Source organism: Mycobacterium bohemicum DSM 44277 (assembly GCF_001053185.1).
Classification (GTDB): Bacteria; Actinomycetota; Actinomycetes; order Mycobacteriales; family Mycobacteriaceae; genus Mycobacterium; species Mycobacterium bohemicum.
This window is the reverse complement of record NZ_CSTD01000001.1, coordinates 341,914-456,489: the sequence shown is the minus strand read 5'-3', so window position 1 is coordinate 456,489 and position 114,576 is coordinate 341,914. Positions and strand designations below refer to the sequence as shown.

Sequence of the window (114,576 nt, the reverse complement as noted above, 5' to 3'; positions counted from 1 at the left end):
GTGAGCACCAGGGGTCGCGGGTCGGAGGAGTCGCGGGCCGGCTCCAGCACCACCGCCAGCCCGCCGCGGCGGCCGTGGGTGAGGTTGATGATGTCGCCGCGGCGCAGCGCGGCCAGCGCGTCGCCGGCGGCCTGCCGTCGTTGCAGCCGGGACGCCCGGGACTGCGCCCGTTCCATCTCCGAAATCCGCGCCCGCAGCCGGGCGTACTCGAGGATCGGCGCCTTTGGCCCGCCGAGTTCGGCCGCGATCTCGTCGAGCATCGCCTTGCCGCGCTCGATGCCGCGGACCAGCCCGACGACCGAGCGGTCGGTCTGGTACTGGGCGAAGGACTGCTCGAGGAGCCGGTGCGCCTGCTCGGGGCCCAGCTGGTGCACCAGGTTGATCGTCATGTTGTACGACGGCGCGAACGAACTGCGCAGCGGGAAGGTGCGGGTGGACGCCAGGCCGGCCACCGCCGACGGGTCGGTGGTGTCCTCGTTGGGGTTCCATAGCACCACCGCGTGGCCCTCGACGTCGATGCCGCGCCGCCCGGCGCGGCCGGTCAACTGCGTGTACTCCCCCGGCGTCAGCGGCACGTGCTGCTCGCCGTTGAACTTGACCAGGCGTTCGAGCACCACCGTGCGCGCGGGCATGTTGATGCCCAGCGCCAGCGTTTCGGTGGCGAACACCGCCTTGACCAGCCCGGCGGTGAACAGCTCCTCGACCGTGTGCCGGAACGCCGGCAGCATCCCGGCATGGTGGGCCGCCAGCCCGCGCAGCAACCCCTCGCGCCACTCGTAGTAGCCCAGCACGGCGAGGTCGGAGTCGGCGAGGTCGCCGCAGCGGTGCTCGATCACCTCGGCGATCTGCGCGCGCTCGGCCTCGGAGGTCAGCCGCAGCGGTGATCGCAGGCACTGGGCGACCGCGGCGTCGCAACCGGCCCGCGAGAAGACGAACGTGATCGCCGTCGCGGCGTGGGCCCCGCCAGTCCGACATCCGGTCGGCCTCCAGCCGATTCGCGATGGACCGCAGCAGGTCGGGATCCACCCGCGGCTTCCCGGCGGCGTCCGGCTCGGCCCGCGAGTAGTCGAACAGGTCATAGAGCCGCTTGCCCACCATGACGTGTTGCCACAGCGGCACCGGCCGGTGCTCGTCGACCACGACGGTGGTGTCGCCGCGCACGGTCTGGATCCAGCCGCCGAACTCCTCGGCGTTGCTGACCGTGGCCGACAGGCTGACCAGCCGCACCTCGTCGGGCAGGTGCAGGATCACCTCCTCCCACACCGGGCCGCGCATCCGGTCGGCGAGGAAGTGCACCTCGTCCATGACGACAAACGAAAGTCCATGCAGCGCAGGCGAATCGGCGTAGAGCATGTTGCGCAGCACCTCGGTGGTCATCACCACCACGGGCGCGTCGGCGTTCACCGACAGGTCACCGGTCAGCAGCCCGATCCGCTCGCGGCCGTAGCGCGCGGTCAGGTCGGTGTGCTTCTGGTTGCTCAGCGCCTTGAGCGGCGTGGTGTAGAAGCACTTGCCTCCGGCCGCCAGCGCCAGGTGCACCGCGAACTCGCCGACCACCGTTTTGCCCGCGCCGGTGGGCGCGCAGACCAGCACGCCGTGGCCCCGTTCCAGCGCCGCGCAGGCCCGCCGTTGGAAGCCGTCGAGCGCGAACGGCAACTCCTCGGTGAACCGCGGCAGCTCGACGAGTTCGGTCGCCGCGTCGGGCGCCGGCGGTCCCGCCCGCCCGCTAGGTGACATCGTCGTGCTGCCCGGCGGTGAACGACGGCTCGGGTATCGGTGCGGGCGCCTCGATGACCGACGCCTGGTCGTCGGGAATCTCGGCCTGGGCCTGCCGCTTGGCTTTTCGCCGGTCATGCAGCCGGGAAATCTGGATGGCGAACTCCAGGAGCACCGACAGCGCCACGCCCAGCGCGGTCATCGAGAACGGATCGGATCCCGGCGTGAACACGGCCGCGAACACGAACATCCCGAAGATCAGGCCGCGCCGCCACGACTTGAGCCGCTCATAGGGCAGCACGCCGACCATGTTGAGCATCACGATGAGCAACGGGAACTCGAAGCTGACCCCGAAGACGATCAGCAGGTTGATCAGGAATCCGAAGTACCGGTCCCCCGACAGCGCGGTCACCTGCACGTCGCTGCCGACGGTCAGCAGGAATCCCAGCGCCTTGGACAGCACCAGGTAGGCGAGCACGGCGCCGGTGACGAAGAGCAACGCCGCGGGGATCACGAAGGCGATCGCGAACCGTCGTTCCTTCTGATACAGCCCCGGGGTGATGAACGCCCAGAGCTGGTAGAGCCACATCGGGCACGCCAGCACGATCCCGGCCGTCATCCCCACCTTGAGCCGCAACATGAACTGGTCGAACGGCGCGGTGGCGAGCAGCCGGCACTGGCCGTCGGCGCTGATGCTCGCCCGCGCCGACTGCGGCAGCGAGCAATAGGGGTGCCGCAGCCAGTCCCCCAGGCTCTCCAGGCCGAAGATCGAATGCGAGTACCAGACGAACCCGAAGATGGTGGTGAGCAGGATGGCGGCCAGTGCGATCAGCAGCCGGGTGCGCAACTCGGTCAGGTGATCGACCAGCGACATCGTCGCATCGGGATTGGTGCGGCTGCGACGCTGGCGGGGGTTCAGTCGCTTCAGCAGGCCAGCCGTGCGCGCTGAAGATATCGGGGATTTCACGATGCTCGATCAGTGGCGCTCGCGCACCGCGACGGCGATTGCCGCGCTAGGCCGGGCGTGCTTCGGTGTGCCCCTGCTCGGCGGCGGGGGGTTCGACCCGCTGCGACTGCACGGGTGCGGGGCTCTCCAGTGCGGACGTGTCGGTCTTGTTCTCGCTCTGCATTTCGCGGAGTTCGGATTTGAAGATGCGCATCGACTTGCCCAGCGAACGCGCCGCATCGGGGAGCTTCTTCGCGCCGAAGAGCAAGATCACCACGACAGCGAGGATCGCCCAGTGCCAAGGACTAAGACTGCCCACTTTGTTTACCTCCAGTCGTCCACCCGATGTTACCGCAGCCGGGGGCGGTGCCGGCGTGACCGCGCCCAGGATCGTCCGGGCGGTCACCCCTGCCCGTCGTCCTCGGCGCTGGCCTCGTAGGCCCGCACGGCGTCCGCCGCCGCGTCGCTGACGCGCGCCGCGAGGGACTGCGGCCGCAGCACCCGCACCCCCGAGCCGAAGCCCAGCACCAGGCGCGTCATCCAGTCCTCGGAGGCGTAGGTCATGACGGCTTCACACGACCCGTCGGGAAACTCGCGGACGTCCCGCATCGGGTAGTACTCCAGCATCCAGGACGCATGCGGCGCGATCCGCAGCGTGGCCGACGGCAGGGATGGGTCCCCGTCGAACAGCGACGTGTCGGGCGGCGCCGCCAGCACCGGCTCGGGCGGAGCCGCCGGCTCGCCGAGCTCGCTGGCGTCCACGATCCGGTCGAAGCGGAACAGCCGCACCCCTTCGGCGTCCCGTGACCACGCCTCCAGGTAGCTGTGACCGCCGATCAGCAACACCCGGATCGGGTCGACGACCCGGCTGGCCAGCGCGTCGCGGGACGCGGAGTAGTAGTCGATGGTCAGGGCCTGCCGGTGGCGAACGGCCGTTCGCACCGCGGCCGCCACCCGATTCTCGGCGGGCGCCGGCTCCTCGGTGGCCGCCGCCGCCCCGGTGGCCTCCCGGCCCACCGCTCCGGCCGCGGCCTCGATCTTGGCGATGGCGCTGCGCGCCGCCTCCGGGTCGACCACGCCGGGGATGTCGGCCAGCGCCCGCAGCGCCACCAGCAGGCCGGTGGCCTCGGGCGAGGTGAGCTTGAGCGGCCGGTCGATGCCCGCGGAGAAGGTCACCTGGATTCTGTCGCCGGAGAACTCGAAGTCGATGAGGTCCCCCGGGTAGTAGCCGGGCAGGCCGCACATCCACAGCTGGTTGAGGTCTTCCTCGAGCTGCTGGACCGTCACCCCCAGGGCCGCGGCGGCCTCGGCCCGGGTGATGCGCGGGTTGGCCTGGAAGTACGGGACCATGTTGAGCAGCCGGACCAGGCGGGTCGACACGGGGGTCATGGGCGCCGCTCCTGCGCCCGCAGCCGGGCCAGGACGTTCTCGCGCAGGGCCTGCGGCTCCAGCACGACGGCGTCCGCGCCGTACCCGGCGATGTCGCGCGCCAGGAGGTCGGCGGAACGGATGTCGAGTTCGATCACCTCGCCGTCGCGGTCGCCCAGCCGGCGCGAAGCCAGGGAGCGTCCCGCGCGCCGCAGCGCCGTGGCGCGTCCGTCGGCGACCCAGACCCGGGCCCGTCCGCTCGTCGGCGCCTCGGTCAGCTCGGTGACCTTCTGCGCCACCATCGCGCGCAGGTCGACGCCGTCGGGGACGGTGACCGCACCGGCCGGGCCGATGGGGGTGACCTCGCTCCCGATTCGGGAGAGCCGGAAGACGCGGGTGTCGTCGCGGTCGCGGTCGTGTCCCACCAGGTACCAGCGGCCCCTTTCGGTGACCACCCCCCACGGCTCCACGGTGCGCACGCTGAAGGGCTCGGCCCGCGAGGATCGGTGCTCGAATTGCACCGCCCGCCCGGAATCGATGGCGGACAGCAGGATCCCGAGGACGCCCTCGGAGCCGCGCAGGCCGGGCACGCCGGCCGGGGAGGCGATCGCCACGGGTGCCCCCGTCTCCATCGGGTCGACGTCCACCCCGGCGGCGCGCAGCTTGAGCAACGCGCCCTGGGTGGCGGTGATCAGTTCGGGCGACTCCCACAACTGGGTGGCGACGGCGACCGCGGCGGCTTCGTCCGGGGTGAGTTCGACGGGCGGCAGGGAGTAGGCGTCGCGGTTGATGCGGTAGCCCTCGGTCGGGTCCAGCGCCGACACCCTGCCGACCTCGAGGGGGATGCCGAGGTCACGCAGCTCGTTCTTGTCGCGTTCGAACATCCGCGAGAACGCCTCGAGGGAGGGGCTCTCCGAATAGCCGGCGACGGTGGACCTGATCTTCTCGGCGGTGATGAAGCCGCGGGTGGACAGCAGAGCGATGACCAAGTTGACCAGCCGCTCGACTTTCGAGATCGCCATTTGCACCAGGTTATTCGATGGCCCGCGCCCGGCGTTGTCACGCGGCCGGCCGCGTTGTTATTGCCATGCGCCCCGGCCGCGTCGGTCTGGAGAGGCGGCACCGACTCTCGAATTCGGCAGTTACATGCTCGCGATGAGCCGCTTGACCCGCTCGTCGACCGCCCGGAAGGGGTCCTTGCACAGCACCGTGCGCTGCGCCTGGTCGTTGAGCTTGAGGTGCACCCAGTCCACGGTGAAGTCGCGGCCCGCCGCCTGTGCGGCGCTGATGAACTCCCCCCGCAGCCGGGCCCGCGTGGTCTGCGGCGGGGTGTCGACGGCCTCCGCGATCTCCTCGTCGGTGGTGACCCGCGCCGCCAGACCCTTGCGCTGCAGCAGGTCGAAGACGCCGCGACCGCGTTTGATGTCGTGGTAGGCCAGGTCGAGCTGGGCGATCTTCGGGTCGGACAGCTCCATGTTGTAGCGATCCTGGTAGCGCTGGAACAGCTTGCGCTTGATCACCCAGTCGATCTCGGTGTCCACCTTGGCGAAGTCCTGGCTTTCGACGGCGTCGAGCTGGCGGCCCCACAGGTCGACGACCTGCTCGATCTGCGCGTTGGGCTCGCGGGTCTGCAGGTGCTCGACGGCGCGGCTGTAGTACTCGCGCTGGATGTCCAGCGCGCTGGCCTGGCGCCCGCCGGCCAGTCGCACGGGCCGGCGACCCGTGACGTCGTGGCTGACCTCGCGAATGGCGCGGATGGGGTTGTCCAGCGAGAAGTCGCGGAAGGGAACGCCGGCCTCGATCATCTCCAGCACCAGCGCCGCGGTCCCGACCTTGAGCATCGTCGTGGTCTCGCACATGTTGGAGTCGCCGACGATGACGTGCAGCCGGCGGTACTTCTCGGCGTCAGCGTGCGGCTCGTCGCGGGTGTTGATGATCGGCCGGCTGCGGGTGGTGGCCGACGACACGCCCTCCCAGATGTGCTCGGCGCGCTGCGAGAGGCAGAACGTCGCCGCCTTCGGCGTCTGCAGCACCTTGCCGGCACCGCAGATCAGCTGCCGGGTGACCAGGAAGGGCAGCAGCACGTCGGAGATCCGGGAGAACTCGCCGGCCCGCACGATCAGGTAGTTCTCGTGGCAGCCGTAGGAGTTGCCCGCCGAGTCGGTGTTGTTCTTGAACAGGTAGATGTCGCCGCCGATGCCCTCGTCGGCCAGCCGCTGCTCGGCATCGATCAGCAGGTCTTCCAGCACCCATTCACCGGCGCGGTCGTGGGTGACCAGCTGCACCAGGCTGTCGCATTCGGCGGTGGCGTACTCCGGGTGGCTGCCCACGTCCAGGTAGAGGCGGGCGCCGTTGCGAAGGAACACGTTGGAACTGCGGCCCCACGACACCACCCGCCGGAACAGGTAGCGGGCCACCTCGTCGGGGCTCAGCCGGCGATGACCGTGAAAGGTGCAGGTGACACCGAACTCGGTCTCGATGCCCATGATTCGTCGCTGCACCCAATCGAGGGTACTGGCTGCGGGCGCGGCTGGGGCGAAAGCTCCCGGGTACGTGACGGTTTTGTAGCCGGGGCGGCGGCTACTTGGCCGACTTGCCGTTCTTGGATTCGCCCTCGGGCTGCGGCAACAGCGCGTTGAGGGCCGAGCCCGTGATGCGGCGAAATGCCCGACGCGGCCGGCTGGCGTCCAGGACCGCGACCTCCAGGGAGGCCACGCCCAGGGTCGGCTGGTCGCTGCCCGAGCCCCCGGAGTTGCCTGGGGCGTCGGCGCTGCCGGCGCGCAGCGCCTCGACGGCGATGCGCACCGCCTCGGATAGATCGGCGTTCTCCCTGAAGGTGTCCTTGAGCGCCGTGGCGATGGGCTCGGTGGTGCCGCCCATCACCACGAAATGCGGCTCGTCGGCGATCGATCCGTCGTAGAGGATCCGGTAGAGCTCGGGCGGCTTGGTCTCGCCGTAGTGCGCCACCTCGGCGACGCACAACTCGACTTCGTAGGGCTTGGCCTGCTCGGTGAAGATGGTGCCCAACGTCTGCGCGTAGACGTTGGCCAGTTGCCTGCCGGTGACGTCGCGGCGGTCGTAGGCGTAGCCGCGGGTGTCGGCGAACTGGATCCCGCCGCGGCGCAGGTTGTCGAACTCGTTGAACTTGCCCGCGGCGGCGAACCCGACGCGGTCGTAGAGTTCGCTGATCTTCTGCAAGGACCGCGACGGGTTCTCGGCCACGAACAGCACACCGCCCGCATACGCCAGCGCGACCACGCTTCGGCCGCGGGCAATGCCCTTGCGCGCGAGCTCGCTACGCTCGCGCATGGCCTGTTCGGGCGAGATGAAATACGGGAAGCTCACTTCTTCCCCCGCTTTTCGGCGTCGGGGCCAAATGTGTCTGCGCGCGAGCGGCTTTCGACCACCTGCCGGGCCAGCTCGGCGATGCGGCTCTCCGGCACCTCGACCGCGCCCTCGGCGCCGATGGTGACGGCCGTCGGGTAGATGCCGCGAACCAGATCCGGTCCGCCGGTGGCGGAATCGTCGTCGGCGGCGTCGTAGAGCGCCTCGACCGCCACCCGCACCGCGGAGTCGGCGTCGGTCACCTGTGAGTACAGCTTCTTCATCGACGACTTCGCGAAGATCGATCCCGAGCCCACCGACTGGTAGCCCTCTTCCTCCAGGTTCCAGCCGCCGGCGGCGTCGAACGACACGATGCGCCCGGCGGTTTCCGGGTCGGCGGCGTGAATGTCATACCCCGCCAGCAGCGGAAGGGCGACCAGCCCCTGCATCGCCGCGGCCAGGTTCCCGCGCACCATGATCGCGAGCCGGTTCACCTTGCCGGCGAACGTCAGCGGCACCCCCTCGAGCTTCTCGTAGTGCTCGAGTTCGACGGCATACAGGCGGGCGAATTCCACCGCGATCGCCGCGGTTCCGGCGATGCCCGTGGCGGTGTAGTCGTCGGTGATGTACACCTTCTTCACGTCGCGCCCGGCGATCATGTTGCCCTGCGTCGAACGCCGATCCCCGGCGATGAGGGCCCCGCCGGGGTATTTCAGCGCGACGATCGTGGTGCCGTGCGGCAGCTGAGCGCCCGCCGCTCCGGGATGCCCGCTGCCCAGGCTCGCCGGCAGCAGCTCGGGCGCCTCGCGCCGCAGGAAGTCGGCGAAGGACGACAGATTTACCGTGGGATTGGCCGGAAGTGCGAAGTTGGTGGGCAGGCGATCAGAAAAGGACCAGGTCACTGTCCGCCCTTTTGGACATACGCCCGGACAAAGTCCTCAGCGTTCTCCTCAAGGACGTCGTCGATCTCGTCGAGCAGGTCGTCGGTGTCTTCGGCAAGCTTCTCGCGGCGCTCCTGGCCCGCGGCCGTGCTGTCGGTGAAGTCGTCGTCATCACCGCCGCCACCGCCACGCTTGGTCTGCTCCTGAGCCATAGCCGCCTCCTGCTTGATCCGAGTTCATGCAACGCTTTGTCGATGTTCTCTTGGTAGCCGCGCCACATTGCCCGTTGGTCTTCTCTACCCTACCGTTCGACCCCGACGTTTCCCTCCCGAACCGGGCTCAGCTCGTGAGTTGCTCCACCAGTTCGACGGCGCTGTTCACGGAGTCCAGCAGCGCGCCGACGTGCGCCTTGCTGCCGCGCAGCGGCTCCAGGGTCGGGATGCGGACCAGCGAATCGCCGCCGAGGTCGAAGATCACCGAGTCCCAGCTGGCCGCGGCGATGTCGGCGCCGAAGCGGCGCAGGCATTCCCCGCGGAAGTACGCGCGGGTGTCCGTCGGCGGGTTGTCGACGGCTTCGAGCACCTGATGTTCGCTGACCAGACGCTTCATCGAGCCGCGCGCCACGAGGCGGTTGTACAGGCCCTTGTCCAGCCGGACGTCGGAGTATTGCAGGTCGACCAGGTGCAGCCGCGGCGCCGACCAGTTCAGGTTCTCCCGCTGCCGGAAGCCCTCCAACAGCCGCAGCTTGGCGGGCCAGTCCAGCAGCTCGGCGCATTCCATGGGGTCGCGCTCGAGCAGGTCGAGCACGTGCGCCCAGGTCTCGACGACGTCGGCCGCGCGGGGATCGGGGTCGCGACCGTCCACCAGCTTGGCCACCCGGTCGAGGTAAATGCGTTGCAGCGCAAGGCCCGTCATTTCGCGGCCGTCGGCCAGGGCGACCGCGACCCGCAGCGACGGGTCGCGGCTGATCGCGTGGACGGCGTGCACCGGCCGGGCCAGCGTCAGGTCACTGAGGTCGATGCCGTGGGCCGGGCCCTCTTCGATCAGATCGAGCACCAGCGCCGTGGTGCCCAGCTTCAGGTAGGTCGACGTTTCGGCGAGGTTGGCGTCGCCGATGATCACGTGCAGCCGGCGGTAGCGGTCGGCGTCGGCGTGGGGCTCGTCGCGGGTGTTGATGATGCCGCGCTTGAGGGTGGTCTCCAGCCCGACCTCGACCTCGATGTAATCCGAGCGCTGGGAGAGTTGGAAGCCCGGCTCGTCACCGGAGGGCCCGATGCCGACCCGGCCCGAACCGGTGACCACCTGGCGGGACACCAGAAACGGGGTCAGCCCGGCGATGATCGCCGAGAACGGCGTCTGGCGCGACATCAGGTAGTTCTCGTGCGACCCGTAGGAGGCGCCCTTGCCGTCGACGTTGTTCTTGTACAGCTGCAGCTTGGCCGCGCCCGGCACGCTGGCGACGTGCCTGGCGGCGGCTTCCATGACGCGTTCGCCGGCCTTGTCCCAGATTACGGCGTCGAGCGGGTCGGTGCATTCGGGCGCCGAGTACTCCGGGTGCGCGTGGTCGACGTAGAGGCGCGCGCCGTTGGTCAGGATCATGTTGGCCGCGCCCACCTCGTCGGCGTCGACCACGGGCGGCGGTCCCGCCGAGCGGCTCAGGTCGAAACCCCGGGCGTCGCGCAGCGGCGATTCCACCTCGTAGTCCCAGCGGGTCCGCTTGGCGCGCTGAATCCCGGCGGCCGCGGCATAGGCGAGGACCGCCTGCGTCGAGGTCAGGATCGGGTTGGCGGTCGGGTCCGACGGCGACGAGATGCCGTACTCGACCTCCGTGCCGATAATCCGTTGCATCCCACCAGCCTAGACATCCCAGGACCGTAAGTTGTCAAGCTGCTTGGGTGTCGGGGTTGGGTTGGCGATGTGCCCAGGCTTTGTGTTCGTCGTAGGCGTTGTGGTGGCAGAGGCAGCCGTGCAGGATGCCTACGAGGCGGTTACCTAAGGCGCGTAGCGCTTGGTGGTGGGTGTCGCCGCCGGCGCGGTGTTGGTCGTAGAAGGCGCGGGCACCTGGACTGCGGTTGAGGGCGCAGAAGGCCCATTGGTCGATGGCGTCGTAGAGGCGGCGGTTGCGGACGTGGCGGGCCAGCACGGCGCGTTTCTTTCCCGACGCGATGGTAAGCGGTGACGTTCCGGCGTAGTTCTTGCGAGACTTGGCGGTGGTGTATCGGTTCGGGTCGTCCCCGAACTCACCGAGCACCCGGGCGCCGAGGATGACACCAAGTCCTGGCAGGGAGAGGTAGATGTCGGCGTCCGGGTGTGCCTCAAAATGCGTCGCGAGTTCTGCTTCGAGTTCGCCGATCTGGCGGTTTAGCTCGGCGATGATCCCAACCGTGGCGCGGGTTGTCGCGGCGAAAGCGGCGGTGACCGCGCCCGGGGCAGCGAGCTGCTCGCTGCGCAGAATTTCCTGAATCTGCAGCGCTCGAGTATCGAGGTTACGTTGGCGCCCAGCAGCTTTGAGCGTTGACCGGATCTTGGACAGGCTCAGCCGCGCGGCCTCGACCGGAGTCGGTGCACGGCCCAGGACGGCCAGGGCATCGCGGCCGGCAAGGTCCTCGAAGGCCTCCAACGCCGCAGGGTAGTACTCGCGCAAGGCGCTGCGCAGGGCGTTGGTGTGGCGGGTTCGGGTCCAGATCAGATTCTGGTGACCTCGCGCCAAGACCTTGACCGCCTCGACAGCCGCACTGTCCCCGGCGATCGGGCGATGGTTGTGGCGGTCGGTGCGGACTAGGTCAGCCAGTAGTTTGGCGTCACCGGCGTCAGACTTCGCACCCGACACTTGGTGACGGTCGCGGTAGCGGGCCACCGCGAGCGGGTTGACCGCGAACACTTGATAGCCAGCCGCGGTCAGGGCCTCGACCCACAAACCGCGGTCGGTTTCGATGCCGATCACCACCTGGGTGGGTTCCTCGGCGTGGGCGGCCACCAGTTGGTGGAATCCGCGGATGCCCGCGAGTCCCTCCGGGAGCCGGCGCGATGCCAGCCGGGCCCCCTCGGCGTCCATCAGGTGGACGTCGTGATGGTCCTCGGCCCAATCGTCTCCGACGAATATCGTCAACTCGCCTCCTGTTCGATGTTCGGTGAAACATGCTCGAGCCCAAGGACATCTGGCGGCAACCTAATGGATCAGTGCTCGAAGCACGACACCCCATCAGCGCTACAGATGACCTCACCAACCGGCCGGGGCACGATCTAGGCTTAGAAGTCAAACAGCACTCCAGGCTTAAGCAGTGCTCACCGGCCGGCGGCTCGGTGATCAGGATCTACCGACCGGGCATCAAAACCTGTCAACGGCTCGCTGATCGGTTCCCATTAGGCTTGCTGACGATGCGCCCCGGGACGGGGCGCTGAGGAAGCAAGCAATCGGTCCCGGCTTGCTGACGATGCGCCCCGGGACGGGGCGCTGAGGAAGCAAGCAATCGGTCCCGGCTTGCTGACGATGCGCCCCGGGACGGGGCCGACCGGCTCGCGCGCTGGGCTCAGAGTTGTAGCGCGGCGGCGACGATGGGCTTGGCCCAGTCCGGGGTGCCGGTCAGCTCGGCCGGCCCGACGATGCGGCCGCGCCGCATGTGCAGCACCAGCACCGGCAGCGGCGCCTGCCCGGCCGCCGGGTCGGCGGTCGCGGAGTTGTCGTACACCCGTAGCTCGGTGAGCAATGGGAGCAACCGCACCAGGTTCAACACGCTGTGCCGGTAGCGGCGGCGGATGTCGGCTTCCGGAATGTCGTGCCCGCCGGCGCGGACCCGCTGTCGCACCCGCTCGACGTGCGCGTCGGCGCTGGCCAGCCCGACGTAGAACACGCGCACCTCGATGCCGCGTTCGGCGGCCTCCGCCAGCAATCGCGGCATGGTGTTTCCGCCCAGCGTCGTTTCGAAGTTGAAATGAAGCCGCCGATCGATGGCTCGCTGCAACAACTTTCGGCCCTGCTGCCATGCCGCCGCGTTCGCCTCGGTCTGACCGAGTCCGGGGTTGGCGGACTTCAGGGCGCGGGCCGCCTCGTCGGCGTTGTAGTAGTCGCCGCCCGCCGCGCGGATCGCGGCGCCGCCGATGCTGCTCTTGCCGGCACCGTTGACGCCCGCCAACACATACAGCCGCGGCGTTTGGGGAGCCATCAGCGGCGCCGGATCACCGCCGTCACTGTCCGCGGGCCGCCTTCACCGCGGCCGCACCGAGTTCTTCCGGTGTGGCGTCGAACGCCGCAGCGACGCCGGACTTGGATTCCGCCGTCTGCATCCGGGCCAGCAGTTCGTCGAATCGCTCGCTCAGGTCGTCGAGCGCCGGCGTGGCGGACTCGATCAACGCCAGGAACTCGGGATAGGAGAGCAGCACCGCCCTGGGCGTTTCGTGCTTGGTGATCACCACCGCACCGCCGCCGAGCGTGGCCTGATCGAAGACCGCGCCGAACTGGTTTCTCAGCCGGGTCGACGTGACGGTCGGGACGTCGACCAGCTTGCCGTCGCGGTTGCGGAAGGTGACGGTGGACATGGCCCTCCCCTGGTCGGTGGTGCGCTCGTTCCACCAGTCTAGGCACTTTGTACATTTTGTGTGAATTGTAGGGTTAGACGGGCCGGCGGCGGGGGCCACCGGAGGCCCGCGCGTCAAGTTGACGCCACCCAGCCCAGTGACTAATTTCACCGTGTGTCCGCACCCGAATACAGCGATCAATCGGCCGATCTGTCCGGCAAGCGCTACGGCGAGGTGCTTCTGGTCACCCCCGGCGAGGCGGGCCCGCAGGCGACTGTTTACAACAGCTTCCCGCTCAACGACTGCCCCGACGAGCTGTGGTCCGCGTTGGACGCCCACGCCATCGCCAGCGAGAACGGCGCGGCGGCGGCCCTGCTCAACGGTCCGCGCTACTGGTTGATGAACGCCATCGAAAAGAAGCAGCAGGGCCCCGAGATCCGCAAGACGTTCGGGGGCATCGAGATGATCCAGCAGGCGACGGTGTTGCTGTCGTCGATGAACCCGGCGCCCTACGTTCCCAACCGGGTGAGCCGCCACACGGTGTTCGTGTTCAACGCCGGCGAAGAGATCTACGAGCTGATCGACCCGCAGGGGCGCCGCTGGGTCATGCAGACGTGGAGTCAGGTCGCCGACCCGAAGCTGTCGCGGGCCGACCTGCCCGGCTTGGCCAGCCGCCTCGACCTGCCGCCCGGGTGGAACTACCAGCCGCGCAAGCTGACCAGCGAACTGCGCGTCGACACCAGGACGCAGGCCGCCGAGGTGCTGCAGGACAACCTGACGAACAGCTACTCGCTCGAAACAGACTGACCTTTCAGCCGCGATTGGCCAGCCAACTGCGGTGCCGGACCGCGGCCTTGCGCGCTTCCTTGGCCAGCGCCCGATCCGACAGATGACGGCCGAGCACGTCGAGGACCTGGGCGGTTTCGGGCGCCGGATGTCGCCACATGCTCTCCAGTAACTGCGACGGTTCGGACATGCCGGCGAACACGCTGCACAGCTCGTCCGGGTCGTCGACGTTGCCGGCGAGCATGTCGACGAGCACCCCGACGTCGACGAAGCTGCCCAGGGTCGCGGCGTCGGCGCGTTCGTGCGAGATCAGCCACAGGGCCGCGTGGCCGGCGACCGGGGTGTCCAGCAGTTGTCGCACCCACGGTTCGGCGACGGTCAGGTCGAAATAGTCCAGCGCGACAAAACCGGTCATGCGACCCGCGGCGTCGGGGCTGGCCGCGATGGCCTCGGCCAGAAGCTGGACGCGCTCGCCTTCCGGACGGCCGCCGCGCCACGCGGCCACCAGGGCCGAGTGCTGGGTGTCGGGAACCGCCAACAACGCCTCGATCAGCGCGCGGCCGTCGCCGTCGGCGATGTCGTCGACGCGCCGCAGCGCGTAGCCGGCGTCGTCGAGGTAGTCCGGCAGGAGCCGGCGGCCGAGGGCGGTCAGGGACACGGCGCCGCCGGTCCACTCGCTGCGGCCATACGCGTGCGGCAACTCGGTGCGCCCGGTCCATCGCACGACGCCGGCCTGCTCGAGGATCTCGAAGATGTCGCTCATGGAGCGCTGGGTCCAGTCGTCGAGTTGATCCCTGGATTCCGGCACGTACGGCGCCACCTGGCGGGCTATGACCGATTGGGCCCACTCGAGCACGGACTCGAAGGTGATCTGTGTGTTCGCGTCGGCGAGCAGCGGCGCCAGCCAGTGCACGATCCCGTCGTCGAGCACCTCGTGCACCTCGTCGAGGAACCAGATCCGCCCGGAGTACAGCGTCTCCAACGGCCCGAGTTGGACGATGGCCGCGAATAGCGCCGCCGCCCGCTGCACGGCGGAGCGCCCGGCCCAGGCCTTCACCCGAACCAAGCGACGCTGATGCACCCGGACGGCGCCGGCCTGCTTGGCGAGGTCGAGCAGGAAGTTCAGCCACGGCAAGTTCGCCGTGGTGTGCGTGCGTAAGGTCTTGTCGCCGATCCGGGTGTCCATCTCGTCGCCGGTGTCGAGCAGATCGACCAGCGCGCGGCCGTCGGCCAACTTCAGGTTTCCCTTGTCCGTCAGCTGCCTGCCGTCGGGTCCCAGGTAGTCGCGCAGGGCCTCGAGCTTGGCCAGTAACGGCGCGGCGGCGGCCGACGACTCCACGTCGGCCGGCGGCGGCGGGACGTAGACGAACGGCAACTCGGGTGGCTCCGACGAGAGGTCCTCGTCCCCGGGCTCGAACGCGTCCTCCACCGGCGGCGTCGGATTGCACATCTCGGCGCGCACGGTCGGCGCGAGGTCGGCCGCCAGCCGCTTCAGCCGGTCAGCGCGCTCGACGCCACCGACCAGCCGACCCGTGGCCGCCATGAAATCCACGTAGACACCGACCGCGCCGCAGAGGTACGCCGCGCCGTCGGGGTGCCCGGCATAGCGGCGCGGGCACCACTCCAGCAGGAACTCCGTGACGTCACCGGGGCCGAATTCGTCCAGCACACCGCTGGAATGGTGATACCGCCAACCCAGGAAGATCTTGACGTCGTTGACGACAGCGGCCCGCTCGGCCGCGGGCCGATCCAGCCACCCGCCCAGCTCGTCGAGCAGCGCATCGCGAACGGTGCAAAACGCGTCGTCTTCGCCGGGACCAAACGCAAGCCGCACCCGTGCGACGCTAGTCGCACGGGTGCGCAAACGGCTACAGGTACTGACCCAGGTTGGACTCGGTGTCGATCGCGCGCGATGCGCTCGACGACTTGCCGGTGACCAGGGTGCGGATGTAGACGATCCGCTCGCCCTTCTTGCCCGAAATCCGCGCCCAGTCATCGGGATTGGTGGTGTTGGGCAGGTCCTCGTTCTCGGCGAACTCGTCGACGATCGAGTCGAGCAGGTGCTGGATGCGCAGACCGGGCTGCCCGGTCTCCAGCACCGACTTGATCGCGTTCTTCTTCGCCCGGTCGACGACGTTCTGGATCATCGCCCCGGAGTTGAAGTCCTTGAAGTACATGACTTCCTTGTCACCGTTGGCGTAGGTGACCTCCAGGAACCGGTTGTCGTCGATCTCGGCGTACATCCGCTCGACGACCTTCTCGATCATCGCCTTGATGCAGACGGTGCGGTCCCCGCCGAACTCGGCGAGGTCGTCGGCGTGCAGCGGCAGGGTCTCGACGAGGTACTTCGAGAAGATGTCTTGCGCCGCTTCGGCGTCCGGCCGCTCGATCTTGATTTTGACGTCGAGTCGCCCGGGCCGCAGGATCGCGGGGTCGATCATGTCCTCACGGTTGGAGGCGCCGATCACGATGACGTTCTCCAGCCCCTCGACGCCGTCGATCTCGCTCAGCAGCTGCGGGACGACCGTGGTCTCGACGTCCGAGGAGACGCCGGTGCCGCGGGTGCGGAAGATCGAGTCCATCTCGTCGAAGAACACGATCACCGGTGTGCCTTCGGACGCCTTTTCGCGGGCGCGCTGGAAGATCAGCCGGATGTGGCGCTCGGTCTCCCCGACGAACTTGTTGAGCAGCTCGGGGCCCTTGATGTTGAGGAAGTAGGACTTGGCCTCGCGGGCGTCGTCGCCGCGCACCTCGGCCATCTTCTTGGCCAGCGAGTTGGCCACCGCCTTGGCGATCAGCGTCTTGCCACAGCCGGGGGGGCCGTAGAGCAACACACCCTTGGGCGGGCGCAGCGCGTACTCGCGGTAGAGCTCCTTGTGCAGGAACGGCAGCTCCACGGCGTCGCGAATCTGCTCGATCTGGCGGGTCAGCCCGCCGATGTCCTGGTAACTGACGTCCGGCACCTCCTCCAGGACCAGGTCTTCGACCTCGGCCTTGGGGATGCGCTCGAAGGCGTAGCCGGCCTTGGTGTCGACCAGCAGGGAGTCACCCGGGCGCAGCTTGCGCGGCTTGGTGTCGTCGTTGAGGGCGTCGGGAACGCCGTCCGGCAGGTCCTCGGCGACCAGCGGCTCGGCCAGCCAAACGATGCGCTCCTCGTCGGCGTGGCCGACGACCAACGCGCGGTGGCCGTCGTTGAGCACCTCACGCAGAGTGGAGATCTCGCCCACCGATTCGTAGGTGCCTGCCTCGACCACGGTGAGGGCCTCGTTGAGCCGGACCGTCTGCCCTTTGCGCAAGGAGGAGACGTCGATGTTCGGCGAGCAGGTCAAGCGCATCTTGCGGCCAGAGGTGAACACGTCGACGGTGTCGTCGTCGTGGGCGCCCAGCAGGACCCCGTAACCGCTGGGCGGTTGCCCGAGGCGGTCGACCTCTTCCCGGAGGGCCAGCAACTGCTGCCGGGCCTCCTTGAGGGTTTCCATCAGCTTGGAGTTGCGCGCCGCAAGCGAGTCGATGCGGGCTTCCAGCTGGTGCACATCGCGGGCGGAACGCGCGCTGCCCGGCGACCCCGCCGCGTGCTCCAGTTGCTCGCGCAGCAGCGCCGCTTCGCGCCGTAATTGCTCCAATTCGGCAGCATCGCCGCTGGACATGTCGGACTCACCAGGGGTACCGAATGCTTCAGAACGCTCTGAGCCACCCATATTGCGCTCCTTTCCCGCACCCAATGGTGCGGCGATACTTCAAAGCTACCGGCGATTGGGGGTTGATGTGCGCAGTCAAATACCCACGAAAAGTTAAGACTTTCGTCACGCTGGTAAATTCGCCGATGAATCGGGTTGAGCGAAAGGGCCGTCGGAGACGATTGTGACTGCAAAACGCCTTGCCGCCTGCGCCGCCCACTCCGCCGCCGTTGGAGCGCCGAACAGGGATGTGACTTCGATTGCACCCGTTGGCCCGACCGCTTCGATAACCCGCGCGTAACCGGGCCGAAATCGGATGCGCCGACGGCCCCCCGCACCGCTCGTCGCCGCCGCCGTTCTGGCGGTGGGGCTCTCGGCGTGTTCGTCGAATCAGCCCAAGATCGCGTCGTCGCCCGCCGCCCAGGCGCCGCCGGCCTCCTCGATTCCCGTCGCCGCCCCGCCGACAAGTCCACTCCCCGGCCCCGAAGCGCTCAACGCGGTGCTGACCCGGCTGGCCGACCCGAACGTCCCGGGCGCCGACAAGGTGAACCTGGTCGAGGGCGCCACCCCCGACAGCGCCGGCGCCTTCGACAAGTTCATCAACGCGCTGCGCGACAACGGTTACCTGCCGATGACGTTCGCCGCGAACAACATCGCCTGGTCGGACAAGAACCCCTCGCACGTGATGGCCACCATCACCGTCAACACGGCTCAGCCCAGCAACCCGAACTTCACGTTCCCGATGGAGTTCACGCCGTTCCAGGGCGGCTGGCAATTGTCGCGGCGGACCGCCGAGATGCTGCTGGCCCTCGGTAAGGCACCCGGCTCGGGCCCGCCCGCAGCGCCCGCCCCGACGCCCCCACGTTGAGCCGCGGCATGTGGATCGGCTGGCTCGAATTCGACGTGTTGCTGGGCGACGTTCGCTCGCTCAAGCAGAAGCGATCGGTGATCCGGCCGGTGGTCGCCGAGTTGCAGCGCAAGTTCAGCGTGTCGGCGGCCGAGACGGGTTCCCACGAGCTCTACCGGCGGGCGGGCATCGGCGTGTCGCTGGTTTCCGGTGACCGCGGCCACGCGGTCGACGTGCTCGACGCGGCCGAACGCCTGGTGGCCGCCCATCCCGAGTTCGAGTTGCTCTCGGTGCGACGCTCGCTGCTGCGCAGCGACGACCTCGACTGATCGCGGGTGAACCGACGGCGTCGAGCGTGACGTGGCGGCGAGCCCCGTCGGCGTGTCGCCGCCGAGGATTCACTGGCGATGACGAGCCGACGACCGGCGGGGCGCCCGTTCCTATCCATCGCGCCCGACGCGCTTGCGCCCCAGCGGCGCGGGCGCCACGGCCCCGGGTGCGAGCCGTCGCGTGAACACCAGGAAGGCGGTGTGCCCGCGCATCGAATGCTGCGGGCGCACGGCCAGGCCGACGACGTTCCAGCCGCGCTGCATCGTTTCCCACGACCGCGGCTCGGTCCAGCACTGCTGCGCCCGCAGCGCCTCGACCACCCGCGACAGCTGGGTGACGGTGGCCACGTAGATCATCAGCACCCCACCGGCCACCAGCAGTCGCGCCACCGCGTCGAGCACCTCCCACGGCGACAGCATGTCCAGCACCGCCCGGTCGAAGGAGCCGTCGGGCAGCTCGGAGTCCGAGACGTCACCGACGATCAGGCGCCAGTTCTCGGGCGGGCCGCCGAAGAACACCGAGACGTTGCGGCGGGCGTGCTCGGCGTGGTCGGCGCGCTCCTCGTAGGAGACCACCCGGCCCCCGGACCCGACCGCGCGCAGCAGCGAGAGGGTCATCGCGCCCGAACCGGCGCCGGCCTCCAGCACCCGCGCGCCCGGAAAGATATCGCCCTCGTGCACGATCTGCGCGGCGTCCTTGGGGTAGATGACCTGAGGCCCGCGCGGCATCGACATCACATAGTCGACGAGCAGCGGTCGCAGCACCAGAAACAGCGCGCCGTTGCTCGACTTGACGACGCTGCCCTGCTCCAACCCGATCAAGGCATCGTGTGCGATCGAACCGCGATGGGTGTGAAACTCGGCGCCCGACGTCAGCACCATCGTGTAATGCCGGCCCTTGGCGTCCGTGAGCTGGACGCGTTCCCCCGGGACGAACGGGCCGGTTTCGGACACGGCGTCCAGCGTGCCAGCCGACTCGCCGCGACGGCTGCCCGGGGTTGTCGGCACCCGGGCCTAGGCTGCGGTTCATGACCGAGCTGCCGGCGCCACGCACACCGCGGCCGGCCGCGAAACCGGCCCTGTCCCCGTCGCGGGCGGCGGATTTCAAGCAGTGCCCCCTGCTCTATCGGTTCCGGGCGATCGACCGGTTGCCGGAGGCCCCGTCGGCGGCGCAGCTGCGCGGGTCGGTGGTGCACGCCGCGCTGGAGCAGCTCTACAGCCTGCCGGCCGCGCTGCGCGGATGCGACACGGCGACGTCCCTCGTGGCGCCCGCGTGGGACAAGCTGGTCGCGGCCGAGCCCGAGCTGGCCGACGCCCTGGAACCCGAACACCGCGACCGGTTGCTGGATGAGGCGCGCGCGCTGCTGTCCGGTTACTATCGGCTCGAAGACCCGACCCGATTCGACCCGCAGAGCTGCGAACAGCGCGTGGAGGTCGAACTCTCCGACGGCACGCTGCTGCGGGGATTCATCGACCGCATCGACGTCGCCGCCACCGGCGCCGTGCGGGTCGTCGACTACAAGACCGGCAAGGCGCCGCCCGCCGCCCGCGCGCTGGCCGAATTCAAGGCGATGTTCCAGATGAAGTTCTACGCCGTGGCGTTGCTGCGCTCCCGCGGCGTGCCGCCGGCGCGGCTGCGGCTGATCTATCTGGCCGACGGCCAGGTGCTGGACTACTCCCCCGAGCCGGACGAGTTGCTGCGGTTCGAGAAGACGCTGATGGCCATCTGGCGCGCCATCCAATCGGCGGGCCAGACGGGCGACTTTCGCCCCAGCCAGTCCCGGCTGTGCGACTGGTGCCCGCACCAGCAGCACTGCCCGCTGTTCGGCGGCACCCCGCCGCCCTACCCGGGATGGCCGGATCACGGCCTGGCGCAAGACATTTCGCGTCCAGCCGAGCCCGCCGCCTGATCGAACGGCCGCTAGTCCGACAGCGGCGACATCTCCTGCAGCACGGTCGGGATGAGCTCGCTGACCGTCGGGTGAATGTGCATGGTGCGCGCCAACGTGGTGTAGGGCGCCTTGGCCGACATCACGTCCAGGATCGCGTGGATCGCCTCGTCGCCGCCGACTCCCAGGATGGCGGCGCCCAGGATCTCGTGGGTGTCGGCGTCGACGACGACCTTCATAAACCCTTGCGTCTCACCCTTTTCCACCGCCCGCCCCACGCGGGTCATCGGCCGCTTTCCGACCAGCGCCCTGCGGCCCGACGCGCGGACCTGAGCGACGGTCATTCCGGCGCGCCCCAGCGGCGGGTCGATGTAGAGGGCGTAGGTGGTGATGCGGTCGCTCACGCGGCGCGGATCGTCGTCGAGCAGGTTGGCGGCGACGATCTCGAAGTCGTTGTAGGAGGTGTGGGTGAACGCGCCGCGACCGTTGCAGTCGCCCATCGCCCAGATGTGGTCGACGTTGGTCTTCAGCTGGTCGTCGACCACGATGTAGCCGCGGGCGTCGGTCTGCACACCGGCGGCATCCAGGCCCAGGTCGTCGGTGTTGGGCCGGCGCCCCACCGCCAGCAGCAGGTGGCTGCCCCGGACCGGGTCGGCACCGTCGGCGGGCGTGAGCTCGAAGCCCTCGAAGCCCTCGAAACCCTTGTCGCGCTTGGCGACCCGCACGCCGTCGGCCCCGAGCACGACGTCGATGCCTTCGGCCTCGAGGATCTCCCGGATGGTGGCCGAAACGTCGTCGTCCTCGCGCGACGCCAGCCGTGAGCCCCTCTCGACGACGGTCACGCGGGCCCCGAAGCGCCGGTACATCTGCGCGAACTCCAACGCGATGTAGCTGCCGCCGACGATGACGAGATGCTGCGGCAGCGTGTCCAATTCGAGTATCGACACGTTGGCGAGGAACTCCACGTCCGACAGTCCCGGGATGTCCGGCACCACCGCGCGGCCGCCGACGTTGAGGAAGATCCGGTCGGCCTTCAGCAGGTCGGGGCCGACCCGCAGCGTGTGGGGGTCCTCGAAGCGGGCGTGGCCGCGAAAGACGGTGCAGCCCTCCATGCCGTCCAGCCAGCCCTCCACGCCCTCCCGGTCGGCGAGCATGATGCCGTCCTTGCGCGCCTTCACTTTCGCCATGTCCACGCTGACCGATCCGGTCCCGACCCCGTATTCGGCGCCGCGGCGCGCCAGGTGCGCGGCGTGGGCGCTGGCCACCAGGGTCTTGGTGGGGATGCATCCGTTGTTGACGCAGGTGCCGCCGATGAGCTTGCGTTCGACCACCGCGACGCGCTGTCCGGCCGCCGTCAGCCGGCCCGCGAGCGGGGGTCCGGCCTGACCCGCACCGACGACGATCGCGTCGAAATGCTCTGTCACAGGCTGGCCGTCGCGGCGAGGATCGCGAAGCCGCCCAGGATGGCGATCGCGTCCTCGACGAGGGCGACCGGCAGGTCGTGCCCGCCGCGCGCCGCGACCAGCCGCCGGCGGGCGTGATAGCCGCCCAGCGTGCCGATCACGGCCCCGATCACGCCGGCGCCCAGCGAGCTGAACGTGTAGTGCCACGCCGCACCGAGCGCCGCGGCCGCGAACGCGCCCAGCACCATCCGAGCGGTGAACGACGGGCCCGCGGTGCGTGGCGGCGTCGTCGGCCGTTTGTCCATGACGAGCTCACCGATCGCGAGGACCGTGAGAATCAGCGCCGTGATGATGTTGCCCACCCACGACGCCCAGGTGCCGTGCAGGTTGATCCAGCCCAGCCAGGCGGCCCACGCGACGACCGTGGGAGCCGTCAGCGACCGCAGCCCGGCAACGACACCAATCAGCAACGCCATCAACAGAACTAGCGCATGCGTCACGAGGCCCTCCTTGGGGGATGAAGGCCCGGCGACGTGACTCGGGTCCGGCCCGTCGGCGGCCTTGCCCTAGCGGACGCTAACACAACGGCGCCCGCAACGCGCCGGTCGATCAGAACCGGCAGAACCTGATGTCGGACGCCAGGATCGCCTTGGCGCCGATGGCGGCCAGCTCGTCCATGATCTCGTTGACGCCGCGGCGGGGCACCAGCGCGCGGATCGCGACCCAGTCCGGGTCGGCGAGCGGGGCGATGGTCGGCGACTCCAGCCCCGGCGTGATCGAGGTCGCCTTGTCCAGTACCGCGCGGGGACAGTCGTAATCGAGCATCAGGTACTGCTGGCCGAAGACGACGCCCTGCACGCGGGCCACCAGCTGATCGCCCGCCGCGCCGGCCTCGTGATCGACGCGCTCGATCAGCACCGCCTCCGAATCACACAGCGGGTCGCCGAACGCCACCAGGTCGTGCAAACTCAGCGTGCGTCCCGACCCCACCACGTCGGCGATGGCGTCCGCCACCCCAAGTTGCACCGAGATCTCCACGGCGCCGTCGAGCCTGATCACCGTCGCCCCGATCCCCCGTTGCGCCAAGTCTTTTCGCACCAGATTGGGGTAGGCCGTGGCGATGCGTTTCCCGGCCAGGTCGGCCGTCGTCCAATGCCGGTCGGCCGGGCCGGCGTAGCGGAAACTCGACGAGCCGAAACCCAGGGCGAGGCGCTCGCGCACCGGCGCGCTGGAGTCCAGCACCAGGTCGCGGCCGGTGATGCCGAAGTCGAGCTCTCCCGAACCCACATAGATGGCAATGTCTTTGGGCCGCAGAAAGAAGAACTCCACCTGGTTGACGGGGTCGATGACCGTCAGGTCCTTGGGGTCGGTGCGGCGCCGGTAGCCCGCCTCCGCGAGGATCTCGGTGGCCGGCTCGCTCAGCGCGCCCTTGTTGGGTACCGCGACCCGCAACATGCTCAGAGCTTCCGGTAGACGTCGTCGAGGGACAGCCCGCGCGCGATCATCAGCACCTGCGTCCAGTACAGCAACTGGCTGATCTCCTCGGCCAGGGCCTCGTCGGGCTCGTGCTCTGCGGCCAGCCACACCTCGCCGGCCTCCTCCAGGACCTTCTTGCCCAGCCCGTGTACGCCGCCGTCCAGCGCGGCGACCGTCGCGCTGCCGGCGGGCCGGGTGCGGGCACGCTCGCCGAGTTCGGCGAACAGATCCTCGAAGGTCTTCACGGCGAGCGATTGTTCCATGTGGTGACAAGCAAAGTCACGGCGGTTTCCGCCGCACCGCCGGGCCGGAGGAACGGGGGCTCAGTCCTCCGGGTTGTAGCCGAGGTTGGGGGCGAGCCAGCGCTCGGCTTCGGCCAGGGTCCAGCCTTTGCGCCGGGCGTAGTCGGCGACCTGGTCCTGGGCCATCCGGCCGATCACGAAGTACTGCGATTGGGGGTGCGAGTAATACCAGCCGCTGACGGCGGCACCGGGCCACATCGCCATCGACTCGGTCAGCTCGATGCCGGTGCGCTCCTTGACGTCGAGCAACTTCCAGAGCGTCGCCTTCTCGGTGTGCTCGGGGCAGGCCGGGTATCCGGGGGCGGGACGGATTCCCCGGTACTTCTCGCCGATCAGCGCCTCGTTGTCCAGCTGCTCGTCGGGCTGGAATCCCCAGAACTCCTTGCGGACCCGCTGGTGCATGCGCTCGGCGAATGCCTCCGCCAGCCGGTCGGCGAGCGACTCCAGCAGGATCGCGCTGTAGTCGTCATGGTCCGCCTTGAACTCCGCGATCTTTTCCTGGCACCCGAGCCCGGCGGTGACGGCGAAGGCGCCGATGTAGTCCCGGAGACCCGTTTCTTTGGGCGCGATGTAGTCGCCGAGGCACCGGTTCGGGATGCCGTCGCGATGCTCGCCCTGCTGGCGCAGGTTGTGCAGCGTGGTCAGCACCTCGGTGCGGGTGTCGTCGGTGTAGACCTCGATGTCGTCACCGACCGCGTTCGCCGGGAAGAACCCGATCACGCCGTTGGCGGTCAGCCACTTCTCCTTGATCAGGGTGTCCAGCATCTCCTGAGCGTCCTCGTACAGCTTGCGGGCGGCCTCGCCCGAGGCCGGGTTGTTGAGGATGTCGGGAAAGCGGCCCTTCATCTCCCAGGCGTTGAAGAAGGGCTGCCAGTCGATGTACTCGCGCAGCTCCGCGAGGTCGTAGTCCTGAAATTCCCGTATTGCCGCACCTATCGCCGGCACCGGCGGCGTGTAACCCTCCCACTCGACCGGCGTCCGGTTCGCGCGGGCCTTTTCCAGGGTCAGCATCGGTCGCTCGTTCTTCTGCGAGTGCCGTTCCCGCAGCGACGCGTAGTCCTTCTCGGTGGCCTCCAGCAGGGCCGGCCGCTGCTTGTCGTCGAGCAGCGCGGCGGCGACCGGCACCGAGCGCGACGCGTCCTTGACCCAGACGACCGGACCGCTGCGGCGCGGTGCCACCTTCACGGCCGTGTGGGCGCGCGAGGTGGTGGCGCCACCGATCAGCAGCGGGATCGCAAGCCCCTCGCGTTCCATCTCGGCGGCGAAGTTGACCATCTCGTCCAGGGACGGGGTGATCAGGCCGGACAGCCCGATGATGTCGGCGTCGTGCTCCTTCGCCGCGTCGAGAATCTTCTGGGCGGGCACCATCACACCGAGGTCGATCACTTCAAAGTTGTTGCACTGCAGGACGACCCCGACGATGTTCTTGCCGATGTCGTGCACGTCGCCCTTGACGGTCGCCATGATGATGGTGCCGTTGGTGTCTTTCTTCGCAGCCTCGCCGGGCAGGGGCTGTTCCTTCTCCGCCTCGATGTAGGGCAGCAGGTACGCGACGGCCTTCTTCATCACCCGGGCCGACTTCACGACCTGCGGCAGGAACATCTTGCCCGAGCCGAAGAGATCACCGACGACGTTCATGCCGTCCATCAGCGGGCCCTCGATCACCTCGATCGGGCGGCCACCCGCTTCGGCGATCTCGGCCCGCAACTCCTCGGTGTCGGCGTCGACGTGGGCGTCGATGCCCTTGACCAGCGCGTGCGTGATCCGTTCGCGGACCGGCAGGCTGCGCCACTCGGCCGCCTTCGGGTCTTCGGTCTTCTCCGAGCTGTTGAACCGTTCGGCGATCTCCAGCAGTCTCTCGGCCGCGTCCGCGCGACGGTTCAGCACGACGTCCTCGATGCGTTCCCGCAGCTCGGGATCGATCGAGTCGTAGGGCACCAGCGCACCGGCGTTGACGATGCCCATGTCCAGGCCGGCCTTGATGGCGTGGTAGAGGAACACCGCGTGGATCGCCTCGCGGACCGGGTTGTTGCCCCGGAACGAGAACGACACGTTCGAGATTCCGCCGGAGATGTGCACCGCGGGCAGGTTCTCTTTGATCCAGGCGCAGGCCTCGATGAAGTCGATCCCGTAGGTCGCGTGCTCCTCGATCCCGGTCGCCAGCGCGAAGCAGTTCGGGTCGAAGATGATGTCCTCGGGCGGGAAGCCGACCTCTTCGGTCAGGATCCGGTAGGCGCGAGCGCAGATCTCCTTGCGGCGCTCCAGGTTGTCGGCCTGCCCTTGCTCGTCGAAGGCCATCACGACGACGGCGGCGCCGTACTTGCGGCACAGCCGTGCCTCGCGGACGAACTTCTCCTCGCCCTCCTTCATGGAGATCGAGTTGACGATCGGCTTGCCCTGCACGTTCTTCAGGCCCGCCTCGATGACCTCCCACTTGGAGGAGTCGATCATCACCGGGACGCGGCTGATGTCGGGCTCGGCCGCGACCAGCTTGGTGAACCGGTCCATCGCGGCGACGCCGTCGATCATGCCCTCGTCCATGTTGATGTCGATGACCTGCGCGCCGACCTCGACCTGCTGCAGGGCGACCGACAGCGCGCTGTCGTAGTCCTCGGCCTTGATCAGGTTGCGGAACCGGGCGGAGCCGGTGATGTTGGTGCGCTCACCGATGTTCACGAACAGGGAGTCGTCGGTGATGTTGAGCGGCTCCAGGCCGGCGAGCCGGGTGGCCACCGGGATCTCCGGCACCTCGCGCGGCGGCCTGCCCTCGACGACCTTGGCGATCTCGGCGATGTGCGGCGGGGCCGTCCCGCAACACCCGCCGACCAGGTTGACCAGGCCGGCCTCGGCGAAATCGGCGATGTAGCTCGCCTGGCGCTCGGGGGACTCGTCGTATTCGCCGAAGGCGTTGGGCAGGCCGGCGTTCGGGTAGCAGGAGACGAAGGTGTCCGCGATCCGGGACATCTCGGCGATGTACGGCCTCATCTCCGGCGCGCCCAGGGCGCAGTTGAGGCCCACCGCGAGCGGCCTGGCGTGCCTGATCGAGTTCCAGAACGCTTCGGTGACCTGACCGGACAACGTCCGCCCGGACGCGTCGGTGATGGTGCCCGAGATGATCACCGGCCAGCGGCGCCCGCGCTCCTCGAACAGCGTCTCGATGGCGAACACCGCCGCCTTGGCGTTCAGCGAGTCGAAGATCGTCTCGACGATGAGGAGGTCGGCACCACCGTCGACCAGGCCGTTGGCGGCTTCCAGGTAGGCGGCGACCAGCTGGTCGTAGGAGACGTTGCGGGCCCCCGGGTCGTTGACGTCCGGCGAGATCGACGCGGTCCGCGTCGTCGGCCCGATCGCGCCGGCGACGTAGCGGGGCTTCTCGGGGGTGCTGTATTCGTCCGCCGCCTTGCGGGCCAGGGCGGCGCCGGCGTGGTTCAGCTCGTAGCTCAGGTCCGCCATGTCGTAGTCGGAGAGCGAGATCGCGTTCGAGTTGAACGTGTTGGTCTCGACGATGTCGGCGCCCGCCTCGAGGTACTCGCGGTGGATCCCCTCGATGATCTGCGGCTGCGTCAGGGTGAGCAGGTCGTTGTTGCCCTGCAGCGCGGTCGGCCACTCCGTGAACCGGTCGCCGCGGTAGCCGGCCTCGTCCGGGCGGTCCCGCTGGATCGCCGTGCCCATCGCGCCGTCGATCACCATGATCCGGCGGCGCAGCTCAGCCGTCAGTTCGTCGGTGCAGTCGGGGCGGATGTTCGGTGCGAAGTTGGTCTCAGCGGAGCTCACGCGCGTTCCTTCCGTTACGGAAGGCGTCCTTGACTCTGCCGAGCGTGGCGGATACCGATGGGGACCGGTCCCCCCCGATAACCGTTGCAACGCCTCTCGACGGTGAAAAGTCTACGGCGTCACCCGACGTGTGGACGCCCAAGTCGACTCGACCCGCTTGGCGCTCGCGGTGCCCTCGAGCGCATGGTTCGCGGATCTCGTCGGCGATGTAGTCGTTACCAAGGTTAACCAGTTCGCACCCGGACGTATTTCGTCGCGACCGACCACCACCCGAGGCGCCGGGCTGTGGAGAATGTCCGTGTCGTGGCGGTGTTCGGTCGCGGCGGTCACCCCACAAGGATAGTGGTCCTATGGAATCCGCCCAGCGGCTTGCGGGGGTCTGACAGCTGCACCACGAAGGGCTGGCGCGAAGCCGTACGCTGATTCTGTGACCCGCCCCGATGGCCCCCTCTTTGGAAAAGCCGCGCTGCCCGAATTGCACAACACCATCGTCGTGGCGGCGTTCGAGGGCTGGAACGACGCCGGCGACGCGGCCAGCGACGCGCTCGAACACCTCGAGGCGATCTGGGAAGCCGACCCGATCGTCGAGATCGACGACGAGGCGTATTACGACTACCAGGTCAACCGCCCGGTGATCCGCCAGGTCGACGGGGTGACGCGGGAGCTGGTGTGGCCGGCGATGCGGATTTCGCACTGCCGGCCCCCGGGCAGCGACCGCGACGTGGTGCTGATGCACGGGGTCGAGCCCAACATGCGCTGGCGGACGTTCTGCGCGGAGTTGGTGGCGATCGCCGACAAGCTCAACGCCGACACCGTCGTGATCCTCGGGGCCCTGCTCGCGGACACCCCGCACACCCGGCCGGTGCCGGTGTCGGGCGCGGCGTACTCCCCCGAGTCCGCCAAGCGCTTCGGCCTGCAGGAAACCCGCTACGAGGGCCCGACCGGCATCGCCGGGGTGTTCCAGGACGCCTGCGTGGCGGCCGGGATCCCGGCGGTGACGTTCTGGGCCGCGGTGCCGCACTACGTGTCGCACCCGCCGAACCCCAAGGCGACGGTCGCCCTGCTGCGCCGGGTCGAGGACGTGCTCGACGTCGAGGTCCCGCTGGCTGATCTGCCGGCCCAGGCCGAGGAGTGGGAGCAGACGATCACCGAGATGGCCGGCGAGGACGAGGACCTGGCCGAGTACGTGACATCGCTGGAGCAGCGCGGCGACGCCGAGTTGGACGTGAACGAGGCGCTGGGCAAGATCGACGGCGACGCGCTGGCCGCCGAGTTCGAGCGCTACCTGCGCCGCCGGCGGCCCGGTTTCGGGCTGTAAGACCCCGGCCGGTCAGCCCGCCGGGCGGCCCAGCGATTGGGTGTATGCGCTGGTGCAGCGGCCCAGCGCGGCGACTTCGGCGTCCATTCGGGGCACCAGCTCGGCGGCGTGCCGCAGGACCGGGAATTCGCCGATCGGGGTGGACAGCAGGGGCTTGAGCCACCGGAAGAGACCCACCCAGCCCGGCGAGTAGACGCGACGCGCGCGGCCCTCGATTCCCTTGACGAACGCGTCGGCGCAGGCGTCGACCGTGGTGGTGGTGCTCAACGGCCAGGGCAGCTTGGTCAGCAGTTCGGCGAACGAGGGCAGGTCGCTCTTGGTGTCGCGGACGAGCGCGGTGTCGATCCACGACATGTGCGCCGAGCCGACACTGACGCCGCGGTGGGCCACCTCCAGCCGCAGCGAGTTCGCGAGGATCTCGACCGCGGCCTTGGATGCGTTGTACGGCCCCAGCCCCGGGGCCGCCGCGTACGCCGCCAGCGACGACACGACCAGCACGTAGCCCCGACGGTCGATGATTGCCGGCAACGCGGCCCGGACGGTGTGGAAGACGCCGAGCACGTCGACCTCGAGGACCCGCTTGAACGCCTCGGGGTCGACCTGCAGCAGCGACCCGTAGCTGGCGATGCCGGCGTTGGCCACCACGACGTCGATGCCGCCGAATCGGTCTACGGCCTGCGCGGCGGCGGACTCCATGGCGGGCAGGTCGCGCACGTCGGCGACGACGGTCAGCACCCGGTCGTCGCCGAGTTCGCCGGCGAGCTCGTTCAGCTCGGCCTCACCGAGATCGGTCAGCACGAGCCGGGCGCCCCGCTCATGCAGCCGGCGGGCCACCTCGGCCCCGATTCCGCGGGCGCCACCGGTGATGAAAACAACTTTGTCCTGCACTGACGTCATGGCCGACAAGGTACTCGCGCCGTGACTACAGGTACACCCCGAGGAGCGCGTCGACCGCCGCGGCCACCGCCGCCGGCGCCGCGCCGTCGTGGCCGCCGTATTCGAGCGCGTCGGTGGCCCAGCCGTCCAACGCCGCAATCGCTTTCGGGGTGTCGAGGTCGTCGGCCAGGTAGCGGCGCACGCGGGCGATGACGTCCGCGGCGTCGGGGCCGGCCGGCAGCGCGGTCGCGGTGCGCCAGCGCCGCAGCCGGGCGATCGCGTCGTCGAGCACCTGCCGGCTCCAGAATCGGTCCGCCCGGTAATGCCCGGCCAGCAGCCCCAGCCGCACGGCCGCCGGCTCGACGCCCTGCGCGCGCAGCTCGGACACCAGGACAAGGTTCCCGCGGCTCTTGGACATCTTGTGGCCGTCCCAGCCGATCATCCCGGCGTGCACGTAGTGCCGGGCGAATCGCCGCTCGCCGCGGACGCATTCGGCGTGCGCGGCGGTGAATTCGTGGTGCGGGAAGATCAGGTCCGCCCCGCCGCCCTGAATGTCCAGGCCGCTGCCGATGCGGCTGAGCGCGATGGCCGCGCACTCCACGTGCCAGCCGGGCCGCCCGGCGCCGAACGGCGACGGCCAGCTGGGCTCGCCCGGGCGCGCGGCCCGCCACAGCAGGGCGTCGAGCTCGTCGGACTTGCCCGGCCTTCCGGGGTCACCGCCCCGCTCCTGGAACAGCCGCAGCATGGTTTCGCGGTCGTAGCCGGACTCGTAGCCGAACTGCGGGGTCGCGTCCGCGCGGAAGTAGACGTCCGGGTATTCCGCGACGTCGGGGTCCAGGACGTAGGCGGCCCCGGACGCCAGCATCTTCTCGACGAGCTCGATGACCTCGGCGATCGCCTCGGTGGCCCCGACGTATTCGCGGGGCGGCAGGACCCGCAGCGCCGCCATGTCCTCGCGGAACAGCGCGACCTCCCGGTCGCCCAGCGCCCGCCAGTCGATCCCGTCCCGCTCGGCGCGTTCCAGCAGCGGGTCGTCGACGTCGGTGACGTTCTGCACGTAGTGCACGGCGTGGCCCAGGTCGAGCAACTGGCGGTGGATGAGGTCGAACGTCAGGTAGGTGGCCGCGTGCCCCAGGTGCGTCGCGTCATACGGGGTGATCCCGCAGACGTACATGGTCGCGGTCGAGCCGGGCGCGACCGGGCGCACCTGGCGGTCGGAGGTGTCGTACAGCCGTAGTTCCGGGCCGCGGCCCGGCAGCACCGGAACCTCTGCGGATGCCCACGACTGCATGGCAACGACTTTAGGAGATCAGCGGTAGGCGCTGTGGATGGCGTCGAGCAGGATGGGCGCCAGCTCGGCGCGGCACATCACGAAGTCGGGCAGGTACGGGTCGGGCTGGTTGTACCGCAACGGCGACCCGTCGAGCCGGGAGGCGTGCATGCCGGCGGCCATCACGACCCCGGCCGGAGCCGCCGAGTCCCACTCCCACTGGCCGCCGGCGTGCACGTAGGCGTCGACGTGGCCGTCGATCATGGCCATCGCCTTGGCGCCCGCCGACCCGATCGCCACCGGCTGGATGGGCAGCGTGTGCCGAATGCGGTACAAGACCGCGGGCGGCCGGGTGGCACTGACGGCGATCCGGATGGGGCTGTGGATTCCGACGCGGGCGGCGTCGGCGGTGACGGTGTCGCTGCGGTAGACCATGTTGCCGCGCGCCGGCAGCGACACCGCCGCGTCGGTGATCTCCCGCGTGCTCGCGGTCGGGCCGTCGGTTGGGCTATCGGTCGGACGCTGCCACAGCGCGACGTGCACCGCCCAGTCGTCGCGCCCGGGGGTGGAGAACTCGCGGGTGCCGTCCAGCGGGTCGATGATCCACACCCGGTCGTGCCTGAGCCGGGCCAGGTCGTCGTAGGCCTCTTCGCTGAGCACCGCGTCACCGGGCCGTTCGGCGCGCAGTCGCCGCAGGATCAGCTCGTTGGCCAGGCTGTCTCCCGCGTCGCCGAGCGCCCAGGGATGCCCGAAGCCCATCTCCTCGCGGACCTTGAGCAGCAACTCGCCCGCGTCGGCTGCCAGATCCGCGGCCAGGGCGGCGTCGGTCATGCCGTCGGTCGCGGGGTTCACCGCCTCAGTATCGCCGACGACCGGGCGCCAGTCAGAAGGCCGGCCATGGGATCGGGCGATGCCGGTTCGGTCCGGGCATCACCGGGTTGTCCAGCAGCGCGCACGCGCGCATGCGCAGCGCGGCGATCTCCGCCGTGGTGATCTGCTCGGCCAGCTCTTCGGCGAAGGAGCCGGTCAGGGCGTCGGCGAGGTCGGCGACGGCCGCCAGGGTCTTGCCGTCGACCGGCTTGCCGGCCCAGCCCCACAGCACCGTGCGCAGCTTGTTCTCCACGTGCAGGCACACGCCGTGGTCGACGCCGTAGATGTGGCCCTCGAGGTCGCGCAGGACGTGGCCGCCCTTGCGGTCGGCGTTGTTGACCAGCACGTCGAACACCGCCATCCGCCATAACCGAATGTCGTCGGCGTGCATCAGCATGACCTCGTCGCCGGCGTAGTCGTAGGCACGCAGCACCGGCAGATAACCCGGCACGCGCTTGCCGGCGGGAAACAGGTCGACGAGGTCCGGCCCGGGTGCGGGATCGGAGTCCGCCGCATCGCCGGGCTGGTCGACCCACAGCTGCAGCATCCCCGGGCCCGCCGGGCCGTGACGAATGATGGTGTGGGGCACGATGTTCCAGCCCAGCTGCCGCGAAATCAGGTACGCGGAGACCTCGCGGCCGGCCAGGGTTCCGTCGGGAAAGTCCCACAGCGGCTGCTCGCCGGAGACCGGCTTGTAGACGCAGTGCACGGTGTCCTCGCCTAGCGTGGCCTCGCACAAGAAGGTGGCGTTGCTGGCCGAGCGGATCCGTCCCAGGATCGTCAACTCGCCGTCCAGCAGCACCGCCTGGCGATCGTGCCCGCTACTCGGTGGGGTCATCGTTGGACCCCAGGAGCGCGCTGCGCCGGTAGCCGTTGGTGCGCGCGCAGATGTGGCCATCGGGGTCCAGCGGTTCCTCACACAGCGGGCAGGGCGGGCGTCCCGCCGAGATGACGCGGGTGGAGCGCATGGCGAACTGCCGCGCCGACTCCGGCGTCAGGAACACCCGGACCGCGTCGGGCCCCTCCTCGGTGTCGTCGAGCACCACCGACGCGTCGAACTCGGCGTCGGTGACCGCCAGCAATTCGACCACCACGGTCTGCGCCTCGGAGTCCCAGCCCAGGCCCATCGTGCCAACCCGGAACTCGGCGTCGACGGGCGTGACCAACGGGCTCAGGTCGTCGATCTCGGCGGGCTCGGGCGGCACCGGCGTCCCGAACCGGCGGTTGACCTCCAGCAGCAACGCGTCGATGCGTTCGGCGAGCACGGCGACTTGTTGCTTCTCCAATACCACTGAGACCACGCGCGAATCGTGTACCGCCTGGATGTAGAAGGTCCGGTTGCCGGGCTGGCCGACGGTCCCGGCCACGAAACGGTCGGGTGTGCGGAAGACATGGATTGCGCGAGGCATGACACTTCCAAAATACCGGCTGATGCGTCCGCAGTGCGATCCGATCGCTACGCGATCGCCGTGGGTGCGGCCGCTCAGTCCGGGGTGCCCCCGATTACCGCGTCGCTCGACGGCACCGCGACCGGCTCCGCGCCGGAATCGGACGTGGCGTCGCGCGCCTTCGAGTCACCGTCCGAATCCCCCGAGGCCGCGTCCTTGGGCGCCTCCTTGGGCGGCGGCCCGGCCCGCAGCGCGGCCGACAGCCGCCCGCCGGTGTGGTTGACGTGCAACACGAATGGCCGCAGTTCGGTGTACCGGATCACGCTGACCGACGCCGGGTCGGCGGTGACGCGCTGAAAACCGTCCAGGTGAATGCCGTACGCGTCGGCGATCACCGACTTGATGACGTCGCCGTGGGTGCAGGCCACCCACAGCGCGTCGCCGTCGTGTTCCTGGGCCAGCCGCCGGTCGTGTTCGCGCACGGCGGACACCGCGCGGGCCTGCACCTGCGCCAGCCCCTCGCCGCCCGGGAACAACGCGGCGCTGGGATGGGCCTGCACGACCCGCCACAGCGGCTCGCCGGTCAGATCGCCGATCTTGCGGCCCGTCCAGTCGCCGTAGTCGACTTCGGCGAGCCGCTCGTCGATCAGCGGTTCCAGGCAGAGCAGTTCGGCGAGCGGCTCCAGCGTGCGCCGGCAGCGCAGCAGCGGCGAACTGATCAGCGCCCGGATCGGCAGGTCACCGATCCGGTCGATCAACCCGGTGGCCTGTTCGCGGCCCCTCTCGTCGAGGTCGACGCCCTCCGCGCGGCCCGCCAGGACGCCGGCGGTGTTCGAGGTGGACCGGCCGTGCCGTAACAGGATGACGGTCATGTCAGCGGAACCGCAGTCACGAGGACGACCGTACCCGGTGGCCGCGACCACCACCGGCCGTGACGGGTGTGACTAGCGCGGCAGCGACACCGCGTGCGCGACCATGTCCCGAACCGCCGCGGTCAGGCTGCGCTCGTCGGTGAGGTCGATGTTCACCAGGTTGCGCGCCCCCCTGGCGACGACGTCCTCGGCCTGCGGAACGAGGGCGGCGAGACGCGGTCGGTAAACCTCGACGACCAGGGATCCGTGCTCGATGTGGAAGGAAAAACTGCGCCCATCACCAACTTGGCCGTACCCGCTGGCGAAGATTCCCGTCGACAGGTCTTCGACAGCAAACTCGTCAGGTACGGTATGCCGGTCCACGATGACGGTCATGACGCGACGATACCTCCCCGGTGACGGTCGCCGTGGGCGACATGGCCATATTGGGTGCGAAACCGTTCCCTAATATCGGGATTCCGTCCGTTTACACAGGGGAAAATAATTGCTGGCTCGGCAAGCTGAGCGGAAACGGCCTGATCGTCGCCGCTGGGTGATCGCGCTTCTTTTGCTGGGCGCGCTCGCCGGATGCTCGTCGAATCCACTCACAGGCGCCCCGCCCACGATCGAACCGGCCCGGCCGGCCGTGGCCCCGCCGCCGTCTCAACCCCCGGCCGGTGCGGTGTTGCCCCTGGCCGGCGCGGCGTCGGCCGCGGTGTTCGACGACAAAACCCGCCAATTGGCAGTCCTGGTGCCGGGCGCCGACCCGTCGTCGAACGCTTCGGTCACCGTCTTCGGCGGCCCGCAGGTGCCGCCGCGCGTAATCGCCCTGCCGGGTCCGGCCACCGCGCTGGCCGATGACGGCCGGGGCACGGCCTACCTGTCGACCCGGGGCGGCTACTTCGTGGTCGACCTGGCCGGCGGCCACACCGCGACGGTGAGCGTCTCGCAGGCCCCGGAAGTGCAATTCACCGCCGTCGCCCGGCGCGCCGACGGAAAGCTGGTGCTCGGCAGCGCCGACGGGGCCGTGTATCTGCTGGCCGCCCGGCCGCCGGAGAGCGCCGGCACCGCGGCCGTCGCCGCCCGGAAGAAGATCTTCGCGCGCGTCGATTCCCTTGTGACCCAGAACAATACGACGGTTGTGCTGGACCGCGGGCAAACGTCGGTCACGACGATCGGCGCCGACGGCCGCGTCGAGCAGGCGCTGCGCGCCGGCGAAGGCGCCACGACCCTGGCCGCCGACCCGCTGGGCGTCGTCCTGGCCGCCGACACCCGCGGCGGCCAACTGCTGGTCTACGGCGTCGACCCGCTCATGTTGCGGCAGGCCTATCCGGTGCGGGAGGCGCCCTATGGGCTGGCCGGGTCCCGCGAGTTGGCCTGGGTAACCCAGACCGCTTCGAATATGGTGGTTGGTTACGATCTGTCCACCGGAATTCCCGTCGAAAAGGTGCGATACCCGACCGTGCAGCAACCGAACTCACTGGCCTTCGACGACACGTCAGGCACCTTGTACGTGGTGTCGGGGTCGGGCGCAGGGGTCCAGGTGATCGAGCACGCGGCGGGCGCCCGGTGACCGCCGCCCCCCGGTGGAGCCGGCTGCCCGCGGGGTGGGAGGCCGAGATGTCGGACGACTACGAGTGGGTGCCGTTGCGCCTGCCGCCCGAGGTGACGCGCGTCAGCGCCTCGATCCGGTTGTCCATCGAGGCCGAGTACCGGGGCTGGGAGCTGACCCGAGTGCGGCTGTACAACGACGGCAGCAGACGGGTGTTGTTGCGGCGCAAGAAGACTCGCATGGACAGTCGGCTGCCCGACCAACCCGAACTGTGACACCCGCCCCCCGGCACCCGGTGTACGCCCTGCTGCGCCGGCTGTTCTTCCTGGTGCCGCCCGAGCGCATCCACACGCTGGTGTTCGCCGCGCTGCGCGGCGTCACGGCGGTCGCCCCGGTGGGGAACCTGCTGCACAGGCGGCTCGGTCCGACCGACCCCGCGCTCGCCAGCACGGTGTTCGGCGTGCGTTTCCCGGGACCGCTCGGGCTGGCCGCCGGCTTCGACAAGGACGGTTTGGGCCTGCACACCTGGGGTGCGTTGGGCTTCGGGTATGCCGAAGTCGGCACGGTCACCGCGCGCCCGCAGGCCGGCAACCCGGCGCCGCGGATGTTCCGGCTGCCGGCCGATCGCGCGCTGTTGAACCGGATGGGTTTCAACAACCTCGGGGCGGGCGCGCTGGCGATCCGGCTCGCCCGTCACCGCCCCGACGTGCCGGTCGGGGTCAACATCGGCAAGACCAAGACGACACCGCCCGAGGGGGCCGCCGATGACTATGGGGCGAGCGCCCGGCTCGTCGGTCCCCTGGCCTCGTACCTGGTGGTCAACGTCAGTTCGCCGAACACGCCCGGGCTGCGCGACCTGCAGGCGGTCGAGTCCCTGCGGCCGATCCTGTCGGCCGTCCGCTCCCAGACGTCCACGCCGGTGCTGGTGAAAATCGCGCCGGACCTCGCCGATTCCGACGTCGACGCCATCGCGGACCTGGCCGTCGAGCTGGGCCTGGCGGGCATCGTGGCCACCAACACCACGATCTCGCGCGACGGCCTGATCACGCCCGGCGTCGACCGCCTGGGGCCCGGCGGCATTTCCGGGCCGCCGGTGGCGCGCCGCGCCGTCGAGGTGCTGCGGCGGCTCTACGGCCGCGTCGGTGATCGCCTGGTGCTGATCAGCGTGGGGGGCATCGAAACCGCCGACGACGCGTGGGAGCGGATCACCGCCGGCGCGTCGCTGCTGCAGGGCTACACCGGCTTCGTCTACGGGGGCGGTATGTGGCCCAAGCACATTCACGACGGCATCGCCCGCCGTCTGCGCGACGGCGGCTTCGCCTCGCTCACCGACGCGGTCGGGTCGGCGGCCTAAGCCGCCCCCTCGGCTTCGGCTTCGGTTTCGTCTTCAGCTTCCGCTTCGGTTTCGGCTTCGGCTTCGGCTTCGGCTTCGGCTTCGCCCGCGAGATGTTTCTCGGGGTGATGGAAGGTGTTGACGCGCGGCTGTCCGCGGTCGAGGTGCGGCGGTGGGATCCACTCGGTATCGCCGCGGGCGTTCTTTCGGGTGGTCCAGCCGCCGGGGCCGACCAGCGCGTGGTCGGCGCCGCAGGCCAGCGCCAGGTTGTCGGCGTCGGTGGGCCGCGTGCTCGCCCAGTCCTGGACATGGTGAACTTCGCACCAGTAGCCCGGCGCGGTGCAGCCGGGGCGCGAGCAGCCGCGGTCCTTGGAATGAAACCATTGGTTATACATATCTGCGTGAGCTGCGGAAACCCAGCCTACGGCGCATGATGGCCCCTGAATCTCACGCGATCCCTGAACCTTGCACGGCAACACCCGCAAGGTTCAGGGTTATCCCGGGGGTTTTCGGTTGCGGTGCACCACATTCCGGCCGCTCTGCCGCATCCACACGACCGCAGACACCTCGTTGCGGCTGAACTCGGCCGCTGCAGCGTTCGTGGCCCGACCCCGGGCGGGACGGCTTCCGGCCAGGTCGGCGCGCTGGTAGATTCAAAACTTTACGTAGTTCCGTACGTCTTCTTTACCTTTGGATCTTGCAAAACGTACAGAAATCTGTACATTCTTGGGCATGGACACGCAGGAGCTCAAATCCGGAAATAACGCCCAAACCATGCCGCTGACCGAAGTCCGCGACAACATCAAGACCATCATCGACGAGGTCGTCGAGACAGCAACCGAATACACAATCACGCGGCACGGCAAGCCGGTTGCGGTGATCCTCTCCTTCGAGGAGTACGAATCGCTCGTGGAGACGCTGAACATCCTGAGCGACGACGACACCATGGCCGCAATCGCCGAAGGCGAGGCGGAGTTAGACGGATGACACGCAAGACCAAGCGGGCGTTGAAGGATCTCGAAGCGCTTCCGCCGGCTCTTCGACAGAAGGCCGAAACCCTGATCAAAAGCCTGGACGCCGAGCCGGACGTCGGACACAGACTCAAGGGCAAGCTGGAGGGCCTTCGATCTATCCGACTCGGCCGGACTCACCGCATCATTTATTCCAGCGCACCGCGCGTCGTGGTAATCACGGTTCGGGGAAGGAAGGACACCTATCGGTGAGTGACGAGTCATGGGGGGAGAAGAAGGATCGGTTGCTCTACGTGGCGTTGGCCGGGATGAGCGACGCGTGTGAAGCACCGCAACTAACACCCGCATGCCCCTTCTACCAGATTCACGAGGGTCGGCCCGTGTGCGCCGAGGAGTGCCGTGACATCTTGTCGGAGAACCTTCCTCCCACCGCTGTCCCCGCCACCCTTAGCCTCGGGGACGATCTGCAAGCGATACCTCGTCCCCGCCCTCGACGTGGGCCGCCCAAAGATGCCATCGCCTTCGACGCCCGGCAGGTCTACCTGAGGGAAAAGGGCGAACCCGTTGATAATTGGAGTGTTACGGCCCTTCTGGTGGGCCTGAAAGCGGAGTTCGCGCGCGCCGGACGTTCGTCGGAACCTCCCAGTCTGGAACGGGTGTTGGAGATACAGAAAGCACTTGAGCGCCACGGGATCGACTTCGATAAGGTGCTGCGCCACGGGATCGCCCCCACCATCCTCGCGGGGATACTTCGTCAGATCGACCGGTTCACGGCAGAGGACTCCGACTACCACGAGTGGCGGGTGCTGATTGAAGAGATGGGCCCCGACGGATTACTGACGTGGCTGTACACCGCACCCGTGGATCACTTGTTGACGCATCGCGTCGGCCAGTCCACGGACGAGCTGAAGACGAGGGTTGGCGAAATTCCGCGGCGCCGCGATCCAGACACCGTTTGGCTCGTCGAGCGGTTCACCGAAACTTACGTGGATCGATGGACAGCCGTGTCGTGGAGACAGGAGTACCGCTACTTGCATCTGGAGCGGAAAGGCTGCTGTCACCCCGGCATCATGCATGAGCGCGCGGTGGACGAGCAGCAAGTTGCCGGGTACCTGGCTGAAGTGGGCTGCCGCCACATCGATAGTCACGATGCTGAAGACATCTCCAATCGACCAATTAGTGTCGCGGAGTTCACCTCGATCGCGTTGAACGCCATCAACCGGGGAAGGCGGTCTGACGCCGCCGCCATGTATCGCTCGATCGGTTTAGTCCGACCCGACGACGGAAAAGTGGCCAATAACCTGGGCTTTTGTTTGATCCCGGATGACCCCGCAGAAGCGATGAAATGTTTCGAACGTGCCCTGGCATCACCACACCCTGACGTACCGCGGGCGATGACTCACCTCAATATGGCCCTCGCCCAGTACTTATCTGGTGATACTGACGCAGCGGTGAAGTCGATCGAAGATGCCAGATCATCGCCGCCCGAGGTGTCGTTGGCCCACCTGTGGGACCTCGAGTTGGCGCTTGGAGGCAATTGGGTGACCGTGCGCGTCGTTGAACTGATGAACTACGCGGATGCACTCGAGCGGTTCATCGCCTCCGGTTTCATCGATCGCACGACTCCCGGGGCTCAAGGCGCCATTGGCGCCCGCGGCCAGGACGACAGCGGACGCGATGACTTTGCAGGCGAACGCGAGCGCTCCTCGTTGGGTGGGCGTGCCAGCGAAGATTCGGGCAGCGACACCGAGTAAGCCGCGAACCCAAAAAACCGCCAGCTTTCCCCGTGTGACCCCCGAAATCCCCTACGCCATAACCAAACCCACCAAAAACCGCCCGTTTTCCCCGTTGGTGGGTAGATCAAAAACCTGAGAGCAGTCCGGAGGGCGCCCTCCAAAAAAATGGGGGGTGGCCGGCGTGGTTAGGGGTTGGGGCCGAAGAGGGCGGTGAGGGCGGGGGCGGGTGGGGGTGGTGTCGTGGTGTGGCGCGCTGTTGGCGGCGGTGGGCGTCGCGTCGGCGCCAGGGCTGGCCGCGGTTGCAGGAGCGGTGTTCGGGGCCCATGTAGCGGTCGCGGAGGGTGTCGTTTGGCCGTTGAGCTGCCACGGCGGCGGGGTGCCGCCCCATTCGCCGACCGCGTGTTCTTCGAGCTGGTCGTCGGGCGGCTCACTGAGGTGGTAGGTGGTCATGGGGCGCCCCCCGTGGGATGCGGGTGCTGGTGTTGCGTCGGTACACCGCGGCGCTGGTGGCCCACCAGTCGGCGGCGGAGGAAATCGCCTGGGAGGCATCGGCGTATGCCTGTTGGTTGCCCTCGATGCGGAGTGCCCAATGCTGCGCCGCGTCAAGCAGGGCCGCCCACTTCCGCACGTCGTCGGGCTCGAGCTGCACCACGCCCCTGACCCGACCATCGGCCAGCTGTCGACGTCCGCCAGGAACGGCGCGACGAAATCGTGCACGTGCCGCCAGGACACTACCTGGCCGCTAGAATGCGAGGCGGGGCTGTCTTCTTGGCGGGAGGCGGCATCGGTGTTGAAGGCGGTGGCCGGTCTTGGCGAGGACCGGCCTTCGTCGTCTCCGGGTGGCCATAGAGTTCGGGTCATCACTACCGATCCCGGAATAGCAGGCGCAGCCGGTCGCGTTGCCGGTCAGTCAATTCCGGCCAGCTGGCTGTGGTCGCTGCCACTGCGGTCCGCGCCTGCGGCGACAAGGCCAGCATCCACGGCTTCGCGGGCTTGTCGGCTGTCACGGCCGCGCCGCCGGCTTGAGTAGGTCAGCCAGCCGAGAACGCTGCTCGTCCAACAGGGGCGGCGACGCGGCAAGGGCCTGCTCGATGTAATCCGCGACCTTGGCCTCAGCCAGCTCGCGCCGCAGCTCGGTGTCGTCCTCGCCTGGGTGGTGGCGGTTCTGGGCCGCTTTGCGGGCCCGGGTCCGGGCCACACGCGGCGGCACGGCTTTAGTGAGGGGTTGGATTCCCGGCATGGGCTGCTCCGCAGAGGTCGGCTGAGCAAAGCGCCGGCTGTTGCGGGCCGTGCCTTGCTCCAACTCCCACCGCCCGGGGTGTCCCAGGCGGGCTCTCTTGCCGGAGAACGGGGCTCGGAGCCCCACTACCAAACTAGTCAAGCATGGCGCGGGTGCGCTGGCAATAAGGGAATGACACCGGTGTCATTTCCAGCCCGGGCGCGGTTATCGTTTCGGCTCGATGCGCACGAAGGCCGGGTCAAACACGGCGACGCGCTGGCCTTTAGGGATCGGCAGAATTGTCACCGTCGCGATCTCGTCGACGGCCTGGGCCCGCTCGGTGGGTGTCATGGCCTGCCAGCGTTCCCACATCTGGGCGCCCGCAGCGACCAGCGTGGCCGCGGGTGAGGTGCGGGTGGCCGCCGCAAGCTGGGTATCCACGTCGGCGATCCGCGCGGCGATGTCGGCGAGATCCGCGAAATACTCGGCCTCATCGAGGGCGCCCGCGTTGTAGGCGCGCCTCACACCGTCCTTCCGCGCCACCAGCGTCTGGCGGCGCACCGTCAAATCGTCCAGGTCGACGCCCTGATTCTCAAGGCGCAGCTGGGCTTTCGGCGCCGACAGGATATCGAGGATTTGCGCGGTCACGTAGTCGTCGAGGGCCGCGCCCTGGCGCAGCAGATGGGAGTGTGCCCGGCACACGTAGGCGCGGGTTTTGCGGTTGTTCTCGCGGCCTTTGGCGCTGCCGGGCATCGCCGCCTTCATCGTCGTCCCGTCACCGCAAATCCCGCACAAATACAACCCGCTGCCCATGTATTTGCGCTCAAATGACGTGCACTTCACCCGTTTTGGGTCGGACAGGTAGGCCACGAGCCCCCGATGGGTATCGGCGTCGATGAGGGGCGTCCAATCACCGGGGAAGGTGCGGCCGCGGTGCGTCTTCAAACCCGCATAGCGGGGGTTCACGAGCAGGCGGCGCACACTCGGGGCGCTCCACTTCCCCTCGATGACGAACTGCTTTTTGGAGTGCGGGTCGGTGTGCGTCTTGCCAGCCATGGTGGTTTTCAGCCCGGCCGCGTTCCACTCCCGCGCCACACCCTGAATGCTCTTGCCGCCCAACACATCCAGCGCCGCCTTGCGCACCGCCGAGGCCTCCGGTTCCAGCGGCACGCCGTGCAGCGTGTACCCGAACGCCCTGTTGGCCGTTTGCCACCTGCCTGATTGAGCTTTTTGGGTATTGGCGCGAATCCTGCGCTCGGACATGTGCTCTGACTCCTGACGTGCAACCGATCCCAAAATGCGGGCGACCATGCGGCCCGCGCTGGTGGACAAATCCAACTCGCCGCCCTGCACCGTGCGGATTGGCACGTCGTGCGGATCGGCGATGTCGATGAGGCGCTCGAGGTCTTTCATGGAGCGGTACAGCCGGTCGGTGTGCCAGCACGGCAGCACATCGAACTGGTGGTTCTTCATCCCGTCGAGCATGTCCTCGAAGCCGGGGCGCCGCTTCCCCGAGTAGGCGCTGGTGTCGTTGTCGACGTAGACCTGCGCGACGGCGAGGTTGAGCTGGGCGGCCAGCTCCCGGCAATCCTGCTCCTGGCGGGTGACGCCGAGACCATCCCCGCCGTTGCGGGGGGACGGGGGTGCGTCGTCGGATGGCTCCTCGCCGAGTTTAGCGGGGTCGTGGGAGATGCGCGCATAGATGGCCGCGCGCCGGCCGGCGGTGCTGGTGGTGGTCACCCAACCACCATACTATGCACAAGCCGCTGTTTCACCGGTGTACAACACAATTCGCTGCCCGGGCGACGCGATGCGCCTGGTGTGATGCAGCGCCACCGCTTTGGCCCCATCGAAGATCGCCAGGTAGTGGTGCGAATGGCGGGCCATGCGGATCACGTCGCTCATCGGGACCCGGGTGCCCCCGCCGGTCAGGCCGGTGCCGGCCGCGGCCTCGAGGTCCTTCAGGCTGACCGTGATGATGATGGTGGCCGGTAACCCGTTGTGCTGCCCCAGCTTTCCCGACGCCAGCAGCGCCCTCAGCGCGGCATTCAGCCCGTCGTGGTTGCGCTGGGCTGCGGTGCGGTTGTCACGCTCGGCGGTCTCGTCGTCGGGCGGGCCGTCGACGACCGGGGTGTCGTCGTCGGGATTGCACATGCCGGGGGTCGCGGTCTTGGCCAGCACGGCTTCGATGGTGGCGCGCGCTTCGGGGCTCAGCAGGGCCCGCAACTCGGACATGCCGTCGGGGCCCGGCCTGCCGAGCGTCAGGCCGCGGCGGCAGGCCCGGTCCTCGTCGGTGTAGTTCCCGTCGGGGTTGATGCAGTCGGCCAGACCGTCGGCGAACTCGGCGACCTCGTCGGGCCGGAACTGGCGGGCCACCTCGACCAGGTGCTTTTCGGCGCTTTCCCGCGTGCCGGCATCCACCCATGAGGGCAGCTGATTCAGGAACCGGCGGACGACCCGGACATGGCCGGCCCCGATGTCGCCGTCGCGTTCCGCTGCCGACGTCGCCGTCAGGAGCGGTGGGAGCGGTTCGCCGGTGAGCGCACGTCGCCGCCCCAGATCCGCCGCCTCGGCCACCCGCCGGCCCGCCTCCCCGCGGGTGATGCGCAGGCGGTCGGCGAGCACGTGCGGCAGCCTGCCACCCAGCTCCGCGGAATCCGCCTGCTCGGCGAGCTGATTGATCAACTGGTGGCCCGGGACCCGCAGTCGCCGGATCTCCCGCTCGAGGCGCTCCAGCAGCGCCAGCCGCTCAGGGCAGGTCAAAGCGTCGTACGCATGCCCGACGATCCGGGAGACGACGGCGCTCAGGGCGTCGAAGTCCTCCTTGATGGATTCGCGGCATATCGAACTCATGTTCGAATGCTATCGCCGGGCGCCGACAAGTTCCGCGGCCCGGAATGCCGTTACGTCTGCTCGTAGGTGGCGTGGATGACGGCGCGCGCGATGGCGTGCTGGAAGAGGTTGAAGCCGAGGAAGGCGGGGCTGGCGTCCTCGGTGAGGTCCAGCTTGTCGACGTCCACCGCGTGCACGGCAATGTAGTAGCGGTGCGGGCCGTGGCCGGGGGGCGGGGCCGCGCCGATGTAGCGCCGCATGCCGGCGTCGTTCACCAGAGTCTGGGCGCCGCCGGGCAGTTCGCGCCCGTCGCCCGCGCCGGCGGGTAGCTCGGTCACGTCGGCGGGCAGGTTGGCCACGGCCCAGTGCCAGAAGCCGGACGCCGTCGGGGCGTCGGGGTCGTACACCGTGACGGCGAAGCTGCGGGTCTCGGAGGGGAATCCCGACCAGCTCAGCTGCGGGCTGACGTCTTCCCCGCCTGCCCCCATGATCCCGCTGACCTGGGGCATGGCCAACGGCTGGCCGTCGGTGACCGATTCCGAGGTCAGCGTGAACGTCGGGAGCTGCGGCAGCGATGCGTACGGGTCGGGCGCGGTGGTCATCGGCGATCCTCTCGGGTCACGAGTCAGCAGTTCATTAAGACTCAGCAGTTCATTAAGAAGTGTGCCAGCACCTCGGTGCCGAACCTCAGCGCGTCGATGGGTACCCGCTCGTCGACGCCGTGGAACAACGCGCTGAAGTCCAGGTCCGGCGGCAACCGCAGCGGGCTGAAGCCGAAACACCGAATACCCAAGCGGGCGAAGGCTTTTGCGTCGGTACCGCCGGAGAGCATGTAGGGCACGGTGCGGGCGTCGGGGTCGAGCGTCAGGATCGCGGCGTTCATGGCGTCAACGAGGTCGCCGTCGAAGCTGGTCTCATATGACGGGAAGTCCTTGATCCACTCGCGCGAAACCCCGGGGCCGATCAGCTCGTCGACCTGGGCCTCGAACGCCTCTTTGCGCCCGGGCAGGATTCGGCAGTCCACCACGGCCTCGGCGGAGGCCGGCACGACGTTCGCCTTGTAGCCGGCCTTGAGCATCGTCGGGTTGGCCGTGTCGCGCAGCACCGCCGTCAGCATCCGCGCGGTCGGGCCGAGCTTTTCGATCGCCCCGACCAGGTCGTCGGAGTCGAGGTCGTAGGTGAGGCCGGTCTCCTCCCCGACGGCGGCCAGGAACTGGGACACGGTGTCGGTCAACACGAGCGGAAACCGGTGGCGGCCCAGCCGGGCGACCGCCTCGGCGACGGCGGTGACGGCGTTCTGGTCGTGCACCATCGAGCCGTGCCCCGCGGGACCGCGGGCGGTCAGCCGCATCCACGACAGCCCCTTCTCGGCTGTCTCGATGAGGTAGAGCCGCCGCTCGCCGCCGTCGCGGCGCGGCACGGTCAGCGTGAACCCGCCGACCTCCCCGATCGCCTCGGTGACGCCGTCGAACAAATCGGGCCGGTTGTCGACCAGCCACTGGGCCCCGTAGGTGCCGCCGTGCTCCTCGTCGGCCACGAAGGCGAACACCAGGTCGCGCGGCGGCGCGATGCCGGAGCGCTTCAACTGCCGCGCGACCACGATCATCATGCCGACCATGTCCTTCATGTCGACAGCGCCGCGACCCCAGACGAAGCCGTCCTCGACCGCGCCGGAGAACGGATGCACGCTCCATTCCGCCGGTTCGGCCGGCACCACGTCGAGGTGCCCGTGGATCAGCAGCGCGCCCCGCGACCTGTCTGCGCCGGGCAGGCGGACGAACACGTTGCCGCGGCCCGGCGCGCCCGACTCGACGTAGACCGGCTCGTAGCCGACCTCGGCGAGTTGCTCGGCGACCCACCGCGCGCACTCGGCCTCGCCCTGCGTCGTCTCCGGCTCGCCGGTGTTGGTGGTGTCGAACCGGATCAGGCTGCTGACGACCTCGACCACGTCATCTCCGGGGTTGGCGGGAATCTCGGCCCGGCCGCCTGCGTCGCCTGGCTCGCCTGCCTTGCCTGCCTCGCCTTCAGTGGTCACAACCCCCTTTCCTACCATTGGCGCGGCCGCGAGGCTCGGGATGGAACGGGCCGGCCGGATCGGGTCTAGGTTGGGTCAGCGCGGGCTGATCCGTTAGCCTTAGCTGCCAACCCATGCGGTTGGTGTTGTCCGAGTGGCGGAATGGCAGACGCGCTAGCTTGAGGTGCTAGTGCCCTACTAATGGGCGTGGGGGTTCAAGTCCCCCCTCGGACACATCCGGCGACACGACTTAAGTCGGCCGTCGCCTTGACTTGTCGCAGATGCGGATCGTAATCAAGGCGGAGCCCCAGGCTCGCGTACACCTCGGCGCGTTCCGCCCCGGTCGCCGCACCGAGCACGGCTGACAGCCCACCCAGTTCCTCGACCAATTCGCTGATCTGTGCCGCAGACATGACGCGGGGCCGCTCCGCTTGCTCAAGACGGGCCTTCAGCTCGTCGCGCTCGGCGGTGCGGCGACGCAATGCGGCGGTTAGGTCCTCCACGGCCACGCCGGACTCCACGGCGCTAACCAAAGCAGCAACCTTGGCATTCGCCTCGCGAAGCTGGCGCTGCAGGGCGGCGTAGCCAGTGCCGGCTGCCGGGTCCACATCCTGCCCGCGTGCGAGGTCTTCCGGATCGGCCAGGCTGGCGATCCATTCGTCAAGTCGCGCAGTCACCTCGTCTTCACGGAGATAGACGGTGCGCGGATGATCACTCAGGTCCACAGGTACAGAGCGCGACTTGCCCAGCTCACAACGGTAGAGAATGCGGGTCGTTCGTTTCCCGACGCGAGCGGCCCCCTGCATCCGCCGTCCACACGCGGCGCAGAACAACAGGCCGCGCAGCGCATACGGCACTGTCGATTCTCTGCTGCAAACGAGACCGGGACCACGCCGTGCCTGCGTCCGAAGGCGAACAGCCTGCACCAGTTCATCGGGAATCAGCGCTTCATGTGTGCGGCGATCTGGTGCGATCCAGTCGGCCTCATCACGCCACCGCATGCGAGTCTCATACCCCGCCGCGACATCGTCGGGGTTGACCAGGACCTCGTATTTCTCCTGCTTGCCCCAAACACGGATACCGCGGTACGCCGGGTTGTCGAGTATGGCGCGGATCGCCGAATGGGACCACCCTCGCGGGTCACGGTGACGATTCCGCACCGGGTCGTACTGGCTCGGTGACGGCACGCCATCGTCGGTGAGCTGTTGCGCGATGTAGCGCAGGCCCGCTCCGTCGGCGTACATGCGGTAGATCCGCTCGACAACCGAAGATGTCGCGGGGTCAGGTTCGAGGCGGTGAAGCCGCTGCCCAAGATTGGCCTTAGCAGGGTTTGGGTGCGGGCCGGCATCGACGAGCCGGTAACCGTAGGGTGGTCGACCACCGAGATATCTGGCCGTGTCCTGCGCAAGTGCCGACATCGCGGTACGGACGCGCATCTGGATTCGAGCGCGCTCTCCCTTGCTCATGCCACCGAACAGAGTCATCACCAGGTCGTGTGCCTCGGAGCCGGGATCAACCGCTCCGCCGACCTCGGGTACCCACAGGCCGACGCCGTAGTGCGTGAGGACAGGGAAGGTGAGCGCGAACTGCGGCCCGTAGAACGCACGGGCGGGTTCCCCGATCACTACAGCATCAAAGCTACGGTCCCGACAAGCGACATCAGCAAGGAGACGTGACGCCTCTGGCCTGCGCTTCCACGGCAGCGAACGGCTCTGTCCCACATCGAAGTAGTCAGCGGCGAGGACTCCGCCGTGCGGAGTGATCAAGTCCATGGCCCGCCGCTTCTGCCAGCTGCGGCTCGCCTCCGGATCTTGAGCGTCCTCCGTGCTCACTCGGCCATAGAAGGCGAACCTCAGACTCACCCCACTACCCTTCCTGATCCGAGCATCCGGTCCCGCACCGCCATTATCACGTGTACCAGCGCGCTGTTGGCCTCGCGCGACAGTCGATAGTGGTCGGGCAGGACAATTTCAACATCCCCCACTGACATCGTCGGCGCAGCGATTCGAGCGTCACCCTCGCACCGGGCATTTGCTGTTGGGGATCCGTCAGCCATCGCATCCCCCTGGCAAATCCCATCGCTGGTTGCGGGCTTTGCCACGGACTTCCATCAGTCCGATGCGACGGGCGTCTATGCATCGGAGAGCCGCGGAGTTCACGAGGGTGCGATCACCGAGGCTGGTGAGGCCGGCACGGTCGAACTCCCACACCACCAGATCATCGCTATCGGTGGGGTCGAAACCTAAATCATGTTGGTATGCAGTGCTTTTCAGACGTTGTTCACGTGTCCAGGTGGCGCGGCGTTCCCGCAGCGCGGTCATCGTGGTGGAGTAGCGGCGGGATTTGCTGGTGATGTGCCCGCGGTAGCCCAGGGTGTGCAGCCACCGGCCGACACCGGCCAGTCCCCTATCGGCGAGTTGGCTGATGGTGGTCAGGATCGCCCGGACGTGATCGGACACATCCAAGTTGGCGATGGCCTCGGTGGAGATTCGTCGCGCGCTAATCCCTACGTCGGCTAAGGATTTGGTGACGTATTTCGCGAGGTAGCGAGCTACGCGGCGGCCTGGCAACATCCGGCCGTGTGGTGAATCGTCCTGCACAGCAGGACTTTCCGTGCCAGCGTGCCGGTTGTCGATGGGTTGAGTGTCGACTTGTGTGCCGAACCTGATCACCCGTGTCGCGGTATCTGAGGATGGGTCGGTGACCGTCACGGCTACGGTTCGAGCGGCCTGTTGGACGATGGTGGCCAGTTCGGTGGCTGTGAGGGGCGCTTGCCAGTAATGACCGCCGCAGTTATCGCCGTCGGGCGGGTCGAGGCGGATCAGGGCATGAATATGCGGGATGAGCCGGGCTTGCAATTCGACGACTTTGATGAAGCTGACCCGCACCGCATCCGGGTCGGCGCCCGTGGCGCGTAGCTCTCGGCGGAGTGTGCGGCGCAGGGTGATGGTGAAGCGTCGCCACAGTTCTGGCATGTGCCATGTGAACAGCACATGCCCGATGTAGTCGTAGCAGTCCGCGCAGATCGGCTGTCCCACATGGATGTCAGCTTCTCCGTGAGCTGTGCTGCACCACAGCGGTTTTCCATGCGGGCAGCGGCGGTAGCGGCCAGTCCCGTGGTGGTCGCGGCACACCCGGAGGCGCTTGTCGCCTGCACGTGAGGTGGTGTGGACCGGCCCGTAGCTGGGCGCGGTCAGGGTAACGAACACCTGCGGACGATCCGCCACTGCTTCGGGGATGTCGTGGTGGCCGCCGGCGGTGCCAGCGTGCACCAGTTGCCACGTGTCGCGAGCGTAGAGGTCCGAGCACGACGGGCAGATCTGGGCGCGGCGGTTATTGCACCGTGTCCACACGACCCGATCGCGGCCGAACTCGTCTGTACCCGTGAGTTGAATGGGGTGGGCGCAGAAGCCAACGGATTCCGCGCGCCGCCACCAGGATTCGAATCCCATTGAGGACGCGCGGCGCACCATCTGCTCCACCACCGCGTTGGCGTCGATTGTGGCGGCTATCCCGGGCAACGCCAGCGCGAGGGCCGTCGTTGCAGTAGTCACCGCTGACCCCGATCGGTGTTCGTGCGCTCGCTATTGGCCTGGTTGGTGCGGGTCGCGGCACGGGGTGCCCGGAACCGTGCTGCCAGAGTGGTGATGTCGTGGTCAGTGACGTGAAATGCCCGTACCCGCACCGGGTGGGCGGTGCCATCAATCATCATGTACCCGACACCCGGCGTTGCATCAGAGATACGGTCGCACTCCGCACCGGCATCCCTTGCTCCCTGGCCGAGAACCATGGCGGTTTGGGTGGCTTCGGTCAGTCGCAGCCCGATCCGCACGGTGAACAGTTGGCGCACGGGCAGTGTCTCTTTTGCCGGGTCTTGCACCGCGGCCACCACACTGATTCCCACTGCCCGGCCCTGGGAGAGCAGCAGGCCCAGGAGTTGTTCGATTTCGGCGCGGATTTTGCGATCGGAGACGTAGGCGGTAAGCGCGGCGATCTCATCGATGACCACGACGAATAAAGGTTCCGATGGGGTGGGTGTATGCAGGCGAGTCTTGCCACGTAGCCGGTGCGCCCGCGCGTGCATTACGTCAACCAGTTGGCGCAACAGGCGCACGGTGGTGTCAGTGGCATCGTGCGTGAATACCGTGAACATTGGTGCCCCGGCGCCCAGTTCCATGCCGCCTTTGGGGTCGATCACGCACAGCCGCACCAGCCCGTTTTTCACCTCGGGGGCGATGCCGGCGATCAGTGACCACAACACGCTGCTTTTGCCGGCCCCAGTGGCTCCAGCAATCAGCATGTGGTGGCCCAGCAGGGGCAGGTGCCACCAGTGGCGGGTTTCGGTGATCCCAACCCGCACCGCCCCCACATCCACCCGTGTGGCCGGGTTGGGTATGGGCAATGCGATCGGGTCCGCCAAGACATCCCCGCGCATGACGGTGATCTTTAGTTCCCCGGGCGCGGTCGAGGTGATCGTCAGCCGATCGGCGCGCCAGGCGGCGGCCAGCGCGTCGGCTTGTCTGTGCCAGTCAGCCAGGGATTGGCCGGTCACCACGCGCAGCTGCAGTACGTCGGTACTCTTGCCGATTTGTACCGACCGTAGTGCTGGCACGAGGGCGCGTTCACCCAGGCGGGCGGTGAGTCCGTGCAGGCTGCACACCGATTCCCAGCTGCGGCTGTAGCGCCACCAGCTCAGCCAGCGGTGTCGCACCGGTTCGGTCACCCAGGCTTGAAATGACCCTGGGTCTAGCCAGGCCCACCCCGCATAGGCAGCACCGCACGCGATGGCAGTGATCAAGCCCGCGCGTGGGCCGTGGCTGATGGCGACTGCCAGGCTGAGGATGATGGGGATGCTGAGGGCGGGGAACAGAATCGACCACCACAGCAGGTACCCCGTGGCTTTGGCCAGGGATAGGACGAGGTCTTCGAACCAATCATCATGATCCGACCCAGTGTTGTTGGTGTGCTTCTTGTTTGATGCCATGACCGATGCTCTCCGTAGGTGTTTCGCCGATAGCAGGCCCATCTTGGGGCGCGACCGTATGGGCGCCGCGCCCCAAAATCGTGGTTTATTTCTGCGGGCGGGCCTGTTCGTTGGGCGCACCTGCGGGTGTGGTGGAGGTGATGGCATCAGCGCGGAAGGCCACGCCGCTGCGATCACCTTGAGCCCACGGAATGGCCACCAGACCCGACACCGATACTGCCTGTGTCACCGACACTTTCGGATCTCCTGCCACCGTCACGTTGAGCACTTCGCCGCCGGTGTCGTCCAACGCCAGCAGCTGCGCTGCGTACAACGGCACCCCGGTCGCGGTGTCGACTTTCGGGCTGCCGGTCTCGAAGTTCAACCGCGGCTCGGCAGCCCTGGTGACGATGAATCGCGTCCCCGATGTATCAATTCTCAATCGCATTGTCCTGCTATTCCTTTCGTGATCTGAATGCGCCCGATGAGGCGCTCGAATCAGTTCACGCGGACACCGCGGACGTTGCGAGGGACGTTTGCAGGCGTTGCCGACACGGCCCCAGACATTTCGGGCACGACAGGGACATAGCTGCCGACACCAGGCAGACATCACCGCAGCAGGGAGGCGCCAGCCCCATGGCAAACTAGGAACCACGCTAGTGATGGACAGGATCAACACCGAAAGACATGTGCTGAGACGATGGACGATCAGGACGGTTGCATCGACACCGCAGTGATCCCCAACGATCGCCTCACGCAACGGCTGCACGCCAAGGGGATGTCCCATGGGCGGTTCGCCACTGCGGTGGGCGTAGACGTCAAAACCGTGCGCCGGTGGCTAGCCAACACCAACTACAACGTCCGCCCCGATAATGCACGCCGCGCCGCCGACGTGCTCGGCTGCAGCCCGCACGACCTGTGGCCCAACCAGTTCCAACCCTTTACCGGACGCGCGCTGGCGACAAACTCGGGCGGGCCGTTCACCGCGACGCTATATCCCAGCCGCACGCAGTTACCGATCACCGCGTGGCAGCAGCATTTCGCCGGCGCAACCATCTGTATCGACATACTCGTCTTGGCTGCCACGTTCCTGTTCGACACGCTCGACGGATTTCTCGACACCCTGCTCGACGCCGCCGCCCGTGGCGTTCAGGTGCGATTTCTCATCGGCGACCCCGACACCGCCACCACGATCCTGCGCGGTGAGGAAGAAGGCATCGGTGAAGCCGTCATCGCACGGTGCCGCACCTCCGCCGAACTGCTCACTCCACACGCCAACTCACCGGGGCTGCACATCCGCACCCACGACACCACCCTATACACATCAACCTTCCGGGTCGACGACACTATGATCATCAACTTCCACATCTATGGCTCACCAGGACGCAACAATCCCGTCCTCGTGCTGTCCCGCCACCAAGAACCCCGACTCTGGGCCACCTTCGAACAAGCATTTGCCCGCGTTTGGGACAACGCCACCCCACTGCCAACGAAAGGCTGATCCTCAATGCGCACCGACTACTACAACGACCCCGAAGCTCCCCAGCCCAACAGCGTGGTCCCGTCCGCCTCGGCCATCGTCACCGACGAACAAGGCCGCATTCTGTTGATCAAACGCCGCGACAACACCCTGTGGGCGCTCCCCGGCGGTGGACACAACATCGGCGAAACGATCGCAGGCACCGCCGTGCGCGAAGTGAAAGAAGAAACCGGTCTCGACGTCGAAGTCACCGCCCTGGTCGGCGTCTACACCAACCCACACCACGTCGTGGCGTTCACCGACGGCGAAGTCCGCCAACAATTCTCCCTGTGCTTCACCACCACCCTGCTCGGCGGTGATCTGGCCATAGACCACGAAAGCACCGATATCGCCTGGGTCCACCCTGACGACATCCCCACCCTGGATATGCACCCCTCGATGCGACTGCGCATCGATCACTACTCACAGCACCGCGACAGTCCCTATCTCGGCTGACCCACGGGCGGTTAGAGCCAGTCCCGCATTCGCCGGACAGCGGCTAACAGCTCCTCGCGGCCCGCATCGACCGCGCGATGCACCGGATCCTCAGGCCCATAGCGAGCCAACACGTCGCTCAATCGATCATCGGCTGAAACGGGTGCCCCGTCCGACCCGGTCGTCAAATCACAAAACGTCAACGCATCCAGGACGTCGCTGGGCGGATCACTGAACTCTGACAACCCCTCTAGACCGCGCTCGGATGCCTCCACACGCGCTCCGGTATGAAACGCCACCAACGACGCAACCAGCTCCCCAAAGCCGGCCGATCGAACAAACTCCGCTCCATCGAGCGGATGAAAACCCGTCCGGCGCACCGACGGCGCATAGCCGATATCGTGCAGCCACGCCGCCGCCACCAAACAATCGGCAGTCTCTGCATCGAAATGGCGACCAAACTGCTGCGCTGCCGTCACCACGCCGCGCACATGCGCCAACCGCCCAGACTGCCCTGCCAACCGCGACTCAGCCTCGCGCCGTCCACGCTGCGCCAGAACCCCGCTCACACCCGCAAGCCTACGAGTCCCTCCGCCACGGCGCAGCTCACAGCCGACGCCGCGACACCGAGCGCAACGTCTGGCGAGCACGCCATGCGACGATTACCTGCGGGCTTCGCTCCGCTCCCTGGGCTCCCGTCCGCTGGCGCTCCCGTCCGCGCCGGTCGCTACGCTTCGCCCTCCGTCCGCCGCCACACCAGCCCGTCTACGACCAGTCAGAGCCCACACCTCAAGGGACCTCACGACCCCGGGGTCCCACGACAACCCAGAGCTCTCCTCGCTCCTCGCCGCCACAGCGAGCTCCCGTGGGCAGCAGGCGCGCAAACGCTCATACACCGGCCCCCGACCAGCGGTGTGAGAACTTTCTCTACTGGTATCAAGCGCCGCGACGCCGTGCGCGCCCGAATTGAGAAGGCGCTGCGCGAGCTGCGTAAGCACAACGCCACGATCACCGTCAGCAGCGTGGCCCGCCGCGCCGGGGTAACACGCAAGAGCATCTACCGCCGCGAGGACCTGCTGGCTCTCATCTACGCCCACCGCCCGGTCGTGGCCGTTCCCACGACCCACCACCGCCGGGGACCGAAACCAGCATCGTGGCTGCGCTGCGGCCCGGCTGACTGCCAAGGACACCCAGATCGCCGAGCTCAGGGCCGCACTGCGTGAACGCGACCAGACTATCGCTGCCCTGCACGGTGAACTCGATAGATTACACCGCGACGGGCGCGGCTAAAGCTAAACCCCAGCACGCCTGCGGCGCAAGCGAATCCCGCGCTCAACGGTGGCCTGTGCCATGTTCGGTCAAGAACATGTCGTAGGCGTGGGCAATGTGTTCGGGGGTGGCTTCGGGATGCTCACAGGCCACCACGGCCACCGCGTCCATCGTGCGGGGACCAAGACCAGATCGACCGGGGGGAGCGATACCCTTGGTGAGCGCGGCGTTCAACAAGCCCTGGAACCGTTGGCCCAGCTCAGTCAGCAGCGGCTCAGCGCACATCACCGACGATCCGGTGGCGACGTGTCGAGGTGGATGGCTGCCCAGAGCGGGTTGGTCGGAGGTCACACGGCGCTGCGTCGCGTTCTGCAGGGTGATAGCGCTCGTTGCCGTCGAGCAGTGCGCCCCACGTCGCCCGGGCGATGTGCACCGCGCGCTTTTCGCAGTCAGCCGTGGATTGGCCTTGGGCCAGGGCGACCAGCGCATCAGCCAAGCTGGTTAGGGGGATCGCGTGGCGTCTGGATGTTCGCGCTAACTCGATGAAGGCCTGGTTGAGGTGGTATCGGCGCAGCGTGATCAGTACGCCCTCGGCGGTGTCGAGGATCCGGTCGGCACTGCGGCGCGGATCTGGCGTGCTGTGATCGGTGCTCACGTTCCTCCAATCTGTGTTTCGCGGGTCAGGCGACGAAGCCCTGCTGGGTGTCGCACGTAACGCTTGCGGGTAGCAGCCCGTACAGCCACACCGGCTGCCGGTGCGCTTTGGCTGCTGCAATCGCATGTACTAGCCATCGAATCGTGGTGCCTCTCAGGGTGTTCGGCAGGCCGGGGCTGTGTTGCCCTGCGGAGTGGCTTGGACGCTGTGACGCTCGTCGCAGGCCGGCCGACGTGCAAGCCCGCCGATGCCTGCGCCGCGCCCGATGATTCGGAGTGTGATCACCTGGCGCGGCTGAGCAACGCCGGCACCGGGCCGGCAGGTGATCGCGACGAGTCATTGCTGCGGTTGGGGCACCACCTCAATAGTCAGTTCAAGTGCGGGCAGCAGATTGATCAGCTCGTCGAGGCTGAAAGTGTCGACATACCCGTTGAACAGAGCGGTCACTCGGGGCCCGGTGAGCCCCAAGATGAGGGCGGCTTGTGCTGCACTCAAGCGTTTTTCGCTGATGCGGCTGGTGATCGCGCTGATCACTGCGCACCGGGCGGCGTCAACACCCCCGCTGGCCGGGTCAGCCCCGCGGCCCCCATCGACACCACGATTGACGCGATGGGGTTGTGTGCCCGGCGTCTCGCTCAGGTCGTCGGGTGAGTCCACCGCCGCCCCCGAGCCCGAGGTGTTGCCCGCAGCGCCGGCGTCGGCACGCAAGGTGTGGGCTGGCGGGTCACCCACAAGATCCGTGGTCATCGGGTGCTGCGCTTGCCCGAGCGTGTCAGCGCGCCTGCGGGCAGGCGGTGCCCGATGGCCGCGCGCACCGTGTGCGCCGTGCTGCTCACCGGTTCTCCAAGGCCTGCGGAGGTGGTGCCTGCGGAGGTGGTGCCTGCGGAGGTGGTGCTCGATGGCACAGCATCGATAGCAGCCGGCGCGGGCCAGCCCGCCCAGGCAGCGAGGAGCATCAACCCTGCGAATCCGCGCCGGGGCGCTCCGCAGATAACCCCGCCGTGCTGCGGATCAGCATTGCCGGGTGCCCGCCCCGACACCTGCCCGACGGTGAATGCGGTGGCTCCCGGGCCATGACGGCAACCGGGAGCCGCCGCGGGTGAATGGCCTAAATTACGCGCTGCGACGCGTTGTGCAGCGATAGGACGCGCGTCCCAGCGTGCACCGATGGCGACGTGAAGCGATGCCCGACCGCCCCCGACCCCTGACTGCCCCACCATTACCGCCAGCTCAGCTGTAGCGCTACGCAGGCCGGGAGGGTGAACCGCGGCCCCATCGTTCCCGATCATTACCGTGGGTGATCTATGCGAGCCAACATAGCTTTCATATAGCATTGGTGTTAGGTTGAGGCAAGAGCGGAGTATCGACCGAAAGGGAGCGCCCATTGCCCAACGACCAGCGGCCACGTCCAGGGCGCGGGGTGTACGCGATCTCGGTCGCCGCCGAGCTCACCGGTCTGGATCCGCAGACCCTGCGTCTCTACGAGCGGCGCGGGTTGCTCACCCCGGCACGGACCGGGGGGGCCCCCCCCCGCTACAGCGATGACGACGTGGTGCGCCTGCAGCGCATCAGTGCCCTGGTCGCCGGTGGCGTCAACATCGCCGGAATCGCCCAGATCCTGGCGTTGCAAGACCTCAACGGTGAACTCGAGTCCGACCTCAGCCACCTCAGGTCCGAAAACGCCCGCCTGCGCCACACCGGCCCGGGCAATGAACACCTGGTGGCGACTCGAGGAAGGGGAGCCCGTCAGCGATGAGGATCAACGTCGAAAACTGTCAACTGCCCGACGATGTGCCCATCGGCGACGCCGTCGAACAGCAGCAGCCCGTCGACGCCGATACCGAGGACGGCCTCGATCGTGACCACCTCGCCGACCCCCTGTAGCGTGATGCCAACCCCATCGACGTCAGCGATCAAGCCATCATCGTTGCCTGGCCCGACGACGACCGCGACGCCGGCACCACTGGCTAGCCTGCGGCTAGCCCCGTGTCGGGGGGAACTGGATGAAATCTCTGTCTCCGCTAGTCGGGGCGCCGATGGGATGGGCGACGTTGCCGAGCAGGTTAGCGTGGACGCTGGCGAGCTTGCGGATTACCGCTGGACAGGCAGGACTTCCACCGGCAAAGCCTGGTGGATAAGCCGCCGGCGATGCTGTGGCTCTGGGCCCCCTGGTGCCCGATGTGCCAAAAGCGAAGCGCCCGTGGTCGGTCAAGTTACCGTTTCCCACCCGGCCGTGAACCGGTGCGATCGCATTGCGAAGATCCGACTCGATGCCTGAGTATTCAGGGGATGGCCAGCCAAGCCACGTCGATGCTCACGGTGCCGATCCGGGATCGCGCCGCGCTGCAGGCGGTCAATTTTTTCATGGCGGACATGGAAGCCGGCATGGGCCCGTTCCTGGGTGTCTTGCTCGCGAGCCGCGGCTGGACCACCGGGGCGATTGGCACCGTTATCACCTTGGGTGCGATTGTCGGCATGTGCACGGTGGCGCCCGCGGGGGCGCTGGTTGATGCCACCACCCGCAAACGCGCCTGTGTGATCGTAGTCGGTCTAGCGGCCGTGGCGGCTTCGGCGGTGATTTTGACGTCGCGGCAGTTTTGGGTGGTCGCCGCCGCGCAGTCTGTTATGTGCGTTTCCGGGGCGATGATCGCCCCGGCGGTGATTGGCATCACACTGGGCCTGGTGGGCCAGGCCGGGTTTATCAGCCAAAACGGTCGCAATCAGGCGTACAACCACGCCGGCAACATGGCCGGCGCCGCGATTGGAGGTCTGCTGGGCTGGGTGTTCGGATACGCCGGAGTGTTCTGGCTTGCCGCAGCCTTTGCGGTGGTCACCGTCCTCGCGGTGTTGAGAATCCCCGCCGGTCGCATCAACCATCATGTCGCGCGCGGCGAGATCTTGGCCGGCGAGCAGCCCCCGGTCAAACGACTACGGGTGTTGGTAAAGTCCCGGCCGCTGTTGGCGCTGGCCGCCGCCGTGATGCTGTTTTGGCTGGGTAATGCGGCGATGCTGCCGCTCTACGGGCTAGCCGTTGTCGCCACCCACGCCAACGCGTTCACCACCGTGGCCAGCACCGTCGTGGTGGCACAGGCCGTGATGATCCCCGCATCCCTGGCGGCCATGAGGATTGTGCAAACTCATGGCTACTGGCTAGCCATTCTGATCGCGTTCAGCGCCTTACCCATCCGCGCGCTCGTCGCCGCCGGAGTCATCACGACCTGGGGAGTGATACCGGTGCAAATCCTCGACGGCGTCGGGGCGGGCATGTTGTCCGTAGCGGTGCCCGGGCTGGTGGCCCGCATCCTCGACGGCACCGGCCACATCAACGTCGGCCAAGGCGCGATCATGGCCGCCCAAGGACTTGGGGGAGCTCTCAGCCCGGTGCTCGGCGGGTTCACCGCCCAAATATTTGGTTTTTCAGCGGCTTTCGTGATGCTTGGCGGATTGTCGATGGGATCGCTGGCCATCTGGCTCGGGTTCGCGCCCATGCTGCGTCGCACCGGCAACCACATCTCACTGGCCTCTGCCCCCGTCGAGGCGACGTGAGCGAGGGATCCAACCCGTCACGGGGAAGGTACGTGCCCGGCGATATGGTCCGGGGGCCCCATGGGGCTCGCGGGCACTGCCATGGAGGTGACACCCAGTGTGCGGTGGAGGGGAAGCCGAGAAAGCCTTCCGGGACAACACCGTTTCCCGCCGCGTCACATCCCTAATCCCGACCAGTTCTCATCCACCATCCCATCCGGTCCCGTGTCGGGGCGGTGAAAGCTGGGCTGCGGGGCGCTGCGATGGAGTTCCGCTCTGGCACACCGGTCGTTGCCCGTATCCGGTGCAGGGCCGCGCGCCGGCGGGCCTGGCGGCGTCTGGCAGCGGGCCGGTGAGAGCGCTAAAGTTGTTGGCGCACAGTAATTTTGCTGCCCGCCAGGGTGGCGGGCACCGAGTGTGACAGGAGGTGGATTGCTGTGTTGCGTTTCGATCCGTTCACTGATTTCGACGCTCTGGTGCGTGACGTGCTGGCCGGGCCGGTCGGGTCGAGCCGCGGTCCTCGGTTCATGCCGATGGACTTGTGCAAGATCGACGACCACTATGTGCTGACCGCCGATTTGCCCGGGGTCGATCCGGGGTCGATCGACGTCAGCGTGGACAACGGCACCCTGACGGTGTCGGCGCGGCGCACCGCCCGCTCCGAGGAATCGGTGCAGTGGCTGACCGCCGAACGGTTCTTCGGCGAATACCGTCGGCATCTGTGGCTGGGAGAGGGCATCGACGCCTCAGTGATCAGCGCGACGTACGAAAACGGGGTGCTCACCGTCAGCATCCCGCTGGCCGAAGGGGCCAAGCCGCGCCGCATCGAGGTCGCCCACGGCGCGGCACCACACGTCATCGAAGGCCAAGTCGTGCAATCACCCACAGAAACCGCCTAGGACGCTGGTTGCGGCACCCGCGGCGGGCAATACCCGCTGCGGGTCTGTGTGCGCATGTCGGGGGCGGCGTTGTGGCAGCAGCGAATCCACACCATCAGATGATTACGGATCAGGCGGTGCCGCGCACGGAGCGAGCGCGGCGATACCTGGGTCATGCTGAGGAGCTGAGCAGCTGCCAGTCCTCGGGCATCCGATGTATTTTGACCGTGTCACCCTCGGCTTCCAGATCGATGCTGGCGTCTCCCAGGCGCAGGTCGGTCAGCACGACGCGGCCCCACGCCTCGGGCAGATGCGGTGTGACCGCTATCTGGCGCGCCGGCACGTGCGGTTCGAGTCCCAGCAACGATCTGAGCAGCAGGACCGGCGCGGCGCTGGACCAGGCTTGCGGTGAGCACGAGGTGGGGTACGGGATCGGTGAACCGAACTGCGACCGGGGAAATCCGCAGTACAGCTCAGGCAGCCGGGTGCCGAACGCGTCGGCGGCATCCAGCAGGCCGTTAGCCAACCGGTGGGCTAGGACGTGGGCTTCGCGCACATGCGGGTAGCGCAGCAGCCCGGCCACCGCGATCGCGGTGTCGTGCGGCCAGATGGCGCCGTTGTGGTAGCTCATCGGGTTGTAAGCGCCCATCGTGGTGGCCAGGGTGCGCAGCCCGAACCCGCTATCCATCTCACCGGATGCCAGGTGTTTGACCAGCGTTGCGGCGTGCTCATCGGTGGCGATACCGGTCCATAGGCAGTGCGCGACGTTGCTGGTCAACGCATCGACGGGCTGTTTGCGCCGGTCCAGGGCCACCGCGTACCAGCCGCGCTGCGGCAACCAGAACGCCTCGAGGAACCGCGTGCGCAACGCCTGGGCGCGCTCGCGCAGCTGCCCGGCTCCCGTGGGGTCGTCGAATGCCTCGGCCAGCTCGGCGCGCGCCAGCAGGGCCGCGTAGTGATAGCCCTGCACCTCGCACAGCGCGATCGGCGGCTCGGCGGTGCGGCCGGTGGCGTCGTTGATGCCATCGAAGCTGTCTTTCCAGCCCTGGTTGATCAGGCCACGGTCGGTGGCGCGCTGGTACTCGATAAACCCGTCACCATCACGATCGCCGTAACGCTGGGCCCACGACAGCGCCGCATCAGCGGCCGGCAGCAGCGAGCGTACCACTGACGGGTCGGCGCCCCACCGCCACGCTTCGGCCAACAGCATCACAAACAGCACGGTGGCGTCGACCGACCCGTAGTAGACGGCGCCACCCAGCACGTCGGTGCTGGCCGGGCCGCGGCGGATCTCATGCATGATCCGCCCCGGCTCTTCCTCGGTGATCAGGTCCACCCGCCGGCCCTGCACCGCGGCAAGCTGCTGCAAGGTGCCCACCGACAATCCGACGTCCAGCGGCAACGCCATCCACGCGGTCAGCAGGCTGTCGCGGCCGAACAACGTCATGAACCAGGGCGCTCCGGCGGCCACGAACGAACGACCCTGACCGCTCTCGTCATGCATCAGCAGCGCGCCCAGGTCGCTTTCGGTTTGCCGCAGCACCTCGGTGAGCACGCGATGACCCGCCTCCACGGTGGTCGCGGTGTGCCGCCAGGCCTCCAGTTTGCGCGCCGGGGCACTGGACTGCAGGTTCTCGCCGCGACGGAATCGGGTTCGCACGGTGTTGTTGGCCCACGTCGGCTCGGCGAGGATCTCGGTGTGCCAGCGCTGGCCGGCAGCCACCACCACCCGCCAGGTCAGCCACCCCGGTGCCACCACCGGCTCCCCCGAGGCGGTCACCCGCAGGCCGCGGACCCGATCGCCCCACTCCAACAGCACCAGTTCACCGTCGATGGCGGCCACCTCGGCGCCACCGCGCGCCGCGCGGCCCTCCTTGACGGCGAATAGGTCCGCGAAATCGGCGTCGACGTGCAACTGCAACACCACCACGGTGGGTTCGTGGTCGAGGTTTTCCACCGAGATGGTCTCGCGCAACCCGTCGGCCACCAGCCGCTCCCGAACCAGCAGAAGTGTGCTGTCGGCCTGGCCGCCGCGCGGGGCGCGGCGCAACACGAATTGCGCGGCAAACCCCGCCGACGGCTGCACCGACAGCGGTTCGGGCGGCTGGCCGTCGACCCGAAGCTCCCACCGAGACAACACCCGCGCGTCGCGGAAGAACAACCCATGCGCGCGGCCCGCGACCACGTCGCCGAGACAATCGGACAGGCAAAACGTCGACCCCTCCACCAGGGTGACGGTGTCAGCGCCGGCCCCCAGACGCGCCGGCGCACTGGTGTTGAACGCCGCGGGCGCGTCACTCATGCGGTGACCATCTCATCCGTCGACTCACGCCGCCGGGATATCGGGTTGCTCGCCGCCCGAGTAATCTCTTCGCCGTACAGCAGCCGGCGATAGATCCGCTCGTAGCCCGAACCCAACTGCGCCACATCGAAGTTCGCCGCGACATGCCGACGACACGCGTGCGGGTCAAGACTGCCCGCCCGCTCGATCGCGGCCGGCAGCTCAGCCGGCTGCTCACAAATCACACCGGTGACTCCATCGATGAGAACCTCAGCCACCGCTCCGCCGCGCAACGCCACCACTGGCGTGCCACAGGCCATCGCCTCGATCATCACGATCCCAAACGGTTCCTCCCACTGAACCGGAAACAGTAAACACCGCGCACCGGCGAGCAGCTTGCGCTTGCTGACCGCGTCAGCCTCACCGAACACGTGATCGCTGCCGGTCAGCAGCGGACGCACCCGCTGATCGAAGTAGGCCTTCTCCGACGCTTCCGAGCACTTGCCCGCCAACACCAGCGGCACGCCCGCCTCGTGGGCGGCCTGCACGGCCAGGTGCGCACCCTTATACGGGGCGAAACGGCCCAAGAACAACGCATAGTCGCCCTTGTCGGTTTCAAACGGCCACTGCTCGACCTCCAGCGCGTTATGCACGCGCCCAACCCAATTCAGGTCCGGGGCCAATTCGCGCTGGCGATCGCTGATCGCCACCAACGCCACGTCTGCACCCAATCCGCGATAGTACGGGTACAGATCGGCATCAATGGGGCCGTGCACCGTCACCACCGTCGTCAAGCCCAGCCCCCGGTAGACGGGCACGTTGAGCACACCGGCAAAGGTGTGATCGTGCACGATATCGACGCCCTGATCCGCCGCGAGGTCCGCGACGGCGTTACGAACCTTCAATGCATGCATGACCTCCGGATAGGGCTCACCAAGCCGATCCGGAATCGTGCGATCCCACAACGACACAAACCGCGCCGCCGTGCCCGACTCACCAGCCCCCAACACCGTCACCTCATGCCCACGAGCAACCAAAGCATCCACAAGATCAGCAAGCACCGCCTCCACACCCCCATAGCCCTTCGGCGGAACGTCGAAATACGGCGGCGCCACCTGCACAATCCGCAACCGCCGGGCCCGACCATCGGGCCGAGAATGCGTCGACACACCCTGCACGAAATCGATGCTGCGCACTCGGATTTCCTCCTTTCCCAACATCCACAAGCGTTAGCACTTCGATTCCTTGAGTGCTAATTATGGCCCGCTGTGCACGCGCCCGCCACACACCCCAACCGTCACCGACACCCCGCCCGCCACACACACGACGACGGCCGCAACGAGGCCCGTTGCTGAGTGCCTAAAAGCCGAGCGCGATCACCACCGATCGCGAGACGAATCAGCGTTAGCCAGCACCACTCACGAGCTGGCGCCGCGGCCAAACCGGCTCTTCGTGATCGAGCGTGCACCGGTGGTTAGCGGAACGCTGGGGAAGGGTGTCGTGTCGGTGAGCTGAGGCGGGCCCTCGGTGGGTGACGATGCGGGTTCCTACACCAAGCTCCACCAACACCACCGAGGGGACCCGTTGCGCGAGGCCAATGCCTGCCCGCGCTCTGTTGTTGCCGACACGATCATGCGCACGATCGAGTTGGGGGTGACGATCACCGACGCCGCCGTCGACGACACCCAGACCACGATCTTCTGCACCCCCGTGGTGAGGAATCCGCGTTGTCCGGACTGTGGGCGCGACGGCAGGTATCGCGACACCGTGACGCGGCCATTGACCGACCTGCCTGTGGCCGGCCGCCGCCAACCAAAACACCGCGGGGTACCCGAACTGCCAGCCCAGCAGCCCCGACAGCGCAGCACCGGCCATATTGCCAGCGTGATTCCAGGCCTGGTCGCGACCGTTCTGGCCGGTGAACCCGGCCTGGCCCACCACACCAAGGGTGATGCCAATCACTGTCGGGGCGAGGTCGCGTCCGAAAGCCGGTGTAAAAGGGGGCCGGGCGTAGGTTCTGCTTCGAGACCGCCAAGTCATCGAAGTGAAAGGACCTACGCCCGTGCCTGCACGAGTATCACCGACCGATCGTGTTCGCGCCAAGATCGACGAGCTGTTCGCCTCCGATCGTGAGCTGCCCGACATCTTGGAGGAGGTGGCCCGCCTCGGCGCGCAGTTGCTGATGCAGGCCGCGCTGGAGGCCGAGGTGACCGAGTTCCTGGGCCGGGAGCGCTGCCAGCGCGCCGCCGCGGCACCGGATGCCCAGCCCGGGTCACGCAACGGCTATCAGCCGGTGACGGTCAAGACCACCGCCGGCCCGGTCACTTTGGAGCGGCCTAAGCTGCGTGACACGACCACCGCGTTCGCTTCGCGATTGTTCGGCAAGCACGTCACCAAGACCAACGCACTGGAGTCGCTGGTGATCGCCTCATTCGTGCGGGGGTTGTCGGTGCGCGATGTGGAGGCCACCCTGGCCGACGCGCTCGGTGATCAGGCCGCGATCTCGAAATCAACGGTGTCGAGGTATGCCAGGCGATCAAGACCGAGTACGACAGCTGGGCGGCGCGGAGGCTCGACGAGGTGGTGCTGGACTACCTGTTCTTGGATGCGTCGTTCTTCCGGATACATCCTGGCTCGCCGGCCGAGCCGGTCTTGGCCGGCTGGGGCATCACCACCGACGGCAAACCCGTCTTCGTCGGCCTGGCCCCTGGTGCCGGCGAGTCGACCGACGCCTGGGCCGATTTCTTGACCGACCTGCGCGACAGGGGCTTGGGGTGCCCGCTGCTGGTCATCTCCGACGGCGCGGCCGGCCTGATTGCCGCGATCGAGCAGGTCTTGCCGGCCGCGCTGCGGCAACGCTGCCTCATCCACCGGCTACGCAATATTCTGGTCAAGATCCCCGCCGGGATGCAGGCCGAGATCCGCGACGGCTACTGGGCCTGCTTTGACACCGCCGAGGTCAACACCGGGCCCGGTCCGCGCCTGGTCGAGCTCGTCGACGCCCGGCTGACCGCGTTCGCCGAGCGTTACGGCACCACGTATCCGGCGGCGATGAAGATCGTGCTGACCGATCGCGAAGGCCTGACCGCCTATCTGAGGTTCCCGGCCGAACACCATCACCGCATCCGCCACTCGAACTTCATCGAACGCACCTTCGGTGAAACACGGCGCCGCGCAAAGGTAATCGGCCGCTTCCCCGGAGAAACCAGCTGCATCAGCATCGCCTGGGCTGTCCTCGACCGCGCCTCCCGCGGCTGGCGCGGCCTCGCCATGACCCCCGCGGGGCTGCGTCAACTGCAAGACCTACGCCGCAGCCTGCTGCAACCACCCCGCCAACTGCGACCCCAGCACAACCAGGACTGCCCAAACAACACCACCGAAACCGCCAGCGCCACGGCGTCACATCAACCACCGAAGCCAGAACCTTCATCGGCCTCATTTACACCGGATTCCGGACGCCACCATCGTCACCCCAGCAATACACATGGCGGCCTGCGCAGCACCGATGACCCAAAACTGTCGCGCCGAGAGGATCAGCGCAGAGGCCGTCACCGTGCACGCGCCGACGGCGACGACACAGGCCCGCTTGCGCGTGGTCGCATCAACCAGCGCTCCCGCCGGTGCGACCGCGACCATGCCAACAATGGCACCCAGGGTGACCACCATACCGGTAGCGGCGGTGCCCCAACCACGACTCTGCAACACCACACCAAAAACGGGCCCATGCCGGCCGACATGTCGGCCATAAAGAAGTTGACGGCAAGTAAGGCTGTCCGATCACATCTCGACCCAATCGGCCTGGTCATTGGCCCCACTGCACCCCACCCGATAATTTACTCGACCGCCAAGGGCCCGCGGCGTTCGATTAGTGTCACTGCTGCATCAATCAGATACTTCGCGATAACATGAACAGCGGAGCGGGCAGGCAGCACCTTGCACACGAAGGCAGGGTTGCTTGCTGTCGCGCGGCGGATCACTTCTCGGCAGCCGGGGGCGAATTCAGCCCGCTGCTCAATAAACCCGAAGGCATACGGGCTTATTGAGAAGGACGTTCGCTCATACCGGATGCAGTGCCCATCGGAGCTAATGGCGTAACCGCAGACCTGATCGGCGTCGGCGGTCAAGGGCCAAAATGGTGCCGCCACGTCGAAATGGCACACGATCTCAAAGTGAGAGCGCCCTGCGGGCGGCGCGTCGCGATCCGCGAATCGTGAACTACAAGTCGTGGCGATGTCATAGGGGCGCACCCGGTATTGGCGCATCAAATAAACAAAAGCCTCTGTTGCCGCGCGAGCCGCCGCGGGCAGATCTTCGGCCCAGGCCGTCGCTGCCGACGCCAGTTCACCGTTACTGCGGTGTTGGGACTCCACCTCCCGATCAGGGATAACGATCGATGGCTGCAGACATATATTTCTGATAACACAAGCGGAAAACTTCCACAAGCTGTAAGGGCAGGTTTGCGCTGAAAGCACGGCCTGGGCCGGTAGGCGGTCGTCTCCCGAGAACCTGGCTACGTCGAACGGCCCTGCAGGCGTCGGACGGGCCGCAGGTGGTGCAAGTCGATGCTGAACAGTGCGTGATCGACTCGGGCCAGTCGATCGGGCAGGGTCACGCCATTGTCGAAATTTGATGTTGGTCGCCTGGGAACAGCCACCAAGATATCGAAGGCGCGCGGCCCGAGCGCCGTAGGCGACGATGAACACCTGTGTGGGCCTGATTAATCTGCCCCCGCGCAACCGCCGTCTCCGAGATCGTCGTGGTGATGTCCTCCCGAATCGCCCGTGGTGACATCCAGGTAAAACCCCGAAGTGCCGATGACCGAACCCGACTCGTCGACCATGCTGTCACCCACCACGACCACAAAGCGGGTATGCCCGGCCGTGTCAATGATGCGGTGCCGACTGTTAAAGGGCTCCCCCTGCAGCACCCGATCCAAAACAGCCGTGACTTGCTGGCGATCGTCGGGATGTTTGTGCAGCAGGAGCAGCTCGGTGGTCGGTGTCACCGTTCTCGGCTCATAGCCATGCATCCGGGCAACCGCCTTTGACCACTCCCAGCGCTGGCCATCAAGGAAAAACCGGAACCGACCGACCCGCTGCGCCGTGCCAGCCACCACAGCGGCGTCATCGAAGTCGTCAACCACTTCACAACCTCCTGCCCGCACCGCAGAAGCCTCTGTCTGGGCTGGCGTGTGGGCGCGGCGAAGCCTCCGGGGTCACGTAGCACATCGGAATCGTCACCATCTTTGTCGAGCTCCCGACATAGTTTGCACTTTTCGACACTGGCTTTGCGCTCCGAGTGTGATCTGGCTGGTCGCGATAATCTGTTCCTAGCAACAGAGATAATTCATGTCAAATGCATGATTCTTCGTAGCTCACCGAGCCGACATGTCTATGTCCGTAAACGGATGTGGCCCCACCTCCTGATCTTTTCGACCCCGAACCGACCCGACGTGACCCGTCAGACCGCCTGATGCTGAGCAGTGATTACTGATGCTGAGCAATGATTAGAGGTCTGTAGATGAGCCTCGGCGAGGCGGAACGGGCGGACCTTCCCGAGGACGATCTGAAGTCCGTTTGTCTGATCAAGGACCGGCGTCGGCGCCCTGATTCGGGAAGCTACGCCCATGCTCACGGTTGTGGCAGCGGTGCGCCCCCTCTGCAACAGCACGAGAGATCGCTACGCTTGCATCCACTGCACGCCCGATGACTCACGTCGCAAACTCGACTGGTCAGGTCAGACTCAGTTGAAAGGTCTCGACCCGTGTCGCAGATGGCCAAGTCCCCCTCGGACACAATCTTGTTAGCTGGCAGTGTCCGTAAATCAGCTCCGAACTGCATCGGAGCGGATTTTTCGTGGTTGCTTACGTCCACTCGACACCGACACGGACCCCCACAACTAACGCCGGCGGCGAAAGCACCGCCGCGAAGAACTCACCACTGCGACCACCGAGGTCGCAGGCGATCAGACCTGCCGATTAGTAACGGATTCAAGAGGACCGTGAATTGCTTCGACATGTCTCCGGACTCACCGCGATTCAATGCGCCGCGTCCTGGTGACACTGGCGGACGTAAAGGTTCAGCCGGACTGTGGTGGATAGTCTGGCGACCAAGTACCTGACAACGACGGGGAGCAGAATGGTCGCGTTGGGCGGCGGTGGTATCGCAGCCTTCGGTCTCAGGTACCAGTACCTCGTAACGGCCGAATACGTCTTGGGCTTCCTTCGAAATAACCTCGCTCTGATACCGCACACGACGCTGGTGATCGAGCCGCTGCATAGGAAGGACGATGGCAAAGACGACGATGTAGTCGACTTCGCGGTCGAGATCGACGACGAGCCATCGCACAACGTGCAGGTGAAGTCGTCCTCTGAGCCCGATGATCACCCACTGCAACCGGCTGCTGCGGGAGAAGTCTTCGACCGACTTGTGATCCACCCCGCTGAAGAGAGAATTCTGCTCACGAACAAGCCCCTCTCGCCCGTCCTGGCCGACGCGGCGATAGAGCAAACGACCTATGCGAGCCGGACGGAGTACACCTGGCCGTCGGGCCCGCAGGCACCTGTTGGAGCTGCGGAACCGCGCATCATCTTCGACTCGCGAAGCACGGCTGAGTTGTTCGACTCAATCACGGAGTTGATCAAAGGTTTCCGCGTGGAGCGTGGACGCTCGCCAGGCACCGTCACCTGCCAGCTGCTGGTCTCGATCCTTGTCGACTTCATCTTCAGCGCTGCGGCGGGGACAGAACCAAGCAGAATTTCCGCCCTCGATCTCCTCGACAAGCTCGTCATGCCGGACGCAGCGATCGCGCAAGTCGCCGGCGGATTTGATTGGGGCTTACCGATTACCAACATCCCCAACTATCTGTCGACCGTTCCCAGGCTGGGCTACCTCAATGAGATTCAAAGCCATCTCGACCTTACGAAGGAAGTGTCGACTCCTTCTCGCGTGGTGTTAGCGGGCCGGACAGGAAACGGGAAAACCGTTCTTGCATCGGACTATTGCCATATTGAAGCCATCTCGTACGCGTTCATATGTTGGGTCGACTGTCGCGACGTTGACTTCATCGAACCGCAGATCCGCAATCTGATTGAGCAGTTGAACGAGACCGTCCCAGGTGGCACGACAATCGGGCCGGTGTTCGCCGGCATCCTCGGCCGCCACCCGGGCCCTTGGTTGCTCATCTTCGATGGACTCCAAAACCGCACAGATATCGAGGAATACATCCCGTCGCGAGGTTACGGCTCGATTATCGTCGCATCCAATAACAGTCTCAACTGGTGGCCAACTGCTCCGGTTATCGAAGTGGCTGAGTTCACCGAAGATGAAGCCATCGATTGCTTTGCAGCGTATGCGGATATCGGGCCCGCAGATCTCGACCGTGCCCGCGATTCGATCCGCGAGATTGTTGTCCGTTTGGGTCTGGTGCCCTTGGCTGTGAGCATGTCTGCGATCTACTTCAAGAACACTGAGGGTCAACTCGACGAGTTGGCTTTGCAGTACTTCAGCGATTTGGAAGCGCTCGCCGACGATGCATCGATACCGCCCGGCTTCCCGTCGACGGCGTTTGCAGCTATCCAGCATGCCGCCCGCAGCTTGGCAAAAGGCACGCGAACCGGGCAGGTGTACGGCAGGTCGGCGCGGGCCGTCGTGGAGATCGGCTGTCTGCTTGCACCAGAACTGTTGCCACTCAACTTCGTTCTGCAGGCGACAGACGAATCAGTCTACGTCGATCTTGCGAACCTCCCGGTACCAACCGAGGTAGATCAAGCTGTTCGTCGGGGAGTTCTGTCTGCGTTGCGCACGCAGTCCATCGCTCAGCGAGTTGTGAACGACGGGGAAGGTAACCGCACACCCGTCAGTGAGACGGTTGCGGTCCATCCCCTCGTACACGACATTCTCCGCCGGTCATACTTGGCCGCTGTACCCCACGGCTATCTAGAGTCCCAGTGCACCGTATTCATGTACTTCCTTGTCGGGTGGCTGGGAAAGTTGCGCGACCAAGGCGAATTCTTCGCAGTCGAACAGCTTCGCGTCCACGCCGATGATCTTCTGGCGCTCATCGCGGAGAACGAGCCGTTATCATCGATGTCGAGGCAGAGTCTCCGTGTATTCACCTACGCAAAAGCACTTCTGCGCGCCGAGCTCAGCACGTGCGCAGCGAGTCGTGGCAGGCTGCAGCAGGCACTTGAACTCGGTCATGCCGCAACACAGGACCTGGCGCCGTGGCTGCATGAGCAACATGCGCGACTCATCCGAGCCAAGATTCTCAGCAACATGATCGGCGATCTATCCATCGGCGAGGCAGCCCCGGAGATGGTCTCCACACTCGTGAACCCACTCCTGGTCGCGGTTCGCGAAGCTACAGCCAGCGCGGACGAGTCGAAACGCAGGTTCGGCTACGTAATCGCCGCCGAGACCCTCAGCTACCTCAATCGCACCGATCTGCACCGCAATTCGCCGCTATTAGCCGGAGCGCGGACCGAACTCGCCGGCATCGCGGACAGTGACCCCTCTGCGAATCCTGGCGGTGCGATACAGAACAATCTCGCGAATCGTCTCTACGAGGCGGGGCAGTTTGAGGAACTCCTTCGTCACGTACTCCTATGGCGGGAAGCCAATGAGTCAATCGAAAACGGCGTGCTCCTCGACGCGTTGATGATCGTGTGCCAACTCCATACTGACGATATCGACAATGCGCTAGCCGCGACTGACGCTCTCGTCTCCACCAGCGTGCACGCCAACTACGTACTTCTATCCATGCACGAAGCCTTGAAGAAAGTTGGCCGAGAACTCCACCGGGTGATCCCTACGCTGCCCGCACATCGCGATCGTCTCCAATCCGCGCTGGAGCGCGTACTTGCGCGATACAACCAACTCAGCGATTTGTCGGGAGGAGCTCCTCCCGACAGCTAGGACACTCGAAGCACTGATAACACCCAGGATTGTCAGCCGCCGCTCAGGACTCGCAGTGCTGCGTGCCCTCGTCGTGAGTTTGTCCCCGTAGCTATCCACGATCGATGGCCAAGATCACTGAGCATCGTCCACAGCGCGGCGATACGTTTGCGGTCGCTGCCAATCATCCGAGCGCGATCACCAACCGGATCGGTCACTGCGCAGGCCAGCACTGCCGCGTCATCGAGATGGCGACCGCGATCACGCGAGTCATCCAGGTAGGCAGCGCCTTTGAGCACCAACGCGCCCAGCACGTCAGGAATGCTGAGCGTGACGGCGCCCGCGCCGGCAGTCACCTCACAGTTGACCGTCTTGCGCAGCGCCGAAGTCCCACCCGGGACGGCAAACACCTTCCGCTGCAACACCTTCGGATGAAGCTTGAGCGGAAGGCGATCGGCCACCATGACATCGACCGTCTCGCCGTCGCCAGCACCACGGACGAAACGGTGTACCGGCCCGCTGCCGACGGGTTCACGCAGGCGATATCCGAGGCGTTCCAAGTCACGCCGGACACCACCAAATGTCGCCGCTCCGGTCTCGATGTGCAGGATCATGTCCACATCACGCGTGGCGCGGGTCAGCGGCAACCCCGCCCGCACCGCATGCAGCTGCACCATCAATCCACCCACCAGCGTCCACTGCGTGCAGGGGACGGCGTGGGCGATCTCGACGAGCTGCGGCCACGGCGACGGCCATCCGCCGGCCGGGGCATCCACCTGCCAGAGCGGTCGATTCTCGGCCTGCGGACTCATCGGTCCCGTCGTCCCGACACGCGCCGGCCGGTGTCACCGGAACGAAACCGGTCGAGCAGATCCTCCAGGACACCGATCCCCGCAGCAGACTCACGGGTGTCCAGCGACTCGGCCAAGTCGACCGCCACCGCGGCCGTCACGATGTGGTCGACCGCGTAGCCGGCATCCTCAGGCACCACCCGCACGATCACGTCACCCCCCACGTCATCGATAAGCCCGGCCGCGCCGACCACGCCGGCCAAATCGCGAGCACGAACATAACCCTCGACTCGCCCATCGACAGCCGTGAGATCGAACAGCTGCGACATCGCCTCATCGTGCAATGCACTGACTCCCGAGGCCAGCAGCCCGGTATCGGTGCCCCACCCACGCATCCGAAGCACCGACGCGCGGCGACGCGTCATCCAACACAACTGCGACGCGCCGCCAGCCCGCAGCCGATGCCGCAGCCGCGACAACGCCGAGGCGTCCAGCCAATCCACACGCTCACCGGAGAGCAACGCGAGTGCCGCCCACGCCGTGGCCGGCGTCCATGGGCGCCCATTGTGGCGGACCTGGTTTGCCAGCCGATGCACCGACGCACCATCCAACAACAACGCACCGCCAACCGTCCGCGTCACCGTCAACTCCCCCGCACGGGCAAGCCGCGCGACCTGCCGCGCCGAAACCCCCAGGATCTCCGCACCTGCCACAGCCGTCATCTCACTCACACATATATAGTCGACCAGAGGACGCATTTACGCAATATATGCAGCTCAAACTCATGACGATGGCCATCGGCCGTTCCGTCAACGACCGAGTTGGAAGGTCTCAACTCGTGTCGCAGGTGGACAACTCCCCCCTCGGACACGTCCGGCGACACGGTCGGCCGCGACGGCGCCCCCGTCCGCGGCATGGTTAGACTCGGGATATCAGCCGGGTGGGGAAACCAATCATGACGGGCGTCGAGACCGAACTCGACGCGTTGTGGGCGGCTGTGCCGTGCCCGACGCTGGTTGTGGGCCGGGCGGGCGAGGTCCGCGCCCTGAGCGCTTCGGCCCAGGAGGTGCTTCCCGACATGCGGCTGGGCGCCCCGGTCGAGCAGGCGGCGCCCTGGCTGTCGGAAGCCCACGACCGGCTGGTCTCCACGACCCCGGGGCCCGACGGTGTGAACGCCTTCGTCGTCTCCGGCAGCGTCGGCGGGCGCAAATTCGACGCCCACGCCGCGGTGCTTCCCGGCGGCGAGGTGGTGTGGTCGCTCGTCGAGGACACCGGACAGTTGCTCCGGGAGGCGCAACGGGCGCTGGCCAAGGAGCAGGAGCGCACGGCGTTTCTGCTCGAGGCGTCGTCGGTGCTGACCGCCTCGCTGAACGTCGACCGCTGCCGGGAAGCGACCGTCCAGATGGCCGCCCGCCACCTGGCGGATGCGGCGGTCATGGTCGCGCCGGCGGGCCGCGGCCGCCGGCTACCGGTCTTCTCCAGCGGTGTGGCCGGTGCGGTGGAGCAGTGCAGCGTCGACGCCGATCCGGCGACGGTACCGGGCTTGAGCGAGGCGCTGCACGGGTTCCCGCCGGTGTCATCGGGCTGGATCGACCCCGCGATGGTGCCGAATTGGCTTATGCCGCAAACGCTTACCGAGCCCATCGGGTCAGTGATGATCGTTTCGCTGCCCGGGCACGGCGTCTCGGCCGGAGCGCTGGTGCTGTTGCGGGACGACAACCAGCCGGTGTTCAGCGACGACGAAGAGGTGTTCGCGCGACTGTTCGCCGCGCGGGCCGGGGCGGCCCTGTCCGCCGCCCGGCTGTACGCGGAGCAGGCCGCCATCACCCGAACGCTGATGCGCGACCTGCTGCCGCCGCCCTTGCACGGCCTGCACGGCATCGAATTCGCGGGCGGTTACCGGGCGTCGAAGGACTACGAACTCGTCGGCGGCGACTTCTACGACTTCCATCCGGCGGCGACGCCCGAGGACGAGACGCTGGTGGTGCTGGGTGACGTGTGCGGCAAGGGTCTCGAGGCCGCCGTGATGACCGGCAAGATCCGCAACACGCTGCAGGCGCTGACACCGCTGGCCGACAACCACGAGGACGTCCTGACCCTGCTCAACCGGGCGATGCTGTCCGCCGAGCACGCGCGCTTCGCGACCCTGGTCCTGGCCTCCGTCGCCTACCGCGACGGAGCGGTGCTGCTGCGGTTGACCTGCGCCGGGCACCCGGCGCCGCTGATCCTGCGCGACGGCGGCCACGTCGAGGAGGCGGACACCCGGGGCACGCTCGTCGGCGCCTTCCCGCGAATCAAGGTGCACACCTTCGAGACCATGCTCGCGCCGGGCGAGACGTGCGTGATGTACACCGACGGGGTGACCGAGGCCCGCGGCGGCCCGCTGGGCGAGGACTTCTTCGGCGAGGAGCGGCTGGCGTCCGCCCTGACGCAATGCGCCGGGATGCCGGCCGAGGCGGTGGTCGAACGCGTCCTGATGCTGACGACACAATGGGTCGGTCAACGCGCCCACGACGACATCGCCGTGGTCGCCATCACCGCCCCGCGGCGCACCCACCTCAGCGCGGTCGACGGCCACACCAGGGGAAGGTACATCGCTTGAGTACCAACAACATTGAGGCCCCGGAGAGTCAGGCCACCCCCGGCCTGGTCCGGGAGCGGCTGTGGGGCGCGCTCAGCGACCGCGACGAGTATGCGGCGGCCGCCACCGTGTTCGCCGCGCTGGACGCCGGCATGACGGTCGAAGATGTGCTGCTCGACGTGATCGCCCCGGTCCAGCACAGGGTCGGCGCCGAATGGGCCGCCAACCGGATCACCGTCGCCCACGAGCACGCCGCCACGGCGATCAACGATCGCGTGATCGCCGCGCTGGCCCACCACACCGCCGGCCACCCGGCCGCCCCTGCGGGCCGGCTCACCGTGGCGTGTGTGGACGGCGAGTGGCATGCGCTGCCCGCGCGACTGCTCGCCGAGGTGCTGCGGCTGCGGGGCTGGGAGCTCGACTTCCTCGGCGCGCAGGTGCCCACCCCGCACCTCATCGCGCACCTGCACGAACACGGCCCCGACGTGGTCGCGCTGTCGTGCTCGATCCCGACCCGCCTGCCCACCGCCCACACCGCCATCACCGCCTGCCAGGCCGCCGGTTTCCCCGTCCTGGCGGGCGGCGCCGCCTTCGGTCGCGACGGCCGCTACGCCCGCCGGCTCGGTGCCGACGCCTGGGCACCCGATGCCCGCGCCGCCGCCCGGCGCCTGGCCGAGGGCTTCCCCGCCGTGCACCGCACGACCAACCGTCAGCCCGTCGACGACCTGCCGCACCTGGTCGACCAGGAATACACCATGGTGAGCCGCAGCGCGGGGCAGCTGGTGAAGGCGACCCTGGCCGGGTTGCAGGACCGTTTCCCGGCGATGCGCGCCTACTCGGAAACCCAGCGCCAGCACACCACCGAGGACATCGCCCACATCGTCGACTTCCTGGCGATCGGCCTCTATGTCGACGACGACGATTTGTTCACCGATTTCATCGGCTGGACCGCCGGCATCCTCACCGCACGCGGCGTGCCGGCGGCCTCGCTGCATCCGGCGCTGGATCTGATTTCGTTGCAGCTCAAGGACTTTCCGCGAAGCCAGCGCCTGCTGCGCGCGGCCTCCGACGCCCTCGCCGCGGGGGGCCTGAAATGACGCTCGCAATCCGCATCGAGTCGGCGTCCCCGTCGGCCCGCCTTTGCCTGGCCGGGTCGCTGGATTACCAGACCACCGCCGACTTCGTCGGCGCCGTTGCCGAGGTGCTGCATCGGCACCCCGCGCCGGCGCGCCTTCGCCTGGACCTCTCGGGGCTGACCTTCTGTGACTCGGCGGGCCTGGCCGGGTTGCTCCTCGTGCACCGCCGCACCAGCCAGGCGGGCGTTTCGCTGCACCTCGACCATCGGCCGCAATTCCTCGACCGCATCCTGGACATCACCGGCACCTTCGAGCACCTCGTGACCTCCGCGCCCGCCGGGGAGGATTCCCCCGGCGAGACCGGGGTACGCTGACCGCCGCGAGAGCGTCGGCGTCTCGGGCCGTCCACTCGGCCCTTCGCCGGGCCCCTCACCGGCACTAGCGTGGAGTGCGAGCCCATGATGAACCCACCGAGCGGCTTCCATCGGCGAACTTCGCGGCGCTGTTTCCGTGACCGCCGCGAGGCCGGCCGCGCACTGGCCGAAGAGCTGGAGGCCTACCGCAACCGGGACGACGTGCTGGTCTTCGGGCTCGCACGCGGGGGCGTGCCGGTGGCGCGGGAGGTGGCCGCGGCGCTGAACGCCCCGCTGGACGTGTTCCTGGTCCGCAAGCTGGGGGTGCCGGGCTGGTCGGAGCTCGCGATGGGCGCGGTGGCCAGCGGCGGCGCGCTCGTGATGAACGACGACGTGGTCTCCGGCCTGCGCGTCACCGACGAGCAGGTGCGCGAGGTGATCGTGGCCGAGAGGGCGGAGCTGTCGCGGCGCGAGCGCGCGTATCGCGGCGACCGGCCGAGCGCCGACCCGCGCGGCAAGACGGTGATCCTGGTCGACGACGGCATCGCCACCGGTGCGAGCATGCTGGCCGCAGTCCGGGCGGTGCGCGCGGCGGGCGCCGGATCGGTCGTGGTCGCGGTCCCCGTCGGGCCGCGTTCAACCTGCCGCAGCCTCGCCCGGGAGGCCGACGACGTGGTGTGCGCGAGCATGCCGCCGGGATTCGAAGCCGTCGGCCAGGTTTACCGCGATTTCCACCAGGTCAGCGACGACGAGGTCCGCGGGCTGCTCGAGTCGCCGACGGCCTGACCGCGGTGGGTCGGCTACTTGGCCGGCTCGTCCACGCCGCCATCCGCGCCGCCATCCGCGGCGGCACCGGCCGCCTCGGCCGATTCGGAAGACTCGGAAGACTCTGGTTCCGGCGCGTCCTCGGGGTAATCCACGGCGTCCGCGCCGGGCGCCTCGTCCGCCTCGTCGGCGGGCGGCACCTCTTCGGCGTCGCGTCGCTGGCGCTCGCGCACCGCGTCGATGATCAGCAGCACCACGCCCAGGACGCTGGCGCCGATGCAGACCCACGCCACCAGCTCGTTGCTGGTGACGACCGCGAAGACCAGCGCGACGAGCCCTATCAGGGCCAGCACCAACGCAATGACGAGCATCGGTCATCCTCCAGCCGACAGGCGGGACCAGCGGGTCAGGAGCGGTTCAGCATGCCGACCCGGCGTTCCGGCACGGTGGGACTTAGTTGTTGCCCCGGTTGAATTGGTCGAATCCGCCCGCGTCGGCACTGGAGTCGACCGGTGCCGCCGAGCCGCGCTGGCCCAGCTCCTCGAGCTGCGACTCCAGATACGTCTTGAGCCGGGTGCGGTATTCGCGCTCGAAGGTGCGGAGCTGCTCGAGACGGCCCTCCAGCACGGTGCGCTGCTGATTGATGGTGCCCATGATCTCGGAGTGTTTGCGTTCGGCGTCGGCCTGCAGGGCGTCGGCCTTCTCCTGCGCCTGGCGCAGCTGGGTCTCGGAGCGGGTCTGGGCGTCGGCGAGCATCGCGTCGGCGCGTTGCCGGGCCTCGGTCACCGTGGTTTCGGCGGTGTGCCGCGCCTCGCTCAGGATCTGGTCGGCGTTGGCGCGGGCATCTGCCAGCATCTTCTCCGATTCCGCCTGGGCCGTGCTGGTGAGCCGGTCGGCGGTGTCCTGCGCCAGGGTCAGGACCCGGGCGGCCTTGAGGGCCTGCTCCTCGTTGGTCCCTTCGGCGGCGGCCGGCGCAGCAACCGGCGTCGGGGCCGCGGCCCGGGGCTCGGGTTCGGCGACGGGCATGGCCTGGGTGGGCGCCGCGGAGACCCCGGACCCGCCACCGCCGCCGGAGGCCAGCTCGTGGTCCAGCTCCTCGATCCGCTGCCGCAGATCGGAGTTCTCCTCGATGAGCCGCGTCAGCTCGGCCTCCACCAGGTCGAGGAAGGCGTCGACCTCGTCCTCGTTGTAGCCCCGCTTGCCGATGGGTGGCTTACTGAACGCCACATTGTGGACGTCGGCTGGTGTAAGCGGCATTGTGTCGTCCCCTCAAGCTCCTGTCGAACGTTCTCGAAAGTGTAGAACGCAGTGCTATCCGTCGTGCAACTGCCGTCCATCCTGTCACACCAGCCGCGAACGTTGCTGATTCGGATAATAATTAAGAACGGATTTCAAACACTGAGGCTAATAAAATCGCAATCCTTAGAATTTTGAAATCGCGCGGACCAAACCGACGCTAAAGTGTGGCCGAACCGTCTCCGGGCGTCACGCCGCGGCGCCGAACGCCAATTGCATTCCGATGAACGCGACCAGCAGCAGCACCATGATGGACAGGTCGAAGCGGACCGCCCCGATGGTGAGCTGGGGAATCAGGCGTCGCAGCAGCTTCACCGGCGGATCGGTGATGGACATGATGATCTCCAGGACCACCACGGTGATGCCGGTGGGGTGCCAGTCACGGCTGAACGAGCGAATGAACTCGACGACGACCCGCGCGATGAGCAGCAGCCAAAAGACGAACAGCGCAAACCCAAGGATCTGGAAGAACAGCACCAACTGCGAGACCCGACCTAACTGAGAAAGACGTCAAGCGCCGCGCCCCTGGCGCGGCAGACGCCAGCGTACCGATTCCGGCGGGCGGCACACACGTTATGTGAGCCGCATCAAGTGCCGCCGGTTGCCTGCGGACCGCCCGAACCAACGCCACGGGCGGCGTCCGGACCGGGCCGGCGCGTTACTGGTAGGCGTAGAAGCCGGTTTCGGCGATCCGGCGCCGCTCCTCCGGGGACACGTCGACGTCGGCGGGCGACAGGAGGAACACCTTGGTGGCGACCTTGTCGAAGGAGCCGCGCAGCGCGAACGCCAGGCCGGCCGCGAAGTCCACCAGCCGTTTCGCATCGGCGTTGTCCATCGCGACCAGGTCCATGATGACCGGGGTGCCGTCGCGGAAGCGCTCGCCGATGGTGCGGGCCTCGCTGTAGTCCTTGGGCCGCAGCGTGGTGATCTTGGAGAGCGGGTGGCCTTCCTCGAACATCATCGCCATCCGGCGCGGATCCATCGCCAGCGCTCCGCGGGTGGAGCTGCGCAGCCACGATCCCAGGCGGGGCCGGCTCATCTCGGGCCGGTCGAACTCGCGGGGATGGACCGGACCGTAGCGGGGGTCGTCGGCGTAGCCGCCGCGGTAACCGCCGGTCGGCGGGTAGTCGGGGTCGCGGTCGTCGTAGTCGCGGCCCTCGTAGCGGCCTTCCATGCGGCCGTATCCCTCGTCGAAGCGGGCGCGGGGGAAGCCGCGGGAGGGGGCGCGGTCGTCGTAGTACTCGTCGTCATAGTCATCCATCGGGGCCATACCGAAATAGGCCTTGACTTTGTGCAGTGTGCTCATTGCGTTTGACCCCTTCTAAGCCCTGACCGTTTTTGTTGTCGTGGTGAGTGTTGTCAGTGATGAAGATGTGACTACAGTGACTTAATACGGTGACGGTAGCGGCCGAGGGCCCAAGAGCGCGGTACCGACACGCACACACGTCGAACCGTGTTTCACGGCAATTTCGAAATCGTTTGTCATCCCGGCGGAAAGGCCGACCGCCCCCGGGTGCGACTCGAGCACCCGGCGATGCTCCGACCGCAGCCGGGCGAACGCCTCGTCGGCATCCCAGTCCAGCGGCGGGATGCCCATCAGCCCGACCAGTTCGAGGTGCTTCGAGGCCGCCACCTGCTCGCAGACCTGGTCGACGGCCCTGGGAGTGGAAACGTCGACGCCGCCGCGCGACGCGTCGCCGTCCAGGCTCACCTCGACATAGACGTGCAGCGGCTCGGCGCGGCGGCCCTCGGCGCGGGCCGCGGACACCCCACGATCGAGCGCGCCCACCAACCGCACGCTGTCGACCGAGTGGGCGGTGTGCGCCCAGCGCGCCACCGAGCGGGCCTTGTTGCGCTGGATGTGGCCGACCATGTGCCAGCGCAGCCCGGCGAGGCCGGCCTGCCCGGAGGCCTTCGCAAGTCGCGCGACCTCGGCGACCTTGGCCGACGCTTCCTGGTCCCGCGATTCGCCGACGGCGCGGCACCCCAGCCGGGACAGGATCGCGACGTCGGTCGCCGGGAAGAACTTGGTGACGGGCAGGAGTTCGATCTCCGCGACGTTGCGGCCCGCCGCCTCCGCGGCCGCCGCCAGCCGGGACCGCACGGAGGCCAGCGCGCGGGTCAACGCCGCTTCGCGGTCACCCGGCATGTCCCCCGCCACCGCGTTCACTCCATCCAGACCAGCGAGGCCAGCCGGCCCGTCGGCGCGTCCCGGCGATGGCTGAACAGCGCCGGGTCGGCCACCGTGCAGCGCGGGTCGATGTCGATGGATTTGACGCCCAAATCCCTCAGCTGACAAGCGATTCCGGACCGCAGGTCGAGCCCGGGGGTGCCGGCGGCGGTGGTCGTGCGGCTGCCGGGCAGCGTCGCCTCCACCTCGGCGGCCATCGCCGCGGGCACCTGATAGTTGCGCCCGCTCACCGCGGGGCCCAGCAGCGCCGAGATGTCGCCCGGGTGCGCACCGCGGGCCAGCATTGCCTCGACCGTGCGGGCCACCACTCCCCGCTGGGCGCCGACGCGGCCGGCATGCACCGCCGCGATCACGCCCGCGCGCGCGTCTGCCAGCAGGACCGGGACGCAGTCGGCGGTGACCACCGCCAGGGCCAGCCGCGGGGTGGCCGTCACCAGGGCGGACCCGCTTGCGGTCCCGGAACGATTCCAGCCGGCTCGGCACGTAGGGTTCGGGCAGCGGCAGCCGCAGGAACCGGTTCACCTTGTCGTCGCGCCCGGCCCGCAGCGCGGCCACCGCCTCCGGTTCGTGACGCGCCGCGTTGGCCATGATCCCTATCATGAAAAGCGTTGCGGCCGTCGATGTTCCACCCGCGGAGATGAGTGGCAGCTGGATGCCGGTGACCGGGAGGATGCCGATCACGTAGCCGATGTTGATGAACGCCTGGCCGAGCACCCACATGGTGGTGGTGGCGGTCAGCAGCCGCAGGAACGGGTCGGCCGACCGGCGGGCGATCCGCATGCCGGTGTAGGCGAACAAGCCGAAGAGCACCAGCAGCCCGAAGGCCCCGACGAAGCCGAGCTCCTCGCCGATGATCGCGAAGATGAAGTCGTTGTGGGCGTTGGGCAGGTAGTTCCACTTGGCGACGCCCTGGCCGAGGCCGTCGCCGAAGATGCCGCCGTGCGCCAGCGCGAACTTGGCCTGCCGGGCCTGGTAGCCGGTGTCCATGGGGTCGTTCTCGGGGTTCATCCAGGACCGCACCCGGTCGGACCGGTAACCCGCGGACATCGCCAGGGCCGCGCCGGCCATGAAGACCGCCAGCAACGAGGTGGCGAACACCCGCAGCGGCAGCCCCGCGTACCAGAGCAGGGCCAGCAGGATGATGCCCAGCGACACCGTCTGGCCGAGGTCGGGCTGGGCCACGATCAGCGCCAGCGCGATCACCGCGGCGGGCACCAGCGGAATCAGCATCTCGCGCAACGAGGCGCGGTCAGCACCGCCCTGCCGGTCACGCCGCCGCCGGCCACCAGGATCGGCGCCCCGGGCGCCAGGGGGGCTCCCACGTGTTCGGATGCGCCCATCACGCGCCGATCGCGGCCAGCCACTCACCGTAGAACAGGGCCACGCCCAGGCCGCAGGTGATCGCGGTGAGCAGCCAGAACCGGATGATCACCGTGGTCTCGGCCCAGCCGGCCAGTTCGAAATGATGATGGAAGGGGGCCATCCGGAAGACCCGGCGCCCGGTGGTCCGGAAGGCCAGGATCTGCAGCACGACCGAGGACACCTCGGCGACGAACAGCGCGCCCAGCACGACGGCCAGGATCTCGGTGCGGCTGGTCACCGACAGCCCGGCGATGATGCCGCCCAGCGCCAGCGAGCCGGTGTCCCCCATGAAGATCTTGGCGGGCGCGGCGTTCCACCACAGGAAGCCGATGCAGGCACCGGCGGTGGCCGCCGCGACGATCGCCAGGTCCAGCGGGTCGCGCACGTTGTAGCAGCCCAGGCCGGGCGCGGTGACGCACGCGTTGCGGTACTGCCAGAACGTGATCAGCACGTAGGCGCCGGTGACCATGGCCATCGTTCCGGCGGCCAGACCGTCGAGGCCGTCGGTGAAGTTGACCGCGTTCGACCAGGCGCTGACGACGACGACGCAGAACAGCACGAAGAGCCCGGGCGCCAACGCGACGGTGGCGATCTCGCGGACGTAGGACAGATCCGGGCTGGCCGGGGTCAACCCGCCGGCGTTGCGGAATTGCAGGACCAGCACCCCGAACAGCACCGCCGCGGACAGCTGACCGAGGGCCTTGGCCGTCTTGTTCAGCCCCAGATTGCGTGACCGGCGGATCTTGATCATGTCGTCCAGAAAGCCCACGGCCCCGAGCATCGTGGCCAGGCCGAGCACCAGCAGGCCCGACGCGGAGATCCCCTCGCCGTCGAACGCCAGCCCGGCGAGGTGGGCGCCCAGGTAGCCCGCCCAGATGCCGGCGAGTATCGCCACGCCGCCCATCGACGGCGTGCCCCGCTTGGTGTGGTGGCTCGGCGGGCCGTCCTCCCTGGTGTGGTGGCCGAATCCCTGCTTGGTGAAGAGCCGGATCAGCGCCGGTGTCAGCAGGATCGACACGGTCAGCGCGACGGCGACGGCGATCAGGATCTGCCTCACCGGCGGGCCCCGCTGTCCGCCCCGTTATCCGCGGCGTTGTCGGCGAGCAAGGCCTCGGCCAGCGCCCCGAGCCCGGCCGCGTTCGACGCCTTCACCAGCACCACGTCGCCGGGACGCAGTTCGGCGCGCAGCAGGGCCAGGGCGGCCTCGCCGTCAGGCACGTTGACCGGCTCGGTACCCCACGAACCCTCCATGACGGCCCCGTGGTGCATGGCGCTCATTGACCTCCCACTTCCCACGACGACCAGTCGAGAGACATCTAAGCGCACGGCCAGCCGCCCGATGCGGTCGTGCTCGGCTATCGCGTCGTCGCCGAGCTCGGCCATCTCGCCGAGCACCGCCCAGCTCCTGCGCTTTTCGCCCGTGCCGGCGGCCTGGCCGTGTTGCGGCGCGTGGGCGATCCAGGCCAGCGCCTGCAGGCCGGCCCGCATCGAGTCGGGGTTGGCGTTGTAGGCGTCGTCGATCACCGTGACCCCGTCGGCGCGGGTGACGACGTGCATGCGGTGGCGCGACACCGGCCCGGCCGCCTCGAGCGCCGCAGCGACCTGCCCGGCGCTCGCGCCGCACTCCAGCGCGACCGCGGCCGCGCACAGCGCGTTGGTGACCTGGTGGTCGCCGTACACCCCGAGGCGTATTTCGGTGTGGGCGCCGCCGGCGTGCATCGTGAAACGGGGCCTGGCCAGCTCGTCGAGCGACACGCCGTCGACGAGCCGGGCAGCGCGGCGAAGAGGTCGCCGGGCCGCACGTCCTGGGCCCGTAGCGTCACCCCGGTGACGCGGACGTCGGGGACCACCCCCGTCCTGGCGGGACCCACGCCGGCCAGCACCGCGCCCACCTGCGCGGCCAGGTCGGGCAGCCGCACGCCAGCGCCGGCGCTAGGGCGCAATCCGGTCGGCATCGACACCCCACACACCTCCCTCACGACGCTGCGCCATCCCCATGATCGGCCATGACACCCTACCTAGGAGGGCGGCCCGACGCGGCGCTCCCGCGCCACGCTGGGCCGTTACCGGCCCTTACGCCAGTCGAGCAGCGGCAGAAAGATGGTGTCGACGATCTCCACGATCGCGTCGTCGGACAGCGGTTGCAGCGTCATCAGGATTTCGTAGCGGAACAACTCCACGGGCACCCGCGCGATTCGCTCGGTGACCTGTTCGGGCTCGATCTCGCCTCGGTCGATGGCCCGCTGGATGATCTGCTCCAGCACTGCGTCGCGGTCACCCTGAATGAGCGCCCGAAGGTCGGCCAGGCTGCGCCCGGTCTGCTGGTAGAAGCCGCCGAGCCGGGTCATCAGCGCGGCCACCAACCCCACTCTGAGCTTGTTGGCCTGGCGGAGCAGTTCGACGACGTCATCGCGCAGGCTGCCCGTGTCGGGGATGACGACGACGTCTTTGTCCACCTCGTGCGCCAGTGCGGCAAGCACCAGATCCTGCTTGCCGGGCCAGCGCCGGTACAGCACCGCGCGACTGGTTCCCGCCCGCACCGCAACGGCGTCGATCGTCATGTCGTCATAGCCGCGCTCGGTCAGCTCCGCCCACGCGGCGTCCAGCAAGGCCTCCTCCAACGCAGCACCCCTGCGACGCTGCGGCGCGCCGGGCACATTAAGAGACATTGCGTTTCCTATCGGCAGTGCTTATGGTCATAAGATACATCACGTATCTTAAATCCAAGGGAGCGGATTTTATGCGCATTCTCGTCTCTGGTGCAGGAATCGCCGGCCTGAGCGCGGCGATCGACCTCGGCGCCGATGGCCACCACGTCACCATCGTGGAGCGCGCCAACCATCTGCGGGTCAACGGCTCTCCGATCGACATCCGCGGCGACGTCGCCATCGGAGTCACCGAGAAAATGGGCGTCCTCGGACAGATCCTCGACCGCCGCGTCGACATGAGCGAACGCATACAGTTCATCGACGCGACCGGGACCGTGGTGGCCGAACCGCCCTTCGAGCTGATCAACGATTCACCCGACGACATCGAAATCCCACGCGAAGACCTCACCACCATCCTCTACAACCACCTCGGACCGTCGGTGGAACTGCGGTTCGAGCAATCCATCGCCGGACTTCACGACGACGGCCGCGGGGTCGACGTCCGTTTCGCCTCGGGTATCCGCGAGCGCTACGACCTGGTGGTCGGGGCCGACGGCATGCACTCGGCCGTGCGCCGCTTCGCGTTCGGGCCCGAGCAACAGTTCCTGCGCCATCTCGGCTTCTACGTCGCGTTAGCCGCCCTGCCCGATTACTCGCCGAACGGACGCAACAACCCGATGTACAACTTTCCCGGCCACCTGACCGGCATCGCCGCCTATAACGATAAAGCCCTGGCGGTCTTCATGTTTCGATCGCCGTGGATCGACTACGACTACCACGATCTCGCGGCCCAGAAGCGGATCCTGGCCGACGCGTTCGCCGGTCACGACGAGTGGCGGGGCCCCCAATTGGTCGACGCGGCGATCCGCGACCCCGAGCTCTACTTCGACTCCGTCAGCCAGATCGACATGCCCGCATGGCATCGCGGCCGCATCGTGCTCGTCGGCGACGCCGCACACTGCTCGTCCAACCTGTCGGGGCGCGGGACGAGCCTGGCACTGACGGGTACCTGGTTTCTGGCCCAGGCCTTGCGGGAGCATCCGGGGGACCTCGCGCGGGCATGGGAGCAATACGAGCGCGACCAGCGGCCGCACGCCATCCGATCCCAGGCAACGGCGGCTCCCGGGGGCGACCGCCTGGTCCCGGCCACTCAGGACGAAATCGACACGCGCAACCGCAGTTTCGCCGCCGCTCGCCTGAACTGAGTGTTTCAGGTGGCCTGCAGCGTCAGCGGCGGCCCGGGATCGGGCGACAGCGGCACGTTCTCGCGCTGCATCAGCCAGCCGGCGATGTTGTGGAACAGCGGGGCCGCCGAGTGGCCCGGGGTGCCGTCGGCGTTGCGCTCCGGGTTGTCCATCATGATGCCGATGACGTAGCGCGGGTTGTCGACGGTGGCCATGCCGGCAAAGGTGATCCAGTACACGTTGTCGAAGTAGCAGCCGCAGCCCGGGTTGATCTGCTGCGCGGTGCCGGTCTTGCCGGCCATCTGGTAGCCGGGCACACCGGCGGCCGGGCCGGTGCCCTGCTGGTAGCCCATCGGGTCGCGCTGCACGACCGCGCGCAGCATGTTGCGCACGGTCTGCGCCGTCTGCGCCGACACCACCCGCACGCCGTCGGGATGCGGTTCGGCGGTGCGGGTGCCATCGGGTGCGACGGTCGCCTTGATGATCCGCGGCGGAATCCGCACCCCGTCGTTGGCGATGGCCTGGTACATGCCGGTCATCTGCAGCAGGGTCATCGAAAGACCTTGCCCGATGGGCAGGTTGGAGAAGGTGCTGCCCGACCACTGGTCGATGGGCGGCACCAGGCCGGCGCTCTCGCCGGGCAGCCCGACGTTGGTGCGCTGGCCCAGCCCGAACCTGCGGACCATGTCGTAGAAGCGTTCCGGCCCGACGCGCTGCGCCAGCATCAGCGTGCCGACGTTGGACGACTTACCGAAGATTCCGGTGGTGGTGTAGGGCATCACGCCGTGGTCCCACGCGTCGTGGATCGAGACGCCGCCCATCTGCAGCGAGCCCGGCACCTGCAGCACCTCGTCGGGATTGGACAGGCCGTACTCGATCACCGACGACGCGGTGATCACCTTGTTCACCGAGCCCGGCTCGAAGGGCGAGGACACCGCCAGGTTGCCCAACTGCCTGTCGCCCTGGCGCCCGATGTCCTGCGAGGGGTCAAAGGTGTTGTCGTTGGCCATGGCCAGCACCTCACCGGTCTTCGCGTCCAGCACCACGGCCGACACGTCGTGCGCCCCGGAGACGTTCTTGGCCTGCTGCACCTGCTGCTGCACGTAGAACTGGATGTCGTTGTCGATGGTCAGCTGGACCGTGGACCCGTTAACCGCCCGGTGCCGGTTACGGTAGCTGCCCGGGATGACGACGCCGTCGGAGCCACGGTCGTAGGTGACCGAGCCGTCGGTGCCCGAGAGCACGGAGTCCATCGAATCCTCCAGCCCGAGCAGCCCGTGGCCGTCCCAGTCGATGCCGCCGATGATGTTGGCGGCCAGCGACCCGCCGGGATACTGGCGCAGATCCTGCCGTTCCGAACCGACCTCGGGGCACTTCTCGGAGATCGCGCTGGCGACGGCGGGGTCGACGGCGCGAGCAAGGTAGACGAAGGTCTCGTCGCTTTGCAGCTTCTTGAGGACGGTCGCGAAATCGGGCTTGTTGCCCAGCCGCGTCGACACCTCCTTGGCGATGTCGCGCAGCCGCTCCTGCGGATCCGGCGCCGCGGAGTTCTTGGTCCTGGCTTCCTCCAACTGCTTTCGGATCCGCTTGGGCTGGAAGGTCAGCGCCCGGGACTCGGTGGTGAACGCGAGCTGGTCGTTGTTGCGGTCGACGATGCTGCCGCGGACCGCCTTCTCCACGTCGGTGACCTTGAGCTGGCTGGCGGCCTGGGCGCGCAGCGTGGGCGCGTCGGTGACCTGCAGGACGAACAGCTGGACCGCGGCCACCACGATCAGCACCAGGATCGCCGCGTTGCCGGCGCGGTGCCGGAAGACGAACGACGCGCCGCGTGTGCTCGCCTCGACGATCTGCCGCGTGCGGCGCTCCCGCGCCGAATGGCCGACCTGCGCCGCCTCGGCGCGAGGCTCCGCGGCCTTCTTGGCCTTACGGGACACCTTGGGCTGCCGGACGTCGCCGGCCGGTTCGCCCTGCCGTGGATTGCGCAGCCTCGTGCGCCGCCCCTCGGTCTGCTGCGCGTTGCGAGGGCCGCGGGCCGAGCGCGCTGACGGCGATCGACGGGATTCTGCGCGCCTCATCGGGCAGCGCCCGGCGCCGACGGGGCGAGCGGCACGAACTGCTCACCGGCGGCGGTGGCGGACCGGCGTCGGGGATCTTGCTGTTCAGCGGCGGCGGCGGAACCCCGTCGGCGGGCTTGGGCGTGCCGACGACGACCCAGCTACCCGACGGGTCCTGAACCAGATGAGCGGTGTCGCGGGAGGGAATCATCCCCTGCTTGCGCGCCGCTTCGGCCAGCGCCGGCGCCGACTCCGCCTCGTGCACATCGCGTTCCAGCGCTTCCTTCTGCTGTTGCAGCATGCGGGTCTTCTCGCGCGCGTGGCTCAGCTGATAGGACCGTTCGGCCGATGCGGTGGACAACCACAGCGTCAGCCCCAGCCCGAGCCCGAGCGCACCGATCACCAGCACGACGAACGGAACTTTGCTCGCCAGGGTCCGGGGGTGCAGGTCGATCGACGCCAGCCGGATGGCCAGACGCTCGCTGAGCCGGGGGCGAACCGCCTTGGGGGCCTTGGCTTTCCGGGCCTTCGCCCGCGCCTTGGCCTGATTCGTGCTCTTGGCCCGCGTCGGCCGCTCGACCGGACGGGCGATCGGGCTGGTCTGGGGACCCGACCTCGGGGCCCGGGGCTCGCGGGTGGTCGCCTCCCGCGCGGGCCGGCTGCGGCGGGACGACGCTTGATCGGCCTTGGTGCGGCCGCCCTTTCGGGCGGCACCGTCGCCTCCGCCGCGGCGGCGTTTCGGCGTCTCGGCCTTCTGACCAGGCGCTGTCTTCATGCCTCGCCTCTCCCAATCCGTTGCAGGGCCCGCAGTCGCACGGCGGCGCTGCGGGGATTGCGTTCGATCTCGGCGGCGTCGGCCCGTTCGGCGCCGTGCGTCAAGGAGCGGAACAGCGGCTCATGGCCGGGCAGCTCGACCGGGAGGTCCACCGGCGTGCGCGAGGCGACCGCGTCGGCGAAAACCCGCTTGACGATCCGGTCTTCCAGCGATTGGTAGGCGAGCACGACGATGCGCCCGGCGACGTCCAAGGCGTCCAGGGCCGCGGGCAGCGCGCGCCGCAACGTGTCGAGTTCGTCGTTGACGGCGACCCGCAACGCCTGGAAGGTGCGCTTGGCCGGATGCCCGCCGGTGCGCCGGGCCGGCGCCGGGATCGCTTGGTAGAGCAGCTCTACCAGCTGGGCGGTCGAGGTGAACGGGGTGCGGGCGCGCTGGCGCACGATCTGCGCGGCGATGCGGCGAGCGAACCGTTCCTCGCCGTAGCGGTGCAGGATTTCGGCCAGGTCCGCCTGGTCGTAGGTGTTGAGGATGTCGGCCGCGGTCAGGGGCGACGACGGGTCCATCCGCATGTCCAGCGGCGCGTCCTGCGCATAGGCGAAGCCCCGCTCGGGACGGTCGAGCTGCATCGAGGACACACCGAGGTCGAACAGGATTCCGTCGACGGATTCGTCGGCGGCGCAACCGGATTCGGTGAGCGCGCCGGCGATGCCGTCGTAGCGGGTGTGCACCAGCGTGACGCGGTCGGAGAACCGCGCCAGCCGGGCCCCGGCGATGTCCAGGGCGCCGGGGTCACGGTCGAGCCCGATCAGGCGCAGGCCCGGCAACTCGGTGAGGAATCTTTCGGCGTGCCCGCCCGCGCCGACGGTCGCGTCGACGAGCACCGCCCCCGACCCGTCGGAGTGCCGGCGGCGGAGCGCCGGGGTGAGGAGTTCCACGCAGCGGTCCAGCAAAACGGGCACGTGCCCGAAGTCGTCCGAATCCTCAACCACCGCAACACCTCCCCGGGTCGGGCGAGCCGCGCCTGGCGCTGCGGCGGGCCGGAGGGTCGGCGCCCCTGCATCCGGGTCCCTGTCCGAAGGCACGAACCTGGCGTTGGGGAAGTACGCCAGGGTCGGTTCGGGCAGAGGCCACGATGCACGGGCACGCGCCTCAGATGATGTCGCCGAGTGCTTCATCGCTGGCCGCGGAGAAGTTCTCTTCGTGGGTCTCTTGGTAGTGCTGCCAGGCCTGGGCATCCCAGATCTCGAGGTAGTCGACCGCCCCGATCACCACGCAGTCCTTGGACAGGTTCGCGTAGCGGCGGTGGTCGGCCGACAGGGTGATTCGGCCCTGGGCGTCGGGGTGTTGCTCGTCGGTGCCGGCGGCGAGGTTGCGCAGGAACGCCCGGGCTTCGGGGTTGCTGCGCGAGGTCTTGCTGGCCCGGCGCGCCAGCTGCTCGAACTCCGTCCGCGGATAGACGGCGAGGCTGTGGTCTTGGCTCTTGGTGACCATCAACCCCCCTGCCAGCGCGTCACGGAACTTGGCGGGCAACGTCAGTCGCCCCTTGTCGTCGAGCCTGGGCGTGTAAGTGCCGAGAAACACCAGGCTCACCTCCCGCCCTATGCGGCACTTCGTCACCCAAACGCTTCGGCCACCATACCCCACAATCCCCCACTTCGCCCCATTCAAACGGCGTCGTGGCGGACTTTTCGCGGTCGCCTCCCACCGGTCGCCATGTCGCCCCCGTTCGAGCGTTCTCAGCCCCCGGCGGCGCACCGCGTCGTGCGGCACAAAACCGCACGTAAACGGCGGAAAAGCCGGCCGAGGGTGATCGGTGGGGCGTGGTGGGGGAACGACCCGGCGCCGGGGCTCGATTCGGCCTCGATTGGGCCTCGGAAGCGACTCGCCGGACCCCTGCCGCCGGCGAGCCTGAAACCATGGCGGCGAACCTGCACCCACGGCGCCCGTGCGAGGGGGATCGGCGCCCTCACCGCAGGCTCGGCGCGGCAGGGCTAAGCACCCCGCGCACAAGAAAAGGCCGGCACCTTTCGGTGCCGGCCTTCCTCACGAAGCGCTAGTCGTCGAAGCGGCGGCGGAACCTATCCTCCATTCGGCTGGTGAAGGAGCCACCGCCACCCTTGGCGCGGCGCTGCCGCTGCGATCCGGCCGCGGGCCCGGAGTGCCCCGGACGTCCCGACAACCGCGGGCCGGTGATGGCGTACACCACGCCCCCGAACATCACGATGAACCCGACGACGCTCAGCACCGGAAAACCGGCGATCATGGTGGCCCTGAACGCCACACCGCAGACCAGCATTGCCAGGCCGACGACAAACAACCCCGCACCCTGCAGGCGCCGGCGCGCACTCGGCGCCCGGAAGCCGCCGCCCCGGACGCTGGACGCGAACTTGGGATCCTCGGCGTAGAGAGCGCTCTCGATCTGATCGAGCATCCTCTGCTCATGATCGGAGAGTGGCATTCGTCCCTCCTTGCCGGCAGCTGTGGCGCGTGACCATTGATCGCACGCAGATGCCCGTTGTTGTAGGCAACTAAATCCAATGATACGAGGTGGATCTGCGCCTTACCACTGGTTCGGCGGCGATTCTATCCGGTCTGCCCGGTCGCTCCCCCCGCCACGGCCGCGCCCGCGAACGGCTCCGCGCCCCGGCAAGCGGGGCGGCCCGCTTCGGCCCCTTCCCGCGACCGCCCGCCGAGCGGTCCCGGCCGGGTCCGATAATTGCGGGAGCGCGCGGGCCCAAAAGGCGCGGGCGCGCCCGGGCAGGATCACCGAGGAGGACACCGCACGTTGGCGATATTCCTCATCGATCTCCCACCCAACGACATGGAGCGCCGGCTCGGCGACGCCCTGGGCGTGTACGTGGACGCGATGCGCTACCCACGGGGCACCGAGAACCAGCGCGCCGCCATGTGGCTCGAGCACATCCGCCGTCCCGGCTGGCAGGGGGCCGGCGTCGTCGAAGCCGACCTCCCCGAGGGCGGCGCCGCGCCGTCGGCCGAGGAATTGAGCGACGCCCCGCTGCTGGGTGTCGCCTACGGCTACCCGGGGGCGCCGGGACAGTGGTGGCAGCAGCAGGTCGTCCTGGGCCTGCAGCGCGGCGGCTTGCCGACCGAGGAGATCGCCCGGCTGATGAACAGCTACTTCGAGCTGACCGAGCTGCACATTCACCCCCGGGTCCAGGGTCACGGCCTCGGCGAGGCGCTCGCCCGACGGCTGCTCGTCCGGCGCACCGAGCGGAACGTCCTGCTGTCGACTCCCGAGACCAGCGGCGAACCCAACCGCGCGTGGCGGCTGTACCGGAGGCTGGGTTTCACCGACATCATCCGCCGCTACCACTTCGCCGGTGACCCACGGGCATTCGCGATCCTCGGCCGCGCCCTGCCGCTGTAAGCCGCTGTAAACCGCCGTCAACGACGCGCGGTGGATTTCGGGACGGCATCTGGCACGATGACCTGGTGCGCGCCAGCCCTGTCCCGCGACCGACCCGAGGATTCACCGCCCGGCGGCGCCGCCTGCTCGCGCTCGGGATGCTGTTGTTCCTGGTGCCGCTGGCCACCGGGTGCCTGCGGGTCCGGGCCTCGATCACCATCTCCCCCGACGACCTGGTGTCCGGCGAGATCGTCGCCGCGGCCAAGCCCAGGACCAGCAAGGACATGGGCCCGCAGCTTGAGACCAACAGTCTGCCGTTCGGCCAGAAGGTGGCGGTGTCGAACTACGACAGCGACGGCTACGTGGGATCCCAGGCGGTGTTCTCGGACCTGACGTTCGCCGAGGTGCCCGAGCTGTCCAACATGAACTCCGACGCCTCCGGGGTGAACCTGTCGCTGCGCCGCAACGGCAACCTGGTGATCCTGGAGGGCCGGGCGGACCTGACGTCGGTGACGGACCCGGAAGCCGACGTGGAGTTGACCGTCGCCTTCCCCGGCGTCGTGACCTCCACCAACGGCGACCGGGTGGAGCCCGAGGTGGTGTCGTGGAAGCTCAAGCCCGGCGTGGTGACCACGATGACCGCCCAGGCCCGGTCCACCGACCCCAACACCCGCTCCTTCACCGGCGCGGGCGTCTGGCTGGGCATCGCGTCGTTCGCGGCCGCCGGCGTGGTCGCGCTGCTGGCCTGGGTCAGCCGAGACCGTTCCCCGCGGCTCACCGCCCCCCGCGACCAGTCGACGAGCTAGACCCGCGGCGCGGGCGACCAGTAGGCGAGCATCTCCGCGAACGTCTGGAAGGCCGGCGCCGAGACCCCGTAGGTCGCCTCCAGGTGGATGCTGAGCGGAAAGCCGAGGTCGGCAACCCCGTCGATCACCCGCTTGTACAGATCGACCATGAGGCGGCGCTTGTCCGGCGGTTCGCTGGCGGCCAGCGTCTTGACGAACTCCTGCTCGGCGGCCACCGCGGCGTTGCCCGGGTCCTGGATCAGCCAGTTGATCAGCCCCACGCGGCTTTCCACCTTCGGCACGAAGCCGAACGACAGCAGGATCTCGGGCCGGTGATCGGTGTTCTCGGCGAACTCGGTCAAAAATCCCACGATCGCATCGGAATACAACAGCTGGGTCATGCCGTAGTTGGCGCCCTGGCCGCACTTGAAGTTGAACCGGCCCTGCTCGCCGTCGCGGGTGGGGATCAGGATGGCGCCGCGGTTGGGCACCAGCCCGCGATAGAGGGACAGGGCGTCGGTCGGCGCCACGCCGGAGCCCTCCCCGTCGTTCATGGTGCGCGGGACGCCGACGAACACCACGCCCTCCATGCCGGCGTCGCGCAGCGCGGTGAGCCGCTGCCGCAGCGAGTCCTCGTCCATGAAGGCGGTGACCTGGGTGCACAGGCCATGGATGCCCGGCAGTTCCGGCTTGATGATCGACCAGAAGTCGAGCACGTCCAGCTTCGGCTTCATCGCGACCGGACGATCGTCGTCTTCGGCGATCATCCCCGGGATCATCACGTGCCGCAGGGCTCCGTCCAACCCGGTTTCGGCCGAGTACTGCACCACCTTGCGGGCGTCCTCGAGGGCTCGCTCCCGACCGTCGTCGCAGTTCGGGGGCACCAGCTCGAGCGCGATGGTGTTGAGGGTCACCCGGCTCCTCTCAATCGGACGACTGGTGGGCCCGCGCCGTCCTGCGGCTTTACATGCCGCGGCGCGCCCGAAGACCCCCGCCAGCATAAAGGCGGATTAGTGAGGCAGTCGAAGCAACCGGGTTGGCGGAGCACATAAACTGTCTGCCCGAGGCCGAAGTGGATCACGACGAGCGGAAGGGGCGCCGCGCTGAGTGTCGAGGCAGCAGCAACCGTCGAGTTGACCGGCGCCATCACCGACCGACTTCGGCGATACCTGCGCGACCGGCGAATCCAGAGCGCCCACATCGGCGGCCCGGAAGGCGCCGACCACGGGCTGTTGATCGCCGCGCTGGAAGACTTCGTGCTCAACGGCGGCAAGCGGCTGCGGCCCGCCTTCGCCTACTGGGGGTGGCGTTCGGTGTCGTCCGCCGAACCCGACGACGAAGTGCTGCTGCTGTTTTCGGCCCTCGAGCTGCTGCACGCCTGCGCGCTCGTGCACGACGACGTGATCGACGAGTCCTCCACCCGCCGCGGCAAGCCCACGACGCACGTCCGTTTCGCCACGCTGCACCGCGAGCGGGGATGGCGGGGTTCGGCGGACCAATTCGGGATGTCGGCGGCCATCCTGCTCGGCGACCTCGCGCTCGCCTGGGCCGACGACATCGTCCTCGGGCTCGAGCTCCCCGTGGAAGCCGTGCGGCGGGTGCGACCCGTGTGGACCGAAATCCGCACCGAGGTGCTCGGCGGCCAATACCTCGACATCGTCGCCGAGGCCAGCGCCGCCGACACGATCGCCTCGGCCATGAACGTGGATACGTACAAGACCGCCCACTACACGGTGTCGCGCCCTTTGCAGCTGGGCGCGGCGGTCGCCGCCGACCGGCCCGACGTGCAAGCCATCTTCGACCGGCTGGGAACCGACCTCGGGGTGGCGTTCCAGCTTCGCGACGACGTGCTGGGCGTCTTCGGGGACCCGGCGGTGACCGGCAAGCCGTCCGGTGACGACCTGAGGTCGGGAAAACGGACCGTGCTGCTGGCCGAGGCCATGGAGTTGGCCGACAAGTCGGATCCGGCGGCCGCGCGGCTGCTGCGGGGCTCGATCGGCGGGGAGCTCACCGACGCGCAGGTGGACGAACTGCGCGCCGTCATCGAGTCGGTGGGCGCCCTGGCCGCCGCGGAGCGGCGCATCGCCGCGCTCACCCGGCGCGCGCTCGACACGCTGGCCGCGGCCCCCGTCAACGCGTCGGCCAAGGCCGGGCTTGCCGAACTGGCCAAGCTGGCCACCGACCGCTCCGCCTGACGATGACCACCCCCACGCACAGCCCGGCGGCCGAGACGGCGGTGACCAAACCATCGGTCCGGCAATGGTGTTCCCGCGTGTCCGCGTTCGCCGTCGCGCCCGAGGCGGGTCCGGCGAGGCTGGGCCTGGTGGGAGCGGCGCTGGTCACCATCGGCGGGCTGGGAGCGGGCAGCACCCGCCAGCACGACCCGCTGCTGGAAACCCTGCACCTGTCGTGGATGCGCTTCGGGCACGGGCTGGTGCTCTCGTCGATCCTGCTGTGGGCCGGGGTGGGCCTGATGCTGATGGCCTGGCTGGGCCTGGGCCGACGGGCGCTGGCGGGACGGGTGAGCGAGTTCACCATGAGGGCCACCACGGGTTTCTGGTTGGCCCCGCTGCTGGTGTCCGTGCCGGTGTTCAGCCGCGACACCTATTCGTACCTGGCCCAGGGCGCGCTGCTGCGCGACGGGCTCGACCCCTACGTGGTAGGGCCCGTCGCCAATCCGAATGTGTTGCTGGACAACGTGAGTCCGATCTGGACCATCACGACCGCGCCCTACGGCCCGGCGTTCATCCTGATCGCCAAGCTGGTCACGGTGATCGCCGGCAACAACCTGGTGGCCGGAACCATGCTGCTGCGCCTGTGCATGCTGCCGGGCCTGGCCGCGCTGATCTGGGCCACCCCGCGACTGGCCCGCCATCTGGATGCCGACGCATCGATCGCGCTGTGGATCTGCGTGCTCAACCCGCTGGTGCTCATCCACCTGATGGGCGGGGTGCACAACGAGATGCTCATGGTGGGGCTGATGGCCGCGGGCATCGCGCTGACGTTCGGCGGCCGCCCGGTCCTGGGGATCGCGGCGATCACGGTGGCCATCGCGGTCAAGGCCACCGCCGGGATCTCGCTGCCGTTCATGGTGTGGGTCTGGATGCGGCACCTGTGCGAGCGACGCGGGTACCGGCCGCTGCGGGCCTTCCTCGCGGCGACCGCGGCCTCGGTGCTCGTCTTCGCCGTCGTCTTCGGGATCTTCTCCGCGGTGGCCGGGGTCGGCCTGGGCTGGCTGACCGCGCTGGCGGGATCGGTGAAGATCATCAACTGGCTGACCGTGCCCACCGCGGCGGCCAACCTGATCTATGCGCTGGGCAACGGGCTGCTCCCGATCCACTTCTACGCCGTGCTCCGCGTCACCCGGCTTCTCGGCATCGGCGTCATCGCCGTGTCGCTGCCGCTGCTGTGGTGGCGGTTTCGCCGGGACGACCGGGCCGCGCTGACCGGCATCGCCTGGTCGATGGTGATCGTCGTGCTGTTCGTGCCGGCCGCGCTGCCCTGGTACTACTCCTGGCCGCTGGCGGTGGTGGCCCCGCTGGCCCAGTCGCGGCGGGCGGTCGCGCTGATCGCCGGGCTGTCCACCTGGGTGATGGTGATCTTCAAGCCCGACGGCTCACACGGCATGTATTCGTGGCTGCACGTGTCGATCGCGGCGAGTTGCGCGCTGCTGGCCTGGTACGTGCTGCACCGCGAGGAAGCCGGCGCGGCGGCCCGGCCGGCCTGAGTGACCGGCTCAGTACGCCATCGCCTGCGCCCGGCGCAGGACCTCGCGGGCCTGGTGGGCGTGCAGGGCGTCGACGGGGCGGGCGTTGCTGATCGAATCGCGGGAGCCGTCGCGCGTGACGGTCAGCGACGGGTCGGGGGTGAACAGCCACCGGATGATCTCGGTTTCGTGGTAGCCGCCGTCGTGCAGGATCGTCAGCAGCCCCGGCAGGGGCTTGACCACCTCACCTGTGCGGGTGAAGAACACCTGCGGTACCTCCACCCCGCCGTTGCGCCGCACCCCGACGAGGTGGCCCTCCCGCAGCTGCTGCTGGACCTTGGAGACCGGCACGCCGAGTAACTGGGCGACCCGGGGCAGGTCGTACATGGGTTCGTCGGGATCCAGAACGTCGTCGCCGGCGGGAATGCTGCCCACGGCGCCAGTGTAGGCGGTGCCCGGCGCTTTGCGACGCAAGTTTCGCGGCCCCACCTACGATGGCCCAGTGGTGGCAGCCGGCATGGGTGACCCGTTGGAGGGCACGTTGCTCGACGGGCGCTACCTCGTCGAGTGCGAGATCGCCAGCGGCGGAACCTCGACGGTCTACCGCGGGGTCGACGTGCGCCTCGACCGCCCCGTCGCCGTGAAGGTGATGGACGCGCGCTACGCCGGTGACGAGCAGTTCCTGACCCGCTTCCGGCTCGAGGCCCGCACCGTCGCCCGGCTCAAGGATCCCGGCCTGGTCGCCGTCTACGACCAGGGCATCGGCGCCCGGCACCCGTTTCTGGTGATGGAGCTCATCGAGGGCGGGACGCTGCGGGAGCTGCTGGCCGAACGCGGTCCGATGCCCCCGCACGCGGTGGCGGCCGTGCTGCACCCGGTGCTGGGCGGGCTGGCCGCCGCGCACCGGGCCGGCCTGGTGCATCGCGACGTCAAGCCCGAGAACGTGCTGATCTCCGACGAGGGCGAGGTCAAGATCGCCGACTTCGGGCTGGTCCGCGCCGTCGCGGCCGCGGGAATCACGTCCACCAGCGTCATCCTGGGCACCGCGGCCTACCTCTCGCCCGAGCAGGTGCGCGACGGGAACGCCGGTCCCCGCAGCGACGTCTACTCCGTCGGGATCCTCACCTACGAGATGCTGACCGGGCACACACCGTTCACCGGCGACTCGGCGCTGTCCATCGCCTACCGCCGCCTGGAGGCCGACGTGCCGCCGCCCAGCGCGGCCATCGACGGCGTGCCGCCGCAATTCGACGCGTTCGTGGCGCGGGCGACGGCCCGGGACCCCGGTGACCGCTACGCCGACGCGATCGACATGGGCGCCGAGCTGGACGCGATCGCCGACGAGCTGCAGCTGCCGGGATTCCGCGTGCCCGCGCCGCGGAACTCCGCGCAGCACCGCTCGGCGGTGCTGCACCAGACCCGCACGACCGAGCGCCGGGACCCGGGGACTGGGCCGAGCCCGCGCGGCTCGCGGGCGGCGCGGGCGGGTCCGAGTCGGAGTCCAGCGACGAATACCGGCCGATCGCAGGCGAATTCGCGGGCATCGCGATCAGCGAGTTCGTCTGGGCCCGCCAGCGCGGGCGGCGCATGGTGCTGATCTGGGTGGCGGTGATCCTGGCGCTCACCGGGCTGGTGGCGACTGCGGCCTGGACGATCGGGAGCAACCTCAGCGGACTGCTCTAGCGCCGCCGGCGAGCAGACGCAGAATCGCAGAAGACGCGCGTTTTCCTTGCGATTCTGCGTCTGCTCGCGCAGGAAGGGAGACTCAGTCGCGCAGCATCTCCGCGACCAGGAACGCCAGCTCCAGTGACTGCTGGGTGTTCAGCCGCGGATCGCACGCCGTCTCGTAGCGGCCACCCAGGTCGATGTCCGAAATGTCTTGCGCCCCACCGAGACACTCGGTGACGTTCTCGCCGGTGATCTCGACGTGGATGCCGCCCGGGTGGGTGCCCAGCGCGCGGTGCACCTCGAAGAAGCCCTGCACCTCGTCGACGATGCGGTCGAAGTGGCGGGTCTTGTAGCCGTTGGACGACTCGTGGGTGTTGCCGTGCATCGGGTCGCACTGCCAGATGACCTGGTGGCCGGTGGCCTGCACCTTCTCGATGATCGGCGGCAGCACGTCGCGCACCTTGTTGTTGCCCAGCCTGCTCACCAGCGTCAGCCGGCCCGGCTTGTTGTGCGGGTCGAGCCGCTCCACGTACTCGACCGCGAGCTCCGGGGTCATCGTCGGGCCGATCTTGACGCCGATCGGGTTGGCGATCACCTCCGCGAACGCGATGTGCGCGCCGTCGAGCTGACGGGTCCGCTCGCCGATCCACACCGTGTGCGCCGAGAGGTCGAACAGTTGCGGCCGGCCGTCTTCGACGTCCGACAGCCGCAGCATCGACCGCTCGTAGTCGAGCACCAGCGCCTCGTGGCTGGCGTAGATCTCGGCGGTCTGCAGGTTGCGGTCGGCCACCCCGCAGGCGACCATGAACCGCAGCGCCCGGTCGATCTCGGTGGCCAGCGCCTCATACCGCGCCCCCGCCGGCGAGGTCCGGACGAACTCCCGGTTCCAGTCGTGGACCAGGTGCAGCGACGCCAGCCCCGACGACGTCAGCGCCCGCACCAGGTTCATCGCGGCGCTGGCGTTGGCGTAGGCGCGCACCAGCCGCGACGGGTCGTGCTCGCGGACCGCGGCGTCCGGGGCGAAGCCGTTGATCATGTCGCCGCGGTAGGACCGCAGGCCCAGCGCGTCGATGTCGGCCGAACGCGGCTTGGCGTACTGGCCCGCGATGCGGGCCACCTTCACCACCGGCATGCTGGAGCCGTAGGTGAGCACGACTGCCATCTGCAGCAGGGTGCGGATGTTGCCGCGGATGTGGGGCTCGGTGTTGTCGACGAACGTCTCGGCGCAGTCGCCGCCCTGCAGCAGGAACGCCTCACCCCGCGCGACCTGGGCAAGCAACTCCTGCAGCCGGAGGATCTCCGAGGGCACGGTCACCGGCGGCACGCTTTCCAAGACGGTGCGCATCGCGGCCGCCTGGTCGGCCGGCCAGCTGGGTTGCTGCGCGGCCGGCTTGGCCAGCGCGGCGTCGAGCCGGGCCCGCAGGTCGCCCGGCAGCGGAGGCAGCGACGGCAGCTGGTCGATCGGTATGTCGACGGTCCAGTTCATCGGTCCATGGTAACCGGGGCGCCGTGACGGCTGATCAGGGCGAACGCTCGCTTCCCGAGCCGGATGGTCCGGTGATCAACCGGAACCGGCGCAGCTGATCGCGGGCGTCGACCAGCGCGTCGTGGGCGTCGGCGGGCCGCGGCGGCATCCGCGGCGAACCGCGGTCCTCCCACAACTGCCGCAGCTCGCGGGTGAACCGGGGCAGCGCCCTCGGCAGTTCGGGCATGGGACCCCACAGCTGGCACAACGCAACGTGGTCGTAGGCGCCGACCCACGCCCACAGCTCGATCGGGTCGGCGCGGTCGGCGCCGTTGACGTCGAAGAACTGCTCGAGGTCGGCGCGGATCCGCCTGCGCGAGCGCCACAACTGCGACGACGGCGGCGGCAGCTTGGGCAGCACGTTGGCGCGCACCCAGGGGCCCGCGCGCTCCGGGTCGAATTCGGTGGAGACGGCGTAATACTCGCGCCCGTCCTCGGCCACCACCCCGATGGAGATCAACTCGATGGTGCGGCCGTCGTCGATGAATTCGGTGTCGTAGAAGTACCGCACCTGCGAAAGCCTAATGGGAACCGATCAGCGAGCCGTTGACAGGTTTTGATGCCCGGTCGGTAGATCCTGATCACCGAGCCGCCGGCCGGTGAGCACTGCTTAAGCCTGGAGTGCTGTTTGACTTCTAAGCCTAGATCGTGCCCCGGCCGGTTGGTGAGGTCATCTGTAGCGCTGATGGGGTGTCGTGCTTCGAGCACTGATCCATTAGGTTGCCGCCAGATGTCCTTGGGCTCGAGCATGTTTCACCGAACATCGAACAGGAGGCGAGTTGACGATATTCGTCGGAGACGATTGGGCCGAGGACCATCACGACGTCCACCTGATGGACGCCGAGGGGGCCCGGCTGGCATCGCGCCGGCTCCCGGAGGGACTCGCGGGCATCCGCGGATTCCACCAACTGGTGGCCGCCAACGCCGAGGAACCCACCCAGGTGGTGATCGGCATCGAAACCGACCGCGGTTTGTGGGTCGAGGCCCTGACCGCGGCTGGCTATCAAGTGTTCGCGGTCAACCCGCTCGCGGTGGCCCGCTACCGCGACCGTCACCAAGTGTCGGGTGCGAAGTCTGACGCCGGTGACGCCAAACTACTGGCTGACCTAGTCCGCACCGACCGCCACAACCATCGCCCGATCGCCGGGGACAGTGCGGCTGTCGAGGCGGTCAAGGTCTTGGCGCGAGGTCACCAGAATCTGATCTGGACCCGAACCCGCCACACCAACGCCCTGCGCAGCGCCTTGCGCGAGTACTACCCTGCGGCGTTGGAGGCCTTCGAGGACCTTGCCGGCCGCGATGCCCTGGCCGTCCTGGGCCGTGCACCGACGCCGCCGACACGGCCGCGCTGCTGAGCCTGTCCAAGATCCGGTCAACGCTCAAAGCTGCTGGGCGCCAACGTAACCTCGATACTCGAGCGCTGCAGATTCAGGAAATTCTGCGCAGCGAGCAGCTCGCTGCCCCGGGCGCGGTCACCGCCGCTTTCGCCGCGACAACCCGCGCCACGGTTGGGATCATCGCCGAGCTAAACCGCCAGATCGGCGAACTCGAAGCAGAACTCGCGACGCATTTTGAGGCACACCCGGACGCCGACATCTACCTCTCCCTGCCAGGACTTGGTGTCATCCTCGGCGCCCGGGTGCTCGGTGAGTTCGGGGACGACCCGAACCGATACACCACCGCCAAGTCTCGCAAGAACTACGCCGGAACGTCACCGCTTACCATCGCGTCGGGAAAGAAACGCGCCGTGCTGGCCCGCCACGTCCGCAACCGCCGCCTCTACGACGCCATCGACCAATGGGCCTTCTGCGCCCTCAACCGCAGTCCAGGTGCCCGCGCCTTCTACGACCAACACCGCGCCGGCGGCGACACCCACCACCAAGCGCTACGCGCCTTAGGTAACCGCCTCGTAGGCATCCTGCACGGCTGCCTCTGCCACCACAACGCCTACGACGAACACAAAGCCTGGGCACATCGCCAACCCAACCCCGACACCCAAGCAGCTTGACAACTTACGGTCCTGGGATGTCTAGGCGGGCGCCGGTCGAGCCCCGGCGCTGGCGCGACACATAACCGGTTGCGAGGACACGCCGGCAACGGCCGCAGTGGTTTATATCTGGGGTTTATATCTGGTCGCACGCCCCGGGCGGGCTAGCCGCCGATCAGGATGGGCTCGGTGTTCTCGGGGGGCGGCGCGGGGTGCACCTCGTGGTCGAGGTGGGCGTCGACGGTGCGTTCGTCGGGGTGGCGCGGCGTGCCGGCGATCGCGCCCTGGATGTAGAGCTTGGCCCGCACCACCGGCCGCCGCAGCGTGCGCTCCCGCTGCAGCGCACGGCGCATCTTGTCCGGCTGGGTGGTGTAGCGCCAGCGTGCCCACGGCGCGTGCGGGCGCGACAGCCGGACGGCGCCGACCACCAGCAACACCACGATGAACATGCCGAGCAGACCGGTCCAGACCTTGCCCTTGAGCACAACCACCACGGCCAGCGGCAGGGTCAACGCCATCGCGCCGGCGACCACGGCCCGCAGCGGCGTGGACTCCGCACTGTGCCACATCGGCAGGAAGAACATCAGCGGGTGCAGGCCCATGATCAGCAGCCCGGCCACGCCCGCGGCGGCGAAGACGGCGTCCACCGAGGTGCGGCCGTCCTCGGACCAGTAGACGTCCGACAGGTGCAGGATCAGCGCGTACTCATCCAGCACCAGGGCGGCACCGATCCCGAAAAGCGTTGCGGCCAAAACGAATTCGAGTTCTTTTCCGCTGACCGACAGCGTCACCAAGGTCAGCCCGGAGAGCATCACCAGGACCACCCCGAAGGTCACGTGATGGATGTGCACACCACCGACGTGGACGTTGCGGGGATGCCACCAGCGGGCCGGGCGACCGTGAACCGTCCGGTGCCGGATGAACCGGACGAAGCTCCGGGTGACGAAGAAGGTCAGGATGAAGGCGACCAGGCAGCACAGCAGCGGCAGCCGGCCGCGATCGACGATGTCGTGGGTGAACCAATGGGAAACCCCCAACACGAACCAATGGAGCACTCTTGCAACGTACGCCTGACTCCGCCGGAGCCGCAGGAGCCGCGCTGGAGGCGGCACCCGGGACGCCGGCACCGTTACGCTGTTCTGCGACATGAGTACAAGGCAGGCGTCCGGTGCGGGCAGTCGACTCGGGCGGGCGCTGCTGTGGTGCCTGATCTGGCTGCTGGCCGCCGCGGCGCTGGCCCACGCCGCCTGGCAGCTGTTCGGCCACACCCCCTACCGCATCGACATCGACGTCTATCAGATGGGCGGGCGGGCCTGGATGGACGGGCGTCCGCTGTACCAGGACGTCCGAGGCGACGTGATGTTCCACACACCGATCGGGATCGACCTGCCGTTCACGTATCCCCCGCTGGCCGCCATCGTGTTCTGCCCCTTCGCCTGGCTGCACATGCCGGCCGCCAGCGTGGTGATCACGGCGCTGACGCTGGCGCTGCTGGTGGTGTCGACGGCCGTGGTGTTGACCGGCCTCGACGTGTGGGCCACCTCCGCGATCCTGCCCGGCCCGGCGTGGCTGCGCCGGTGCTGGCTGGCCGTGGTCATCGTGGCTCCCGCGACGGACTGGCTGGAGCCGATCGCGTCGAACTTCGCGTTCGGCCAGATCAACGTCGTGTTGATGACGTTGGTCATCGCGGACTGCGTGCCGCGCCGCACGCCGTGGCCGCGCGGGCTGCTGCTGGGCCTGGGGATCGCGCTGAAGCTGACCCCCGCGGTGTTCCTGCTCTACTTCCTGCTGCGCCGCGACAACCGCGCGGCGCTGACCGCGGTCGGCAGTTTCCTGGCCGCCACCCTCGTCGGTTTCGCGCTGGCCTGGCGCGACTCGTGGGAGTACTGGACCCACACCGTCCACCACACCGACCGCATCGGCGAGGCGGCGTTGAACACCGACCAGAACATCGCCGGGGCGCTGGCCCGGATCGGACTGGGCGAGCAGCCCCGCTTTCTGTTGTGGGTGGCCGCGTCGCTGGTGGTGCTGGCGCTGACGGTCTGGGCGATGCGCCGGGTGCTGGCGGCCGGCGAGCCGGTTCTCGCGGTCATCTGCGTCGCCCTGTTCGGGCTGGTGGTGTCGCCGGTGTCGTGGTCGCACCACTGGGTCTGGATGTTGCCGGCGGTGCTGGTGACCGGCATCCTCGCCTGGCGCCGGCGCAACGCCGCCCTGGCGGTGGTCAGCGCCGCCGGGGTGGCCATCATGAGGTGGACGCCGATCGACCTGCTCCCCAAGCATCACGAAACCGCCGCGGCCTGGTGGCGCCAGCTCGGGGGGATGTCCTATGTGTGGTGGGCGCTCGCGGTGCTCGTCGCCGCGGGGCTCACGGTCACCGCGCGCCAGAACCCGCCGGATTCGCCGTCGCGGCAACGGACTTCGGGGACGCCGGTGCCGGCCGCCGGCTGACCGGCTTAACCGGCCGCGGTTTCGGGAATCCGCTCCGCCTCGCCGGCGGGCGCGGACCCGTTGCGGTTCTCCTTGATGCTCGCGGCGTAGATGTCGACGTACTCCTGGCCCGACAGCCGCATCAGCTCGTAGATCACCTCGTCGGTGACGGCGCGCTCGATGAAGCGGTTGCCGGCCAGACCCTCGAAACGGGAGAAGTCCATCGGCGTGCCGAAGCGGACCGTCACCCGCCCGAAGCGCAGCATCTTGCTGCCCGGGGGGTTGACCACGTTCGTGCCGATCATCGCCACGGGGATCACCGGAACGCCGCTGTGCAGGGCCAGCCGCGCCAGGCCGGTCTTGCCCTTGTACAGCCGCCCGTCGGGCGAGCGGGTGCCCTCGGGGTACATCCCCAGCAGCTTGCCCTGGCCCAGCAGCCGTTCGGCGGTCTCGAGGGCGGCCTGCGCGGCGTCGGCGTTGGTGCGGTCGATCGGCACCTGACCGACGGCGGTGTAGAACCAGGCGAGGAACCTGCCCTTGATCCCGGTGCCGGTGAAGTACTCGGCCTTCGCCAGGAACGTGATGCGGCGGCGCACCACCAACGGCAGGTAGAAGCTGTCCATGACAGCGAGGTGGTTACTGGCCAGTATCGCCGGGCCGGAGCTCGGAACATGTTCGAGCCCTTCGACTTTCGGCCGCGCAAGCAGCGCGAGCGGCGGGCCCAGCAGGATGTACTTGAATAGCCAATACCACATGGCCCTCCCTCTCGCCCGCGCCCGCTGCGCTTTGCGCCAACTGTACCGATCCGCGGCAGACGGGACCACCTTCGGCCCCGGCCGCGTCACTCCTCGACGACGATCGGGATGGGCTGGTACAGGGTGCCCGCACCCGTCGGGGCCTGGCCGCCGGCCGGGGGGCCGTCGCCGCCGGGCGGCCCGTCCTCGGGTGGCGGTGGCGGCTCGGGCGGGTTCGCGCCGGCGTTGTTGATGTCGCTGACGATGCCGCGGACGACGTCCAGCAGGGCGACGCCGTGGTCGGCGATCACGGTGAGCAACGGGTGCTCCTCGCCGCTCGCCAGCGCGGCCAGGGCGCAGACCGGGCACCACACCTGCTGGCACTTGCCGGTCCCCGGTCCGGCGCCGGCCGTCAGCGCGGCCGCCGCGCGCACGGCGGGGTCGACACCGTCCAGGATCGCCTGGGCCAGCCTGCGCAGTTCGGGACCGATGTCGGAATGCGCCCCGGTCATGTAGGCCACACCTCCGGATCCGGTCGAAAACGAATCGTCAGCTCGCTACCCCGAAGGTTCGCGTCCACCACCGTGCAACGGCGCAGCACCGACGCCAACCGCACCCTGCGGCGCAGCCCGCCGGAGCTGACGATCAGGTCGTCGTCGACGCGGCCGAGCGTCAGCGTTTCGGGATCGAGTTGGGGCAACGCTAGCCGCAACCGGTAGATCGACCCAAGCCCGGACCCGGATTCGAGGTCCACGACCGGACGCAGCGGTCCCGGCGGCGGCGCCCCACCCCGGCGCCGGGCGCCGTCGAGCAGCGCGCTGAGCGCCTTCGGGCCGATCGGTTCGCCGGACAGGTGCGCGGTCAACACCATCGCCACGTCGCCGATGACGGCGTCGAGCTCGTCGAGCACGGCTCGCTGTTCGGCGATGCGCGCGGCGTACCAGTCGAAGGCCGGGTGGTCGGGCAGGTTGTGGTACTCGTAGGACTCGTCTTCGGTGAGAACCTGATTGACGATCAGCTCCTCGACCCGGACCCCCATCAGCGCCAGCGAACCCAGCGTGCGCACCGCCTCCGCGGCGACCACGCGCTCGGGGGTCAGCACCAGGTGAGCGCCGACGAGCTCCCCGTCGGTGAGCAGCGCGCCGAGGCCCTCGACGCCGGCGCTGATGCGCTCGGCCAGTTCCACCAGCGGTGCCGAGCGGGCGTCGTCGCCGCCGGAGAGCCGGCGATGGCGCGGCCATGCCCGCTCGACGTACAGCCCGACGGTGGACGGCAGCGTCAGCATCCGCAGCGCGTCCGCGGTCGAGGCGCAGTCGACCACGATGCGGTCCCACCGCCCGGAGGCCGCCAGCTCGCCGACCGCATGCAAGCCCAGCAGCTCCTGAACGCCGGGAAGCGCTGAAAGCTCTTGTGGTGCAACAGTGTTCAGTTCGGATTCGGGAAGCTGGCGACCCACCGCGTCGACCACGCCATGCCACCGGTTCTCCAGCAGGGCCAGGGTGTCCAGCGCCAGCGCATCGAGAAAGCCGCCGCCCGCCTCGGTTTCCAGGTCGGCCAGCACGCGGACCGGTTCGCCCTGACCGCTGGGCGGGACCGGGACGCCCAGCACGTCACCCAGTGAGTGCGCCTGGTCGGTGGACACCACCAGCACCCGCTGCCCCGCGCCGGCCGCGCTGACCGCGGTGGCGCACGCCAACGTCGACTTCCCTACCCCACCCTTACCGACGAACAGACTGATCCGGGCCGCGGTCGGCGACCCGGATCCACCGGATTCACTCAGCCTCGACTCGTTTCTTCAGATCCTTCAACGCGGTGTCGGTCAGCCGGCGCTCGGCCTTGCGCTTGAGCAGCCCAAGCATCGGGACGGCGAGATCCACCGACAGTTCATAGGTGACCTCGGTGCCGGATCCCTTGGGCACCAACCGATATGAGCCTTCCAGGGACCTCAGCAGCGAGCCGGAGGTCAGCGTCCAGCTGACCGATTGGCGATCGGCGGGCCACTGGTAGGACATCACCATGGTGTCCTTGAGAACGGCGGCGTCGAGGACGAACCGGGCGACCTTGGGGTAGCCGTCGGCGTCGCTCTCCTTGACTTCGGCTTCCTTGTACTCCGAGATCCACTCCGGATACGAATCGATGTCGGCGATCACCCTCATCACGGTGGCCGGGTCGGCTTCGATGTAGATCGTCTGCGTCGTCTTCTCCGCCACCTGGTTAATGCCCCTTCTCACGCCGGCGGGTCGATCCCGGTGCTCTGCGCAACTAGCCCCGCGCCTCCGGTCGCAAAGGTACTCTCCGCGCCGACCGCCCCCGGCTAAAGTACCGGAGAAAGCCCCACCGGACGGAGGCGTTCCAGCGTCGTCTTGACCTCGAAGGCCATTTTCTTGCCCGCCACCCGACGGCGGTGCGTCATCTTCGCCAAGTTCAGCTTCGCCAGCTGCCAGGCCGCCACCCCCGTCGGCTCGGCGTGCAGGAAGTAATGCAGCACGACGCCGTCCAGCGACGGTTCGAGCCAGACCTCCATGGTGCCGGTCAGCGCGCCGGTGACCGTCCAGCGGATCCCCTTGTCGCCGCGGTCCTCGACCACCTGCAGCCGCAGGTCCGGCCACCAGCGCCGCCAGCTCGACGGATCGGCGACCGCCGCACCCACGCTCGCGCCGGAGGCGGCGACGAACGTCTCGTCGGCGATCTGGATGCTGTTCACCGCACCAGCTTCACATACCGATGCCCGGGTCTCCGCGAGAGGGCGGGCGTCGTGGGCGGCGACCCCGATTACGCTGGACAACGACAACCCGGGTGTCGGGAACGTCCCAGTCGAACGAGGTCATCAAGTGCGTGAGTACAGTGTGCCGGCCCATTTCACCGTCGGTGAGCACGACAGCGTCGCCGCCATGGTCTACGCACACGAGCGCGAAGACCCCGGCTACCCCATCTACCGGCGCCTGGTCGACGGCGCGTGGACCGATGTCACCTGCGCCGAGGCCGCAAGCCAAATCCGTTCCGCCGCATTGGGTTTGATCTCGATGGGGGCGCAGGCGGGCGACCGGGTGTCGATCTTCTCGGCCACCCGCTACGAGTGGGCGATCCTCGACCTGGCGATCCTGTCCGTGGGCGCGGTCACCGTGCCGATCTACGAGACGTCCTCGGCTGAGCAGGTGCGCTGGGTGCTGCAGGACTCCGAGGCGGTGCTCGCGTTCGCCGAGACCGACGCCCAAGCCGCCATGGTCACCGAACTGACCGCCGAGTTGCCGGCCCTGCGCCGCGTGCTGCACATCGACGGGTCCGGGCCCAAGGCGCTCGACCAGCTGATGGAAGCCGGGGCGACGGTCGACCCGGCGGAGCTGACCGGCCGGCTGGAGGCGCTGCGCGCCGAGCACCCCGCGACGCTGATCTACACGTCGGGCACCACCGGCCGGCCCAAGGGCTGCCAGCTCACCCATTCCAATCTGCTCTACGAGATCCGCGGGACCAAGGAGTGCCTGCCCACGCTGCTGGACGAGGGGCAGCGGCTGCTGGTTTTCCTGCCGCTGGCCCACGTGCTGGCCCGGGCGCTGACCCTGGGCGCCTTCGCCAACAAGGTGACGGTCGGGTTCACCAGCGACATCAAGAACCTGCTGCCGATCCTCGCGGTGTTCAAGCCGACGGTGGTGGTGTCGGTGCCGCGGGTGTTCGAGAAGGTCTACAACACCGCCGAGCAGAACGCCGCCAACGACGGCAAGGGGCGGATCTTCACGCTCGCCGCGCAGACCGCGGTGCAGTGGAGCCAGGCCTACGAGCACGGCAAGCCCGGGCCGCTGCTGCGCGCCCGGCACGCGCTCTTCGACCGGCTGGTCTACAAGAGGCTGCGCGCGGCGCTGGGCGGCGAGTGCCGGGCGTCGGTCTCCGGGGGCGCGCCGCTGGGCGCGCGGCTGGGCCACTTCTACCGCGGCGCCGGGGTCACCATCCACGAGGGCTACGGGCTGACCGAGACCAGCGCGGCGATCACGGTCAACCAGGTCGGCCACGTCCGGATCGGGACCGTCGGAACGCTGGTGCCGGGCAACAGCATTCGCATCGGCCAGGACGGCGAGCTGCTGCTGCGCGGCGGTGTGGTGTTCACCGGCTACTGGCACAACGAGCAGGCCACCGCCGAGGCGTTCTCCGACGGCTGCCCGGGGTCGGCCAGGGCGGTGCGCTGCTGGGGCGTCAGGGCGACGTATTGCGACTTGACGACGGCGATCTGCACCTGCAGTTGGCTCTGCTTGGCCTGCAGCGCCGCGCGGACCGCGGCGGCCTGCTCTGCGGCGGTCTTGGCGTCGGCGGCGGACTTGGCGGACTCCCGCTCGGCCTGGGCGGCCTGCTCGCCCGCCAACCGGAAGCTGGTCATCTGCTTGGACATCTGCGTGGCCATCACCCGCTGCACCGCCAGCTGGTCGATCAGCCCCTGGGGCGAGCCCGCGGTCAGGATGGCCTGCATCCCGTCGACGCTGCCACCCATGTAGGTCGCCGCCGCCAGCTTGTTGACCGAGCCCTGGAAGGAGGCCAGGCGAGCCTTCGCCGCGTCGGCGGCGGCCTGGTCGTCCGCGTGCCTCTGGTCGGCGGCGCGCTGGGCGGCCAGCTTTGCGCCCAGGTCGAGCTCCGCGCTGTGCATGGCCTCGGAGGTCTGCTCCGCCTGGCGGGACAGCGCGGTGAGCTTCGCGAGCGCGTCCTCGGCCGGGTCGCCCGTCGCGTGGGCGGCGAATACGGCGGAGAAGACGGTCAAGCCCGCCACCGTACCTACGAGGGAACGTGTCAGGGCACGCGCGATCGGGTACTTAGAAACGAGCGTCAAGATTTGCTTCCTCAAACGGCCGTTCGACGGGCGTAGCGTCGAGCTGGGTTTAGGTCTCAAACAGGTTACGAAACGATATCGGCCTTTGTCCAAAGCGGACGATTAAGAAATTGGATAGATTTCTGTCATTTCTCTGTGAAGGCGCTCAGCGTGGTTGGGGCATAACTTCATTGGGGCACAAGGCGATTAGGCTACACCGGAATCCAAATCGCGCCGAATCGGCACGAGGCGCAGTTTCGGCGCCAACCCCGCCTCGGCGAGCACTTCCAGCGCCGCGCGTTCGTCGTGCAGCAGCGTCTCCGGCACCCCGAGCAGCACGCTGATCACACAGTCGCGGCAGCCGGGGCCGCGCACCGCGCAGTCGTCGCAGTCGATCACCACCGGAGCGCTGCCCTCGGGGGCGTCAGGTGTCCTGCTTGGTCCCATGGCGATGGTTCCTCTCGGTGCGGTTCGGAGCGCGGCGGCGCCGGTGCCCACACGCTAACCGCGCACACCGACAACGTCCGCCGCCCGCGATCGGCGACCGGGGCGGCGCGACCCGGCGTGGGAACCCGCGGGTGTCGGTCGGCATCCCTAACGTCTCGGCCATGGGTGCAGGCGGCACGGCTCAGCTGAGTTTCGCCTATGCGGGTTCGCCCGCCGGCGAGGCCTTCGCGCCCGACGACGTCTCGCTGCGCGAAACCACCTTTGTGGTGGTCGATCTGGAGACCACCGGCGGTCGGACGAAGGGCGCCGACGGTGTGGTGCCCGACGCCATCACCGAGATCGGGGCGGTCAAGGTGCGCGGCGGGGCCGTCCTCGGCGAGTTCGCCACCCTGGTCGACCCCCGGCGCAACATCCCACCGCAGATCGTGCAGTTGACCGGCATCACCACGGCGATGGTCCGGGACGCGCCGACCATCGACGCGGTGCTGCCGATGTCGACGGCGTCGTCGGGGATCGCGCCGGCCGGCAGCGTGCGCGCGTGGCTCAGCATCACCTCGGCCAGCTCGCCGATCTCGGCCGCGGTCGGCACCTTCATCTGCAGCGCCACCGCGAACGCCGCGATCTGGGCCGGCTGGGCGTTGCCGGTCATGACCTGGTCCATCGCCCACGCCGCCTGACCCCGCTCCAGTTCCCGGCCGCCCATCAACCGCGCCAGGACCCGCGGCCACGAGTGGGCCGGGCCGGGGGCCCCGCCCACCGTCGACGCCTCAGACGACACAGCCACGCGCCGATGGTCCCACGCGGCCCAACCGGCTGAAAGCGACACCACAGAAGCGAATTGGCCACCCGGGTAGAGTTCGACAACTACAAAGCGTCATACTTGCGGATGTGACCAGCGCTGTAGGGACCTCGGGTACTGCGATCACGTCACGGGTGCATTCGCTGAATCGCCCGAACATGGTCAGTGTCGGCACCATAGTCTGGCTGTCTAGCGAGCTGATGTTCTTTGCTGGCCTGTTCGCGATGTATTTCACCGCGCGGGCGCAGTCCGGCGGGAAGTGGCCGCCGCCCCCGACCGAGCTGAACCTGTATCAGGCCGTCCCGGTGACTTTGGTGCTGATCGCGTCGTCGTTCACCTGCCAGATGGGCGTGTTCGCCGCCGAGCGCGGCGACGTCTTCGGCCTGCGCCGCTGGTACGTCATCACGTTCCTGATGGGCCTGTTCTTCGTCCTCGGCCAGGCCTACGAGTACTACCACCTGGCCACGCACGGGACGACGATCGCCGGGAGCGCGTACGGCAGCGTCTTCTACCTGGCCACCGGGTTTCACGGCCTGCACGTCACCGGCGGCCTGATCGCCTTCATCTTCCTGCTGGCCCGCACCGCGATGACGAAGTTCACCCCGGCGCAGGCGACGGCCAGCATCGTCGTCTCCTACTACTGGCATTTCGTCGACATCGTGTGGATCGCGCTGTTCACCGTGATCTATTTCATCCGTTGAGCCGGCGGCTCCGAATACGAGAAGGAACAGGAGTGCTGGGTTGAAGAAACTGGGATCCATCAGATCCGGTCGCAAGCCGGCCACGAGCAGCCCGCGCAACGACCGGTCGCGGCGGCGTCTGCGCCGCCGGCTGTCCGGTGGCCTGCTGCTGCTGATCGCGCTCACCGTCGCCGGTGGGCTGGCGGCCGTCCTGACACCCAGGCCGCAGGTGGCCGTCGCCGACGAGTCCGGCTCGGCGATGCTGCGCACCGGCAAGCAGCTGTTCGACACCTCGTGCGTGTCGTGCCACGGCGCCAACCTGCAGGGCGTGCCCGACCACGGACCCAGCCTGATCGGGGTCGGCGAGGAGGCGGTCTACTTCCAGGTGTCGACCGGCCGGATGCCCGCCATGCGCGGCGAGGCCCAGGCGCCCCGCAAGGAGCCGATCTTCGACGAGTCCCAGGTCGACGCCCTCGGCGCGTACGTGCAGGCCAACGGCGGCGGCCCGACCGTCGAGCGCAATCCCGACGGCAGCCTCGCGATGCGGTCGCTGCGCGGCGAGGACCTGGGCCGGGGCGGGGACCTGTTCCGCCTGAACTGCTCGTCGTGCCACAACTTCACCGGCAAGGGCGGCGCGCTGTCGTCCGGTAAGTACGCGCCGAACCTGGAGCCCGCCAACGAGCAGCAGATCCTCGCGGCGATGCGGACCGGCCCGCAGAGCATGCCGAAGTTCTCCGACCGGCAGCTGTCGCTGGAATCCAAGAAGGACATCATCGGCTACGTCAAGGCCGTCACCGAAGCGCGTCAACCGGGCGGCTACGGCCTCGGCGGATTGGGACCGGCACCCGAGGGCATGGCCGCCTGGATCATCGGGATGGTCGCCGCCATCGGGCTGGCACTGTGGATTGGGGCACGCGCATCATGAGCGACTCAGACACGGTTCGCGGCTCCGACACCGACAAGGGTGCCGGCGCATCCCACGAACCCGACCAGGCGGCGCTGGCCGCGATGTCGACCGACGAGCTCGTCGCGCTGGGCGGCCGGCTCGACGGGGTCGAGACCGTCGCCAAGCTCCCGCGCTGGCCGGTTGAGGGCACCCGGGCCGAGAAGCGCGCCGAGCGCTCGGTGGCGCGGTGGCTTTTGCTCGGCGGGTTCTTCGGGCTGGCGCTGCTGCTGATCTTCCTGTTCTGGCCGTGGGAGTACAAGCCCAAGGACGCGGCGGGCAGCTGGTTCTACACGCTGGCCACCCCGCTGTACGGGCTGACGTTCGGGCTGTCGATCCTGTCGATCGCGATCGGCACCATCCTGTTCCAGAAACGCTTCATCCCCGAAGAGATTTCGATTCAGGAGCGCCACGACGGCGCGTCCCGCGAGATCGACCGCAAGACCGTGGTGGCGAACCTGACCGACGCCCTCGACGGTTCCACGATCAGGCGGCGCAAGCTGATCGGGCTGTCGCTGGGCGTGGGCCTGGGCGCGTTCGGGCTGTCCACCTTGGTGGCGTTTGCCGGGGGGCTGATCAAGAACCCGTGGAAGCGGGTGGTGCCCACCGCAGACGGGATGAAGGCCGTGCTGTGGACGTCCGGCTGGACCCCGCGCTACAAGGGCGAGACGATCTACCTCGCGCGCGCCACCGGCTCGGCCACGAACTCGCCGTTCATCAAGATGCGCCCCGAGGACATCGACGCCGGCGGGATGGAGACGGTCTTCCCCTGGCGGGAGTCCGACGGTGACGGGACCACGCCGGAGTCGCAGGAAAAGCTCCGGGCGATCAACCAGGGTGTGCGAAACCCCGTGATGCTCATCCGGATCCGGCCCACCGACATGCCCCGCGTGGTCAAGCGGCAGGGCCAGGAGAGCTTCAACTTCGGTGAGCTGTTCGCCTACACCAAGGTCTGCTCGCACCTGGGCTGCCCCGCCTCGCTGTACGAGGAGCAGTCCTATCGAATCTTGTGCCCGTGTCACCAATCGCAGTTCGACGCGCTGCACTTCGCCAAGCCGATCTTCGGCCCGGCGGCCCGTGCGTTGGCACAACTTCCCATCACCATCGACACCAACGGGTATCTGGTCGCCAACGGCGACTTCGTCGAGCCCGTCGGACCGGCATTCTGGGAGCGCACGACATCATGAGTCCGAACCTGAGCCTGCCCAAGCCACCGCCGATCGGTGAAATCCTGGCCCGCCAGGGCGAGGACGTCGACACCCGCTACCACCCGTCGGCCGCGGTCCGCAGGCAGCTGAACAAGGTCTTCCCGACGCACTGGTCGTTCCTGCTCGGCGAGATCGCGATGTACAGCTTCATCGTGCTGCTGCTCACCGGCGTGTACCTGTCGCTGTTCTTCGACCCGTCCATGGCGGAGGTCACCTACAACGGCGTCTACCAACCGCTGCGCGGGGTCGACATGTCCAAGGCGTTCGCCTCCACCCTGGACATCTCGTTCGAGGTGCGCGGCGGCCTGTTCGTGCGGCAGGTCCACCACTGGGCCGCCCTGCTGTTCGCCGCGTCGATCATGGTCCACCTGGCGCGCATCTTCTTCACCGGCGCGTTCCGGCGGCCGCGTGAGGCCAACTGGGTGATCGGCTCGCTGCTGCTGATCCTGGCGATGTTCGAGGGCTTCTTCGGCTACTCGCTGCCCGACGACCTGCTCTCGGGCATCGGGATCCGGGCGTCCCTGTCCTCGATCACGCTGGGCATGCCGGTGATCGGCAGCTGGCTGCACTGGGCGCTGTTCGGCGGCGACTTCCCTTGCGGCGGCGTGGGATACGAATGCGCCAGCGCGGGCTACATCATCCCGCGCATGTACGCGCTGCACATCCTGCTGCTGCCGGGGATCATCCTGGCCCTCATCGGGCTGCACCTGGGCATGGTGTGGTTTCAGAAGCACACCCAGTTCCCCGGGCCGGGGCGCACCGAGCACAACGTGGTCGGCGTGCGGGTCATGCCGATCTTCGCGGTCAAGTCCGGCGCGTTCTTCGCGGCGATCGTCGGCGTGCTCGGCCTGATGGGCGGGCTGCTGCAGATCAACCCGATCTGGAACCTGGGCCCCTACAAGCCGTCCCACGTCTCGGCCGGCTCGCAGCCCGACTTCTACATGATGTGGAGGGCGTCACCGTCACGGTCTGGGTCTCCGTCGCTGTCGGGGTCTCGGTGGTGGGCGGGGGTGGCGGGGGCGGGGGCGGCGGCGGCTTGGTGGTGGTGATCTCGTCCTGCATCGGCGGCGTCGACGCGGTCGTGGCGGTGGTGGTGCCCGGGTTGGCGAGCTTGGTGGTGTCGGTGCGGGCCACCAGCAGCGACACCGAGACCACCAGGGCGATCGCGGCCACGATGGCGGCCACCCCGACCACCCACGGCCAGCGCGGGGCGCCGCGTTCCTCGTCGGGATCGGCCGACTCGTCGTACACGTCGTAGTCGTAGAGCCTGAGATCGGCCGGGACGTAGGGCCCGGTGACGAAATGCTCGGCCTCCGGGGCCGAGTACGCCCGCGAATAGGCGTCCGTCTGCCCGGTCTGGTCGGCCGCCGGGATTTCGGCGCTGTCGTCGAACGGTTCCAGGCCGTGCTCGGCCGCTGCGCCGTGCTCCGGTTCGGCGGTGGGCTCGCCGACGGGTTCGGAGTCTTCGGGATCCCATTCGGGGGGATTCGGCCCGCTCATCTTTGCCTGCCCTGTCCAACTGCCTCACCAGCGCGCGGGGCTTCGCGGCTACACCGTTGCGCGCGCGACTGGGAAATTCTCATGGTGCCTGGGCAAACCCTACCGAACCGTGTCGGCAATGAAGCGCCGGCGAAGGCCCGCGGAGCAACTGGTGGCCGGATTGTGACCTTCGACGCGCGCGTCAGTGCTTTTCGGGCCCGATGTAGTACTCGAAGACCAGCCCGCCGGCCGAGGCCAGGACGAACACGACGCCGGCGGCGATCAGCCACGGCAGCCACAGCGCGATGCCCACCGCGGCCACCGAGGCCGACAGGGCGACGAGGATCGGCCACCAGCTGTGCGGACTGAAGAAGCCCAACTCCCCTGCGCCGTCGCTGATCTCGGCACCCTCGTAGTCCTCGGGCCGGGTGTCGATGCGGCGCGCGACGAACCGGAAGAAGGTGCCCACGATCAACGCCAGGCCGGCGGTCAGCGCCAGTGCGGTGGTGCCGGCCCACTCCTCGCCGCCGGTGGCGAACAGGGCGGTCAGCACCCCGTAAAGCACCGCCGCGAAGACGAAGAACGCCGCGACGAATTCGAAGAGCCTGGCTTCAATGTGCATTGGAAGTCCTCACCTAGTGCCTACTACTGGCTCTGGGTCAATTCGCCGCGGCGGGTGTCGAACGGGTGGGTGGTCACCGCCAGCGGCGGCTGGGCGATGGCCTGCAGCGCCTCTGCGTTGGTCTTGCCATTCATCCGCTGCTGCAAGTAGGCCTTGAAGTCGTTGGGCGGCACGGCCCGGACCTCGAAGTTCATCATCGAGTGGTAGGTGCCGCAGAACTCGGCGCAGTGCCCGACGAACGCGCCCGGCCGGTTGATCTCGTCGACCTGGAAGACGTTGACGGAGTTGTTCGCCTCGGCGTCGGGGATCACGTCGCGCTTGAACAGGAATTCCGGCACCCAGAAATTGTGCACGACGTCGGCGGACTCCAGCCGGAACTGGATCCGCTTGCCGGTGGGCAGCACCAACACCGGGATCTCGGTCTGCGTGCCGAGCGTCTCGATCTTGTCGTA

The 114,576-nt window shown here is 68.3% G+C and carries 102 protein-coding genes, 1 tRNA gene and 17 pseudogenes (2 of these 120 cut by a window edge); 39 read left to right on the top strand and 81 right to left on the bottom strand.

Going from position 1 to position 114,576, the window contains the following annotated elements:
* The 13 genes and pseudogenes from BN971_RS02260 to BN971_RS02200 form a co-directional block, all read right to left on the bottom strand.
* Positions 1-1,737: pseudogene (locus BN971_RS02260) on the bottom strand (DEAD/DEAH box helicase) (it extends 982 nt beyond the left edge of the window).
* Positions 1,727-2,590, bottom strand: a complete 864-nt coding sequence (gene tatC / locus BN971_RS02255; RefSeq protein ID WP_085180954.1) for a twin-arginine translocase subunit TatC — start codon at positions 2,588-2,590, stop codon at positions 1,727-1,729. Before tatC ends, BN971_RS02260 begins: the two are co-directional and overlap by 11 nt.
* Positions 2,591-2,729: 139 nt before the next feature.
* Positions 2,730-2,981, bottom strand: a complete 252-nt coding sequence (tatA, locus tag BN971_RS02250; protein ID WP_085180953.1) for a Sec-independent protein translocase subunit TatA — start codon at positions 2,979-2,981, stop codon at positions 2,730-2,732.
* Positions 2,982-3,064: 83 nt separating this feature from the next.
* A complete protein-coding gene (locus BN971_RS02245) occupies positions 3,065-4,051 on the bottom strand; it encodes a helix-turn-helix transcriptional regulator (protein WP_085180952.1) in 987 nt (328 codons plus the stop codon).
* The gene (locus tag BN971_RS02240; RefSeq protein ID WP_085180951.1) at positions 4,048-5,052 is read right to left on the bottom strand and encodes a helix-turn-helix transcriptional regulator; all 1,005 of its coding nucleotides are present in this window, start codon (positions 5,050-5,052) and stop codon (positions 4,048-4,050) included. Before BN971_RS02240 ends, BN971_RS02245 begins: the two co-directional genes overlap by 4 nt.
* A 120-nt stretch (positions 5,053-5,172) precedes the next feature.
* Positions 5,173-6,531 (bottom strand): Pup--protein ligase, encoded by a 1,359-nt coding sequence (gene pafA / locus BN971_RS02235; RefSeq protein WP_090349756.1) that lies wholly within the window; start codon positions 6,529-6,531, stop codon positions 5,173-5,175.
* A gap of 79 nt (positions 6,532-6,610) precedes the next feature.
* Positions 6,611-7,375, bottom strand: a complete 765-nt coding sequence (gene prcA / locus BN971_RS02230) for a proteasome subunit alpha (RefSeq protein WP_085180949.1) — start codon at positions 7,373-7,375, stop codon at positions 6,611-6,613.
* A complete protein-coding gene (prcB, locus tag BN971_RS02225) occupies positions 7,372-8,256 on the bottom strand; it encodes a proteasome subunit beta (RefSeq protein ID WP_085180948.1) in 885 nt (294 codons plus the stop codon). The genes prcA and prcB overlap by 4 nt, the downstream gene beginning before the upstream one ends.
* Positions 8,253-8,447, bottom strand: coding sequence for a ubiquitin-like protein Pup (locus BN971_RS02220; RefSeq protein ID WP_085180947.1), 195 nt, complete (start codon positions 8,445-8,447; stop codon positions 8,253-8,255). Before BN971_RS02220 ends, prcB begins: the two co-directional genes overlap by 4 nt.
* Before the next feature lie 127 nt (positions 8,448-8,574).
* Positions 8,575-10,083 (bottom strand): pup deamidase/depupylase, encoded by a 1,509-nt coding sequence (gene dop / locus BN971_RS02215; protein WP_085180946.1) that lies wholly within the window; start codon positions 10,081-10,083, stop codon positions 8,575-8,577.
* Positions 10,084-10,117: 34 nt separating this feature from the next.
* Positions 10,118-11,344 (bottom strand): IS110 family RNA-guided transposase, encoded by a 1,227-nt coding sequence (locus tag BN971_RS02210; protein ID WP_085180018.1) that lies wholly within the window; start codon positions 11,342-11,344, stop codon positions 10,118-10,120.
* Positions 11,345-11,765: 421 nt separating this feature from the next.
* Complete coding sequence (locus tag BN971_RS02205; protein ID WP_085178802.1) at positions 11,766-12,398, bottom strand: ATPase; 633 nt, start codon at positions 12,396-12,398, stop codon at positions 11,766-11,768.
* A 22-nt stretch (positions 12,399-12,420) separates the two neighbouring features.
* Positions 12,421-12,771, bottom strand: a complete 351-nt coding sequence (locus tag BN971_RS02200) for a type II toxin-antitoxin system Phd/YefM family antitoxin (protein ID WP_085178803.1) — start codon at positions 12,769-12,771, stop codon at positions 12,421-12,423.
* A 153-nt stretch (positions 12,772-12,924) separates the two neighbouring features.
* On the opposite strand from BN971_RS02200, the gene BN971_RS02195 reads away from it, so the two are divergent.
* Positions 12,925-13,557 (top strand): hypothetical protein, encoded by a 633-nt coding sequence (locus tag BN971_RS02195; RefSeq protein WP_085178804.1) that lies wholly within the window; start codon positions 12,925-12,927, stop codon positions 13,555-13,557.
* Between the two features lie 4 nt (positions 13,558-13,561).
* Here BN971_RS02195 and BN971_RS02190 read toward each other — a convergent pair whose 3' ends face one another.
* Positions 13,562-15,370, bottom strand: a complete 1,809-nt coding sequence (locus BN971_RS02190; protein WP_085178805.1) for a hypothetical protein — start codon at positions 15,368-15,370, stop codon at positions 13,562-13,564.
* A gap of 34 nt (positions 15,371-15,404) precedes the next feature.
* Positions 15,405-17,234 (bottom strand): proteasome ATPase, encoded by a 1,830-nt coding sequence (arc, locus tag BN971_RS02185; RefSeq protein WP_085178806.1) that lies wholly within the window; start codon positions 17,232-17,234, stop codon positions 15,405-15,407.
* Between the two features lie 295 nt (positions 17,235-17,529).
* Between arc and lppK the strand changes: the two genes are divergently transcribed.
* On the top strand, positions 17,530-18,081 hold the full coding sequence (gene lppK / locus BN971_RS02180) for a lipoprotein LppK (protein ID WP_085178807.1): 552 nt from the start codon (positions 17,530-17,532) through the stop codon (positions 18,079-18,081).
* A gap of 8 nt (positions 18,082-18,089) precedes the next feature.
* Positions 18,090-18,389 (top strand): DUF503 domain-containing protein, encoded by a 300-nt coding sequence (locus BN971_RS02175; RefSeq protein WP_085178808.1) that lies wholly within the window; start codon positions 18,090-18,092, stop codon positions 18,387-18,389.
* Between the two features lie 111 nt (positions 18,390-18,500).
* On the opposite strand, the gene trmI is transcribed toward BN971_RS02175, so the two are convergent.
* Positions 18,501-19,343 carry a tRNA (adenine(58)-N(1))-methyltransferase TrmI gene (gene trmI / locus BN971_RS02170; RefSeq protein ID WP_085178809.1) on the bottom strand — a complete coding sequence of 281 codons (843 nt, stop codon included), beginning with the start codon at positions 19,341-19,343 and terminating at the stop codon, positions 18,501-18,503.
* Positions 19,344-19,417: 74 nt separating this feature from the next.
* On the opposite strand from trmI, the gene BN971_RS02165 reads away from it, so the two are divergent.
* Positions 19,418-20,299, top strand: a complete 882-nt coding sequence (locus BN971_RS02165; RefSeq protein ID WP_085178810.1) for a RecB family exonuclease — start codon at positions 19,418-19,420, stop codon at positions 20,297-20,299.
* Between the two features lie 11 nt (positions 20,300-20,310).
* Here the strand turns inward: BN971_RS02165 and BN971_RS02160 are convergent, their stop codons facing one another.
* The 5 genes from BN971_RS02160 to metH form a co-directional block, all read right to left on the bottom strand.
* A complete protein-coding gene (locus tag BN971_RS02160; protein ID WP_090349755.1) occupies positions 20,311-21,702 on the bottom strand; it encodes an FAD-containing oxidoreductase in 1,392 nt (463 codons plus the stop codon).
* Positions 21,699-22,181 carry a DUF4126 domain-containing protein gene (locus BN971_RS02155; protein WP_085178812.1) on the bottom strand — a complete coding sequence of 161 codons (483 nt, stop codon included), beginning with the start codon at positions 22,179-22,181 and terminating at the stop codon, positions 21,699-21,701. The genes BN971_RS02160 and BN971_RS02155 overlap by 4 nt, the downstream gene beginning before the upstream one ends.
* 109 nt (positions 22,182-22,290) lie before the next feature.
* Positions 22,291-23,136, bottom strand: a complete 846-nt coding sequence (gene hisG / locus BN971_RS02150) for an ATP phosphoribosyltransferase (RefSeq protein WP_085178813.1) — start codon at positions 23,134-23,136, stop codon at positions 22,291-22,293.
* 2 nt (positions 23,137-23,138) lie between these two features.
* On the bottom strand, positions 23,139-23,420 hold the full coding sequence (locus BN971_RS02145) for a phosphoribosyl-ATP diphosphatase (protein ID WP_085178814.1): 282 nt from the start codon (positions 23,418-23,420) through the stop codon (positions 23,139-23,141).
* Positions 23,421-23,480: 60 nt separating this feature from the next.
* Entirely contained in the window at positions 23,481-27,149 is a 3,669-nt protein-coding gene (metH, locus tag BN971_RS02140; protein WP_245836449.1) for a methionine synthase, read from the bottom strand.
* A 511-nt stretch (positions 27,150-27,660) separates the two neighbouring features.
* Here metH and BN971_RS02135 point away from each other — a divergent pair.
* The gene (locus BN971_RS02135; RefSeq protein WP_085178816.1) at positions 27,661-28,551 is read left to right on the top strand and encodes a PAC2 family protein; all 891 of its coding nucleotides are present in this window, start codon (positions 27,661-27,663) and stop codon (positions 28,549-28,551) included.
* A 12-nt stretch (positions 28,552-28,563) separates the two neighbouring features.
* Here the strand turns inward: BN971_RS02135 and BN971_RS02130 are convergent, their stop codons facing one another.
* The 7 genes from BN971_RS02130 to BN971_RS02100 all read right to left on the bottom strand — a co-directional run bounded on the left by BN971_RS02130 (position 28,564) and on the right by BN971_RS02100 (position 34,202).
* Positions 28,564-29,448, bottom strand: coding sequence for an SDR family oxidoreductase (locus BN971_RS02130; protein ID WP_085178817.1), 885 nt, complete (start codon positions 29,446-29,448; stop codon positions 28,564-28,566).
* A gap of 25 nt (positions 29,449-29,473) precedes the next feature.
* Positions 29,474-30,718, bottom strand: a complete 1,245-nt coding sequence (gene mshC / locus BN971_RS02125; protein ID WP_085178818.1) for a cysteine--1-D-myo-inosityl 2-amino-2-deoxy-alpha-D-glucopyranoside ligase — start codon at positions 30,716-30,718, stop codon at positions 29,474-29,476.
* An 18-nt stretch (positions 30,719-30,736) separates the two neighbouring features.
* On the bottom strand, positions 30,737-31,528 hold the full coding sequence (locus BN971_RS02120) for a 3'(2'),5'-bisphosphate nucleotidase CysQ (RefSeq protein ID WP_085178829.1): 792 nt from the start codon (positions 31,526-31,528) through the stop codon (positions 30,737-30,739).
* 52 nt (positions 31,529-31,580) lie between these two features.
* A complete protein-coding gene (locus BN971_RS02115; protein ID WP_085178819.1) occupies positions 31,581-32,405 on the bottom strand; it encodes an SCO1664 family protein in 825 nt (274 codons plus the stop codon).
* Positions 32,389-32,976 (bottom strand): DUF3090 domain-containing protein, encoded by a 588-nt coding sequence (locus tag BN971_RS02110; RefSeq protein ID WP_085178820.1) that lies wholly within the window; start codon positions 32,974-32,976, stop codon positions 32,389-32,391. Before BN971_RS02110 ends, BN971_RS02115 begins: the two co-directional genes overlap by 17 nt.
* A 74-nt stretch (positions 32,977-33,050) precedes the next feature.
* Entirely contained in the window at positions 33,051-33,827 is a 777-nt protein-coding gene (locus BN971_RS02105; protein ID WP_085178821.1) for a histidine phosphatase family protein, read from the bottom strand.
* A 72-nt stretch (positions 33,828-33,899) separates the two neighbouring features.
* Entirely contained in the window at positions 33,900-34,202 is a 303-nt protein-coding gene (locus BN971_RS02100; RefSeq protein WP_085178822.1) for a hypothetical protein, read from the bottom strand.
* A 20-nt stretch (positions 34,203-34,222) separates the two neighbouring features.
* On the opposite strand from BN971_RS02100, the gene BN971_RS24885 reads away from it, so the two are divergent.
* The 4 genes from BN971_RS24885 to BN971_RS02085 are packed head-to-tail and all read left to right on the top strand — an operon-like array spanning position 34,223 to position 36,712.
* Complete coding sequence (locus BN971_RS24885) at positions 34,223-34,363, top strand: hypothetical protein (RefSeq protein WP_169718526.1); 141 nt, start codon at positions 34,223-34,225, stop codon at positions 34,361-34,363.
* Positions 34,360-35,379 carry a YncE family protein gene (locus BN971_RS02095; protein WP_085178823.1) on the top strand — a complete coding sequence of 340 codons (1,020 nt, stop codon included), beginning with the start codon at positions 34,360-34,362 and terminating at the stop codon, positions 35,377-35,379. The genes BN971_RS24885 and BN971_RS02095 overlap by 4 nt, the downstream gene beginning before the upstream one ends.
* Before the next feature lie 47 nt (positions 35,380-35,426).
* Positions 35,427-35,633, top strand: a complete 207-nt coding sequence (locus BN971_RS02090) for a DUF5703 family protein (RefSeq protein WP_276011477.1) — start codon at positions 35,427-35,429, stop codon at positions 35,631-35,633.
* Between the two features lie 20 nt (positions 35,634-35,653).
* Complete coding sequence (locus tag BN971_RS02085; RefSeq protein ID WP_169718527.1) at positions 35,654-36,712, top strand: quinone-dependent dihydroorotate dehydrogenase; 1,059 nt, start codon at positions 35,654-35,656, stop codon at positions 36,710-36,712.
* Here the strand turns inward: BN971_RS02085 and BN971_RS02080 are convergent.
* Positions 36,709-37,068 (bottom strand): annotated as a pseudogene (locus tag BN971_RS02080) (HNH endonuclease signature motif containing protein); the annotation flags it as partial. The gene BN971_RS02085 and the pseudogene BN971_RS02080 sit on opposite strands and share 4 nt — an antisense overlap.
* A gap of 355 nt (positions 37,069-37,423) precedes the next feature.
* On the opposite strand from BN971_RS02080, the gene BN971_RS02075 reads away from it, so the two are divergent.
* From BN971_RS02075 to BN971_RS02065, 3 genes are read left to right on the top strand one after another with little or no spacing between them, the layout of a single operon-like run.
* Positions 37,424-37,678, top strand: coding sequence for a type II toxin-antitoxin system Phd/YefM family antitoxin (locus BN971_RS02075; protein ID WP_085178826.1), 255 nt, complete (start codon positions 37,424-37,426; stop codon positions 37,676-37,678).
* Entirely contained in the window at positions 37,675-37,914 is a 240-nt protein-coding gene (locus BN971_RS02070) for a type II toxin-antitoxin system RelE family toxin (RefSeq protein ID WP_085178827.1), read from the top strand. The genes BN971_RS02075 and BN971_RS02070 overlap by 4 nt, the downstream gene beginning before the upstream one ends.
* Positions 37,911-39,416, top strand: a complete 1,506-nt coding sequence (locus tag BN971_RS02065; RefSeq protein WP_139027026.1) for a tetratricopeptide repeat protein — start codon at positions 37,911-37,913, stop codon at positions 39,414-39,416. Before BN971_RS02070 ends, BN971_RS02065 begins: the two co-directional genes overlap by 4 nt.
* Positions 39,417-39,825: 409 nt before the next feature.
* On the opposite strand, the gene BN971_RS26835 is transcribed toward BN971_RS02065, so the two are convergent.
* From BN971_RS26835 to BN971_RS02035, 6 genes and pseudogenes are all read right to left on the bottom strand, one after another.
* Positions 39,826-40,050: a DUF2742 domain-containing protein gene (locus BN971_RS26835; RefSeq protein ID WP_487348990.1), complete on the bottom strand. Its 225-nt coding sequence runs from the start codon at positions 40,048-40,050 to the stop codon at positions 39,826-39,828.
* A 351-nt stretch (positions 40,051-40,401) separates the two neighbouring features.
* Positions 40,402-40,608, bottom strand: coding sequence for a hypothetical protein (locus BN971_RS02055; protein ID WP_090349984.1), 207 nt, complete (start codon positions 40,606-40,608; stop codon positions 40,402-40,404).
* 234 nt (positions 40,609-40,842) lie between these two features.
* Entirely contained in the window at positions 40,843-42,357 is a 1,515-nt protein-coding gene (locus BN971_RS02050) for a recombinase family protein (protein WP_245836481.1), read from the bottom strand.
* Between the two features lie 39 nt (positions 42,358-42,396).
* Positions 42,397-43,470: pseudogene (locus BN971_RS02045) on the bottom strand (13E12 repeat family protein); the annotation flags it as partial.
* A 50-nt stretch (positions 43,471-43,520) separates the two neighbouring features.
* Positions 43,521-44,051: a YbhB/YbcL family Raf kinase inhibitor-like protein gene (locus BN971_RS02040; RefSeq protein WP_085179057.1), complete on the bottom strand. Its 531-nt coding sequence runs from the start codon at positions 44,049-44,051 to the stop codon at positions 43,521-43,523.
* Between the two features lie 41 nt (positions 44,052-44,092).
* A complete protein-coding gene (locus BN971_RS02035; protein WP_085179056.1) occupies positions 44,093-45,502 on the bottom strand; it encodes a M20/M25/M40 family metallo-hydrolase in 1,410 nt (469 codons plus the stop codon).
* Positions 45,503-45,611: 109 nt separating this feature from the next.
* Here BN971_RS02035 and BN971_RS02030 point away from each other — a divergent pair.
* Positions 45,612-45,697: transfer RNA gene (locus tag BN971_RS02030), tRNA-Leu, on the top strand.
* Here BN971_RS02030 and BN971_RS02025 read toward each other — a convergent pair.
* The 4 genes from BN971_RS02025 to BN971_RS02010 form a co-directional block, all read right to left on the bottom strand.
* Entirely contained in the window at positions 45,679-47,325 is a 1,647-nt protein-coding gene (locus BN971_RS02025; protein WP_073875681.1) for a recombinase family protein, read from the bottom strand. The two genes, BN971_RS02030 and BN971_RS02025, sit on opposite strands and share 19 nt — an antisense overlap.
* A gap of 186 nt (positions 47,326-47,511) precedes the next feature.
* Positions 47,512-49,017, bottom strand: a complete 1,506-nt coding sequence (locus BN971_RS02020; RefSeq protein WP_042911655.1) for a replication initiator — start codon at positions 49,015-49,017, stop codon at positions 47,512-47,514.
* Entirely contained in the window at positions 49,014-50,447 is a 1,434-nt protein-coding gene (locus BN971_RS02015) for an FtsK/SpoIIIE domain-containing protein (RefSeq protein ID WP_042911654.1), read from the bottom strand. The genes BN971_RS02020 and BN971_RS02015 overlap by 4 nt, the downstream gene beginning before the upstream one ends.
* Before the next feature lie 85 nt (positions 50,448-50,532).
* A complete protein-coding gene (locus BN971_RS02010) occupies positions 50,533-50,874 on the bottom strand; it encodes a hypothetical protein (RefSeq protein WP_042911652.1) in 342 nt (113 codons plus the stop codon).
* 252 nt (positions 50,875-51,126) lie between these two features.
* On the opposite strand from BN971_RS02010, the gene BN971_RS02005 reads away from it, so the two are divergent.
* Both BN971_RS02005 and BN971_RS02000 read left to right on the top strand, forming a co-directional pair.
* Positions 51,127-51,927: a helix-turn-helix domain-containing protein gene (locus BN971_RS02005; protein WP_042911651.1), complete on the top strand. Its 801-nt coding sequence runs from the start codon at positions 51,127-51,129 to the stop codon at positions 51,925-51,927.
* A 6-nt stretch (positions 51,928-51,933) separates the two neighbouring features.
* Complete coding sequence (locus BN971_RS02000; RefSeq protein ID WP_042911650.1) at positions 51,934-52,401, top strand: NUDIX hydrolase; 468 nt, start codon at positions 51,934-51,936, stop codon at positions 52,399-52,401.
* Positions 52,402-52,412: 11 nt separating this feature from the next.
* Here the strand turns inward: BN971_RS02000 and BN971_RS01995 are convergent, their stop codons facing one another.
* The 3 genes from BN971_RS01995 to BN971_RS01975 form a co-directional block, all read right to left on the bottom strand.
* Positions 52,413-52,949 carry an HD domain-containing protein gene (locus BN971_RS01995; RefSeq protein WP_042911649.1) on the bottom strand — a complete coding sequence of 179 codons (537 nt, stop codon included), beginning with the start codon at positions 52,947-52,949 and terminating at the stop codon, positions 52,413-52,415.
* Between the two features lie 974 nt (positions 52,950-53,923).
* On the bottom strand, positions 53,924-54,304 hold the full coding sequence (locus tag BN971_RS24405) for an ANTAR domain-containing protein (RefSeq protein WP_071509897.1): 381 nt from the start codon (positions 54,302-54,304) through the stop codon (positions 53,924-53,926).
* A 336-nt stretch (positions 54,305-54,640) separates the two neighbouring features.
* On the bottom strand, positions 54,641-55,051 hold the full coding sequence (locus BN971_RS01975) for an XRE family transcriptional regulator (protein ID WP_080691186.1): 411 nt from the start codon (positions 55,049-55,051) through the stop codon (positions 54,641-54,643).
* A 637-nt stretch (positions 55,052-55,688) separates the two neighbouring features.
* Between BN971_RS01975 and BN971_RS01970 the strand changes: the two genes are divergently transcribed.
* The 4 genes from BN971_RS01970 to BN971_RS01960 all read left to right on the top strand — a co-directional run bounded on the left by BN971_RS01970 (position 55,689) and on the right by BN971_RS01960 (position 58,728).
* Positions 55,689-56,060, top strand: coding sequence for a MerR family transcriptional regulator (locus BN971_RS01970; RefSeq protein ID WP_090349751.1), 372 nt, complete (start codon positions 55,689-55,691; stop codon positions 56,058-56,060).
* On the top strand, positions 56,057-56,188 hold the full coding sequence (locus BN971_RS26830) for a hypothetical protein (RefSeq protein WP_281255249.1): 132 nt from the start codon (positions 56,057-56,059) through the stop codon (positions 56,186-56,188). The genes BN971_RS01970 and BN971_RS26830 overlap by 4 nt, the downstream gene beginning before the upstream one ends.
* Positions 56,189-56,593: 405 nt before the next feature.
* The gene (locus tag BN971_RS01965) at positions 56,594-57,850 is read left to right on the top strand and encodes an MFS transporter (RefSeq protein WP_230493386.1); all 1,257 of its coding nucleotides are present in this window, start codon (positions 56,594-56,596) and stop codon (positions 57,848-57,850) included.
* Positions 57,851-58,266: 416 nt separating this feature from the next.
* Positions 58,267-58,728 (top strand): Hsp20/alpha crystallin family protein, encoded by a 462-nt coding sequence (locus BN971_RS01960; protein WP_042911648.1) that lies wholly within the window; start codon positions 58,267-58,269, stop codon positions 58,726-58,728.
* A gap of 151 nt (positions 58,729-58,879) precedes the next feature.
* Here the strand turns inward: BN971_RS01960 and BN971_RS01955 are convergent, their stop codons facing one another.
* From BN971_RS01955 to BN971_RS24875, 3 genes are all read right to left on the bottom strand, one after another.
* The gene (locus BN971_RS01955; protein ID WP_042911647.1) at positions 58,880-61,009 is read right to left on the bottom strand and encodes an amylo-alpha-1,6-glucosidase; all 2,130 of its coding nucleotides are present in this window, start codon (positions 61,007-61,009) and stop codon (positions 58,880-58,882) included.
* Positions 61,006-62,184, bottom strand: coding sequence for a glycosyltransferase family 4 protein (locus tag BN971_RS01950; protein ID WP_372506962.1), 1,179 nt, complete (start codon positions 62,182-62,184; stop codon positions 61,006-61,008). Before BN971_RS01950 ends, BN971_RS01955 begins: the two co-directional genes overlap by 4 nt.
* 351 nt (positions 62,185-62,535) lie before the next feature.
* Positions 62,536-62,754 carry a hypothetical protein gene (locus BN971_RS24875; RefSeq protein WP_042911646.1) on the bottom strand — a complete coding sequence of 73 codons (219 nt, stop codon included), beginning with the start codon at positions 62,752-62,754 and terminating at the stop codon, positions 62,536-62,538.
* A gap of 296 nt (positions 62,755-63,050) precedes the next feature.
* Here BN971_RS24875 and BN971_RS26545 point away from each other — a divergent pair.
* A pseudogene (locus BN971_RS26545) lies at positions 63,051-64,387 on the top strand (IS256 family transposase); the annotation flags it as partial.
* Positions 64,388-64,821: 434 nt separating this feature from the next.
* Here the strand turns inward: BN971_RS26545 and BN971_RS24390 are convergent.
* Both BN971_RS24390 and BN971_RS01925 read right to left on the bottom strand, forming a co-directional pair.
* Positions 64,822-65,430 carry a hypothetical protein gene (locus BN971_RS24390; protein ID WP_133058024.1) on the bottom strand — a complete coding sequence of 203 codons (609 nt, stop codon included), beginning with the start codon at positions 65,428-65,430 and terminating at the stop codon, positions 64,822-64,824.
* Positions 65,431-65,705: 275 nt separating this feature from the next.
* On the bottom strand, positions 65,706-66,131 hold the full coding sequence (locus BN971_RS01925) for a PAS domain-containing protein (RefSeq protein ID WP_051445881.1): 426 nt from the start codon (positions 66,129-66,131) through the stop codon (positions 65,706-65,708).
* A 946-nt stretch (positions 66,132-67,077) separates the two neighbouring features.
* On the opposite strand from BN971_RS01925, the gene BN971_RS01920 reads away from it, so the two are divergent.
* Positions 67,078-69,903, top strand: coding sequence for a hypothetical protein (locus BN971_RS01920; RefSeq protein ID WP_051445878.1), 2,826 nt, complete (start codon positions 67,078-67,080; stop codon positions 69,901-69,903).
* 32 nt (positions 69,904-69,935) lie between these two features.
* On the opposite strand, the gene BN971_RS26540 is transcribed toward BN971_RS01920, so the two are convergent.
* Both BN971_RS26540 and BN971_RS01910 read right to left on the bottom strand, forming a co-directional pair.
* Entirely contained in the window at positions 69,936-70,694 is a 759-nt protein-coding gene (locus tag BN971_RS26540) for a hypothetical protein (protein ID WP_071509895.1), read from the bottom strand.
* Entirely contained in the window at positions 70,691-71,431 is a 741-nt protein-coding gene (locus BN971_RS01910; RefSeq protein ID WP_245836479.1) for a MerR family transcriptional regulator, read from the bottom strand. Before BN971_RS01910 ends, BN971_RS26540 begins: the two co-directional genes overlap by 4 nt.
* Positions 71,432-71,628: 197 nt before the next feature.
* Here BN971_RS01910 and BN971_RS01905 point away from each other — a divergent pair, with 197 nt between their 5' ends.
* The 4 genes from BN971_RS01905 (at position 71,629) to BN971_RS01890 (ending at position 75,469) form a co-directional block, all read left to right on the top strand.
* A complete protein-coding gene (locus BN971_RS01905; RefSeq protein ID WP_085179054.1) occupies positions 71,629-73,275 on the top strand; it encodes a PP2C family protein-serine/threonine phosphatase in 1,647 nt (548 codons plus the stop codon).
* Positions 73,272-74,351 (top strand): cobalamin B12-binding domain-containing protein, encoded by a 1,080-nt coding sequence (locus tag BN971_RS01900; protein WP_245836475.1) that lies wholly within the window; start codon positions 73,272-73,274, stop codon positions 74,349-74,351. The genes BN971_RS01905 and BN971_RS01900 overlap by 4 nt, the downstream gene beginning before the upstream one ends.
* Positions 74,348-74,704, top strand: coding sequence for an STAS domain-containing protein (locus BN971_RS01895; protein ID WP_085179052.1), 357 nt, complete (start codon positions 74,348-74,350; stop codon positions 74,702-74,704). The genes BN971_RS01900 and BN971_RS01895 overlap by 4 nt, the downstream gene beginning before the upstream one ends.
* A gap of 87 nt (positions 74,705-74,791) precedes the next feature.
* The gene (locus tag BN971_RS01890; RefSeq protein ID WP_085179064.1) at positions 74,792-75,469 is read left to right on the top strand and encodes a phosphoribosyltransferase; all 678 of its coding nucleotides are present in this window, start codon (positions 74,792-74,794) and stop codon (positions 75,467-75,469) included.
* Positions 75,470-75,483: 14 nt separating this feature from the next.
* Here the strand turns inward: BN971_RS01890 and BN971_RS01885 are convergent, their stop codons facing one another.
* The 11 genes and pseudogenes from BN971_RS01885 to BN971_RS01835 all read right to left on the bottom strand — a co-directional run bounded on the left by BN971_RS01885 (position 75,484) and on the right by BN971_RS01835 (position 82,966).
* A complete protein-coding gene (locus BN971_RS01885) occupies positions 75,484-75,819 on the bottom strand; it encodes a hypothetical protein (RefSeq protein ID WP_085179051.1) in 336 nt (111 codons plus the stop codon).
* A gap of 82 nt (positions 75,820-75,901) precedes the next feature.
* Complete coding sequence (gene wag31, locus BN971_RS01880) at positions 75,902-76,705, bottom strand: DivIVA-like cell division protein Wag31 (RefSeq protein WP_085179050.1); 804 nt, start codon at positions 76,703-76,705, stop codon at positions 75,902-75,904.
* Between the two features lie 228 nt (positions 76,706-76,933).
* Positions 76,934-77,224: a YggT family protein gene (locus tag BN971_RS01875; RefSeq protein ID WP_085179049.1), complete on the bottom strand. Its 291-nt coding sequence runs from the start codon at positions 77,222-77,224 to the stop codon at positions 76,934-76,936.
* Between the two features lie 178 nt (positions 77,225-77,402).
* Positions 77,403-78,050 (bottom strand): cell division protein SepF, encoded by a 648-nt coding sequence (locus tag BN971_RS01870; RefSeq protein WP_085179048.1) that lies wholly within the window; start codon positions 78,048-78,050, stop codon positions 77,403-77,405.
* A gap of 81 nt (positions 78,051-78,131) precedes the next feature.
* Positions 78,132-78,893 (bottom strand): YggS family pyridoxal phosphate-dependent enzyme, encoded by a 762-nt coding sequence (locus BN971_RS01865; RefSeq protein WP_085179063.1) that lies wholly within the window; start codon positions 78,891-78,893, stop codon positions 78,132-78,134.
* A gap of 17 nt (positions 78,894-78,910) precedes the next feature.
* Positions 78,911-79,372 (bottom strand): annotated as a pseudogene (gene pgeF, locus BN971_RS01860) (peptidoglycan editing factor PgeF); the annotation flags it as partial.
* Positions 79,371-80,186: pseudogene (locus BN971_RS01855) on the bottom strand (peptidoglycan glycosyltransferase FtsW); the annotation flags it as partial. The pseudogenes BN971_RS01855 and pgeF, both read right to left, overlap by 2 nt.
* Positions 80,187-80,274: 88 nt before the next feature.
* The gene (mraY, locus tag BN971_RS01850) at positions 80,275-81,354 is read right to left on the bottom strand and encodes a phospho-N-acetylmuramoyl-pentapeptide-transferase (protein ID WP_085179041.1); all 1,080 of its coding nucleotides are present in this window, start codon (positions 81,352-81,354) and stop codon (positions 80,275-80,277) included.
* Positions 81,351-82,052 (bottom strand): annotated as a pseudogene (locus BN971_RS01845) (glutamate ligase domain-containing protein); the annotation flags it as partial. The pseudogene BN971_RS01845 and the gene mraY, both read right to left, overlap by 4 nt.
* A gap of 2 nt (positions 82,053-82,054) precedes the next feature.
* Positions 82,055-82,252 (bottom strand): annotated as a pseudogene (locus tag BN971_RS25500) (UDP-N-acetylmuramoyl-L-alanyl-D-glutamate--2,6-diaminopimelate ligase); the annotation flags it as partial.
* Positions 82,253-82,360: 108 nt separating this feature from the next.
* Complete coding sequence (locus BN971_RS01835; protein ID WP_211279767.1) at positions 82,361-82,966, bottom strand: TetR/AcrR family transcriptional regulator; 606 nt, start codon at positions 82,964-82,966, stop codon at positions 82,361-82,363.
* Positions 82,967-83,037: 71 nt separating this feature from the next.
* Between BN971_RS01835 and BN971_RS01830 the strand changes: the two genes are divergently transcribed.
* Entirely contained in the window at positions 83,038-84,150 is a 1,113-nt protein-coding gene (locus BN971_RS01830) for an FAD-dependent monooxygenase (RefSeq protein ID WP_090349748.1), read from the top strand.
* A gap of 5 nt (positions 84,151-84,155) precedes the next feature.
* Here the strand turns inward: BN971_RS01830 and BN971_RS01825 are convergent, their stop codons facing one another.
* The 5 genes and pseudogenes from BN971_RS01825 to BN971_RS01805 form a co-directional block, all read right to left on the bottom strand.
* On the bottom strand, positions 84,156-86,204 hold the full coding sequence (locus tag BN971_RS01825) for a peptidoglycan D,D-transpeptidase FtsI family protein (RefSeq protein WP_085179037.1): 2,049 nt from the start codon (positions 86,202-86,204) through the stop codon (positions 84,156-84,158).
* A pseudogene (gene ftsL / locus BN971_RS01820) lies at positions 86,104-86,958 on the bottom strand (cell division protein FtsL); the annotation flags it as partial. The pseudogene ftsL and the gene BN971_RS01825, both read right to left, overlap by 101 nt.
* Positions 86,955-88,133 carry a 16S rRNA (cytosine(1402)-N(4))-methyltransferase RsmH gene (gene rsmH / locus BN971_RS01815; protein ID WP_090349746.1) on the bottom strand — a complete coding sequence of 393 codons (1,179 nt, stop codon included), beginning with the start codon at positions 88,131-88,133 and terminating at the stop codon, positions 86,955-86,957. The gene rsmH and the pseudogene ftsL, both read right to left, overlap by 4 nt.
* The gene (gene mraZ, locus BN971_RS01810; RefSeq protein ID WP_085179059.1) at positions 88,108-88,539 is read right to left on the bottom strand and encodes a division/cell wall cluster transcriptional repressor MraZ; all 432 of its coding nucleotides are present in this window, start codon (positions 88,537-88,539) and stop codon (positions 88,108-88,110) included. Before mraZ ends, rsmH begins: the two co-directional genes overlap by 26 nt.
* Positions 88,540-89,011: 472 nt before the next feature.
* The gene (locus tag BN971_RS01805) at positions 89,012-89,416 is read right to left on the bottom strand and encodes a DUF3040 domain-containing protein (RefSeq protein ID WP_085179034.1); all 405 of its coding nucleotides are present in this window, start codon (positions 89,414-89,416) and stop codon (positions 89,012-89,014) included.
* Between the two features lie 327 nt (positions 89,417-89,743).
* Here BN971_RS01805 and BN971_RS01800 point away from each other — a divergent pair, with 327 nt between their 5' ends.
* A complete protein-coding gene (locus tag BN971_RS01800) occupies positions 89,744-90,346 on the top strand; it encodes a GNAT family N-acetyltransferase (RefSeq protein WP_085179033.1) in 603 nt (200 codons plus the stop codon).
* Positions 90,347-90,483: 137 nt separating this feature from the next.
* Positions 90,484-91,131, top strand: coding sequence for a lipoprotein LppM (lppM, locus tag BN971_RS01795; RefSeq protein ID WP_085179032.1), 648 nt, complete (start codon positions 90,484-90,486; stop codon positions 91,129-91,131).
* Here lppM and BN971_RS01790 read toward each other — a convergent pair.
* Positions 91,128-92,024, bottom strand: coding sequence for a mycobacterial-type methylenetetrahydrofolate reductase (locus BN971_RS01790; RefSeq protein ID WP_085179031.1), 897 nt, complete (start codon positions 92,022-92,024; stop codon positions 91,128-91,130). The two genes, lppM and BN971_RS01790, sit on opposite strands and share 4 nt — an antisense overlap.
* Positions 92,025-92,243: 219 nt before the next feature.
* Between BN971_RS01790 and idsA2 the strand changes: the two genes are divergently transcribed.
* Together idsA2 and BN971_RS01780 are read left to right on the top strand one after the other, a co-directional pair.
* Positions 92,244-93,305, top strand: a complete 1,062-nt coding sequence (gene idsA2 / locus BN971_RS01785) for a bifunctional (2E,6E)-farnesyl/geranyl diphosphate synthase (RefSeq protein ID WP_085179030.1) — start codon at positions 92,244-92,246, stop codon at positions 93,303-93,305.
* 2 nt (positions 93,306-93,307) lie between these two features.
* Positions 93,308-94,837 carry an alpha-(1->6)-mannopyranosyltransferase A gene (locus BN971_RS01780; protein ID WP_085179029.1) on the top strand — a complete coding sequence of 510 codons (1,530 nt, stop codon included), beginning with the start codon at positions 93,308-93,310 and terminating at the stop codon, positions 94,835-94,837.
* 9 nt (positions 94,838-94,846) lie between these two features.
* On the opposite strand, the gene BN971_RS01775 is transcribed toward BN971_RS01780, so the two are convergent.
* Positions 94,847-95,251, bottom strand: a complete 405-nt coding sequence (locus BN971_RS01775; protein WP_085179028.1) for an Rv2175c family DNA-binding protein — start codon at positions 95,249-95,251, stop codon at positions 94,847-94,849.
* Between the two features lie 67 nt (positions 95,252-95,318).
* Here BN971_RS01775 and BN971_RS01770 point away from each other — a divergent pair.
* Positions 95,319-96,499: pseudogene (locus BN971_RS01770) on the top strand (protein kinase domain-containing protein).
* An 82-nt stretch (positions 96,500-96,581) separates the two neighbouring features.
* Here the strand turns inward: BN971_RS01770 and BN971_RS01765 are convergent.
* The gene (locus tag BN971_RS01765; RefSeq protein WP_085179026.1) at positions 96,582-97,970 is read right to left on the bottom strand and encodes a class II 3-deoxy-7-phosphoheptulonate synthase; all 1,389 of its coding nucleotides are present in this window, start codon (positions 97,968-97,970) and stop codon (positions 96,582-96,584) included.
* A 34-nt stretch (positions 97,971-98,004) separates the two neighbouring features.
* Positions 98,005-98,520 (bottom strand): polyadenylate-specific 3'-exoribonuclease AS, encoded by a 516-nt coding sequence (locus BN971_RS01760; RefSeq protein WP_085179025.1) that lies wholly within the window; start codon positions 98,518-98,520, stop codon positions 98,005-98,007.
* Between the two features lie 322 nt (positions 98,521-98,842).
* Here BN971_RS01760 and BN971_RS01755 point away from each other — a divergent pair.
* A pseudogene (locus BN971_RS01755) lies at positions 98,843-100,017 on the top strand (IS110 family RNA-guided transposase).
* Positions 100,018-100,160: 143 nt separating this feature from the next.
* Here BN971_RS01755 and BN971_RS01750 read toward each other — a convergent pair.
* Positions 100,161-101,033, bottom strand: coding sequence for a hypothetical protein (locus BN971_RS01750; RefSeq protein WP_090349982.1), 873 nt, complete (start codon positions 101,031-101,033; stop codon positions 100,161-100,163).
* Between the two features lie 109 nt (positions 101,034-101,142).
* Between BN971_RS01750 and BN971_RS01745 the strand changes: the two genes are divergently transcribed.
* Entirely contained in the window at positions 101,143-102,444 is a 1,302-nt protein-coding gene (locus BN971_RS01745) for a glycosyltransferase 87 family protein (protein ID WP_085178759.1), read from the top strand.
* 5 nt (positions 102,445-102,449) lie between these two features.
* Here BN971_RS01745 and BN971_RS01740 read toward each other — a convergent pair whose 3' ends face one another.
* The 5 genes from BN971_RS01740 to BN971_RS01720 form a co-directional block, all read right to left on the bottom strand.
* Positions 102,450-103,178, bottom strand: a complete 729-nt coding sequence (locus BN971_RS01740; protein ID WP_085178760.1) for a lysophospholipid acyltransferase family protein — start codon at positions 103,176-103,178, stop codon at positions 102,450-102,452.
* 86 nt (positions 103,179-103,264) lie between these two features.
* Positions 103,265-103,669 carry a hypothetical protein gene (locus BN971_RS01735; protein WP_085178773.1) on the bottom strand — a complete coding sequence of 135 codons (405 nt, stop codon included), beginning with the start codon at positions 103,667-103,669 and terminating at the stop codon, positions 103,265-103,267.
* Entirely contained in the window at positions 103,666-104,937 is a 1,272-nt protein-coding gene (locus tag BN971_RS01730; protein WP_085178761.1) for an ArsA family ATPase, read from the bottom strand. The genes BN971_RS01735 and BN971_RS01730 overlap by 4 nt, the downstream gene beginning before the upstream one ends.
* The gene (locus BN971_RS01725; protein WP_085178762.1) at positions 104,930-105,367 is read right to left on the bottom strand and encodes an SRPBCC family protein; all 438 of its coding nucleotides are present in this window, start codon (positions 105,365-105,367) and stop codon (positions 104,930-104,932) included. The genes BN971_RS01730 and BN971_RS01725 overlap by 8 nt, the downstream gene beginning before the upstream one ends.
* A gap of 104 nt (positions 105,368-105,471) precedes the next feature.
* A complete protein-coding gene (locus BN971_RS01720; RefSeq protein ID WP_085178763.1) occupies positions 105,472-105,861 on the bottom strand; it encodes a polyketide cyclase / dehydrase and lipid transport in 390 nt (129 codons plus the stop codon).
* A gap of 127 nt (positions 105,862-105,988) precedes the next feature.
* On the opposite strand from BN971_RS01720, the pseudogene BN971_RS01715 reads away from it, so the two are divergent.
* Positions 105,989-107,305: pseudogene (locus BN971_RS01715) on the top strand (AMP-dependent synthetase/ligase); the annotation flags it as partial.
* Here BN971_RS01715 and BN971_RS25495 read toward each other — a convergent pair.
* Positions 107,278-107,967, bottom strand: a pseudogene (locus tag BN971_RS25495) (peptidoglycan hydrolase RipC); the annotation flags it as partial. The pseudogenes BN971_RS01715 and BN971_RS25495 overlap by 28 nt on opposite strands.
* Before the next feature lie 186 nt (positions 107,968-108,153).
* Entirely contained in the window at positions 108,154-108,393 is a 240-nt protein-coding gene (locus BN971_RS01705) for a hypothetical protein (protein ID WP_245836440.1), read from the bottom strand.
* Positions 108,394-108,554: 161 nt separating this feature from the next.
* Here BN971_RS01705 and BN971_RS25490 point away from each other — a divergent pair.
* Positions 108,555-108,887: pseudogene (locus BN971_RS25490) on the top strand (exonuclease domain-containing protein); the annotation flags it as partial.
* On the opposite strand, the pseudogene BN971_RS26535 reads toward BN971_RS25490, so the two are convergent.
* Positions 108,833-109,177 (bottom strand): annotated as a pseudogene (locus BN971_RS26535) (anthranilate phosphoribosyltransferase); the annotation flags it as partial. The pseudogenes BN971_RS25490 and BN971_RS26535 sit on opposite strands and share 55 nt — an antisense overlap.
* A 104-nt stretch (positions 109,178-109,281) precedes the next feature.
* Between BN971_RS26535 and ctaE the strand changes: the two are divergent.
* From ctaE to qcrB, 4 genes and pseudogenes are all read left to right on the top strand, one after another.
* Complete coding sequence (gene ctaE, locus BN971_RS01695; RefSeq protein ID WP_085178770.1) at positions 109,282-109,893, top strand: aa3-type cytochrome oxidase subunit III; 612 nt, start codon at positions 109,282-109,284, stop codon at positions 109,891-109,893.
* Between the two features lie 40 nt (positions 109,894-109,933).
* Positions 109,934-110,797 (top strand): cytochrome bc1 complex diheme cytochrome c subunit, encoded by an 864-nt coding sequence (qcrC, locus tag BN971_RS01690; RefSeq protein WP_372511984.1) that lies wholly within the window; start codon positions 109,934-109,936, stop codon positions 110,795-110,797.
* Complete coding sequence (gene qcrA, locus BN971_RS01685; RefSeq protein WP_085178776.1) at positions 110,794-112,002, top strand: cytochrome bc1 complex Rieske iron-sulfur subunit; 1,209 nt, start codon at positions 110,794-110,796, stop codon at positions 112,000-112,002. Before qcrC ends, qcrA begins: the two co-directional genes overlap by 4 nt.
* Positions 111,999-113,003 (top strand): annotated as a pseudogene (gene qcrB, locus BN971_RS01680) (cytochrome bc1 complex cytochrome b subunit); the annotation flags it as partial. The gene qcrA and the pseudogene qcrB, both read left to right, overlap by 4 nt.
* On the opposite strand, the pseudogene BN971_RS25480 reads toward qcrB, so the two are convergent.
* The 3 genes and pseudogenes from BN971_RS25480 to ctaC form a co-directional block, all read right to left on the bottom strand.
* A pseudogene (locus tag BN971_RS25480) lies at positions 112,975-113,523 on the bottom strand (MmpS family transport accessory protein); the annotation flags it as partial. The pseudogenes qcrB and BN971_RS25480 overlap by 29 nt on opposite strands.
* Before the next feature lie 181 nt (positions 113,524-113,704).
* Positions 113,705-114,124: a cytochrome c oxidase subunit 4 gene (locus tag BN971_RS01670; protein ID WP_085182290.1), complete on the bottom strand. Its 420-nt coding sequence runs from the start codon at positions 114,122-114,124 to the stop codon at positions 113,705-113,707.
* A 23-nt stretch (positions 114,125-114,147) separates the two neighbouring features.
* On the bottom strand, positions 114,148-114,576 hold the 3' portion of the coding sequence (gene ctaC / locus BN971_RS01665; RefSeq protein ID WP_085182289.1) for an aa3-type cytochrome oxidase subunit II. It continues 642 nt past the right edge of the window; 429 of the gene's 1,071 nt are visible here — the last part of the coding sequence; its start codon lies off the right edge, out of view — the gene reads right to left on this strand; its stop codon occupies positions 114,148-114,150.

Bases quoted from the DNA above. Each gene is read 5' to 3' on its own strand.
- BN971_RS01805 (WP_085179034.1), bottom strand. From the start codon at position 89,416: ATGCCACTCTCCGATCATGAGCAGAGGATGCTCGATCAGATCGAGAGC.
- BN971_RS02145 (WP_085178814.1), bottom strand. From the start codon at position 23,420: ATGGAACAATCGCTCGCCGTGAAGACCTTCGAGGATCTGTTCGCCGAA.
- BN971_RS26540 (WP_071509895.1), bottom strand. From the start codon at position 70,694: ATGAGTCCGCAGGCCGAGAATCGACCGCTCTGGCAGGTGGATGCCCCG.
- lppK (WP_085178807.1), top strand. From the start codon at position 17,530: ATGCGCCGACGGCCCCCCGCACCGCTCGTCGCCGCCGCCGTTCTGGCG.
- BN971_RS02130 (WP_085178817.1), bottom strand. From the start codon at position 29,448: ATGACGTCAGTGCAGGACAAAGTTGTTTTCATCACCGGTGGCGCCCGC.
- BN971_RS02110 (WP_085178820.1), bottom strand. From the start codon at position 32,976: ATGCCTCGCGCAATCCATGTCTTCCGCACACCCGACCGTTTCGTGGCC.
- BN971_RS02075 (WP_085178826.1), top strand. From the start codon at position 37,424: ATGGACACGCAGGAGCTCAAATCCGGAAATAACGCCCAAACCATGCCG.
- BN971_RS01905 (WP_085179054.1), top strand. From the start codon at position 71,629: ATGACGGGCGTCGAGACCGAACTCGACGCGTTGTGGGCGGCTGTGCCG.
- BN971_RS01835 (WP_211279767.1), bottom strand. From the start codon at position 82,966: ATGTCTCTTAATGTGCCCGGCGCGCCGCAGCGTCGCAGGGGTGCTGCG.
- qcrA (WP_085178776.1), top strand. From the start codon at position 110,794: ATGAGCGACTCAGACACGGTTCGCGGCTCCGACACCGACAAGGGTGCC.
- BN971_RS01975 (WP_080691186.1), bottom strand. From the start codon at position 55,051: ATGACCACGGATCTTGTGGGTGACCCGCCAGCCCACACCTTGCGTGCC.
- BN971_RS26830 (WP_281255249.1), top strand. From the start codon at position 56,057: ATGAGGATCAACGTCGAAAACTGTCAACTGCCCGACGATGTGCCCATC.
- dop (WP_085180946.1), bottom strand. From the start codon at position 10,083: ATGCAACGGATTATCGGCACGGAGGTCGAGTACGGCATCTCGTCGCCG.
- BN971_RS01670 (WP_085182290.1), bottom strand. From the start codon at position 114,124: ATGCACATTGAAGCCAGGCTCTTCGAATTCGTCGCGGCGTTCTTCGTC.
- BN971_RS01745 (WP_085178759.1), top strand. From the start codon at position 101,143: ATGAGTACAAGGCAGGCGTCCGGTGCGGGCAGTCGACTCGGGCGGGCG.
- BN971_RS02165 (WP_085178810.1), top strand. From the start codon at position 19,418: ATGACCGAGCTGCCGGCGCCACGCACACCGCGGCCGGCCGCGAAACCG.
- BN971_RS02205 (WP_085178802.1), bottom strand. From the start codon at position 12,398: ATGGCTCCCCAAACGCCGCGGCTGTATGTGTTGGCGGGCGTCAACGGT.
- BN971_RS02005 (WP_042911651.1), top strand. From the start codon at position 51,127: ATGGACGATCAGGACGGTTGCATCGACACCGCAGTGATCCCCAACGAT.
- metH (WP_245836449.1), bottom strand. From the start codon at position 27,149: ATGGTGATCGACGGCGCGATGGGCACGGCGATCCAGCGGGACCGCCCG.
- BN971_RS01705 (WP_245836440.1), bottom strand. From the start codon at position 108,393: ATGGGACCAAGCAGGACACCTGACGCCCCCGAGGGCAGCGCTCCGGTG.
- BN971_RS02000 (WP_042911650.1), top strand. From the start codon at position 51,934: ATGCGCACCGACTACTACAACGACCCCGAAGCTCCCCAGCCCAACAGC.
- BN971_RS02090 (WP_276011477.1), top strand. From the start codon at position 35,427: ATGTCGGACGACTACGAGTGGGTGCCGTTGCGCCTGCCGCCCGAGGTG.
- hisG (WP_085178813.1), bottom strand. From the start codon at position 23,136: ATGTTGCGGGTCGCGGTACCCAACAAGGGCGCGCTGAGCGAGCCGGCC.
- BN971_RS02175 (WP_085178808.1), top strand. From the start codon at position 18,090: ATGTGGATCGGCTGGCTCGAATTCGACGTGTTGCTGGGCGACGTTCGC.
- BN971_RS02120 (WP_085178829.1), bottom strand. From the start codon at position 31,528: ATGACCGACGCCGCCCTGGCCGCGGATCTGGCAGCCGACGCGGGCGAG.
- BN971_RS01890 (WP_085179064.1), top strand. From the start codon at position 74,792: ATGAACCCACCGAGCGGCTTCCATCGGCGAACTTCGCGGCGCTGTTTC.
- BN971_RS02115 (WP_085178819.1), bottom strand. From the start codon at position 32,405: ATGACCCCACCGAGTAGCGGGCACGATCGCCAGGCGGTGCTGCTGGAC.
- BN971_RS02010 (WP_042911652.1), bottom strand. From the start codon at position 50,874: ATGCGATTGAGAATTGATACATCGGGGACGCGATTCATCGTCACCAGG.
- arc (WP_085178806.1), bottom strand. From the start codon at position 17,234: ATGGGTGGCTCAGAGCGTTCTGAAGCATTCGGTACCCCTGGTGAGTCC.
- BN971_RS02015 (WP_042911654.1), bottom strand. From the start codon at position 50,447: ATGGCATCAAACAAGAAGCACACCAACAACACTGGGTCGGATCATGAT.
- mshC (WP_085178818.1), bottom strand. From the start codon at position 30,718: ATGCAGTCGTGGGCATCCGCAGAGGTTCCGGTGCTGCCGGGCCGCGGC.
- BN971_RS01965 (WP_230493386.1), top strand. From the start codon at position 56,594: ATGGCCAGCCAAGCCACGTCGATGCTCACGGTGCCGATCCGGGATCGC.
- BN971_RS01895 (WP_085179052.1), top strand. From the start codon at position 74,348: ATGACGCTCGCAATCCGCATCGAGTCGGCGTCCCCGTCGGCCCGCCTT.
- BN971_RS02220 (WP_085180947.1), bottom strand. From the start codon at position 8,447: ATGGCTCAGGAGCAGACCAAGCGTGGCGGTGGCGGCGGTGATGACGAC.
- BN971_RS01870 (WP_085179048.1), bottom strand. From the start codon at position 78,050: ATGAGCACACTGCACAAAGTCAAGGCCTATTTCGGTATGGCCCCGATG.
- BN971_RS02200 (WP_085178803.1), bottom strand. From the start codon at position 12,771: ATGTCCACCGTCACCTTCCGCAACCGCGACGGCAAGCTGGTCGACGTC.
- BN971_RS02040 (WP_085179057.1), bottom strand. From the start codon at position 44,051: ATGACCACCGCGCCCGACCCGTACGCATCGCTGCCGCAGCTCCCGACG.
- BN971_RS01830 (WP_090349748.1), top strand. From the start codon at position 83,038: ATGCGCATTCTCGTCTCTGGTGCAGGAATCGCCGGCCTGAGCGCGGCG.
- BN971_RS02100 (WP_085178822.1), bottom strand. From the start codon at position 34,202: ATGACCGTCATCGTGGACCGGCATACCGTACCTGACGAGTTTGCTGTC.
- BN971_RS01735 (WP_085178773.1), bottom strand. From the start codon at position 103,669: ATGACCGGGGCGCATTCCGACATCGGTCCCGAACTGCGCAGGCTGGCC.
- rsmH (WP_090349746.1), bottom strand. From the start codon at position 88,133: ATGAAGCACTCGGCGACATCATCTGAGGCGCGTGCCCGTGCATCGTGG.
- BN971_RS02240 (WP_085180951.1), bottom strand. From the start codon at position 5,052: ATGGCGATCTCGAAAGTCGAGCGGCTGGTCAACTTGGTCATCGCTCTG.
- lppM (WP_085179032.1), top strand. From the start codon at position 90,484: ATGCTGTTGTTCCTGGTGCCGCTGGCCACCGGGTGCCTGCGGGTCCGG.
- BN971_RS02245 (WP_085180952.1), bottom strand. From the start codon at position 4,051: ATGACCCCCGTGTCGACCCGCCTGGTCCGGCTGCTCAACATGGTCCCG.
- BN971_RS01885 (WP_085179051.1), bottom strand. From the start codon at position 75,819: ATGCTCGTCATTGCGTTGGTGCTGGCCCTGATAGGGCTCGTCGCGCTG.
- BN971_RS01955 (WP_042911647.1), bottom strand. From the start codon at position 61,009: ATGAGTGACGCGCCCGCGGCGTTCAACACCAGTGCGCCGGCGCGTCTG.
- wag31 (WP_085179050.1), bottom strand. From the start codon at position 76,705: ATGCCGCTTACACCAGCCGACGTCCACAATGTGGCGTTCAGTAAGCCA.
- BN971_RS01825 (WP_085179037.1), bottom strand. From the start codon at position 86,204: ATGAGGCGCGCAGAATCCCGTCGATCGCCGTCAGCGCGCTCGGCCCGC.
- tatC (WP_085180954.1), bottom strand. From the start codon at position 2,590: ATGTCGCTGGTCGATCACCTGACCGAGTTGCGCACCCGGCTGCTGATC.
- BN971_RS01780 (WP_085179029.1), top strand. From the start codon at position 93,308: ATGACCACCCCCACGCACAGCCCGGCGGCCGAGACGGCGGTGACCAAA.
- BN971_RS01910 (WP_245836479.1), bottom strand. From the start codon at position 71,431: ATGCGTCCTCTGGTCGACTATATATGTGTGAGTGAGATGACGGCTGTG.
- BN971_RS02070 (WP_085178827.1), top strand. From the start codon at position 37,675: ATGACACGCAAGACCAAGCGGGCGTTGAAGGATCTCGAAGCGCTTCCG.
- BN971_RS02035 (WP_085179056.1), bottom strand. From the start codon at position 45,502: ATGGTAGGAAAGGGGGTTGTGACCACTGAAGGCGAGGCAGGCAAGGCA.
- BN971_RS01765 (WP_085179026.1), bottom strand. From the start codon at position 97,970: ATGAACTGGACCGTCGACATACCGATCGACCAGCTGCCGTCGCTGCCT.
- BN971_RS02105 (WP_085178821.1), bottom strand. From the start codon at position 33,827: ATGACCGTCATCCTGTTACGGCACGGCCGGTCCACCTCGAACACCGCC.
- BN971_RS01865 (WP_085179063.1), bottom strand. From the start codon at position 78,893: ATGCCGGGTGACCGCGAAGCGGCGTTGACCCGCGCGCTGGCCTCCGTG.
- BN971_RS01740 (WP_085178760.1), bottom strand. From the start codon at position 103,178: ATGTGGTATTGGCTATTCAAGTACATCCTGCTGGGCCCGCCGCTCGCG.